Annotated in this window: 98 protein-coding genes and 6 tRNA genes (1 of these 104 only partly in view); 51 read left to right on the forward strand and 53 right to left on the reverse strand. The window is 68.8% G+C overall.

What is annotated here, in order from left to right:
* From BLT78_RS20290 to BLT78_RS20305, 4 genes are all read right to left on the reverse strand, one after another.
* Positions 1-185, reverse strand: the beginning of a protein-coding gene (locus BLT78_RS20290; protein ID WP_090351778.1) for a sigma-54-dependent transcriptional regulator. Its footprint begins 1,168 nt before the window's first position; 185 of the gene's 1,353 nt are visible here — the first part of the coding sequence; the start codon lies at positions 183-185; the stop codon falls past the left edge of the window.
* A gap of 2 nt (positions 186-187) precedes the next feature.
* Complete coding sequence (locus BLT78_RS20295; RefSeq protein ID WP_408003117.1) at positions 188-1,783, reverse strand: sensor histidine kinase; 1,596 nt, start codon at positions 1,781-1,783, stop codon at positions 188-190.
* Positions 1,776-2,000: a PP0621 family protein gene (locus BLT78_RS20300; protein ID WP_090351779.1), complete on the reverse strand. Its 225-nt coding sequence runs from the start codon at positions 1,998-2,000 to the stop codon at positions 1,776-1,778. Before BLT78_RS20300 ends, BLT78_RS20295 begins: the two co-directional genes overlap by 8 nt.
* A 276-nt stretch (positions 2,001-2,276) precedes the next feature.
* Positions 2,277-3,293 carry an outer membrane protein assembly factor BamD gene (locus BLT78_RS20305; protein ID WP_090351780.1) on the reverse strand — a complete coding sequence of 339 codons (1,017 nt, stop codon included), beginning with the start codon at positions 3,291-3,293 and terminating at the stop codon, positions 2,277-2,279.
* Positions 3,294-3,437: 144 nt separating this feature from the next.
* Between BLT78_RS20305 and rluD the strand changes: the two genes are divergently transcribed.
* The 3 genes from rluD to clpB all read left to right on the forward strand — a co-directional run bounded on the left by rluD (position 3,438) and on the right by clpB (position 7,947).
* Positions 3,438-4,400: a 23S rRNA pseudouridine(1911/1915/1917) synthase RluD gene (gene rluD / locus BLT78_RS20310; RefSeq protein WP_090351782.1), complete on the forward strand. Its 963-nt coding sequence runs from the start codon at positions 3,438-3,440 to the stop codon at positions 4,398-4,400.
* Complete coding sequence (gene pgeF, locus BLT78_RS20315) at positions 4,397-5,146, forward strand: peptidoglycan editing factor PgeF (RefSeq protein ID WP_090351784.1); 750 nt, start codon at positions 4,397-4,399, stop codon at positions 5,144-5,146. The genes rluD and pgeF overlap by 4 nt, the downstream gene beginning before the upstream one ends.
* Before the next feature lie 236 nt (positions 5,147-5,382).
* Complete coding sequence (gene clpB, locus BLT78_RS20320; protein ID WP_090351785.1) at positions 5,383-7,947, forward strand: ATP-dependent chaperone ClpB; 2,565 nt, start codon at positions 5,383-5,385, stop codon at positions 7,945-7,947.
* Positions 7,948-8,042: 95 nt separating this feature from the next.
* On the opposite strand, the gene BLT78_RS20325 is transcribed toward clpB, so the two are convergent.
* A complete protein-coding gene (locus BLT78_RS20325) occupies positions 8,043-10,334 on the reverse strand; it encodes a DUF1631 domain-containing protein (RefSeq protein WP_157719558.1) in 2,292 nt (763 codons plus the stop codon).
* A gap of 191 nt (positions 10,335-10,525) precedes the next feature.
* Here BLT78_RS20325 and BLT78_RS20330 point away from each other — a divergent pair.
* From BLT78_RS20330 to BLT78_RS20340, 3 genes are all read left to right on the forward strand, one after another.
* Positions 10,526-10,601 (forward strand) — tRNA-Asn (locus tag BLT78_RS20330).
* Positions 10,602-10,610: 9 nt separating this feature from the next.
* A tRNA-Pro gene (locus BLT78_RS20335) sits at positions 10,611-10,687 on the forward strand.
* A gap of 5 nt (positions 10,688-10,692) precedes the next feature.
* A tRNA-Lys gene (locus BLT78_RS20340) sits at positions 10,693-10,767 on the forward strand.
* Between the two features lie 136 nt (positions 10,768-10,903).
* Here BLT78_RS20340 and BLT78_RS20345 read toward each other — a convergent pair.
* Positions 10,904-12,202: an NAD(P)/FAD-dependent oxidoreductase gene (locus BLT78_RS20345; protein WP_090351788.1), complete on the reverse strand. Its 1,299-nt coding sequence runs from the start codon at positions 12,200-12,202 to the stop codon at positions 10,904-10,906.
* Positions 12,203-12,262: 60 nt separating this feature from the next.
* Complete coding sequence (locus tag BLT78_RS20350; RefSeq protein ID WP_090351790.1) at positions 12,263-12,436, reverse strand: DUF3094 family protein; 174 nt, start codon at positions 12,434-12,436, stop codon at positions 12,263-12,265.
* A 225-nt stretch (positions 12,437-12,661) separates the two neighbouring features.
* On the opposite strand from BLT78_RS20350, the gene BLT78_RS20355 reads away from it, so the two are divergent.
* From BLT78_RS20355 to BLT78_RS20365, 3 genes are read left to right on the forward strand one after another with little or no spacing between them, the layout of a single operon-like run.
* Positions 12,662-13,087, forward strand: coding sequence for a GNAT family N-acetyltransferase (locus BLT78_RS20355; protein ID WP_090352438.1), 426 nt, complete (start codon positions 12,662-12,664; stop codon positions 13,085-13,087).
* Positions 13,084-13,551 (forward strand): FAD/FMN-containing dehydrogenase, encoded by a 468-nt coding sequence (locus BLT78_RS20360; RefSeq protein WP_090351792.1) that lies wholly within the window; start codon positions 13,084-13,086, stop codon positions 13,549-13,551. Before BLT78_RS20355 ends, BLT78_RS20360 begins: the two co-directional genes overlap by 4 nt.
* On the forward strand, positions 13,548-14,246 hold the full coding sequence (locus BLT78_RS20365; RefSeq protein ID WP_090351794.1) for an energy-coupling factor ABC transporter permease: 699 nt from the start codon (positions 13,548-13,550) through the stop codon (positions 14,244-14,246). The genes BLT78_RS20360 and BLT78_RS20365 overlap by 4 nt, the downstream gene beginning before the upstream one ends.
* A 6-nt stretch (positions 14,247-14,252) precedes the next feature.
* Here the strand turns inward: BLT78_RS20365 and arfA are convergent, their stop codons facing one another.
* The 5 genes from arfA to BLT78_RS20390 form a co-directional block, all read right to left on the reverse strand.
* The gene (gene arfA, locus BLT78_RS20370) at positions 14,253-14,429 is read right to left on the reverse strand and encodes an alternative ribosome rescue factor ArfA (protein ID WP_090351795.1); all 177 of its coding nucleotides are present in this window, start codon (positions 14,427-14,429) and stop codon (positions 14,253-14,255) included.
* An 87-nt stretch (positions 14,430-14,516) separates the two neighbouring features.
* Positions 14,517-15,554 carry a DNA polymerase III subunit delta gene (gene holA, locus BLT78_RS20375; RefSeq protein WP_090351797.1) on the reverse strand — a complete coding sequence of 346 codons (1,038 nt, stop codon included), beginning with the start codon at positions 15,552-15,554 and terminating at the stop codon, positions 14,517-14,519.
* Between the two features lie 36 nt (positions 15,555-15,590).
* Positions 15,591-16,175, reverse strand: a complete 585-nt coding sequence (locus BLT78_RS20380) for an LPS-assembly lipoprotein LptE (RefSeq protein ID WP_090351798.1) — start codon at positions 16,173-16,175, stop codon at positions 15,591-15,593.
* Positions 16,176-16,231: 56 nt separating this feature from the next.
* A complete protein-coding gene (gene leuS / locus BLT78_RS20385) occupies positions 16,232-18,850 on the reverse strand; it encodes a leucine--tRNA ligase (RefSeq protein ID WP_090351800.1) in 2,619 nt (872 codons plus the stop codon).
* A 97-nt stretch (positions 18,851-18,947) separates the two neighbouring features.
* A complete protein-coding gene (locus BLT78_RS20390; protein WP_090351801.1) occupies positions 18,948-19,391 on the reverse strand; it encodes a thioesterase family protein in 444 nt (147 codons plus the stop codon).
* Between the two features lie 115 nt (positions 19,392-19,506).
* Here BLT78_RS20390 and BLT78_RS20395 point away from each other — a divergent pair, with 115 nt between their 5' ends.
* Positions 19,507-20,268, forward strand: a complete 762-nt coding sequence (locus BLT78_RS20395) for a YdcF family protein (RefSeq protein WP_090351803.1) — start codon at positions 19,507-19,509, stop codon at positions 20,266-20,268.
* Here BLT78_RS20395 and queG read toward each other — a convergent pair whose 3' ends face one another.
* A complete protein-coding gene (queG, locus tag BLT78_RS20400; RefSeq protein ID WP_090351804.1) occupies positions 20,269-21,333 on the reverse strand; it encodes a tRNA epoxyqueuosine(34) reductase QueG in 1,065 nt (354 codons plus the stop codon). It lies immediately after the preceding gene.
* 62 nt (positions 21,334-21,395) lie between these two features.
* On the opposite strand from queG, the gene BLT78_RS20405 reads away from it, so the two are divergent.
* The 12 genes from BLT78_RS20405 (at position 21,396) to BLT78_RS20460 (ending at position 34,453) form a co-directional block, all read left to right on the forward strand.
* Positions 21,396-22,898 carry an NAD(P)H-hydrate dehydratase gene (locus tag BLT78_RS20405; RefSeq protein ID WP_090351806.1) on the forward strand — a complete coding sequence of 501 codons (1,503 nt, stop codon included), beginning with the start codon at positions 21,396-21,398 and terminating at the stop codon, positions 22,896-22,898.
* Positions 22,886-23,353, forward strand: a complete 468-nt coding sequence (tsaE, locus tag BLT78_RS20410; protein ID WP_090351807.1) for a tRNA (adenosine(37)-N6)-threonylcarbamoyltransferase complex ATPase subunit type 1 TsaE — start codon at positions 22,886-22,888, stop codon at positions 23,351-23,353. Before BLT78_RS20405 ends, tsaE begins: the two co-directional genes overlap by 13 nt.
* A gap of 15 nt (positions 23,354-23,368) precedes the next feature.
* Complete coding sequence (locus BLT78_RS20415) at positions 23,369-24,880, forward strand: N-acetylmuramoyl-L-alanine amidase (protein WP_090351809.1); 1,512 nt, start codon at positions 23,369-23,371, stop codon at positions 24,878-24,880.
* On the forward strand, positions 24,877-26,781 hold the full coding sequence (mutL, locus tag BLT78_RS20420; protein WP_090351811.1) for a DNA mismatch repair endonuclease MutL: 1,905 nt from the start codon (positions 24,877-24,879) through the stop codon (positions 26,779-26,781). The genes BLT78_RS20415 and mutL overlap by 4 nt, the downstream gene beginning before the upstream one ends.
* A 35-nt stretch (positions 26,782-26,816) precedes the next feature.
* Positions 26,817-27,788, forward strand: a complete 972-nt coding sequence (gene miaA, locus BLT78_RS20425) for a tRNA (adenosine(37)-N6)-dimethylallyltransferase MiaA (RefSeq protein WP_090351813.1) — start codon at positions 26,817-26,819, stop codon at positions 27,786-27,788.
* 109 nt (positions 27,789-27,897) lie between these two features.
* Positions 27,898-28,146 carry an RNA chaperone Hfq gene (gene hfq, locus BLT78_RS20430; RefSeq protein ID WP_090351814.1) on the forward strand — a complete coding sequence of 83 codons (249 nt, stop codon included), beginning with the start codon at positions 27,898-27,900 and terminating at the stop codon, positions 28,144-28,146.
* 15 nt (positions 28,147-28,161) lie between these two features.
* Complete coding sequence (gene hflX / locus BLT78_RS20435; RefSeq protein ID WP_090351816.1) at positions 28,162-29,463, forward strand: ribosome rescue GTPase HflX; 1,302 nt, start codon at positions 28,162-28,164, stop codon at positions 29,461-29,463.
* Positions 29,464-29,561: 98 nt separating this feature from the next.
* Positions 29,562-30,722, forward strand: coding sequence for an FtsH protease activity modulator HflK (gene hflK / locus BLT78_RS20440; RefSeq protein ID WP_090351817.1), 1,161 nt, complete (start codon positions 29,562-29,564; stop codon positions 30,720-30,722).
* Positions 30,722-31,591: a protease modulator HflC gene (gene hflC, locus BLT78_RS20445; RefSeq protein ID WP_090351819.1), complete on the forward strand. Its 870-nt coding sequence runs from the start codon at positions 30,722-30,724 to the stop codon at positions 31,589-31,591. The genes hflK and hflC overlap by 1 nt, the downstream gene beginning before the upstream one ends.
* Before the next feature lie 106 nt (positions 31,592-31,697).
* On the forward strand, positions 31,698-31,883 hold the full coding sequence (locus tag BLT78_RS20450) for a DUF2065 domain-containing protein (RefSeq protein WP_090351821.1): 186 nt from the start codon (positions 31,698-31,700) through the stop codon (positions 31,881-31,883).
* Between the two features lie 32 nt (positions 31,884-31,915).
* On the forward strand, positions 31,916-33,103 hold the full coding sequence (locus BLT78_RS20455) for an ATP phosphoribosyltransferase regulatory subunit (RefSeq protein WP_090351822.1): 1,188 nt from the start codon (positions 31,916-31,918) through the stop codon (positions 33,101-33,103).
* 54 nt (positions 33,104-33,157) lie between these two features.
* Complete coding sequence (locus BLT78_RS20460) at positions 33,158-34,453, forward strand: adenylosuccinate synthase (RefSeq protein ID WP_090351824.1); 1,296 nt, start codon at positions 33,158-33,160, stop codon at positions 34,451-34,453.
* 156 nt (positions 34,454-34,609) lie between these two features.
* On the opposite strand, the gene BLT78_RS20465 is transcribed toward BLT78_RS20460, so the two are convergent.
* From BLT78_RS20465 to BLT78_RS20475, 3 genes are all read right to left on the reverse strand, one after another.
* Positions 34,610-34,696: transfer RNA gene (locus tag BLT78_RS20465), tRNA-Leu, on the reverse strand.
* A 74-nt stretch (positions 34,697-34,770) separates the two neighbouring features.
* Positions 34,771-34,857, reverse strand: a tRNA-Leu gene (locus BLT78_RS20470).
* Between the two features lie 74 nt (positions 34,858-34,931).
* Positions 34,932-35,018 (reverse strand) — tRNA-Leu (locus tag BLT78_RS20475).
* A 210-nt stretch (positions 35,019-35,228) separates the two neighbouring features.
* On the opposite strand from BLT78_RS20475, the gene rnr reads away from it, so the two are divergent.
* The 9 genes from rnr (at position 35,229) to BLT78_RS20520 (ending at position 46,079) form a co-directional block, all read left to right on the forward strand.
* Positions 35,229-37,922 carry a ribonuclease R gene (rnr, locus tag BLT78_RS20480; protein WP_090351825.1) on the forward strand — a complete coding sequence of 898 codons (2,694 nt, stop codon included), beginning with the start codon at positions 35,229-35,231 and terminating at the stop codon, positions 37,920-37,922.
* Complete coding sequence (rlmB, locus tag BLT78_RS20485) at positions 37,919-38,671, forward strand: 23S rRNA (guanosine(2251)-2'-O)-methyltransferase RlmB (RefSeq protein ID WP_090351827.1); 753 nt, start codon at positions 37,919-37,921, stop codon at positions 38,669-38,671. The genes rnr and rlmB overlap by 4 nt, the downstream gene beginning before the upstream one ends.
* Positions 38,672-38,837: 166 nt before the next feature.
* Entirely contained in the window at positions 38,838-39,248 is a 411-nt protein-coding gene (rpsF, locus tag BLT78_RS20490) for a 30S ribosomal protein S6 (RefSeq protein ID WP_090351829.1), read from the forward strand.
* Positions 39,249-39,278: 30 nt separating this feature from the next.
* Positions 39,279-39,509 carry a 30S ribosomal protein S18 gene (gene rpsR, locus BLT78_RS20495; RefSeq protein ID WP_090351830.1) on the forward strand — a complete coding sequence of 77 codons (231 nt, stop codon included), beginning with the start codon at positions 39,279-39,281 and terminating at the stop codon, positions 39,507-39,509.
* A 44-nt stretch (positions 39,510-39,553) separates the two neighbouring features.
* Positions 39,554-40,447: a hypothetical protein gene (locus BLT78_RS20500; protein WP_090351832.1), complete on the forward strand. Its 894-nt coding sequence runs from the start codon at positions 39,554-39,556 to the stop codon at positions 40,445-40,447.
* Positions 40,448-40,468: 21 nt separating this feature from the next.
* Complete coding sequence (rplI, locus tag BLT78_RS20505; protein WP_090351833.1) at positions 40,469-40,915, forward strand: 50S ribosomal protein L9; 447 nt, start codon at positions 40,469-40,471, stop codon at positions 40,913-40,915.
* Between the two features lie 114 nt (positions 40,916-41,029).
* Complete coding sequence (gene dnaB, locus BLT78_RS20510; RefSeq protein WP_090351835.1) at positions 41,030-42,424, forward strand: replicative DNA helicase; 1,395 nt, start codon at positions 41,030-41,032, stop codon at positions 42,422-42,424.
* A gap of 84 nt (positions 42,425-42,508) precedes the next feature.
* Positions 42,509-43,582 carry an alanine racemase gene (gene alr, locus BLT78_RS20515; protein ID WP_090351836.1) on the forward strand — a complete coding sequence of 358 codons (1,074 nt, stop codon included), beginning with the start codon at positions 42,509-42,511 and terminating at the stop codon, positions 43,580-43,582.
* A 229-nt stretch (positions 43,583-43,811) separates the two neighbouring features.
* On the forward strand, positions 43,812-46,079 hold the full coding sequence (locus BLT78_RS20520; RefSeq protein WP_090351838.1) for a YgiQ family radical SAM protein: 2,268 nt from the start codon (positions 43,812-43,814) through the stop codon (positions 46,077-46,079).
* A 72-nt stretch (positions 46,080-46,151) separates the two neighbouring features.
* On the opposite strand, the gene betA is transcribed toward BLT78_RS20520, so the two are convergent.
* From betA to choX, 8 genes are all read right to left on the reverse strand, one after another.
* Positions 46,152-47,837 carry a choline dehydrogenase gene (betA, locus tag BLT78_RS20525; RefSeq protein ID WP_090351839.1) on the reverse strand — a complete coding sequence of 562 codons (1,686 nt, stop codon included), beginning with the start codon at positions 47,835-47,837 and terminating at the stop codon, positions 46,152-46,154.
* Between the two features lie 57 nt (positions 47,838-47,894).
* Positions 47,895-49,367: a betaine-aldehyde dehydrogenase gene (betB, locus tag BLT78_RS20530; RefSeq protein WP_090351841.1), complete on the reverse strand. Its 1,473-nt coding sequence runs from the start codon at positions 49,365-49,367 to the stop codon at positions 47,895-47,897.
* Positions 49,368-49,545: 178 nt separating this feature from the next.
* Complete coding sequence (betI, locus tag BLT78_RS20535; RefSeq protein WP_090351842.1) at positions 49,546-50,136, reverse strand: transcriptional regulator BetI; 591 nt, start codon at positions 50,134-50,136, stop codon at positions 49,546-49,548.
* 149 nt (positions 50,137-50,285) lie between these two features.
* Positions 50,286-51,131: a glycine betaine ABC transporter substrate-binding protein gene (locus tag BLT78_RS20540; protein WP_231975836.1), complete on the reverse strand. Its 846-nt coding sequence runs from the start codon at positions 51,129-51,131 to the stop codon at positions 50,286-50,288.
* Positions 51,132-51,320: 189 nt separating this feature from the next.
* Positions 51,321-52,268 carry a choline ABC transporter substrate-binding protein gene (locus BLT78_RS20545; RefSeq protein WP_090351845.1) on the reverse strand — a complete coding sequence of 316 codons (948 nt, stop codon included), beginning with the start codon at positions 52,266-52,268 and terminating at the stop codon, positions 51,321-51,323.
* Between the two features lie 32 nt (positions 52,269-52,300).
* A complete protein-coding gene (locus BLT78_RS20550; protein WP_090352440.1) occupies positions 52,301-53,191 on the reverse strand; it encodes an ABC transporter permease in 891 nt (296 codons plus the stop codon).
* Complete coding sequence (locus BLT78_RS20555) at positions 53,191-54,387, reverse strand: quaternary amine ABC transporter ATP-binding protein (RefSeq protein ID WP_090351846.1); 1,197 nt, start codon at positions 54,385-54,387, stop codon at positions 53,191-53,193. The genes BLT78_RS20550 and BLT78_RS20555 overlap by 1 nt, the downstream gene beginning before the upstream one ends.
* A gap of 655 nt (positions 54,388-55,042) precedes the next feature.
* A complete protein-coding gene (gene choX, locus BLT78_RS20560; protein ID WP_090351848.1) occupies positions 55,043-55,957 on the reverse strand; it encodes a choline ABC transporter substrate-binding protein in 915 nt (304 codons plus the stop codon).
* Between the two features lie 267 nt (positions 55,958-56,224).
* On the opposite strand from choX, the gene BLT78_RS20565 reads away from it, so the two are divergent.
* The 3 genes from BLT78_RS20565 (at position 56,225) to BLT78_RS20575 (ending at position 59,660) form a co-directional block, all read left to right on the forward strand.
* Positions 56,225-57,601: an L-serine ammonia-lyase gene (locus BLT78_RS20565; protein WP_090349495.1), complete on the forward strand. Its 1,377-nt coding sequence runs from the start codon at positions 56,225-56,227 to the stop codon at positions 57,599-57,601.
* 367 nt (positions 57,602-57,968) lie between these two features.
* Positions 57,969-59,069 (forward strand): choline metabolism transcriptional regulator GbdR, encoded by a 1,101-nt coding sequence (gene gbdR / locus BLT78_RS20570; protein WP_090351849.1) that lies wholly within the window; start codon positions 57,969-57,971, stop codon positions 59,067-59,069.
* Between the two features lie 78 nt (positions 59,070-59,147).
* Positions 59,148-59,660, forward strand: a complete 513-nt coding sequence (locus tag BLT78_RS20575) for a SixA phosphatase family protein (protein WP_090351851.1) — start codon at positions 59,148-59,150, stop codon at positions 59,658-59,660.
* On the opposite strand, the gene BLT78_RS20580 is transcribed toward BLT78_RS20575, so the two are convergent.
* Positions 59,654-60,274, reverse strand: a complete 621-nt coding sequence (locus BLT78_RS20580; protein WP_090351852.1) for an eCIS core domain-containing protein — start codon at positions 60,272-60,274, stop codon at positions 59,654-59,656. The genes BLT78_RS20575 and BLT78_RS20580 overlap by 7 nt on opposite strands.
* A 242-nt stretch (positions 60,275-60,516) precedes the next feature.
* Between BLT78_RS20580 and BLT78_RS20585 the strand changes: the two genes are divergently transcribed.
* Positions 60,517-62,196, forward strand: coding sequence for a diguanylate cyclase (locus BLT78_RS20585; protein ID WP_090351854.1), 1,680 nt, complete (start codon positions 60,517-60,519; stop codon positions 62,194-62,196).
* Between the two features lie 24 nt (positions 62,197-62,220).
* Here the strand turns inward: BLT78_RS20585 and BLT78_RS20590 are convergent, their stop codons facing one another.
* Positions 62,221-62,529 carry an AzlD domain-containing protein gene (locus BLT78_RS20590; protein ID WP_090351856.1) on the reverse strand — a complete coding sequence of 103 codons (309 nt, stop codon included), beginning with the start codon at positions 62,527-62,529 and terminating at the stop codon, positions 62,221-62,223.
* Positions 62,519-63,235, reverse strand: coding sequence for an AzlC family ABC transporter permease (locus BLT78_RS20595; RefSeq protein ID WP_090351857.1), 717 nt, complete (start codon positions 63,233-63,235; stop codon positions 62,519-62,521). Before BLT78_RS20595 ends, BLT78_RS20590 begins: the two co-directional genes overlap by 11 nt.
* Before the next feature lie 151 nt (positions 63,236-63,386).
* Here BLT78_RS20595 and BLT78_RS20600 point away from each other — a divergent pair, with 151 nt between their 5' ends.
* The gene (locus BLT78_RS20600; RefSeq protein ID WP_090351859.1) at positions 63,387-64,250 is read left to right on the forward strand and encodes a LysR family transcriptional regulator; all 864 of its coding nucleotides are present in this window, start codon (positions 63,387-63,389) and stop codon (positions 64,248-64,250) included.
* 86 nt (positions 64,251-64,336) lie between these two features.
* On the opposite strand, the gene BLT78_RS20605 is transcribed toward BLT78_RS20600, so the two are convergent.
* The 19 genes from BLT78_RS20605 to glyA all read right to left on the reverse strand — a co-directional run bounded on the left by BLT78_RS20605 (position 64,337) and on the right by glyA (position 87,419).
* Positions 64,337-64,591 (reverse strand): hypothetical protein, encoded by a 255-nt coding sequence (locus BLT78_RS20605; RefSeq protein WP_090351861.1) that lies wholly within the window; start codon positions 64,589-64,591, stop codon positions 64,337-64,339.
* 38 nt (positions 64,592-64,629) lie between these two features.
* Positions 64,630-65,346, reverse strand: a complete 717-nt coding sequence (locus BLT78_RS20610; protein ID WP_090351863.1) for an ABC transporter ATP-binding protein — start codon at positions 65,344-65,346, stop codon at positions 64,630-64,632.
* Positions 65,343-66,215, reverse strand: coding sequence for an ABC transporter ATP-binding protein (locus BLT78_RS20615; protein ID WP_090351864.1), 873 nt, complete (start codon positions 66,213-66,215; stop codon positions 65,343-65,345). The genes BLT78_RS20610 and BLT78_RS20615 overlap by 4 nt, the downstream gene beginning before the upstream one ends.
* On the reverse strand, positions 66,212-67,504 hold the full coding sequence (gene livM / locus BLT78_RS20620) for a high-affinity branched-chain amino acid ABC transporter permease LivM (protein WP_090351865.1): 1,293 nt from the start codon (positions 67,502-67,504) through the stop codon (positions 66,212-66,214). Before livM ends, BLT78_RS20615 begins: the two co-directional genes overlap by 4 nt.
* 2 nt (positions 67,505-67,506) lie before the next feature.
* Positions 67,507-68,421 carry an ABC transporter permease subunit gene (locus BLT78_RS20625; protein ID WP_090351866.1) on the reverse strand — a complete coding sequence of 305 codons (915 nt, stop codon included), beginning with the start codon at positions 68,419-68,421 and terminating at the stop codon, positions 67,507-67,509.
* Between the two features lie 160 nt (positions 68,422-68,581).
* A complete protein-coding gene (locus BLT78_RS20630) occupies positions 68,582-69,703 on the reverse strand; it encodes a branched-chain amino acid ABC transporter substrate-binding protein (RefSeq protein ID WP_090351867.1) in 1,122 nt (373 codons plus the stop codon).
* A gap of 306 nt (positions 69,704-70,009) precedes the next feature.
* Positions 70,010-70,789 carry an electron transfer flavoprotein subunit beta gene (gene etfB / locus BLT78_RS20635; protein ID WP_090351869.1) on the reverse strand — a complete coding sequence of 260 codons (780 nt, stop codon included), beginning with the start codon at positions 70,787-70,789 and terminating at the stop codon, positions 70,010-70,012.
* Positions 70,779-72,005: an electron transfer flavoprotein subunit alpha gene (gene etfA, locus BLT78_RS20640; protein WP_090351871.1), complete on the reverse strand. Its 1,227-nt coding sequence runs from the start codon at positions 72,003-72,005 to the stop codon at positions 70,779-70,781. The genes etfB and etfA overlap by 11 nt, the downstream gene beginning before the upstream one ends.
* Positions 72,006-72,117: 112 nt before the next feature.
* On the reverse strand, positions 72,118-74,088 hold the full coding sequence (dgcB, locus tag BLT78_RS20645) for a dimethylglycine demethylation protein DgcB (protein WP_090351872.1): 1,971 nt from the start codon (positions 74,086-74,088) through the stop codon (positions 72,118-72,120).
* Between the two features lie 157 nt (positions 74,089-74,245).
* Positions 74,246-76,306 (reverse strand): dimethylglycine demethylation protein DgcA, encoded by a 2,061-nt coding sequence (gene dgcA / locus BLT78_RS20650; RefSeq protein ID WP_090351874.1) that lies wholly within the window; start codon positions 76,304-76,306, stop codon positions 74,246-74,248.
* Between the two features lie 15 nt (positions 76,307-76,321).
* Complete coding sequence (locus BLT78_RS20655) at positions 76,322-76,852, reverse strand: 4-vinyl reductase (protein ID WP_090351876.1); 531 nt, start codon at positions 76,850-76,852, stop codon at positions 76,322-76,324.
* A 150-nt stretch (positions 76,853-77,002) separates the two neighbouring features.
* Entirely contained in the window at positions 77,003-77,980 is a 978-nt protein-coding gene (locus BLT78_RS20660) for a dipeptidase (RefSeq protein ID WP_090351877.1), read from the reverse strand.
* Between the two features lie 249 nt (positions 77,981-78,229).
* Positions 78,230-79,429, reverse strand: a complete 1,200-nt coding sequence (fdhA, locus tag BLT78_RS20665; protein WP_090352442.1) for a formaldehyde dehydrogenase, glutathione-independent — start codon at positions 79,427-79,429, stop codon at positions 78,230-78,232.
* A gap of 332 nt (positions 79,430-79,761) precedes the next feature.
* Positions 79,762-80,619 carry a formyltetrahydrofolate deformylase gene (gene purU / locus BLT78_RS20670; RefSeq protein ID WP_090351879.1) on the reverse strand — a complete coding sequence of 286 codons (858 nt, stop codon included), beginning with the start codon at positions 80,617-80,619 and terminating at the stop codon, positions 79,762-79,764.
* Between the two features lie 126 nt (positions 80,620-80,745).
* On the reverse strand, positions 80,746-81,375 hold the full coding sequence (locus BLT78_RS20675) for a sarcosine oxidase subunit gamma (RefSeq protein ID WP_090351880.1): 630 nt from the start codon (positions 81,373-81,375) through the stop codon (positions 80,746-80,748).
* Positions 81,376-81,455: 80 nt separating this feature from the next.
* Complete coding sequence (locus tag BLT78_RS20680) at positions 81,456-84,494, reverse strand: sarcosine oxidase subunit alpha (protein WP_090351882.1); 3,039 nt, start codon at positions 84,492-84,494, stop codon at positions 81,456-81,458.
* Complete coding sequence (locus BLT78_RS20685) at positions 84,491-84,811, reverse strand: sarcosine oxidase subunit delta (RefSeq protein ID WP_090351883.1); 321 nt, start codon at positions 84,809-84,811, stop codon at positions 84,491-84,493. Before BLT78_RS20685 ends, BLT78_RS20680 begins: the two co-directional genes overlap by 4 nt.
* Before the next feature lie 11 nt (positions 84,812-84,822).
* Positions 84,823-86,073 (reverse strand): sarcosine oxidase subunit beta family protein, encoded by a 1,251-nt coding sequence (locus BLT78_RS20690; RefSeq protein ID WP_090351885.1) that lies wholly within the window; start codon positions 86,071-86,073, stop codon positions 84,823-84,825.
* A gap of 92 nt (positions 86,074-86,165) precedes the next feature.
* Entirely contained in the window at positions 86,166-87,419 is a 1,254-nt protein-coding gene (gene glyA / locus BLT78_RS20695) for a serine hydroxymethyltransferase (protein ID WP_090351886.1), read from the reverse strand.
* Between the two features lie 480 nt (positions 87,420-87,899).
* Here glyA and BLT78_RS20700 point away from each other — a divergent pair, with 480 nt between their 5' ends.
* The 13 genes from BLT78_RS20700 (at position 87,900) to BLT78_RS20760 (ending at position 104,596) form a co-directional block, all read left to right on the forward strand.
* Positions 87,900-88,916, forward strand: coding sequence for a GlxA family transcriptional regulator (locus BLT78_RS20700; protein ID WP_090351888.1), 1,017 nt, complete (start codon positions 87,900-87,902; stop codon positions 88,914-88,916).
* Positions 88,917-89,111: 195 nt separating this feature from the next.
* The gene (locus tag BLT78_RS20705; RefSeq protein WP_090351890.1) at positions 89,112-90,896 is read left to right on the forward strand and encodes a PQQ-dependent methanol/ethanol family dehydrogenase; all 1,785 of its coding nucleotides are present in this window, start codon (positions 89,112-89,114) and stop codon (positions 90,894-90,896) included.
* A 567-nt stretch (positions 90,897-91,463) separates the two neighbouring features.
* Positions 91,464-92,726, forward strand: coding sequence for a methyl-accepting chemotaxis protein (locus BLT78_RS20710; protein ID WP_408003118.1), 1,263 nt, complete (start codon positions 91,464-91,466; stop codon positions 92,724-92,726).
* A gap of 196 nt (positions 92,727-92,922) precedes the next feature.
* Positions 92,923-94,443 (forward strand): acetaldehyde dehydrogenase ExaC, encoded by a 1,521-nt coding sequence (exaC, locus tag BLT78_RS20715; protein WP_090352443.1) that lies wholly within the window; start codon positions 92,923-92,925, stop codon positions 94,441-94,443.
* A 356-nt stretch (positions 94,444-94,799) separates the two neighbouring features.
* Positions 94,800-94,871 (forward strand): pyrroloquinoline quinone precursor peptide PqqA, encoded by a 72-nt coding sequence (pqqA, locus tag BLT78_RS20720; protein WP_003253598.1) that lies wholly within the window; start codon positions 94,800-94,802, stop codon positions 94,869-94,871.
* Between the two features lie 48 nt (positions 94,872-94,919).
* Complete coding sequence (gene pqqB, locus BLT78_RS20725; protein WP_090351893.1) at positions 94,920-95,831, forward strand: pyrroloquinoline quinone biosynthesis protein PqqB; 912 nt, start codon at positions 94,920-94,922, stop codon at positions 95,829-95,831.
* A 184-nt stretch (positions 95,832-96,015) separates the two neighbouring features.
* The gene (pqqC, locus tag BLT78_RS20730; RefSeq protein ID WP_090351895.1) at positions 96,016-96,768 is read left to right on the forward strand and encodes a pyrroloquinoline-quinone synthase PqqC; all 753 of its coding nucleotides are present in this window, start codon (positions 96,016-96,018) and stop codon (positions 96,766-96,768) included.
* A 130-nt stretch (positions 96,769-96,898) separates the two neighbouring features.
* A complete protein-coding gene (pqqD, locus tag BLT78_RS20735; RefSeq protein WP_090351897.1) occupies positions 96,899-97,177 on the forward strand; it encodes a pyrroloquinoline quinone biosynthesis peptide chaperone PqqD in 279 nt (92 codons plus the stop codon).
* Positions 97,149-98,303, forward strand: a complete 1,155-nt coding sequence (gene pqqE, locus BLT78_RS20740) for a pyrroloquinoline quinone biosynthesis protein PqqE (protein ID WP_090351898.1) — start codon at positions 97,149-97,151, stop codon at positions 98,301-98,303. Before pqqD ends, pqqE begins: the two co-directional genes overlap by 29 nt.
* 5 nt (positions 98,304-98,308) lie before the next feature.
* Positions 98,309-100,363, forward strand: coding sequence for a S9 family peptidase (locus tag BLT78_RS20745; protein ID WP_090351901.1), 2,055 nt, complete (start codon positions 98,309-98,311; stop codon positions 100,361-100,363).
* Positions 100,364-100,493: 130 nt separating this feature from the next.
* Entirely contained in the window at positions 100,494-101,651 is a 1,158-nt protein-coding gene (gene ercA, locus BLT78_RS20750) for an alcohol dehydrogenase-like regulatory protein ErcA (RefSeq protein WP_090351902.1), read from the forward strand.
* Entirely contained in the window at positions 101,635-103,398 is a 1,764-nt protein-coding gene (locus BLT78_RS20755; RefSeq protein ID WP_090351904.1) for a PAS domain-containing hybrid sensor histidine kinase/response regulator, read from the forward strand. Before ercA ends, BLT78_RS20755 begins: the two co-directional genes overlap by 17 nt.
* Positions 103,399-103,537: 139 nt before the next feature.
* Positions 103,538-104,596 carry an extracellular solute-binding protein gene (locus BLT78_RS20760; protein WP_157719559.1) on the forward strand — a complete coding sequence of 353 codons (1,059 nt, stop codon included), beginning with the start codon at positions 103,538-103,540 and terminating at the stop codon, positions 104,594-104,596.
* A gap of 27 nt (positions 104,597-104,623) precedes the next feature.
* On the opposite strand, the gene BLT78_RS20765 is transcribed toward BLT78_RS20760, so the two are convergent.
* Positions 104,624-105,532 (reverse strand): acyltransferase, encoded by a 909-nt coding sequence (locus BLT78_RS20765; RefSeq protein ID WP_090351908.1) that lies wholly within the window; start codon positions 105,530-105,532, stop codon positions 104,624-104,626.
* Positions 105,533-105,692: 160 nt separating this feature from the next.
* Here BLT78_RS20765 and BLT78_RS20770 point away from each other — a divergent pair, with 160 nt between their 5' ends.
* Both BLT78_RS20770 and BLT78_RS20775 read left to right on the forward strand, forming a co-directional pair.
* Positions 105,693-106,178: an FKBP-type peptidyl-prolyl cis-trans isomerase gene (locus tag BLT78_RS20770; RefSeq protein WP_090351910.1), complete on the forward strand. Its 486-nt coding sequence runs from the start codon at positions 105,693-105,695 to the stop codon at positions 106,176-106,178.
* 118 nt (positions 106,179-106,296) lie between these two features.
* On the forward strand, positions 106,297-106,791 hold the full coding sequence (locus BLT78_RS20775; RefSeq protein WP_090351912.1) for a glutathione peroxidase: 495 nt from the start codon (positions 106,297-106,299) through the stop codon (positions 106,789-106,791).
* 46 nt (positions 106,792-106,837) lie between these two features.
* On the opposite strand, the gene cysZ is transcribed toward BLT78_RS20775, so the two are convergent.
* The 6 genes from cysZ to miaB all read right to left on the reverse strand — a co-directional run bounded on the left by cysZ (position 106,838) and on the right by miaB (position 113,171).
* On the reverse strand, positions 106,838-107,593 hold the full coding sequence (cysZ, locus tag BLT78_RS20780; RefSeq protein ID WP_090351913.1) for a sulfate transporter CysZ: 756 nt from the start codon (positions 107,591-107,593) through the stop codon (positions 106,838-106,840).
* A gap of 81 nt (positions 107,594-107,674) precedes the next feature.
* Complete coding sequence (lnt, locus tag BLT78_RS20785) at positions 107,675-109,210, reverse strand: apolipoprotein N-acyltransferase (RefSeq protein ID WP_090351915.1); 1,536 nt, start codon at positions 109,208-109,210, stop codon at positions 107,675-107,677.
* 170 nt (positions 109,211-109,380) lie between these two features.
* On the reverse strand, positions 109,381-110,220 hold the full coding sequence (locus BLT78_RS20790) for an HlyC/CorC family transporter (protein ID WP_090351917.1): 840 nt from the start codon (positions 110,218-110,220) through the stop codon (positions 109,381-109,383).
* A gap of 6 nt (positions 110,221-110,226) precedes the next feature.
* Positions 110,227-110,691, reverse strand: coding sequence for an rRNA maturation RNase YbeY (gene ybeY, locus BLT78_RS20795; protein ID WP_090351918.1), 465 nt, complete (start codon positions 110,689-110,691; stop codon positions 110,227-110,229).
* Complete coding sequence (locus tag BLT78_RS20800; RefSeq protein WP_090351920.1) at positions 110,681-111,700, reverse strand: PhoH family protein; 1,020 nt, start codon at positions 111,698-111,700, stop codon at positions 110,681-110,683. Before BLT78_RS20800 ends, ybeY begins: the two co-directional genes overlap by 11 nt.
* A gap of 139 nt (positions 111,701-111,839) precedes the next feature.
* Positions 111,840-113,171 (reverse strand): tRNA (N6-isopentenyl adenosine(37)-C2)-methylthiotransferase MiaB, encoded by a 1,332-nt coding sequence (miaB, locus tag BLT78_RS20805; protein ID WP_090351922.1) that lies wholly within the window; start codon positions 113,169-113,171, stop codon positions 111,840-111,842.
* Positions 113,172-113,288: the final 117 nt, after the last annotated feature.

Genomic DNA, 113,288 nt, shown 5'->3' on the forward strand with positions numbered 1-113,288 from the left:
TGGCCGGTGCCGTCGGGCAGGCGCATGTCGGTCAGGCACAGGTCGAATGGCTCGCGGGCGAGCCACTCGCGCGCCTCCTTGACGTTGCGCGCGCTGCGGGTGTCCAGCTTCATGCGGCCGAGGGTGATTTCCAGCAGCTCGCGGATGTCGGGTTCGTCGTCGACGATCAGGGCTCGTTGCGCCATGGTCAGCTCGCGGTCTTCGGATGGGCAAAGGTGATGCGGAAGCACGCCCCGGCGCCTTCGCGGGGGACGTAGTCGAGGCGGGCGCGGTTGCTCTCGCACAGCTCGCGGGAGATGTACAGGCCAAGGCCCGTGCCCTTGTTCTCGGTGGTGAAGAAGGGCTCGAACAGATTGGCCAGCTGCTCGGCGGGGATGCCGTCGCCGTCGTCGACGATCTCCAGCACCGGCAGCTGGCTCGGGCTGTCGCGGAACAGTTTCAGCCACACCTGGCCCTTGCCATGCTTGCGCGCGCTGTAGCGCAGGCCGTTCTGCACCAGGTTGGTGAGAATCTGGGTCAGTTGCTGGGGATCGATGCGGGTCTGGATGGTACCGGTTTCGCTCTGCACATGAATGATCGGGTCGTCGCGCAGGCTCTGCCGCAACTCGGCGACGAAACGGTGCAGCCAGTAGCGCAGGTCGAGCAGTTGCGGCTCAGCCTGGCGTCGCCGCGACAGCTGCAGGACGTTCTCCACCACCAGGTTCATGCGCCGCGAATGGTCGAGGATGATCTGGGTCAGCCGGCGATCTGCGGCGCACAGGTCTTCGGCCTCCTGCAGCAGCTGCGCGGCATGGCTGATGGCGCCCAGCGGATTGCGGATCTCGTGGGCGATGCCGGCGGTCAGGCGGCCGAGAGAGGCCAGCTTGAGTTGCTGCGCCTGCTGGGCGAGCTGGGAGACATCCTCGAGGAACACCAGGATGTCGCGCTCGCCCTTGCGTCGCAGAGGGACGAAGCTCGGCTGCAGCACCGGGCCTTCGGCGAAGGCCTGCAGGGGCTGCGGGCGCAGGGCGGGATTCTCGAACCATTGCTGCAGGCGCTCGAGCAGTAGCGGGCAGCGCTCGTCGAGCGGCAGGGTCACCAGGTGCTCCTGGCCGAGCAGGGCCAGGCTGCTGGGGTTGGCCATCAGCACGCGATTGCGCGGGTCGAGCACCAGGATGCCGGTGCGCATGCGCTGCAGGATCTGGGCATTGAGCGCCTGCAGGTCGGCGACGTCGGCGGCATGGCGGCGTGCCAGGGTTTCGCTCTGCTGCAGACGCCGGCTGAGGGCCTGGATGATCAGCGCGGCGGCGAAGCACAGGGCGCCCAGGGCGCCGGCCTGCACGTAGTGGCTGGCGGCGGAGGGGCGGCTGACGCTGAGATAGAAGGTCAGGTAGATCAGTGCACTGCTGGCCAGCGCGGCGATCAGCAGGCCGAAGCGCCCGGGCAGCAGGCTGTTGGTGATCGCCACGGAGATGACCAGCAGCGGCGCCACGCCGCTGGACAGGCCGCCGCTGGCGTAGAACATCACGCTGAGCAGGCTGATGTCGAACAGCGCCAGGCCGAAGATCGGCAGCGGCCGGCTGGTCTGCTGCATCAGCACGCCGAGCACCACGTTGATCGCCAGATAGGCCCAGCCGGCGTAGCGGAACAGCTCGGCGTCGACCATGTCGAGCAGTTCGCGGTGCATGTTGCTGCTGATCAGCAGTACCGTGGCCAGGCCGACGCACAGGCGATAGAGGTGGTAGAGGCGCAGGATGCGTTGCCCCTGGGCGAGCCCCGGCGTCCAGAGGTCGGCGTTATTCAGCGGAGCGATCCTGTTCGAGATGGTCACGGCAGCAGTACCAGCGGTTGTCGTGGGCGAGCGCCTCGCCCTGGGGGACGTGCACTCCGCAGCGGGCACAGCGCACCATCGGCTGGGGCTTGGGCGCGGCAGGGGAGCGTGGCGGCTTCGGGCGGGTGAAGCGGCGCCACAGCCACCAGGCGACGGCGAACAGGGCGATCAGGGTCAGTAGGCGAGCCATGGTGCTCTCGAGGGGCGCGAGGAGGCGCCAGTGTAGCCAAGCCGGCCCCGCGCGCCCAGCACCGCCCGCCGCGAGTGTGCGCTGCAGCAGGTGTGGGCTCTGAAGTGGGCGATGGGCGGAGGGCTCCGTCGGGCGTTGCCCGTTTCGAGGGCTGAGCAGGTGCTGTTTCGCCGTCACCTCGAGGGCGCCCTGGCCCGCGGGCAGGCTGCGGCTGGCATTCGACGCGCAAGAAAAAGGGAGGCCGGAGCCTCCCCTTGTATCGATGTCCGCTTCGCCTCAGTCGAACAGGCCGAAGGTCAGCCGGCTCCACCAGGAACGCTTCGGCGCCGCGGCTTCGTCGGCGTCTTCGCTAGCGGCCGTCTCGCCGGCGTTGTGCGGCTCCAGTTCCTCGGGGATGGCGTCCAGCGCTTCCTGGTACTGGCGCTGCATGTCCTGGCTGGCGCGGGTCTGGCCGGGCGGCAGCGGCGTCTCGGTCTCGATCAGGCCGAGGGTGGCGCGGCTCAGCCACGAGCGGTTGTCGGTCTCTTCCTCGCGCGGCTGGAATTCGCCGTCGACCAGGCTCGGGTGCTCGGGGTAGTTGAGCTTGAGGGTCGCCAGGCTGGTGGCGGCCAGGTCGTCCAGGCCCAGGCGCTGGTAGGCCTCGGTCATCACCGCCAGGCCGTCGCCGACCGCGGGGGTTTCCTGGAAGTTCTCCACCACGTAGCGGCCGCGGTTGGCGGCGGCGACGTAGGCGTCGCGCTTGAGGTAGTAGTGGGCGACGTGGATCTCGTAGGCAGCCAGCAGGTTGCGCAGGTAGATCATGCGCGCCTTGGCGTCCGGGGCGTAGCGGCTGTTCGGGTAGCGGTTGACCAGCTGGGCGAACTCGTTGAACGAGTCACGGGCGGCGCCCGGATCGCGCTTGGTCATGTCCAGCGGCAGGAAGCGCGCCAGCAGGCCGCGGTCCTGGTCGAATGAAGCCAGACCCTTGAGGTAGTAGGCGTAGTCGACGTTCGGGTGCTGCGGGTGCAGGCGGATGAAGCGCTCGGCTGCGGCGCGGGCGGCTTCCGGCTCCTGGTTCTTGTAGTAGGCGTAGATCAGCTCGAGCTGGGCCTGTTCGGCGTAGCGACCGAACGGGTAGCGCGATTCCAGGGCCTTGAGGGTGTCGACGGCGCTGGTGTAGCTGTCGTTGTCCAGGTGCTCCTGCGCCTGCTGGTACAGCTCGGTCTCGCTGAGGTTTTCGTCGATCACCTGCTTCGACGAGCAGGCCGCGGTGAGGGCGAGGGTGGCGATCAGCAGCAGGTGTTTCACTTGCATGGCGCTAGGGTTCCCTGGGGCCGGGTGCGTGACAGGGGCCGGCCTGATATGATTGGCGCCCCAGAATCCTCTGGGGAAAAAGACGCCGTATTTAACCACAAGCCTGTGGCCAACCAAAGCCGCACGGCCCTCCCGATGTCCGCCATGTCCGAACTCATTCAATTGCGTGCCGAGGTGCCGTCCGAACTGGGCGGACAGCGGCTTGACCAGATCGCCGCTCAGGTTTTCCCCGAGCACTCCCGTTCGCGCCTGGCCGGCTGGATCAAGGACGGCCGCCTCACCGTCGATGGCGCCGTGCTGCGCCCGCGCGACACCGTTCACGGTGGCTCCGTGCTGCAGCTCGAGGCCGAGCGCGAAGCCCAGGTCGAGTACCAGGCCCAGGATATCGCCCTGAACATCGTCTACGAGGACGACCAGCTGCTGGTGATCGACAAGCCGGCCGGACTGGTGGTGCATCCGGCGGCCGGGCATGCCGACGGCACCCTGCTCAACGCCCTGCTGCACCATGCCCCCGGTCTGGCCAGCGTGCCGCGCGCCGGTATCGTCCACCGCCTGGACAAGGACACCACAGGTCTGATGGTGGTGGCCAAGACCCTCGAGGCGCACACCCAGTTGGTCGCCCAGCTGCAGGCGCGCAGCGTCAGCCGCATCTACGAGGCCATCGTGGTCGGCGTGGTCACCTCCGGGGGCAAGGTCGACGCGCCCATCGGTCGTCACCCGCAGCAGCGCCAGAAGATGGCGGTGACCAGTACCGGCAAGCCGGCGGTCAGCCACTACCGGGTGCTCGAGCGCTTCCGCGCGCACACCCACGTGCGGGTCAAGCTGGAAACCGGGCGTACCCACCAGATCCGCGTGCACATGGCTCACGAGCACTTCCCGCTGGTCGGCGACCCGGTCTACGGCGGCCGTTTCCGCATCCCGCCGGCGGCCAACCCGGTGCTGGTGCAGGCGCTGCGCGACTACCCGCGCCAGGCTCTGCACGCACGTTTCCTCGAGCTGGATCATCCGCTGACCGGCGAGCGCTTGGGCTGGGAGTCGCCGCTGCCGGACGACTTCGTCGAGCTGCTCAACCTGCTGCGCGGTGACCGCGAGGCGTTCATCGGATGAGCCTGCAGGTCGGCGATCTGCTGATCCCCGACTGGCCGGCGCCGGCCAATGTGCGCGCCGGCGTGACCACGCGGGCCGGCGGCGTCAGCCGGCCGCCGTTCGACAGCCTCAACCTCGGCGATCACGTCGGCGACGATCCGGCTGCGGTGGCCGAGAACCGCCGCCGCCTGCAGCAGCTGCTCGGCTGCCGGCCGGCCTGGCTCAGCCAGGTGCACGGCGTGGCGGTGGTCGAGGCCGACCCCGCGCAGGTGGCCGAGGCCGACGCCAGCTGGAGCGCCACGCCGGGCGTGACCTGCACCGTGATGACCGCCGACTGCCTGCCGGTGCTGTTCTGCGACCGCGCCGGCACGCGGGTCGCCGCGGCGCATGCCGGCTGGCGCGGGCTGGCCGCCGGGGTGCTGGAGGCCACGGTCGCCGCGCTGGGCTGCCCGGCGGGCGAGGTGCTGGTCTGGCTGGGACCTGCCATCGGTCCGCAGGCCTTCGAGGTCGGCGCCGAGGTGCGCGCGGCCTTCGTCGCGCAGCATGCCGAGGCGGCCGTGGCCTTCGTGCCCAGCGTCAATCCCGGCCGCTTCATGGCCGACCTGTACCGGCTGGCGCGCATCCGCCTCGCCGCCGTCGGCGTCACCGCGGTGTACGGCGGCGGGCTGTGTACCTACGGCGACGCCGAGCGTTTCTATTCCTTCCGCCGCGAGCCGCGCACCGGGCGGCTGGCCAGCCTGGTCTGGCTGGAGTCGGCACAGCCCTGAATGGGCGCAGGGTAGGCAACTCGCGAAGCGATTGCCTGCCACCGCGCGCCCATCCCATCGGTAGAAGATCGCTGCGCGAGTCTTCTACCCTACGAGTCTGACGCTCCGCGTCCCGCTTGACCCCGGTCAAGTCCGCGGCCCTTGAATCGCCGACGATCGTCCTCATCTATCCTGCAACCCGATTCCCAGGCGGATGCCGCAAGGCCGCTCCGCCGTCGCTTGCGAAGGACGAACCCATGCGTATCGACCGTTTGACCAGCAAACTGCAACTGGCCCTGTCCGATGCCCAGTCGCTGGCCGTGGGCCGCGACCACAGCGCCATCGAACCCGTGCACCTGATGTCCGCCCTGCTCGAGCAGCAGGGCGGTTCGATCCGCCCGCTGCTGATGCAGGTCGGCTTCGACATCGCCGCCCTGCGCCAGGCGCTGGCCAAGGCGCTCGACGACCTGCCGAAGATCCAGAACCCCACCGGCGACGTGAACATGTCGCAGGATCTCGCCCGCCTGCTCAACCAGGCCGACCGCCTGGCCCAGCAGAAGGGCGACCAGTACATCTCCAGCGAGCTGGTGCTGCTCGCCGCGCTGGACGGCGGCACCCGTCTCGGCAAGCTGCTGCTGGCCCAGGGGGTGAGCAAGCAGGCGCTGGAGAACGCCATCGCCAACCTGCGCGGCGGCGAGGCGGTCAACGACCCCAACGCCGAGGAGTCGCGCCAGGCGCTGGACAAGTACACCATCGACATGACCAAGCGCGCCGAGGACGGCAAGCTCGACCCGGTGATCGGTCGCGACGACGAGATCCGTCGCACCATCCAGGTCCTGCAGCGCCGCACCAAGAACAACCCGGTGCTGATCGGCGAGCCGGGTGTGGGCAAGACCGCCATCGTCGAGGGCCTGGCCCAGCGCATCGTCAACGGCGAGGTGCCCGACGGCCTCAAGGACAAACGCCTGCTGTCGCTGGACATGGGCGCGCTGATCGCCGGTGCCAAGTTCCGCGGCGAGTTCGAGGAGCGCCTCAAGGCGGTGCTCAACGAGCTGGCCAAGCAGGAAGGCCGGGTGATCCTGTTCATCGACGAGCTGCACACCATGGTCGGCGCCGGCAAGGCCGAAGGCGCGATGGATGCCGGCAACATGCTCAAGCCGGCGCTGGCGCGCGGCGAGCTGCACTGCGTCGGCGCCACCACCCTCGACGAGTACCGCCAGTACATCGAGAAGGACGCCGCGCTGGAGCGCCGCTTCCAGAAGGTGCTGGTCGACGAGCCGAGCGAGGAGGACACCATCGCCATCCTGCGCGGTTTGAAAGAACGCTACGAGGTGCACCACGGGGTGACCATCACCGACGGTGCGATCATCGCCGCCGCCAAGCTCAGCCACCGCTACATCACCGACCGCCAGCTGCCGGACAAGGCCATCGACCTGATCGACGAGGCCGCCAGCCGCATCCGCATGGAGATCGACTCCAAGCCCGAGGAGCTGGACCGCCTGGATCGCCGGCTGATCCAGCTGAAGATCGAGCGCGAGGCGCTCAAGAAGGAAACCGACGAAGCCACCCAGAAGCGCCTGGCCAAGCTGGAGGAGGACATCGCCAAGCTCGAGCGCGAATACGCCGACCTCGAGGAGATCTGGAAGTCGGAGAAGGCGGAGGTGCAGGGCTCGGCGCAGATCCAGCAGCAGCTCGAGCAGGCCCGCGCCGACATGGAGACCGCCCGTCGCCAGGGCAACCTGCAGCGCATGGCCGAGCTGCAGTACGGGGTGATTCCCGAACTGGAGCGCAAGCTGGCCAGCGTCGACAGCAGCGCGCAGAAGGACAAGCAGCTGCTGCGCAACCGCGTCACCGACGAGGAGATCGCCGAGGTGGTGTCCAAGTGGACCGGCATCCCGGTGGCCAAGATGATGGAGGGCGAGCGCGACAAGCTGCTGCGCATGGAGGCCGAGCTGCACAAGCGGGTGATCGGTCAGCACGAGGCGGTGGTGGCGGTGTCCAACGCGGTGCGCCGCTCGCGCGCCGGCCTCGCCGACCCCAACCGGCCGAGCGGCTCGTTCCTGTTCCTCGGTCCGACCGGGGTGGGCAAGACCGAGCTGTGCAAGGCGCTGGCCGAGTTCCTCTTCGACACCGAGGAGGCGATGGTGCGCATCGACATGTCCGAGTTCATGGAGAAACACTCGGTGGCCCGCCTGATCGGCGCGCCGCCGGGCTATGTCGGCTACGAGGAGGGTGGTTATCTGACCGAGGCGGTGCGGCGCAAGCCGTACTCGGTGATCCTCATGGACGAGGTGGAGAAGGCCCACCCGGACGTGTTCAACGTGCTGCTGCAGGTGCTCGAGGACGGCCGGCTGACCGACAGCCAGGGCCGCACCGTGGACTTCAAGAACTGCGTGGTGGTGATGACCTCCAACCTCGGTTCGGCGCAGATCCAGGAGCTGGTCGGCGATCCGGAGGCGCAGCGCGCCGCGGTGATGGATGCGGTGAGCCAGCACTTCCGCCCCGAGTTCATCAACCGCATCGACGAGGTGGTGGTGTTCGATCCGCTGGGCAAGGAGCAGATCGGCGGCATCGCCGAGATCCAGCTGGCGCGCCTGCGTAGTCGGCTGGCCGAGCGCGACCTGGCGCTGGAGCTGACGCCCGAGGCGCTGGAGAAGCTGATCGCCGTCGGCTACGACCCGGTGTATGGCGCGCGGCCGCTCAAGCGCGCGATCCAGCGCTGGATCGAGAACCCGCTGGCGCAGCAGATCCTCGCCGGCGAGTTCGCCCCGGGGGCTACCATCCACGCGCGGGTCGAGGGCGAGCAGATCGTGTTCGCCTGAGGTAGGCCGGGGCGGGACGCTTTGCCGGCCCCGGCAGCAAAAAGGCACGGACTCCGCAGGAGCCGTGCCTTTTTGCTGTTTCTTCCGGAAGGAACTCAGTCGCCGGCCGGTTGGCCGTCCTCCAGGCGCTGCAGTACCCGGTAGATCGCCTGCAGGGCGCGCTGCATGAGCGGGCTGTCGCTCGGCTGGCCGAGCAGGTAGACGCTGCCGTCGTGCAGGCCCTGCGCCAGGCGGGCCGCCGACCAGGTGCGGCTGTGTTGGCCGCTGGGGTCGATGAACAGGTAGTGGCGGCTGGCCGGGCTGAACCAGGACAGGCGCAGGCGGTGTACCTGGCCATCCTCGAGGAAACCGAACAGGCTGCCGAAGGGCAGGCCCTCGAGCTGACGCAGCAGGGTTTCCAGCTCGGGCGGCAGCGCTTCCTCCTCCTCGGTCAGTGGCTCCGGGGCGGCTGGTGGCTGCAGCAGGGCACCGAGGCTGTTGTCCGGCAGCTTGACCGTCAGCTCGGCGACCAGTTCGGGCTGGCCGGCCTGGACGGCATGCTGGCAGGCGATCACGTCCTGCAGCAGACGGCGAATGTCGGCGTCGCTCAGGCTGCCGAGCTGTTGCAGGCCTTCGCGCAGGCGGTCGAGCAGACCCAGGCGCTCGCGCTGCATGTTTTCGCGGTCGTGCCGCTCGAGTGGCATGCAGCTCCAGGCCAGTTGTTCGGCAGCCTGGCAGGCCTGCCGCCATTCCTCGCTGTCCTCGCCCTGGCGCAGGTGGATGAGGGCCAGCACGTCACGCCAGCCTTTGACCATCAGCTCCTGCATCGGGCGCGGCAGCGTGCGTCCGGCCAGCACCCGGCGGATCTGCGCTGCGGCCTGCTGGTGGGCGACATGCAGGCGGTCGCGCCCGCGCGCGGTGTCGAGGGCGCGCTTCTCGCGCAGCTCGACGCGCTGCTGCAGACGGCGCAGGTGTTCCTCGAAGTCCAGCAGCAACTCGCTGAACAGGCTGCTGTCGCTGTCGAAGTCGCGCAGGATGCGCTCGACGATCTGCTGCATCTTCGCCAACAGTCCGGAGGCATCGTCGTCCTCGGCGAAGCGAGCTCCGGCCTTGGCCATGTTGTCGAGCAGCTGGCGCGCCGGATGGATGTCGCGGGTGAACAGTTCGCGATCACTCAGGGCGAGCTTCAGGTAGGGGGTGTGCAGGTGCGAGAGCACCGTCTTGCAGCGATCCGGCAGGCTGGGGTCGTCGAGGATGAAGGCGAACAGCATGCCGACCAGATCGATGATGTCCGCCGCGTCGCGGTCGAGCTGCTGGCGCGCGGGCAGCGTACAGGCGGCCTCCAGCTCGGCATGCAGGCGGGCCTTGAGTTGCTGGGCGTCCTGTCTGGATTGGGCAGGGGTGCCGAGTTCGCGCATGCTGACCTGTTGCAGACGGGTCAGTGCGGCGATCAGCTCCTCTTCGCTGTACAGGCCGCCGCTACCCGGTGACGGCGCTGGCGTTGGCGCGGCGCTGGCGGTCGGCAGAGACGGTTCATGAGCGTGGCGACGACTGAGCAGGCGGGTGACTCCGCGGAACAGTTGCTCGCTCTCGCTGCGCGGCTCGTTGCCCCAGGCGTCGCTGTCGGTGGCGGGCGCTCGGCTGGATGTGGCGCTGTTGTCCGGGCCGCGCGGCGCGGGCTCGACCTTGCCGGGCAGTTGCTGCGGCTGCCGCAGTGGCGGAGGCTGGTCGCTGAGCTGGGGCAGGACGTCGGCTTCGATCAGTTGCTGGTTCAGACCGGCATAGAGTCCGTCGAGAGAGGCCAGGGCCTGTTGCTCGAACAGCTCGTAGAGCGTGCGGCGGATGACCAGCGGCAGGGGATCGGCCGCGAGCGCCTGGCGGAAGGCTTCGGCCAGCGACTCCGGTGCGAATGGGTTGTCCTGGCGCAGGGCGGCTGCCGGTGCTGGCGTCAGCTGCGCCAGACGGCGCTCCAGTGCGCCGAGCTGGCGGGTGCAGCGGCTGCGGCAGCGTCGCGCCAGCTGGTCGAGCTGCAGGCGCTCCTCATGCTCGTCATGCTCGAGTAACGACAGTTCGGTGGCGCTCGGTCGGACCTGGGGCTCGCGCCCTTCCAGGAAGGTGGCAAAGAAGCCAGCCAGACACTGGTGGAAAACCCGCACGACCTGCGGGCGCTGGTTGCGCACGGCGCGCATGCCGTCGAAGAACAGCGCCTGCTCCTGGTTGCTGGTCGCCTGCTCGGCCTGGTTGAACAGGGCCTCTTCGGCCTGGGTGAGGGCCAGGTTGAGCGACTGGTCGAGATGGTTCATCGCCAGTTCGAGGCAGCGTTGCTCGAGCGCGCTGAAGCGTGGCCGCAGGCTGCGGCTGGCCAGCGGTGTCGGGGTGGATGGGGTAGACGGAGGGGTAGGGCTCATGCTGGTCCGGCGGGCCATCGCCCAGTGCTTTCAGAGTGGGTGCAGATATAGCAAGGGGCCGCGCTTCTGCCAAGCGCTGGAAAAAAGCTAATGAAATGCTTGACATAGCTTCGGATGTCGGTAGAATGCCGCGCCACTGACACGGGAAATCAGCAGCGCTGATCACCGTAGAGGGTTGGAAGTCTCGACGTTCCGCGATAGCTCAGTCGGTAGAGCAAGTGACTGTTAATCACTGGGTCCCTGGTTCGAGTCCAGGTCGCGGAGCCAACTTCCAGGCGGGGTATAGCGCAGTCCGGTAGCGCGCCTGCTTTGGGAGCAGGATGTCGGGAGTTCGAATCTCTCTACCCCGACCAGTTTTGGGTCGTTAGCTCAGTGGTAGAGCAGTTGGCTTTTAACCAATTGGTCGTAGGTTCGACCCCTACACGACCCACCATATTTCCTTCTGCGGAAGGACCGAAAAGCTGGAAGTGCCGCGAGGCCTTCCGGCTTTTTTGTTTGTCCGCGTTTTCTTCGCGATGTCCTGGCTCGCCGTCTCGCGGGTCGTGCCCTCGAGACGGCGAGCGCGGCCATCAGTGCAGCTTGAGGCGCGGTTCGGTGCTGCGGCCGAGACGATCGCTGATCATCAGCAGCAGGGTGCGGAACGGCCCGTACAGCGCCATCTGGTGCAGGCGATACAGCGAGATGTAGAACCAGCGCGCCAGGCGCCCCTCGAGCATCACGTCGCCGGTCAGATTGCCCATCAGGTTGCCCACGGCGCTGAAGCTCGACAGCGAGATCAGCGAGCCGTAGTCACGATAACGGTACTCCAGCAGCGGCTGGCCCTGCAGGCGGCGCGCCAGGGACTTGGCCAGCAGCGAGGCCTGCTGGTGGGCGGCCTGGGCGCGCGGCGGCACGCTCTTGCCATCCTCCATCGGGCAGGCGGCGCAGTCGCCGAGAGCGAAGATGTGCTCGTCGCGGGTGGTCTGCAGGGTCGCTTGCACCACCAGCTGGTTGATCCGGTTGCTTTCCAGGCCGTCGATGTCGGCGAGGAATTCCGGCGCGCGGATGCCGGCCGCCCATACCTTGAGGGTGGCCGGGATGAACTGGCCGTCGGCGGTGTGCAGGCCTTCGGCGGTGACCTCCTTGACCGGCGAGTTGACCAGTACGGTGATGCCCAGCTTCTCCAGGGTGCTGTGCACCGGCCGGCTGATGCGCTCGGGCAGGGCGGGAACCACCCGTGGGCCGGCCTCGATCAGGGTCAGGTTGAGGTCCTGCGGGCGGATGCCCTCCAGGCCGTAGGCGGCTAGCAGCAGGGCTGCGTGGTGCAGTTCGGCGGCCAGTTCGACGCCGGTGGCGCCGGCGCCGACGATGGCCACGTTGATCTGCGCCGCGCCCTCGCGCTGCGGGTGGGCGTGGGCGCACAGGTACTGGTTGAGCAGCAGATTGTGGAAGCGTTCGGCCTGGGCGCGCGAGTCGAGGAACAGGCAGTGTTCGGCCGCCCCGGTCGTGCCGAAGTCGTTGGTCTTGCTGCCGACCGCCAGCACCAGGGTGTCGTAGGCGATCTCGCGCGCCGGCACCAGTTCCTCGCCGCGGTCGTCGTGAATGGCCTCGAGACGGATCACCTTGCGCGCGCGGTCGAGGCCGCACATGCGGCCGGCCTGGAACTTGAAGTGGTTCCACTTGGCCTGGGCGACGTAGTTCAGCTCGTTCTCCGAGGAGTTCAGCGAGCCGGCGGCCACCTCGTGCAGCAGCGGTTTCCAGATGTGGGTGAGGTTGGCGTCAACCAGGGTGATGCGCGCCTGGCCGCGCTTGCCGAGGCGGCGTCCCAGGCGGGTCGCCAGTTCGATGCCGCCGGCGCCGCCGCCGACGATCACGATGTGATGGGTCATGGATGGGTCTCGCAAGGCTTGGAAAAAGCGGGGGAGACTGGCGGCGGCCAGGAGCTGGACTCATTGCGCGAGGGAGGCCAGCAGGCGGCTCAGCAGGCCCAGGCCGACGACCACGGCCAGCACGACGGCCAGCAGCAGCCAGGGGCGGAACGGTTGGCGTTCGACCTGGTGTTGCGGAGCGCTCAGGTAGTGCTCGACGCGGCGCTGGTCTTCGGGGCTCAGGCGACTGGGCATGGCAGTCTCGAAAAAGGCAATTCGACCATTGTAAGCAGGTGGCGGCGGGTGGCTCAATGCTACCGAAGTGCCGCCCGGGCTCCCGGGTAGCCGTGCGCGCATCAGTCCGGGGGCATCTCAGGTTGAAGGCTAGTCCAGTGGGCGCGCACTGTCAGGTTGTCGCGGGTACTCTGGGACGGGAGAGGGCGGTGTAAACTGAGCGGCATCATGGCCATGGTTCCGGAAATGCACCTGCGCGAAGTCACCTCTGCCGATCATGCCGCTCTCCATGCGCTGTGGGCGCGTACCCCGGGCATCCAGTTGCGCGCCGAGGATGCCTGCGCGCCCTTCTGCGCCTACCTGGAGCGCAACCCCGGGCTCAGTCTGCTCGCCGAAGTCGATGGCGCCATCGTTGCCAGCCTGCTGGCCGGGCATGACGGTAGGCGCGGCTACCTGCAGCACCTGGTGGTGGATCCCGGCCATCGGCGCCGCGGTATCGCCAGCGCACTGATCGAGGCGGTGCTGGCGCGCCTGGCCGCGCAGGGTATCGCCAAGAGCCATGTCTTCGTCCTCGACGCCGCGCCGGCGGCACTGGCGTTCTGGCGCGCCCGCCGCGGCTGGCTCGAGCGTCGCGATATCCGTGTTTTTTCCACTGTGGAGCAGAAAGCATGAAAGCATGGCTGTTGCTGGGGCTGGTCCTGCTGGTCGGCAGCGCGCAGGCGCTGGAGACCGGCGAGCGTTTGCCGCCCTGGACCCTGAGCGATCAGTTCGAGCAGTCCTACACCCTCGATGACCAGCTGCATATCCTGCTGGTGGCGCGCAGCATGGACGGCGCCAAGCTGGTCAAGGCGGCGCTGGAGGGCCGACCCAAGGGCTACCTCGAGGCGCGTCGGGCGCTGTTCGTCGCCGACATCAGTGGCATGCCCAGCCTGATCGGCAAGCTGTTCGCCATCCCGGCGATGCGCGACTACAGCTACCGTGTGCTGCTCGATCGCGAGGCGCAGGTGGTGCCGCAGTACGCCGCCCCCGAGGCGGGCGTGCTGTGGCTGCAGCTGGAGCAGGGCGTGCTGCGCGAGCGGCGCAGCTTCACCGATGCGGCGGCGCTGCGCACGGCGCTGGAGCAGGTCGCGCCGTGATCGCCGCCGAACTGCTCAGCGAGGCCAGCCTGTGGCTGGGCGCCCTGCTGTTCCTGCCGCTGCTGCTGGCGGCGCTCTGGCATGCGCCCTGGGTCGAGCTGTGCAGCGATTTCCGCCGCCAGCACCTGCTGTTCGGCACCGTGCTGGCGCTGTTCCTGCTGTGGCTGGTGCGGCGCGACTTCGCCTCCGGGTTGTCCTTCCACTTCATCGGCATGACCGCGGTGACCCTGTTGCTCGACTGGCCGCTGGCGGTACTGTCGGCCTTCGCCGCGCAGCTGGCGCTGGTCGGCCTGGGGCGCCAGGATGCCCTGGCGCTGGGGGTCAACGGCGTGCTGCTGATCCTCATCCCGGTGCTGGTCACCGAGGCCTGTGCGCGGGCGGTCGAGCGTCTGCAGCCGCGCAACCTGTTCGTCTACATCTTCTTCAGCGGGTTCTTTCCGGCGGCGCTGGTGGCGGTGCTGGTGCTGCTCGCCGGTCTCGGCGTGCTGCTCAATGACGGTATCTACCAGATGCCGCCCTGGCTGGACGACTTCGCCGGCTTCCTCTGGTTGATCATGTTCCCCGAGGCCTTCATCAACGGCACGGTGATCACCGCGCTGGTGGTCTACTACCCGGAGTGGCTGGAGACCTTCAACCGCACCCGCTACCTGCAGGCGCCGTGGAAGGAGGAGGGCAAGGGTGGGGACGAGAGCTGAGAAGGCTCAGGCGGCGAGATTTGCCGGAGCCACAAAGGAAGAAGCCTCCCGGTCGGTGAACCGGAAGGCTTCGCGGCGGTAGCTGCCCTTGCCCTTGGCGGGCTGTTCCTGGCGACAGCGGAACAGCGGTTGTGCGACCAGGGATTTGGCCTTGTTCGGGCCGGATTTGCGTTGCTTGGCCATGAGCTTGCCTCGTGCTGAGCCGGCGGGTCTGCCGGCGCGCGCATCATCGGCTGCTGTACGGAAAATGTCCAGCGCCGCGGTGCTGGACTATTCGCTGGGCAGGCTGAGGCGGACCCCGGCGATCTGCAGGGTCAGCTGCGCCAGGCCGTTCCACGGATCGCCGGGCGCCTGGCCCTTGATCTGTTCGTCGATACGCTGGGCGTCGCGCAGCAGCTGCTGCCAGCGGCTCGCCGGATGGCGCTGCACGGCGCGGCCGACCAGGCCCTGGCGCTTGCCGAAGATCGGCGGCTTGGCTTGGGCGATCAGTCGCTCCAGCGGCAGGCCCTGGCCGTGCTGCTGGGCCAGGCTGGCCAGCAGGCGCAGTTCGCGCGCCAGGCCCCAGAGGATCACCGCTGCCTCCACGCCTTCGCCGCGCAGCCCTTCGAGCATGCGCAGGGCGTGCGCCGCCTCACCGCCCAGGGCGGCGTCGAGCAGGCCGAACAGGTCGAAACGCGCGCTGTCGGCGACACTGGCCTGCACGGTGGCTGCGTCGACCTGGTTGCCCTCGACCAGCAGCTTGAGCTTCTCGATCTCCTGTACCGCGGCCAGCAGGTTGCCCTCGATGCGCGCCACCAGCAGATCCACCGCTTCGGCGCTGGCGGCCAGGCCGGCCTGGCTCAGACGCTGACGGAGCCACTGCGGCAACTGCGTGGCGTCCACCGGCCAGATTTGCACGAACTGGCTGTTGTCGCCCTCGATCAGCGCCTTGGCCCACTTGCTCTTCTGCACCTTGCCGTCGAGGCGCGGCAGGCTGAGCAGCAGCACGGTGTCTTCGGCCGGGCGCGCCAGATAGTCGAGCAGCACGGCGATGCCTTCGTCGCTCGGTTTGGCGGAGGGCAGGCGCAGCTCGAGCAGGCGTTTTTCAGCGAACAGCGACAGGCTGGCGCTGGCCTCGCGCAGCAGGTTCCAGTCGAAGCCGGCATCGGCGTGGAACACCTGGCGCTCGCTGAAGTCGCGGGCGCGGCAGGTGGCGCGGATGGCGTCGCAGGCTTCCTGGCAGAGCAGCGGCTCGTCGCCGCTGACCACGTAGACGGGGGCGAGCGGGCCCTGCAGGTGCTTGGCCAGCTGTGCGGGATTGAGTTTCATCGGCGCGAAAACGGGGCCCGCAGGCCCCGTGGTCGATCAGCGGGCCGGGGTTGCCGGCGCGGCCTGGCGAGCGGCAGCGGCCGCCTTGGCCTCCGCTTCGGCCTTGGCCTGGGCGGTTTCCTGCAGTTCGGCGAGCTGTGCCGGGCTAAGCTGTTGCAGGCGCAGGAGCAGTTGCTGGACCAGCTCGCGGCGCATCTCGGTGCGCACCCGCTCGGCTTCCTGGTCGGTGCCGGCCAGGTTGTTGGAGTCGTGCACGTAGACCTTCTGGGTCGCCACCTGGTCGCGCAGCAGCGTCAGCTGGTTGCCGCGGATCTCGTAGGCGAGGTTGGCGGTCATCTCGTACTCGGCACTGCGCGCCGCGCTGGTGTAGCTGGCGGTGCGCTGCTTCTGGCCTTCTCCGACCAGCACCAGCTGGTAGGGGGCGCCGCCGTGCACGCGCACGCCGCTGTTCTCCAGGGCGCGGCGCACGTCCTTGACGGTATCGCCGTAGGCGTTGCGCGCCTTGAGGTCCAGCTCGCGCAGGGCGAAGGCATCGCTGCCGGTGCCGCGCAGCTGGAAGCCGCAGGCCGCGAGCAGAGTGGTGAGCAGCACCAGCAGCAGGCCGGTCAGGCTGGATTTCATCGATCTTCCCTCGTATGCAGCCGCCCGCATGGCGGGCGGCGGGTTGGATGCTGACGTCAGTTGGCGACGATGTTGACCAGCTTGCCGGGCACCACGATCACCTTGCGGATGGTCTGGCCCTCGGTGAAGCGCAGCACGTTCTCGTTGCCGCGCGCGGCGGTCTCGATCTCCTCGCGGGAGGCCGCGGCGGCGACCTGGATCTCGCCGCGCAGCTTGCCGTTGACCTGCACCACCAGGGTCAGGGTGTCCTGCACCAGGGCGGACTCGTCGACCGTAGGCCAGGCGGCGTCGATCACCGCGTCGCCGTGGCCCAGCGCCTGCCACAGCGCGTGGCAGATGTGCGGGGTGATCGGCGCCAGCAGCAGGGTCACGGCCTCCAGGCCTTCCTGCAGCAGGGCGCGATCCTGGGCGCTCTCGGTCGGTGCCTTCTCCAGCACGTTCATCAGGGTCATCACCTGGGCGATGGCGGTGTTGAACTTGTGGTGCTGGCCGACATCCTGGCTGGCCTGCTTGATGGCCAGGTGGATGGCGCGGCGGATCTCCTTCTGCGCATCGTTCAGGATGGTGGTGTCCAGCGCGCCCGGCAGGCCGGCGGCGACGTGGGCCTGGGCCAGGCGCCAGATGCGGCGCAGGAAGCGCGCGGCGCCCTCGACGCCGGAGTCGGACCACTCCAGGCTCATCTCCGGCGGTGCGGCGAACATCATGAACAGGCGGCAGGTGTCGGCGCCGTACTGCTCGATCATGGTCTGCGGGTCGACGCCGTTGTTCTTCGACTTGGACATCTTCTCGGTGCCGCCGATCTCCACCGGCAGGCCGTCGCTCTTCAGGCGCGCGGCTATCGCCTTGCCCTTGGCGTCGGTGTCGACCTCGACGTCGGCCGGGTTGAACCACAGCTTGCTGCCGTTCTCCTGCAGGCGGTAGTAGGTCTCGGCGATCACCATGCCCTGGGTCAGCAGGTTGGTGAACGGCTCGTCGCTGTCCACCAGGCCCTCGTCGCGCATCAGCTTGTGGAAGAAGCGCGCGTAGAGCAGGTGCAGGATGGCGTGTTCGATGCCGCCGATGTACTGGTCTACCGGCAGCCAGTGGTTGGCCGCGGCCTTGTCCACCATGCCGCCTTCGAACTTCGGCGAGGCGTAGCGCGCGTAGTACCAGGACGACTCGACGAAGGTGTCCATGGTGTCGGTTTCACGCTTGGCGGCGGCGCCGCACTTCGGGCAGCTGCACGCGTAGAACTCGGGCATCCTGGCCAGCGGGCTGCCGGTGCCGTCCGGCACCACGTCCTCGGGCAGTACCACCGGCAGCTGCTCGGCGGGCACCGGCACGTCGCCGCAGCTCGGGCAGTGGATGATCGGGATCGGGCAGCCCCAGTAGCGCTGGCGGCTGATGCCCCAGTCGCGCAGGCGGAACTGGGTCTTGCGGGCGCCGTGGCCGCTCGCTTCCAGGTCGGCGACGATGGCGTCGAAGGCGGCCTGGAACTCGAGGTTGTCGTACTTGCCGCTGTTGACGGTGACCAGGCCGGCCTTGTCGGCGTACCAGGCCTGCCACTGGCTGGCGCTGAAGTCGTCGTCGCCCTCGGCCTTGCGGTAGACCTGCACCAGCGGCAGGCCGTACTTGTTGGCGAACTCGAAGTCGCGCTCGTCGTGGGCCGGTACGGCCATCACCGCGCCTTCGCCGTAGCCCCACAGCACGTAGTTGGCGACGAATACCGGCAGCTTGTCGCCGGTCAGCGGATGGATGACGAACTGGCCGGTCGGCAGGCCCTTCTTCTCCATGGTCGCCACGTCGGCCTCGGCGACCGAGCCGGACTTGCATTCGGCGATGAAGGCGGCCAGTTCGGCGTTGTGCTCGGCGGCGCGCTGGGCCAGCGGGTGCTCGGCAGCGACCGCCACGTAGGTGGCGCCCATCAGGGTGTCCGGACGGGTCGAGTAGACCTTCAGGCGGCCTTCGCCACCGCAGGTCGCGGCGTCGTAGGCGAACTCGATGTCGGCGCCGAAGCTCTTGCCGATCCAGTTGCGCTGCATGGTCTTGACCTGCTCGGGCCAGCCGTCGAGCTTGTCGAGGTCGGCCAGCAGTTCTTCCGCGTAGGCGGTGATGCGGAAGTAGTACATCGGGATCTCGCGCTTCTCGACCAGCGCGCCGGAGCGCCAGCCGCGACCGTCGATCACCTGCTCGTTGGCCAGCACGGTCTGGTCCACCGGGTCCCAGTTGACGGTGCCGTTTTTGCGGTAGATCACGCCCTTCTCGAACAGGCGGGTGAACAGCCACTGCTCCCAGCGGTAGTAGTCCGGCTTGCAGGTGGTGACCTCGCGCGACCAGTCGATGGCCAGGCCCAGGCTCTTCAGCTGGGTCTTCATGTAGTCGATGTTGGCGTAGGTCCAGGCGGCCGGGGCGACCTGGTTCTGCATCGCGGCGTTCTCCGCCGGCATGCCGAATGCGTCCCAGCCCATCGGCTGCAGCACGTTCTTGCCCTGCATGCGCTGGTAGCGCGCGATCACGTCGCCGATGGTGTAGTTGCGCACGTGGCCCATGTGCAGCTTGCCGCTCGGGTAGGGGAACATCGACAGGCAATAGAAGGTGTCCTTGCCGGGCTGTTCACTCACTTCAAAGGACTGGTGCGCGGCCCAGTGGGACTGCGCGGCGGCTTCGATCTCGCGGGGCTGATACTGTTCGTGCATGGCTCTGCCGGACTGGAAAAGAGGGGGTGACGAAAGCCCCTAAGCATACATGACCCCCGCGGATCAGGGGAAACCCTGATCCGCGGGGCGACTGCGCTCAGGACTGGGGGTTGCGCGCCGCCTGCAGGCGTTTCTCGGTGCTCTTCAGCAGACGCTCGGTGGCGACGATGGCGCGGGTGTGACGGCCTTCGCCGACCTTGCCGCCGTCGTCGAACAGCTCGACGCGGAAGGCGTACAGCTTGCCGTCCATGCCGAGGAAGGTGGCGCGGGCGCGCACCGTCTCGAACAGCGGAGTGGCGGCCAGGTGGGTAACGTCGACGCCGACGCCGACCGACAGCTCGCCGTCCTTGAGCAGCGGGCGCATCAGCCGCGCGGCGGCCAGCTCCAGCAGGCCGACCATGCGCGCGGTGGCCAGTACGTCGGGGAAGTCGTCGCCGGGCTCCGAGCACAGGGTGCGCGGCGAGTCGCTGCCGCTGACGCGATAGGCGAGTTCGTACTGGCTGTCGATGGCCAGGGTGGGGGTGTCCGCGGCGGTGGTCATCTCGGGAGCTCCTGCAGGTGGCGATGAGGCGCCCATGCTACGAGCCGGGTGGGCACGAATCCACTATATGATTCAGGAGTGCCCGCAATCGCCCGGCCGAAAAAGGAGAGGCAAGGTGCCGCTGCGCTATCTGATCAAGCAACTCGTGCTGCCGCCGGGCGGGTTGCTCCTGCTCCTGCTGCTGGCCTGGTGGTGGCGCCGGCGCCGCCCCCGCCTGGCGCGGGCCTGCGCGGTGCTGGGGCTCGGCGGCCTGTGGCTGCTGAGCCTGCCGGTGGTGGTCGAGCACGGTGCGCGCCTGCTCGAGCGTGAGCCGGCGCTGCTGGTAAACGAGTGGCCGACGCTGGCGCAGCGCGCCGAGGCCATCGTGGTGCTCGGTGGCGGGCGCGAGCGCGGCGATCCCGCCTGGGGTGGTGACCAGCCCAGCCTGCTGGCTCTGGAGCGCGCCCGCCTGGCCTCGCGCCTGCACTGGGCCAGTGGCCTGCCGATCCTGGTCAGCGGCGGCCTGCACTTCGGCGAGCCGCCCAGCGAGGCCGAGCTGTTCGCCGAGGTGCTGGCCGAGGACTTCGGGGTGACGGTGCGCTGGCTGGAGGGACGCAGCCGCACCACCTGGGAGAACGCCAGGCTCAGCGCCCCGCTGCTGCGCGATGCTGGCGTGCGGCGCATCGTGCTGGTCACCCAGGCCTGGCATATGCCGCGGGCGCGCTGGTGCTTCGAGCGCATGGGCTTCGAGGTGGTCCCGGCGCCGATGGGCTTTCTCGGTGTCGCCAACGGGCGACCGTTCGGCGGCTGGTTGCCCGAGGCGCTGTCGGTATGGCAGAGCAGCCAGTTGCTCAACGAGGCGGCCGGGTTGCTGCTCTATCCGCTGCTGTATCGCTGATCAGGCCGCGCCGTGGCGGGCTAGGGCCCACTCGACATGCTCGCGCACCAGTGCCGACGGATGCGTGCGGCGCAGGCGCAGCGCCTCGAGCACCGGGATGCTGCTGGGCGCGTTGCCGAGGCCGACCGCCAGGTTGCGCAGCCAGCGCTCGTAGCCGGCGCGCCGCAGCGGCGAGCCTTCGGTGCGGCTGAGGAACTCCTCCTCGCTCCAGCGGAACAGTGTGGCCAGCTCGGCGTTGTCCAGGCCGTGGCGCGGCTGGAAGTCGCCCTCGCCGGTGGGGCGGGCGAAGCGGTTCCACGGGCAGACCAGCTGGCAATCGTCGCAGCCGAACACGCGGTTGCCGATCGGCGCGCGCAGCTCTTCGGGGATGCTGCCCTTCAGCTCGATGGTCAGGTAGGAAATGCAGCGCCGCGCATCCAGCAGCTGCGGGCCGACGAAGGCGGCGGTCGGGCAGATGTCCAGGCAGGCCTGGCAGCGCCCGCAGTGCTCGCGCTCGTGCGGTGCGTCGACCGGCAGCGGCAGGTCGACGAACAGTTCGCCGAGGAAGAACCAGCTGCCGGCCGACTTGTTCAGCAGCAGGGTGTTCTTGCCGATCCAGCCGAGCCCGGCCTGCTGGGCGAGGGCCTTTTCCAGCACCGGCGCGCTGTCGACGAAGGCGCGGTAGCCGAACGGACCGATTGCCGCCTGGATGCGCTCGGCCAGCTGCTGCAGGCGCTTGCGCACCAGCTTGTGGTAGTCGCGGCCGAGGGCGTAGCGCGACACGTAGGCCTTCTCCGAGGCGGCGAGCGTCTCGGCCATGCGCGTGTCTCCGGGCAGGTAGTCCATGCGCAGCGACACCACCCGCAGGGTGCCCGGCACCAGCTCGGCCGGCCGCGAGCGCTTGTGGCCATGGGCGGCCATGTAGTCCATCTCGCCCTGATAGCCGACGGCCAGCCAGCGTGCGAGGTGCGCCTCGTGCGCGCTCAGTTCGACGTCGGCGATACCGACCTGTTGGAAGCCCAGCTCGCGGCCCCAGGTCTTGATCGCCTGGGCGAGGGCGGCGAGATCGGGAGTACTGGTCGACATGGCTGGCGGAGGTCCGGGGCAGGGGGGATATAATTGTGCCAGAGCCCCGAGTCGAATGGTCCATGCCCCAGACCTCCCCTGCCTTGCCCCTTGCCCTCTATCGTGCCGCCCAGGTCCGCGAGCTGGACGCGCGTCTGATCGCCGCCGGTACCCCCGGTAGCGAGCTGATGCAGCGCGCCGCCCATGCGCTGTGGCGCGCCATGCGCCGGCGTTGGCCGGATGCCGGGGCAGTCACCGTGCTGGCCGGGCGTGGCAACAATGCCGGCGACGGCTATCTGGTCGCCGCCCTGGCGCAGCGTGCCGGCTGGCGTGCGCGGGTGCTGGCGGTGACCGATCCGGCGCAGCTCGGCGGCGATGCCGCCAGTGCGCATGCCGTGGCGCTGGCGGCCGGCGTGCCGGTCGAGCCCTGGCGCGAATGCGCGCCGCTGTCTGGCGTGCTGGTCGACGCCCTGCTCGGCACCGGCCTGTCCGGCGAGGTGCGCGAGCCCTATGCGCAGGCCATCCGTCTGGCCAATGCCAGCGGCCTGCCGGTACTGGCCGTGGACCTGCCGTCCGGACTGTGCGGCGATACCGGGCGGGTGCTCGGCGTGGCGATCCGGGCCGAGCTGACCGTGACCCTGCTGGCCCTCAAGCTCGGCCTGTTCTGCCTGGACGGCCCGGATCGTTGCGGCGAGCTGGCCTTCGATGACCTCGGCGCCGATCCCGAGCGAGCCGTGCCTCTGGTGCCGGCGGCGCTGCGTCTGGCCGGCGCGAACGTGCCGCGTCTGGCGCCGCGGCTGCGCAACGCCCACAAGGGGCAGTTCGGCCATGTGCTGCTGATCGGCGGCGAGAGCGGTTATGGTGGCGCGGCGTTGCTGGCGGCGGAAAGCTGCCTGCGCGCCGGCGCCGGGCTGGTCAGCCTGGCCACCCGTGGCGAGCACGTGCCGGCGCTGCTGGCGCGCCGCCCGGAAGTGATGGCCCGTGGTGTGCGCTCGGCCAACGAAATCCAGGAACTGGCAGCCGCTGCCGACGTGCTGGTGCTCGGCCCCGGCATCGGCCAGGGCGCCTGGGCGCGCAGCCTGCTTGGCGGTCTGGGCCAGTTGGCCAAACCGCAGGTGTGGGACGCCGATGCGCTCAACCTGCTCGCCGCCGGGCAACTGACGCCACCGGCGGACGACTGGCTGATCACCCCGCACCCGGGCGAGGCGGCCCGGCTGCTCGGCTGCAGCACCGCCGAGGTGCAGGCCGACCGGCCGGCGGCGGCACTGACGCTGGCGCGTCGGCTGAATGCGGTGGTGCTGCTCAAGGGGCTCGGCAGTCTGGTCGCCACCCCGCAGGGCGAGCTGTATCTGTGCGATCGTGGCCACCCGGCGATGGCTGGGGCGGGACTCGGCGACGTGCTGGCCGGACTGCTCGGCGCCTTGCTGGCGCAGGGCCTCGACGTGACTGCCGCGGCGCGCCTGGGCGTCTGGTTGCATGCCGCTGCGGGCGAACGCCTGGGCGGCGCCGGACGCGGCCTGGCGGCCGCCGATCTGATCGAAGCCATTCGTGAACTGCTGGAGGAGCACAGTCCGTGCCTGAAGTGACCCTGAACGCTGCCGACGAAGCGGCCATGCTGGCCCTGGGGGCGCGCCTGGCCGAAGTGACCGAGGGGCGCGGCGTGATCTACCTGCATGGTGATCTGGGCATGGGCAAGACCACCCTGTCGCGCGGTATCCTGCGCGGTCTGGGCCATGCCGGGGCGGTGAAGAGTCCGACCTTCACCTTGGTCGAACCCTACGAGCTGGGTGCGCGACGGATCTATCACTTCGACCTGTATCGCCTGGCCGACCCCGAGGAGCTGGAATTTTTCGGCATCCGCGACTATTTCGAAGGTGACGCGCTGTGCCTGATCGAGTGGCCCGAGCGCGGCGCCGGTATCTTGCCTGAGGCGGATCTGGACATCGTCATTGCCGTGCAGGACGCGGGGCGGGCCCTGCGCCTGATCCCGCGGAGTGCGCGCGGCGAGTCCTGGTGTGCCGCTCTGACCGTGGGAGTCTGACAAATGGAATGGGGGATGCGCCCGCGCGCCGTGCTGGTCGCTCTGGGGGCGATGCTGGCCATGCTGGCGAGCGAGCTGCTGCTGGCGGCCAGCGAGATCCGTGGCGTGCGCCTGTGGCGTGCGCCGGACAACACGCGCCTGGTGTTCGACCTGACCGCTCCGGTGCAGCACAGCGTGTTCACCCTGAGCGCGCCGAATCGCATCGTCATCGATGTCGAGGGCGCGCAGCTGAAGAGTCGCCTCGAACAGCTGGCCATCGCCGGTACGCCGATCACCGGCCTGCGCGCCGCCGAGCAGGCGCCGGGCAAGCTGCGCATCGTGTTGGACATGGCGGCGGCGGTGACGCCGAAAAGCTTCAGCCTGGCGCCCAACCAGCAGTACGGCCATCGCCTGGTGGTCGACCTGTTCGACCCGGAAGAGGCGCCGGCCGCCGCCCCGGCGAGCGCCCAGCCCGAGCGGCCGCCGGTCGCTCCGGCCGCCAGCGTGGCCCAGGGCGGCGGCAGCCCGGCCAATCCGCCGCCGATCGCCACGCCGCCACCGGTGGCCAGCCTGCCGCCCAAGCCCAGCGTGCCGCAGGAGGCCGCGCCGGCCGCCCGCCAGCCGCTGCCCAGCGGCAAGCGCAACATCGTCATCGCCATCGACGCCGGTCACGGCGGTGAGGACCCGGGGGCCCTCGGCCCGCGCGGCCTGCGCGAAAAGGACGTGGTGCTGGCCATCGCCCGCGAGCTGCAGCAGCAGATCAACCGCGAACGTGGTTTCCGTGCCGAACTGGTGCGCACCGGCGACTACTTCATCCCCCTGCGCAAGCGCACCGAGATCGCCCGCAAGAAGGGCGCCGACCTGTTCGTCTCCGTGCACGCCGATGCGGCGCCGCGGGCGGCGGCCTTCGGCGCCTCGGTGTTCGCCCTGTCCGACCGCGGCGCCACCTCGGAAACCGCGCGCTGGCTGGCCGACAGCGAGAACCGTTCAGACCTGGTCGGCGGTGTCGGCAGCGTCAGCCTGGATGACAAGGACCGCATGCTCGCCGGCGTGCTGCTCGACCTGTCGATGACCGCCACCCTGTCGTCCAGTCTGGGCGTCGGCCAGAAGGTGCTCGGCAACATGGGGCGCATCACCCCGCTGCACAAGCGCCGGGTCGAACAGGCCGGCTTCATGGTGCTGAAGTCGCCGGACATTCCGTCGATCCTGGTGGAGACCGGCTTCATCTCCAACCCCAACGAGTCGCAGAAGCTGGCCACCAAGAGCCACCAGCAGGCGCTGGCGCACTCGATCCACAGCGGCATCCGCCAGTTCTTCCACGAGAATCCGCCGCCGGGCACCTACATCGCCTGGCTGCGCGACCAGGGCAAGATCAAGCTCGGCGAGCGCGAGCACCGCGTGGCTCCCGGCGAGAGTCTGGCCCTGATCGCCCAGCGCTATCAGGTCAGCCTGGCGGCGCTGCGCAGCGCCAACCGCCTGGCCAATGACAACCTCAAGGCTGGGCAGATGCTGACCATCCCGGCGCCGACCCTGGCGGTGCAGCCGTGAGCCTGCCGGCGCGCATCCAGCTGCTGACGCCGCGACTGGCCAACCAGATCGCCGCCGGCGAGGTGGTCGAGCGGCCGGCTTCGGTGGCCAAGGAGCTGCTGGAGAACAGCCTGGACGCCGGTGCCCGGCGCATCGACATCGAGGTCGAGCAGGGCGGCATCAAGCTGCTGCGCATCCGCGACGACGGCGCCGGCATCGACGCCGACGACCTGCCGCTGGCCCTGGCGCGCCATGCCACCAGCAAGATCCGCGAGCTGGAAGACCTCGAGCGGGTGCTGAGTCTCGGTTTCCGCGGCGAGGCGCTGGCCTCGATCAGCTCGGTGGCACGCCTGACCCTGACCTCGCGCCGCCGCGGTGCGCCGCAGGCCTGGCAGGTCGAGGCCGAGGGCCGCGACATGGCCACCTCGGTGCAGCCGGCGGCGCACCCCGACGGCACCACCGTGGAAGTGCGCGACCTGTTCTTCAACACTCCGGCGCGGCGCAAGTTCCTGCGTGCGGAGAAGACCGAGTTCGACCACCTGCAGGAGGTGGTCAAGCGCCTGGCGCTGACCCACTTCGAGGTGGGCTTCCATCTGCGTCACAACGGCAAGGGCGTGCTCGCCCTGCATCCGGCCGGCGACGAAACCAGTCGCGCGCGGCGGGTGGCCAGCGTCTGCGGTCCGGCGTTCCTCGAGCAGGCGCTGCCCATCGACATCGAGCGCAACGGCCTGCGCCTGTGGGGCTGGGTCGGCCTGCCGACCTTCTCGCGCAGCCAGGCCGACCTGCAGTACTTCTATGTCAACGGCCGCATGGTGCGCGACAAGCTGGTCGCCCACGCGGTACGCCAGGCCTATCGCGACGTGCTGTACAACGGCCGCCACCCGGCCTTCGTGCTGTTCTTCGAGATCGACCCGGCGGTGGTTGACGTCAACGTGCACCCGACCAAGCACGAGGTGCGCTTCCGCGACAGCCGCATGGTCCACGACTTCCTCTACGGCACCCTGCACCGGGCGCTGGCCGACGTTCGTCCGGAGGATCAGCTGGCCGGCGCGGCGCCCCCGGTGCGCAGCGAACCGGCGGTGAGCGGCCTGGCCGCCGGCGTGTTCGCCGGGCAGAACGAGATGGCGCTGGCCGAGCATGTGCCGGTGGTGGCCGCGCAGGAGTCCGCCTGGCAGGCGCCGAGTGGCGGGCCGAGCCGGCCGGGCAGTGGCGGCGGCTATCGTCCGCTGCAGACTCCGGCGGCCCAGCCGCAGGCCGAACTGCAGGGCGCCTATCGCGAGTTCTTCGCGCCGCTGGGCGAGGCGGGCGCGCCGGTGCTGCCCGAGGCGCAGGGCGACGTGCCGCCGCTGGGCTACGCGCTGGCGCAGCTCAAGGGTATCTATATCCTCGCCGAGAATGCCCAGGGCCTGGTGCTGGTGGACATGCACGCCGCCCATGAGCGCATCACCTACGAGCGCCTGAAGAGCGCGATGGCCAGCGAGGGTCTGCGCGGCCAGCCGCTGCTGGTGCCCGAGTCGATCGCCCTGAGCCAGCGCGAGACCGACTGCGCCGAGGAGCATGGCCAGTGGTTCGCCCGCCTCGGCTTCGAGCTGCAGCGCCTCGGTCCCGAGACCCTGGCGATCCGCCAGATCCCTGCGCTGCTCAAGCAGGCCGAAGCCAGCCAGCTGGTGCGCGACGTGCTCAGCGACCTGCTCGAGTACGGCACCAGCGACCGCATCCAGGCCCACCTCAACGAGCTGCTGGCGACCATGGCCTGCCATGGCGCGGTGCGCGCCAACCGGCGGCTGACCCTGCCGGAGATGAATGCCCTGCTGCGCGACATGGAGCAGACCGAGCGCAGCGGCCAGTGCAACCATGGGCGGCCGACCTGGACCCAGCTGTGCATGGATGACCTGGACAAGCTGTTCCTGCGCGGGCGCTGAGCGCCCGTTTCCTTTCCCGCTCACCGAGTTAGCCGATGTCCGCGCTGCCCCCCGCCATCTTCCTCATGGGTCCGACCGCCTCGGGCAAGACCGACCTGGCCATCGAGCTGGCGCGAGTGCTGCCATGCGAGATCATCAGCGTCGACTCGGCGCTGATCTACCGCGGCATGGACATCGGTACGGCCAAGCCGTCGGCCGAGCTGCTCGCCGAGTTTCCGCACCGGCTGATCGACATCCGCGACCCGGCCGAGAGCTATTCCGCTGCCGAGTTCCGCAGCGATGCGCTGGCGGCGATGGCCGAGATCACCGCGGCCGGGCGCATCCCGCTGCTGGTCGGTGGCACCATGCTGTACTTCAAGGCGCTGCTCGAGGGCCTGGCCGACATGCCTTCGGCCGACCCGCAGATCCGCGCGCAACTGGAGGCGCAGGCCGCCGCCGAAGGTCTGGCGGCGCTGCATGCCGAGCTGACGCGAGTCGATCCGGAGTCGGCGGCGCGCATCCATCCCAACGACCCGCAGCGCCTGGTGCGCGCCCTGGAAGTCTACCGGGCGAGCGGCCTGTCGATGAGCGAGCACCGCCGTCGCCAGGTGTTGCAAAATCTGCACAGCGCAGCGCCGCAGGGTCAGGCTTTGCCTTATACTGTCGCCCACCTGGCCATAGCTCCCGCTCAGCGTCAGGTGCTGCATGAGCGCATTGCCCGGCGCTTTCACCTCATGCTGGAACAGGGGCTGGTTGCCGAGGTCGAAGCGCTGCATGCGCGTGGCGACCTGCATCCGGGACTGCCCTCGATCCGCTCGGTGGGTTACCGGCAGGTATGGGAATATCTCGAGGGACGTCTGACCCGGGAGGAGATGATCGAACGCGGTATCATCGCCACCCGCCAGCTGGCCAAGCGACAGTTCACCTGGCTGCGGAGTTGGTCGCACTTGCACTGGCTGGATAGCCTGGCTTGCGACAATCTGCCGCGCACCTTGAAATATCTGCAAGCGATCGCCATTAAAGGCTGAGTTTTAGCCTGCATGCGGCTATCCTGTGAAACAAGGCGCAGGATCGAGCCTCTTTTGAGTCGACTTCGACTTAACAACAAAATTACCTATCCCTGAAGGAGTGTGGAAAATGTCAAAAGGGCATTCGCTACAAGACCCTTACCTGAACACCCTGCGTAAAGAGCGCGTTCCGGTTTCCATCTATCTGGTCAACGGCATCAAGCTGCAGGGCCAGATCGAGTCGTTCGACCAGTTCGTGATCCTGCTGAAAAACACCGTCAGCCAGATGGTCTACAAGCACGCGATCTCCACCGTGGTTCCGAGCCGTCCGGTCCGTCTGCCCAGTGGTGAGGCGGGCGAGTCGGGCAACGCTGAATAAGCGGAGTCTTCAGCCTTGTTCTTTGAGCGCCATGAGGGTGGCGAGCGAGCCATTCTGGTTCATCTGGAAGGGCAGGCGCCCGAGGCGCGTGAAGATCCCGACGAGTTTCTCGAACTGGCCCGGTCGGCTGGTGCGGAGGTTGCTGGCTTCGTCAGCATTCCGAGGCATCAGCCGACCGCGCGCTTCCTGATCGGCAGCGGCAAGGTCGACGAGATCCGCGAGCAGGTCAAGCGCGACGAAGCCGAGCTGGTCATCTTCAACCACACCCTCACTCCCAGTCAGGAACGCAACCTCGAACGCGAGTTCGAATGCCGGGTGCTCGATCGCACCGGTCTGATCCTCGACATCTTCGCCCAGCGCGCGCGTACCCACGAAGGCAAGCTGCAGGTCGAACTGGCCCAGCTCGAGCACATGAGCACGCGTCTGGTGCGCGGCTGGACCCACCTCGAGCGGCAGAAGGGCGGTATCGGTCTGCGCGGTCCGGGTGAAACCCAGCTGGAAACCGACCGTCGCCTGTTGCGCGTGCGTATCGGCCAGATCAAGCAGCGCCTGGAGAAGGTGCGCAGCCAGCGCGAGCTGGCTCGGCGCGGGCGCAAGCGCGCCGAGGTGCCGGTGGTGTCGCTGGTCGGTTACACCAACGCCGGCAAGTCCACCCTGTTCAATGCGCTGACCTCGGCCGAGGTCTACGCCGCCAACCAGCTGTTCGCCACCCTCGACCCGACCCTGCGCCGCCTCGAGTTCGAGGATGTCGGCGGGGTGATCCTCGCCGACACGGTGGGCTTCATCCGCCACCTGCCGCACAAGCTGGTGGAGGCGTTTCGCGCCACCCTGGAAGAGTCGAGCAACGCCGACCTGCTGCTGCACGTGATCGACGCCCACGAGCCCGAGCGGCAGCTGCAGATCGATCAGGTCTACGCCGTGCTCAAGGAGATCGGCGCCGACCAGCTGCCGACCCTCGAGGTGTACAACAAGCTCGACCTGCTGCCGGACGTGGCGCCGCAGATCCAGCGCGACGACAGCGGCAAGCCGGTGCGCGTCTGGCTGTCGGCCCGCGAGGGGCAGGGTCTGGATCTGTTGCGCCAGGCCGTCGCCGAGCTGCTCTGCGAGGATCTGTTCGCCGGCACCCTGCGCCTGCCGCAGCGCCTGGGACGCCTGCGCGCGCAGCTGTTCGCCCTGGGGGCGGTGCAGGAAGAGTCGCATGACGAAGAGGGGGCGGCGCTGCTCAGGGTGCGCCTGCCGCGGACGGAGCTCAATCGCCTGGCCAGCCGCGAGGGCTGGGTGCCGGACGAGTTCATCGCACAACACACTTTGCAATAAAGCCCCGGCGGCCGGCTTTGCCGCTGCTCGGGGGCTTCGGTAGCATGGGCGGAAGTGCGCCATATGCGCGTCTATGCGTTATCAGTGGGGAGAACGCTATGGCTTGGAATGAGCCGGGTGGCAACAACGACCAGGATCCCTGGGGTGGTCGTCGTGGCGGCGGTCGCCAGGGGCCGCCGGATCTGGATGAGGCCCTGCGCAAGCTGCAGGACAATCTCAATCGCCTGATGGGTGGCCGCCGGCGTGGCGGCGACGACTCCGGCCTCGGCGGCGGCAAGGGTGGTGGTCTCGGGCTGGTGGTGATCGGCTTCGCCGTGCTCGCCGCGCTGTGGCTGTACAACGCCGTCTATGTGGTCGACGAACAGGAGCAGGCGGTCATCCTGCGCTTCGGCAAGTACTACGAAACCGTAGGCCCGGGCCTGAATCTGTACTTCCCGCCGATCGATCGCAGGTTCCAGGAGAACGTCACCCGCGAGCGTGCCTACAGCAAGCAGGGCCAGATGCTCACCGAGGACGAGAACATCATCGAGGTGCCGCTGACCGTGCAATACCGGATCAGCAACCTGCAGGAGTTCGTGCTCAACGTCGACCAGCCGGAGATCAGCCTGCAGCACGCCACCGACAGCGCCCTGCGCCATGTGGCGGGCTCCACCTCGATGGATCAGGTGCTGACCGAGGGGCGCGAGCAGATGGCCACCGAGGTCAAGGAGCGCCTGCAGCGTTTCCTCGATATCTACAAGACCGGTATCACCGTGACCCAGGTGAACATCCAGAGCGCCGCCGCGCCGCGTGAAGTGCAGGAAGCCTTCGACGACGTGATCCGGGCCCGCGAGGACGAGCAGCGCGAGAAGAACCAGGCCGAGGCCTACGCCAATGGCGTTATCCCCGAGGCGCGCGGTCAGGCCCAGCGCATCATCGAGGATGCCAACGGCTACCGCGAGGAGGTGGTGGCGCGCGCCCAGGGTGAGGCCGATCGCTTCACCAAGCTGGCCGCCGAGTACCGCAAGGCGCCGGAAGTGACTCGTCAGCGCCTGTATCTGGAAACCATGCAGGAAGTGCTGAGCAGCACCAGCAAGGTGCTGGTCTCGGCCGGCGAGGGGCAGAACAATCTGCTCTACCTGCCGCTGGACAAGATGGTCGATGGCCGTGCGCCGGCGGCTGCGCCGGTGACGCCGGGCGTCCAGGCCGGTGCTGCGGAGACGCTGCCGCGGATGAATAGCGATCTGCAGCGTGATCTGCGTTCGAGGGAGAGCCGCTGATGAGCAACAAGTCGCTGATCACCCTGATCGCCGCCGCCGTGCTGGCGCTGGTGGGTTGGAACTGCTTCTACATCGTCCTGCAGACCGAGAAGGCCGTGCTGCTGCAGTTCGGCAAGATCGTCAAGGCTGATGTCGAGCCTGGTCTGCACGTCAAGGTTCCCTACGTCAACCAGGTGCGCAAGTTCGACGCCCGTCTGCTGACCCTGGACTCGCCGACCCAGCGCTTCCTCACCCTGGAGAAGAAGGCGGTGATGGTCGATGCCTACGCCAAGTGGCGGGTGGCCGACGCCGAGCGCTTCTATACCGCCACCTCGGGCATGAAGCAGATCGCCGACGAGCGCCTGTCGCGGCGTCTGGAGTCTGGTCTGCGTGACCAGTTCGGCAAGCGCACCCTGCACGAGGTGGTGTCCGGCGAGCGCGATGCGCTGATGGCCGAGATCACCCAGTTGCTCGACCGCATGGCGCGTCGCGAGCTGGGCATCGAGGTGGTCGACGTGCGCGTCAAGGCCATCGACCTGCCCAAGGAAGTCAACCGCAGCGTGTTCGAGCGGATGAGCACCGAGCGCGAGCGCGAGGCCCGCGAGCATCGCGCCAAGGGTCGCGAGCTGGCCGAGGGCATCCGTGCCGACGCCGATCGCCAGCGCCGCGTGCTGCTCGCCGAGGCCTACCGCGAGGCGGAAGAGCTGCGCGGTCAGGGCGATGCCCAGGCGGCGGCGATCTATGCCAAGGCCTATGGCCAGGACCCGGAGTTCTACGCCTTCCACCGCAGCCTGCAGGCCTATCGGCAGAGCTTCGCCGACAAGCGCGACGTGCTGGTGCTGGATCCGAAGAGCGAGTTCTTCCGCTATCTGGAGCAGACCAAGCCGTGATCGATCCGCCCGGCGGCTGCCCGTGCAGCCGCCGGCGTGATCGCGGAGAAAACGTGTTATCATGAGTCAGCCGGGATTTCCCGGCTTTTTTGCGTCTGCGGGAACCATGTGGCAAGAACTCGGAATCGCTTTTTGTTTGCTGCTGGTACTGGAAGGCATCCTGCCCTTCCTCAGTCCGCGGCGCTGGCGCGAGGCTGTCGTCAGTCTGGCCCGGCTGGAGGATCGCCAGCTGCGCCTGATCGGACTGGGCAGCATGCTGCTGGGAACGGCCCTGTTGTACGGGCTTCGTTGAATACCACGCCCGGCCGAAAGGGGAGAGGCAATATGGCAACGCTGGACCGCTGGCTGCTGCCGGACGGAATCGAAGAGGTGCTGCCGGCAGAGGCGGCACGCATCGAGGCTGCACGCCGTCAGGTGCTGGATCTGTTCCGCAACTGGGGCTACGAGCTGGTCATCACTCCGCATATCGAATACCTGGAGTCCCTGCTTACCGGGGCCGGCCAGGATCTCGAGCTGCGTACCTTCAAGGTCACCGACCCGCTGTCCGGCCGGCAGATGGGCTTCCGCGCCGACATCACCCCGCAGGTGGCGCGTCTCGATGCCCATACCCATCGCCAGGAAGGACCGAGCCGCCTGTGCTACGCCGGCAGCGTGCTGCATGCCCGCCCGCGCGCGCTGTCGACTTCGCGCAGCCCGATCCAGATCGGCGCCGAACTCTACGGTGACGCCAGCGCGGCGAGCGACAGCGAGATCATCAGCCTGATGCTCGAAGTCCTCGAGCTGGCCGGTGTCCCCGACGTGCACATGGATATCGGGCATGTCGGCATCTACCGTGGCCTGGCGCGCGCCGCCGGGCTGTCCGGCGAGGTCGAGCAGCGGCTGTTCGATGCCCTGCAGCGCAAGGCCATCGACGAAGTGGCGGCGTTGACCGCCGAGCTGCCGGTCGATCAGGCCGGCATGTTGCGCGCGCTGGCCGAGCTGTGCGGTGGCCGCGAGGTGCTGGTGCAGGCGCGTGCTCTGCTGGCCGCCGCCCCGGCACCGGTGCTGGCGGCGCTGGCCGAGCTCGAGGAGCTCGCCGACCTGCTGGCCGCGCGCTATCCGGCTCTGCCGCTGTACTTCGACCTCGGTGAGCTGCGCGGTTACCACTATCACACCGGGGCGGTGTTCGCCGCCTTCGTGCCCGGCGTCGGCCAGGCCATCGCCCAGGGCGGGCGCTACGACGACATCGGCGCCGATTTCGGTCGCGGCCGTCCGGCCACCGGCTTCTCCACCGATCTGAAGACCCTGGTCGTGCTGGGGCAGGCGATCCAGGCCGAAGCGCCGGGTGGGGTATGGGCGCCGCAGGGTGACGAGGCCGGCCTGTGGCAGGCCGTGCTCGACCTGCGCCGCAGCGGTCGGCGCGTGGTGCAGGCGCTGCCCGGGCAGAGCGCAGCCAATGCCCGCGAGGCCGGCTGCGACAGCGAATTGCGTTTACAGGAGGGTGGCTGGCAGGTCTCGCCGCTGGCTTCCTGAGTACTTTTGCCGGCCTGCGGGCCGGTACCGACCTTCCACGAGGGGACAAGTGTTATGGGTAAGAATGTCGTGGTCCTGGGTACCCAGTGGGGTGACGAGGGCAAGGGCAAGATCGTCGACCTGCTGACCGACCAGGCGGCTGCCGTGGTGCGCTACCAGGGCGGCCACAATGCCGGTCACACCCTGGTGATCGATGGCGAGAAGACCGTGCTGCACCTGATTCCGTCCGGCATCCTGCGCGACAACGTGCAGTGCCTGATCGGCAACGGGGTGGTGGTGGCGCCGGACGCACTGCTCAAGGAAATCACCAAGCTGGAAGAGAAGGGTGTACCGGTGCGCGAGCGCCTGCGCATCAGTCCGGCCTGCACCCTGATCCTGCCGTACCACGTGGCTCTCGATCAGGCCCGTGAGGCGGCTCGTTCCGAAGGCAAGATCGGCACCACCGGTCGCGGCATCGGTCCGGCCTACGAGGACAAGGTGGCCCGTCGCGGTCTGCGCATCGGCGACCTGTTCAACCCCGAGCGCTTCGAGAAGAAGCTGCGCGAGCTGATGGCCTACCACAACTTCGTGCTGGAGAACTTCTACAAGGCCGCGCCGGTCGACGTCGAGCAGACCCTCAAGGATGCCCTGGCCTACGCCGACATTCTCAAGCCGATGGTCACCGACGTGGCCGCCCGCCTGCACGAGCTGCGCAAGGCCGGCGCCTACATCATGTTCGAGGGTGCGCAGGGCTCGCTGCTGGACATCGACCACGGCACCTATCCGTACGTGACCAGCTCCAGTACCACCGCTGGCGGTACCGCCACCGGTTCCGGTTTCGGTCCGCTGTACCTGGACTACATCCTCGGCATCACCAAGGCCTACACCACCCGCGTCGGTTCCGGTCCGTTCCCGACCGAACTGTTCGACGACGTCGGTGCCCGTCTGGCCAAGGTCGGCCACGAGTTCGGTTCGACCACCGGTCGCGCCCGTCGCTGCGGCTGGTTCGATGCGGTGATCCTGCGTCGCGCCATCGAGATCAACTCGATCTCCGGTCTGTGCCTGACCAAGCTGGACGTGCTCGACGGCCTCGAGACGGTCAAGCTGTGCGTGGCCTACAAGAACGCCGCCGGCGAGATCATGAGCGAAGCGCCGACCGATGCCGACAGCTACGTCGGCCTGGAGCCGGTGTATGAGGAGATGCCGGGCTGGAGCGAGTCCACCGTCGGCGCCAAGTCGATCGACGACCTGCCGGCCAATGCCCGCGCCTATATCAAGCGCGTGGAAGAGCTGGTCGGTGCGCCGATCGACATCATCTCCACTGGCCCGGATCGCAACGAGACCATCGTGCTGCGGCATCCGTACGCCTGATCGGCAGGTGATCACGCACAAGGGCCGCGCAAGCGGCCCTTGTCGTTTTGGTGGTGTGCGGCGACAGGCCGGTCGGAGATGGGAGAAGGGGCTTGGCGTGCGGCGCTTTTCTGCGGGCGAAAAAAAACCGGATCTTGCGATCCGGTTTTTTGGAATTGGTGCCCAGGAGAAGACTCGAACTTCCACGGTATTTCTACCACTGATACCTGAAACCAGCGCGTCTACCAATTCCGCCACCTGGGCGTGCCATGTTTGCCGTTGCCGGCGAAGCCTGACTGCTTCTTTCGTCAGCATCCGCTTGCGCGTCTGCTTGGAATTGGTGCCCAGGAGAAGACTCGAACTTCCACGGTATTGCTACCACTGATACCTGAAACCAGCGCGTCTACCAATTCCGCCACCTGGGCGTGCCATGTTTGCCGTTTCCGGCGAAGCCTGACTGCTTCTTTCGTCAGCGTCCGCTTGCGCGTCTGCTTGGAATTGGTGCCCAGGAGAAGACTCGAACTTCCACGGTATTTCTACCACTGATACCTGAAACCAGCGCGTCTACCAATTCCGCCACCTGGGCTAATAGTGCGATGATTACTCATCTGCTCTATCGTTACAGCTTGCAGGGTTACTGCTGCTGTGGGCGCGCATCTTACGGGTGCCCCCGTCAGCTTGTAAACCCCTGATGCGAAAAAATTTTATTGTGGCGACGAGGCTGCCCCGCGGGGCGCTTTCGCGCTTCAATATAGGCAAGAGCACGGGCAAGACAACCAAAGGTGAATCCCGACACATGGCCGATTGGCAAAGCCTCGATCCCGAGGCCGCCCGCGAGGCGGAAAAATACGACAACCCCATTCCCAGTCGCGAGCTGATTCTCGCCCATCTCGCCGAGCGCGGTGCGCCGGCGACCCGGGCGCAGCTGTTCGAAGAGCTGGGCCTGGCCGGCGAGGAGGCCGAGGAGGCCCTGCGCCGTCGGCTGCGCGCCATGGAGCGCGATGGCCAGCTCATCTATACCCGCCGTGGTGCCTACGCCCCGGTTGACAAGCTGGACCTGATCCGCGGGCGCATCAGCGGCCACCGCGACGGCTTCGGCTTCCTGATTCCCGACGACGGCAGCGAGGACCTGTTCCTCAGTCCGGCGCAGATGCGCTTGGTGTTCGACGGCGACGTCGCCCTGGCCCGTGTCTCCGGTGTCGACCGCCGCGGTCGCCGCGAGGGCGCGCTGGTCGAGGTGCTCAGCCGCGCCCACGAGACCCTGGTCGGCCGCTTCTTCGAGGAGAGCGGTGTCTCGGTGGTGGTCGCCGACAACCCGAAGATCCAGCAGCAGGTGCTGGTGCTGCCCGGCAAGCAGGGCGCGGCCCGTCACGGCCAGTTCGTCGAGGTGCGCATCGACCTGTGGCCGACGGTGTTCCGCCAGGCCCAGGGCGAGGTGGTCGAGGTGCTTGGCGACTACATGGCGCCGGGCATGGAGATCGAAGTGGCGTTGCGCAGCTACGACCTGCCGCACGTCTGGCCCGAGGGCGTGCTTCAGGAGGCGAAGAAGCTCAAGCCCGAGGTGGAGGAAAAGGACAAGGAGAAGCGCGTCGATCTGCGTCAGCTGCCCTTCGTCACCATCGACGGCGAGGACGCGCGCGACTTCGACGATGCGGTGTACGCCGAGGCGATCAAGGGCGGCGGCTGGCGCCTGTTCGTCGCCATCGCCGACGTCTCCCACTACGTCAAGGTCGGCTCGGCGCTGGACGCCGAGGCGGTCGAGCGCGGCAACTCGGTGTACTTCCCCGAACGGGTGATCCCGATGCTGCCCGAGGAACTGTCCAACGGCCTGTGCTCGCTCAATCCGCTGGTCGACCGCCTGGCTATGGTCTGCGAGATGACCGTGTCGAAGAGCGGCGCGCTGACCGGCTACCAGTTCTACGAGGCGGTGATCCACTCGCATGCGCGCCTGACCTACACCAAGGTCAGCCAGCTGCTGGAGAAGCCCAACTCCACCGAGGCCAAGTTCCTCCGCCAGCAGATGCCGCACCTGGTGCCGCACCTGCGCCAGCTGTACGCACTGTACAAGTCGCTGCTGGCCGCCCGCCAGGTGCGCGGCGCCATCGATTTCGAGACCCAGGAGACGCGTATCGTCTTCGGCGCCGATCGCAAGATCACCGAGATCCGCCCGACCCAGCGCAACGATGCGCACCGGCTGATCGAGGAGTGCATGCTGTGCGCCAACGTCGCCACCGCGCGCTTCCTCGAGGAGCACGACATTCCGGCGCTGTACCGCGTGCACGACGTGCCGCCGGCGGAGAAGCTGGAGAAGTTGCGCGCCTTCCTCGCCGAGCTGGGCCTGACCCTGTTCCGCGGCAAGGGCGAGCCGACGCCGAAGGACTACCTCAACCTGCTCGAGTCGGTGCGCGAGCGTCCCGACTACCACCTGATCCAGACGGTGATGCTGCGCTCGCTCAGCCAGGCGGTGTACAGTCCGGAGAACGCCGGGCACTTCGGCCTCAACTACGAGGCCTACACCCACTTCACCTCGCCGATCCGCCGCTATCCGGACCTGCTGGTGCACCGCGCGATCCGCAGCGTGATCCGTTCCAAGCGGCAGACCGACAAGGTGCAGCGCGTCGGCGCGGCGAGCATGCCCAAGGCACGCATCTACCCCTACGACGAGGAACGCCTCGCCCAGCTCGGCGAGCAGTGCTCGATGACCGAGCGGCGTGCCGACGAGGCCACCCGCGACGTGGTCAACTGGCTGAAGTGCGAGTACATGCGCGACCGGGTCGGCGAGACCTTCCCCGGCGTGGTCACCGCGGTGACCGGCTTCGGTCTGTTCGTCGAACTGACCGACATCTACGTGGAAGGCCTGGTGCACGTCACCGCGCTGCCGGCCGACTACTACCACTTCGACCCGGTGCACCATCGTCTGGCCGGCGAGCGCTCCGGGCGCAGCTTCCGCCTGGGCGACAGCGTGGAGATCATCGTGGCGCGCGTCGACCTCGACGAGCGCAAGATCGACTTCGAGCTCAGCGACAACCCGCTCACCGCGATGCCGGCGCGCAAGCGCCAGGTGAAGGGCGGTCGGGAGCCCGCCGGCAAGACGCCGGCACGCAAGCGCGAGCCGGCGGCGATCGAGGCGCAGGGCGTTGCTCCGCGCCGCGAGGCGCGCAAGACCGGGCGCGTGCAGGCGCTGCCCGAGGTGGCGCCGCAGCTGCTCGAACAGGCCGATGTACTGCTCGGCAACGTCGACGTGGAGAAGAGCCGGGCGGTGAAGAAGAAGCTGCTCGAGGACGCCAAGGCGCCTGCGAAGTCGTCCGCCAAGGCCGACAAGGGCAAGGCCAGGACTGCCGGTGCCGGCAAGGCCGCGGACAAGAAGAAGGCCATCCCCCGTCCGGTCCGGGTTTCCGGGGCGGCCAAGGGCAAGAGCAAGGCCAGCAAGAAGCCCGCGGCCGAAGCGCCGGCCGGGCGCGCCATACGTAAACGCAAGGTCGAACAATGAGTCAGTGGGAACGGGTTTACGGCGTGCATGCCGTGGAGGCATTGCTGCGTCATCACCCCAAGCGGGTCAAGCAGCTGTGGCTGGCCGAAGGGCGCCAGGATCCGCGCGTGCAGACGCTGGTGCAGCTGGCCGGCGAGGCGCGCGTGCCGGTCGGCCAGCGCGAGCGGCGCGAGCTGGACGAGTGGGCCGAGGGCGTGCACCAGGGCGTGGTCGCCGAGGTCAGCCCCAGCCAGGTGTGGGGCGAGAACTACCTCGAGGAGCTGCTGACGCGCGGCGGCGCGGTGCCCCTGCTGCTGGTGCTCGACGGGGTGACCGATCCGCACAACCTCGGCGCCTGCCTGCGCACTGCCGACGCTGCCGGCGTGCAGGCGGTGATCGTGCCCAAGGACAAGTCGGCGACCCTCAACGCCACCGTGCGCAAGGTCGCCTGCGGCGCCGCCGAAGTGGTGCCGCTGGTCGCGGTGACCAATCTGGCGCGCACCCTGGAGAAGCTGCAGCAGCAGGGGTTGTGGGTGGTCGGCACCGCCGGCGAGGCGACCCAGGAGATCTACGATCTCGACCTGCGCGGGCCGACCGTGCTGGTCATGGGCGCCGAAGGCAAGGGCATGCGCCGGCTGACCCGCGAGCACTGCGACTACCTGGCCAAGCTGCCGATGGGGGGCAGCGTCAGCAGTCTCAACGTCTCGGTGGCCACCGGCGTCTGCCTGTTCGAGGCGGTCCGCCAGCGCCGGCCGGCTCCGGGTGTCTGAATTCCCGCCCCGCCCGGTTGCGGGGCGCTTCGCCCCTCCGTACAATGCTGCCCCTTGTCGTCCCGGCAGGCGCATGCGCGTCCGGCCAGCGGCAAGAACACACGAAACATTCACTCCTTGCCTGACCGCATTTCGCGGCAGGCTGCATAACCCGTAAGGAGCATTTATGCGTCATTACGAAATCGTCTTCCTGGTTCACCCGGATCAGAGTGAGCAGGTTGGCGGCATGGTCGAGCGTTACACCAAGACCATCGAAGAAGACGGCGGCAAGGTTCACCGCCTGGAAGACTGGGGCCGTCGTCAGCTGGCTTACGCCATCGACAACGTCCACAAGGCTCACTACGTGCTGATGAACGTCGAGTGCAGCGCCGCTGCCCTGGCCGAGCTGGAAGACAACTTCCGCTACAACGACGCCGTGATCCGCAACCTGGTGATCCGCCGTGACGCCGCCGTGACCGAGCAGTCCGAAATGCTGAAGGCCGAAGAAAGCCGCAGCGAGCGCCGCGAGCGTCGTGACCGCAGCGAAGCCGGCGAAGGCGCCGCTGAAGGCACCGACGGCGACAGCGCCGACGAGTAATCTTCGTAACCAGTATTGAGGAGCCACCACATGGCACGTTTCTTCCGTCGTCGCAAGTTCTGCCGTTTCACCGCTGAAGGCGTCCTGGAGATCGATTACAAGGATCTCAACACCCTGAAGGCCTACATCTCCGAAACCGGCAAGATCGTTCCGAGCCGTATCACCGGTACCAAAGCCAAGTATCAGCGTCAGCTGGCCACCGCCATCAAGCGTGCCCGCTACCTGGCCCTGCTGCCCTACACCGACAGCCACGGCCGTTGAGGCCAGGCCCGTCGACAGGTCAACGGATCCAACGGATTTAGTAGATGCGGGCACTAGCTGACTTCGTCATGCGTGGACGCCTGCAGGCCACCCTCGCGGTGGTCGTGACTGCGGCGCTGCCCCTGCTGTTCTGGGTGAGTGCCGCCGCCGGCTCGCTGGTCCTGCTGCGCCGCGGCCTCAACGATGCCCTGGGCATCGTGCTGTGGGCGCTGCTGCCGACCCTGCTGTGGTGGCACTTCGGTGAGCCGCGGCCGCTGCTGGTGTTGCTGGGCAGCCTGGTGCTGGCCCTGGTGCTGCGCAACAGCGTCTCCTGGACGCGGGTGCTGCTGACCAGTGTGCTGGTGGGCGTCCTGTATGGCGTGACCATCGACGCCGTGTTCGGCGAGACGGTCAAGCGCAACGCCGCCGAGCTGCTCGAGCTGATGCCGCAGATGCTGGGCGATGCCTACCAGCAGATGGGCACCGACGAAAAGGCCCGCCTCGGCGAGCTGCTCGTACCGGTGCTCACTGGCCTGATGGCCGCCCTGCTGCAGCTGCTCAGCCTGCTGTGCCTGCTGCTGGGGCGTTACTGGCAGGCGTTGCTGTACAACCCGGGCGGGTTCGCCCGCGAGTTCCACGCGGTACGCCTGCCGGCGCCGCTCGCTGTGGGTCTGGTGGTGGGCGTGTTCCTGCTGCCGGGCGTGGACATCGAGCTGGCCATGCTGACGCCGCTGTGCAGTGTGCCGCTGGCGTTCGCCGGGGTGGCCCTGCTGCACGGACTGGTCGCCCAGCAGCGCCTGGCGCGCTTCTGGCTGGTGGGGCTGTACGTGGCGCTGCTGTTGTTCATGCAGCTGGTGTATCCGTTGTTGGTCGTGTTGGCCGTGGTCGACAGTCTGATTGATTTTCGTGGGCGCGCCGGACGCAGTGGCGTCGATGGGCCCACGAACGGTGAAGGTTAAAAGTTAAGAGGTTAAAGCCAAATGGAAGTTATCCTGCTGGAAAAAGTCGCCAACCTGGGCAACCTGGGCGACAAGGTGAACGTCAAGGCCGGTTACGGTCGCAACTACCTGCTGCCGCAGGGCAAGGCCACCGCCGCTACCGCCGAGAACGTCGCTGCGTTCGAAGCCCGTCGCGCCGAGCTGGAGAAGCTGGCTGCCGAGAAGAAGGCCTACGCCGAATCCCGCGCCGCCCAACTGGCCGAGCTGGAAGTCACCATCACCGCCACCGCTGGCGATGAAGGCAAGCTGTTCGGCTCCATCGGCACCCACGACATCGCCGACGCCCTGACCGCCTCCGGCGTGGAAGTGGCCAAGAGCGAAATCCGCCTGCCCAACGGTGCCATCCGTCTGGTCGGCGAGTACGACGTGGCCGTGCACCTGCACAGCGACGTCGACGCCACCGTTCGCGTGGTGGTGGTGGCCGCCTAAGGCCGCCATCGGCGCCCGTGCATCCTTGATGCCGGGCCGCTAACATCGGGCACGCCTGCGTACGCAGGCGTGCCCTTTGTCTTTCTGCAGTACGGAAAACATGGTAGCGAAGCGATGAACGAGATCAGCGTCCCCGCGCAATACGACCTGGAGACCGCCGCCCTCAAGGTGCCGCCGCACTCCATCGAGGCCGAGCAGGCGGTGATCGGCGGCCTGATGCTGGACAACAATGCCTGGGAACGGGTGCTGGACCTGGTTTCCGACGGCGACTTCTACCGCCACGACCACCGCCTGATCTTCCGCGCCATCTACAAGCTGGCCGAGCGCAACCAGCCGTTCGACGTGGTCACCCTGTCCGAGCAGCTGGACAAGGAGGGCCAGCTGGCCCAGGTCGGCGGCCTGGCCTATCTCGGCGAGCTGGCCAAGAACACCCCGTCGGTGGCCAACATCAAGGCCTACGCGCAGATCATCCGCGAGCGCGCCACCCTGCGCCAGCTGATCGGCATCAGCAACGAGATCGGCGACAGCGCCTACAACCCGCAGGGTCGCGGCGCCGACGAGATCCTAGACGAGGCCGAGCGCAAGATCTTCGAGATCGCCGAGGCGCGGCCGAAGACCGGCGGTCCGGTCGGCCTCAACGAGCTGCTGACCAAGGCCATCGACCGCATCGACACCCTGTTCAACACCCACGAGGCGATCACCGGCATCTCCACCGGTTTCACCGATCTGGACGAGAAGACCAGCGGCCTGCAGCCGGCCGACCTGATCATCGTCGCCGGCCGTCCGTCGATGGGCAAGACCACCTTCGCCATGAACCTGGTGGAGAACGCCGTGCTGCGCAGCGACAAGGCGGTGCTGGTGTACTCGCTGGAGATGCCCGGCGAATCGCTGGTGATGCGTATGCTGTCCTCGCTGGGACGCATCGACCAGACCAAGGTGCGCTCCGGCCGCCTCGACGACGACGATTGGCCGCGGCTGACCTCGGCGGTCAACCTGCTCAACGAGCGCAAGCTGTTCATCGACGACACCGCCGGCATCAGCCCCTCGGAAATGCGCGCGCGCACCCGCCGCCTGGTGCGCGAGCACGGCGACCTGGCGCTGATCATGGTCGACTACCTGCAGCTGATGCAGCTCGGCGGCGGCGGTGGCGAGAACCGCACCAACGAGATCTCCGAGATCTCCCGCTCGCTCAAGGCGCTGGCCAAGGAATTCAACTGCCCGGTGATCGCCCTGTCGCAGCTCAACCGCTCGCTGGAGCAGCGCCCCAACAAGCGCCCGGTCAACTCCGACCTGCGCGAATCGGGCGCCATCGAGCAGGACGCCGACGTGATCATGTTCGTCTACCGCGACGAGGTGTATCACCCGGAGACCGAGCACAAGGGCGTCGCCGAGATCATCATCGGCAAGCAGCGTAACGGTCCGATCGGCACCGTGCGCCTGGCCTTCCTCGGCAAGTACACGCGCTTCGAGAACCTCGCTCCGGGGATGTACAACTTCGAGGACGAGTGATCCTCTGGGCGGGACCAGATCAAGGAAAACGGGCGCCCAGCGAGTAAGATGGGCGCCCGTTTTCCGTTCCGAGGCCGAACCGCCATGCGTCCCCTGGTTGCCACCATCGATCTGTCCGCCATCCGCCACAACTATGCGCTGGCCAAGGCCTGCGCGCCGGCGCGCCAGGCGTTCGCGGTGGTCAAGGCCAACGCCTACGGCCACGGCGTGCGCGAGACGGTCAGCGCCCTGCCGGACGCCGACGGCTTCGCCGTCGCCTGCCTGGAGGAGGCCGGCGAGGTGCGCGGCCTGCACGCCAGGGCGCGGGTACTGCTGCTGCAGGGCTGCTTCGAGGCGACCGAGTACCGCATGGCCGCGCAGCTCGGCCTCGACGTGGTGGTGCAGAGCCGCGAGCAGGTCGAGATGCTGCTCGGCATCCAGCCGGCCAGGCCGCTCAACGTGTGGCTCAAGCTGGACTCCGGCATGCACCGCCTGGGCTTCGCCGCCACCGAGCTGCGTGCCTGGCACGCGCGTCTCTGCGGCGCCGCACAGGTCGGCGAACTCAACCTGCTCAGCCACTTCGCCTGCGCCGACCTGCCCGAGCATCCGCTCAACCAAACGCAGCTGGACAGCTACCGCAGCCTCGACGATCTGGCCTTCGCCAACCGCTCGCTGGCCAACTCGGCCGCCATCCTCACCCGCCCGGAGGCGCACCTGGACTGGCTGCGCCCGGGCATCATGCTCTACGGCGCCAGCCCGTTCGCCGAGCGCCCGGCCGCCGAACTGGGGCTCAAGCCGGCGATGACCCTGAGCGGCAACCTGATCGCCGTGCGCGAGGTGGCCGCCGGCGAGAGCGTCGGCTACGGCGCCAGCTGGATCGCCGAGCGGCCGACGCGCATCGGCACCATCAGCTGCGGCTACGCCGACGGCTACCCGCGCACTGCGCCGGCCGGCACCCCGGTGCTGGTCGACGGCCAGCGCGTGGCGCTGGTCGGCCGGGTGTCGATGGACATGCTCACTGTCGACCTCACCCATGTGCCGCAGGCGCAGGTCGGCACCCCGGTCGAGCTGTGGGGCGTGCAGCTGCCGGTCGACGAGGTGGCGAGCGCCTGTGGCACCATCGGCTACGAGCTGCTCAGCAAGGTCACCGCGCGGGTGCCGCGCCGGCACCGCTACTGATCCCGTCGCGTAGTCCGTAGGGTGGACAACTCGCGTAGCGATTGTCCACCAAGCAACGCGGAGTGGTGGACAAGGCTGCGCCGTTGTCCACCCTACGGCCTCCCACGCATGTGCGCCGTAACCGCGGCAGAAGCTTCGCCCAATCCCGACTTCAAGCGTCGGATTTGCTCACTTTTTGTGCTATCCTCCGCGCCCGCGCAATTCCCGCCGAGAGTTCCTGGTCACCGCCATGCAAGCCGCCAAGCCGCTGTTCGACTATCCCAAGTACTGGGCCGAGTGTTTCGGTCCCGCGCCCTTCCTGCCGATGAGCCGGGAAGAGATGGACCTGCTCGGCTGGGATTCCTGCGACGTGATCATCGTCACCGGCGACGCCTACGTCGACCACCCTTCGTTCGGCATGGCCATCATCGGCCGCCTGCTCGAGGCGCAGGGCTTCCGCGTCGGCATCATCAGCCAGCCGGACTGGCAGTCCAAGGACGACTTCATGAAGCTCGGCCAGCCGAACCTGTTCTTCGGCGTGGCGGCGGGCAACATGGACTCGATGATCAACCGCTACACCGCCGACCGGAAGATCCGCTCCGACGACGCATACACCCCCGGCGGCGTGGCCGGCAAGCGTCCGGACCGCGCCAGCATGGTCTACAGCCAGCGCTGCCGCGAGGCGTACAAGGGCGTGCCGATCGTGCTCGGCGGCATCGAGGCCTCGCTGCGCCGCATCGCCCACTACGACTACTGGCAGGACAAGGTGCGCCACTCGATCCTGATGGACGCCAAGGCCGACATCCTGCTCTACGGCAACGCCGAGCGCGCCATCGTCGAGATCGCCCAGCGCCTGTCCGCCGGCGAGCCGATCGGGGCGATCAGCGACGTGCGCGGCACCGCCTTCGTGCGCCGCGACACCCCGGAGGGCTGGTTCGAGATCGATTCCACGCGCATCGACCGCCCGGGCAAGGTCGACAAGATCATCAACCCCTACGTCAACACCCAGGATCTCGAGGCCTGCGCCATCGAGCAGGGCAAAGGCGCGGTGGAGGATCCCTTCGAGGCCAAACCGGTCGAGCTGCTGCCGCATCCGCGCCTGGAGCGCGAGCGCACGGTGATCCGCCTGCCGGCCTTCGAGAAGGTCAAGGGCGATCCGGTGCTCTACGCCCACGCCAACCGCGTGCTGCACCTGGAGACCAATCCCGGCAACGCCCGCGCGCTGGTGCAGCGCCACGGCGAGCAGGACGTCTGGCTCAATCCGCCGCCGATCCCGCTGACCACCGAGGAGATGGACTACGTCTTCGGCCTGCCCTACGCCCGCGTGCCGCACCCGGCCTACGAGGGGGCGAAGATCCCGGCCTACGAGATGATCCGCTTCTCGGTGAACATCATGCGCGGCTGCTTCGGCGGCTGCACCTTCTGCTCGATCACCGAGCACGAGGGCCGGATCATCCAGAACCGCTCGGAGGAGTCGATCCTGCGCGAGATCGAGGAGATCCGCGACAAGGTGCCGGGCTTCACCGGGGTGATCTCCGATCTGGGCGGGCCGACCGCCAACATGTACCGCATCGCCTGCAAGAGCCGCGAGATCGAGGCGGCGTGCCGCAAGCCGTCCTGCGTGTATCCGGGCATCTGCCAGAACCTGAATACCGACCACTCGGCGCTGATCCAGCTGTATCGCGACGCCCGCGCGCTGCCCGGGGTGAAGAAGATCCTCATCGCCTCCGGCCTGCGCTACGACCTCGCCGTGGAGTCGCCGGAGTACGTGCGCGAGCTGGTCACCCACCACGTCGGCGGCTACCTGAAGATCGCCCCGGAGCACACCGAGCGCGGCCCGCTGGACAAGATGATGAAGCCGGGCATCGGCACCTACGACCGCTTCAAGAAGATGTTCGAGAAGTTCTCCAAGGAGGCGGGCAAGGAGCAGTACCTGATCCCGTACTTCATCGCCGCCCACCCCGGGACGACTGACGAGGACATGATGAACCTCGCCCTGTGGCTCAAGCGCAACGGCTTCCGCGCCGACCAGGTGCAGGCCTTCTATCCGTCGCCGATGGCCAGCGCCACGGCGATGTACCACAGCAAGAAGAACCCGCTTAGCAAGGTCACCTACAAGAGCGAGGACGTCTACATCGTCAAGGGCGAGCGCCAGCGCCGCCTGCACAAGGCGTTCCTGCGCTACCACGACCCGAACAACTGGCCGCTGCTGCGCGAGACGCTCAAGGCCATGGGCCGCAGCGACCTGATCGGCCCGGGCAAGCACCAGCTGATCCCGGCCACCCAGCCGGCGGGCGACGGCAGCTACCAGAGCGCGCGGCGCAAGAACTCCACCCCGGTCGGCAGCAAGAAGGTCGGCGGGGCCGCCGCCGGCAAGCCGCTGCTGACCCAGCACAACGGCCTGCCGCCGCGCGCCAGCGACGGCAGCAAGCCGTGGAGCCGGGGCGAGGAGGGCAAGGCGCAGGCCTTCGCCCGCGGCAAGAAGAAGCCCAATGGCAAGCGCCCCGGCGCGCGCTGAGGCGCCTGCCTCGTTCGCTGGACGGCACAAGGCCGGAGCCCATGGCTCCGGCCTTGTGCGTTACAGGGCGGATCAGCCGCGCACTGGCTGGCCGCGTACCGGCGCGTCGCCGGCCACGTAGTAGCGCGCCTGGCTGCGCGGCAGCGGCTTGCGGCCGCGGATGCGGTCGGCGATCTTCTCGCCGATCATGATGGTGGTGGCGTTGAGGTTGCCGGTGATGATCTCCGGCATGATCGAGGCGTCCACCACCCGCAGTCCTTCCAGGCCGTGCACGCGGCCCTGGCCATCCACCACCGCCAGGTCGTCCTCGCCCATCTTGCACGAGCAGGACGGGTGGAAGGCGGTTTCCGCGTGCTCGCGGACGAAGGCGTCCAGCTCGGCGTCGCTCTGCAGCTTCAGTCCCGGGCTCAGCTCGCGGCCGCGGTACGGGTCGAGCGCCGGCTGGTTCATGATCTCGCGGGTGATGCGGATGGCGTCGCGGAACTCCTGCCAGTCCTGCTCGTGGCTCATGTAGTTGAACAGGATGCTCGGGTGCTGGCGCGGGTCCTTGGATTTCAGCTGGATGCGCCCGCGGCTCGGCGAGCGCATCGAACCGACGTGGGCCTGGAAGCCGTGCTCCTTCACCGCGTTGCTGCCGTTGTAGTTGATCGCCACCGGCAGGAAGTGGAACTGGATATTCGGCCACTTGAACTCCGGCCGGGTGCGGATGAAGCCGCCGGCCTCGAACTGGTTGCTGGCGCCGATGCCGCTGCCGGCGAACAGCCACTGCGCGCCGATCGCCGGCTGGTTCCACAGCTGCAGCGCCGGGTACAGCGACACCGGCTGCTTGCAGGCGTACTGCAGGTACATCTCCAGGTGGTCCTGCAGGTTGGCGCCGACGCCGGGCAGGTCGTGGACCACCGTGACGTCGAGGTCGCGCAGCAGCGCCGCCGGGCCGACCCCCGAGCGCTGCAGGATCTGCGGCGAGGCGATGGCGCCGGCGCACAGAAGCACCTCGCGGCGCGCACGCACGCGGGTCGGCTGGTTGCTGTCGCCGTGCAGGTAGGCGACGCCGATGGCGCGCTTGCCGCTGAACAGGATGCGCTCGGTGAGCGCGTGGGTGACGATGGTCAGGTTGGGCCGGCCGCGCGCCTGGTCGAGGTAGCCGCGCGCGGTGCTTGAGCGGCGGCCCTCGGGGGTGACGGTGCGGTCCATCGGGCCGAAGCCTTCCTGCTGGTAGCCGTTGAGATCGCTGGTGCGCGGGAAGCCGGCCTGCACGCCGGCCTCGACCATGGCGTGGAACAGCGGGTTGTTGCCGGCCTTGGGTGTGGTCACTGAGACCGGGCCGTCGCCGCCGTGGTAGTCGTCGGCGCCGCTGTCGCGGGTCTCGGCCTTGCGGAAGTAGGGCAGGCAGTCGAGGTAGCTCCAGTCCTCCAGGCCCTTGGCCTTGGCCCAGTGGTCGAAGTCCAGGGCGTTGCCGCGGATGTAGCACATGCCGTTGATCAGCGAGGAGCCGCCGAGGCCCTTGCCGCGCCCGCACTCCATGCGCCGGTTGTTCATGTACGGCTCGGGATCGGTCTCGTAGGCCCAGTTGTAGCGGCGGCCCTGCAGCGGATAGGCCAGCGCGGCGGGCATCTGGGTGCGGAAGTCCTGGCGGTAGTCGGGGCCGCCGGCCTCCAGCAGCAGCACGCTGACGTCGGCGTCCTCGGTCAGGCGGGTGGCGAGCACGTTGCCGGCGGAGCCGGCGCCGATGACGATGTAGTCGAATTCCTGGGTCATGGGGCATCCCTCGGTAAGCGGGGGCGCCCTCGGCGGCGAGGGCGCGGGAATCGTGGGTCAGAACACCGAGTGGAATTCGCCCAGCTCGACCTGCACCGACTTCAGGCGGGTGTAGTGCTCCAGGGTGGTCAGGCCGTTCTCGCGGCCGACCCCCGACTGTTTGTAGCCGCCCACCGGCATCTCCGCCGGCGACTCGCCCCAGGTGTTGATCCAGCAGATGCCGGCTTCCAGGCGGTGGATGATGCGGTGCGCGGCGGCCAGGTCGCTGGTCACCACGCCGGCGGCGAGGCCGTACTCGGTGGCGTTGGCGCGGCGGATCGCCTCCTCCTCGCTGGCGTAGGCGAGGATGCTCATCACCGGGCCGAAGATCTCCTCGCGGACGATGCTCATCGCGTCCGTGCAGTCGCTGAACACCGTCGGCGCCACATAGGCGCCGCTGGCGTAGGCGCCGGCGGTGACCCGCGCGCCGCCGCACAGCAGGCGCGCGCCCTCGGCGTGGCCCTGGTCGATGTAGCCGAGCACGCTGTCCATGTGCGCGAAGCTGACCAGCGGGCCGAAGTTGGTGTTCTCGTCCATGGGATCGCCGAGGCGGATGCGCTGCACGCGGGCCAGCACCAGCGCCTCGAACTCGGCCTGCAGCTCGCGCGGCACGAACACCCGGGTGCCGTTGGTGCACACCTGGCCGGAGCTGAAGAAGTTGGCCATCACCGCGATGTCGGCGGCGCGTTCGAGGTCGGCGTCGGCGCAGACGATCAAGGGCGACTTGCCGCCCAGCTCCATGGTCACCTCCTTGAGGGTCGAGCTGGAGGCGCTGGCCATCACCTTCTTGCCGGTGCTGGTGCCGCCGGTGAAGGAGATCTTGGCGATCTGCGGGTGCTCGGTGAGCCACTGGCCGACCTCGCGGCCGCTGCCGGTGAGCACGTTGAACACGCCGTCCGGCAGGCCGGCCTCGGTGTAGATCTCGGCCAGCTTCAGGGCGCTCAGCGGAGTGACCTCGCTGGGCTTGAAGATCATCGCGTTGCCGGCGGCCAGCGCCGGCGCCGACTTCCACAGGGCGATCTGGATCGGGTAGTTCCACGCGCCGATGCCGGCGACCACGCCCAGCGGCTCGCGACGGGTGTAGACGAAGCTCGACTCGCGCAGCGGGATCTGCGCGCCCTCGATGGCCGGGATCAGCCCTGCGTAGTACTCCAGCACGTCGGCGCCGGTGACGATGTCGACGCTGCGCGTCTCGGCCAGCGGCTTGCCGGTGTCGAGGGTCTCCAGCTCGGCCAGCTCGTCGTTGCGCTCGCGCAGGATCGCCACCGCGCGGCGCAGGATGCGCGAGCGCTGCATGGCGGTCATCGCCGCCCAGACCTGCTGCCCCTCCACGGCGCTGGCCACCGCGCGCTCGACGTCGGCCTGGCTGGCGCGCTGCACGCGGGCGAGCACCTCGCCGTTGGCCGGGTTGACGGTCTCGAAGCTGGCGCCGCTGGTGGCCGGCACGTAGCGGCCGCCGATGTAGAGCTGCTGTTCGTCGAAGCGGGGCATGGCGAATCCTCGTAGGCGGTGGTCCGTCCGCGGCTGACGCGGGGCGGGGATGTTGCAGACGAGGCTACGATTTTTTTATTGAACGATCATTCAATAAAACGACAGGGGCAGGCCTGAGGGCGACACGCCTGGCCGCTGGGGCCAGACGGACGACGAGCGGTGCGCGGGGGGAGGGAGATCAGCCGGCCTTGGCCAGCTGCAGGTCGACGTACTCGTAGGCGATCTGCCGCGCCTGCGCGGTATCGAAGGTCTGTCCCGACAGCGCGCCGCGCAGCCACAGGCCGTCGACCAGCGCGGCCAGGCCGCGCGCGGCGGCGCGCGCCTGTTCCGCTGGCAGGGCGCGGCGGAACTCGCCGCACAGGTTGGAGTACAGGCGGTGGTCGTTGATCCGCTGCAGGCGCTGCAGCGCCGGCTGGTGCATGCTGCTGGCCCAGAACGCCAGCCAGGTCTTCATCGCCGGGCCGCTGACCTGGCTGGCGTCGAAGTTGCCGTCGATGATCGCGCGCAGGTGGGCGCGCGGGCCGGGGTCGGTGAGCGCCGCGCGGCGCTGGCGCACGCCCTGGCTGAGGGCTTGCATCAGGTGGCGCATGGTCGCCTCGAGCAGGCCGTTCTTGTCGCGGAAGTAGTGGCTGATGATGCCGTTGGACACCCCGGCGAGGCGGGCGATGTAGGCGATGCTGGCCTCGCCCATACCGACCTGGTCGACCGCCTCGAGGGTCGCGGAGATCAGCTGCGAACGGCGGATCGGCTGCATTCCGACCTTGGGCATGGGAACCTCCGGCTGGCGATGGGGTGGTGGCCAGTCTGAGGCGTTTTTCTTGAACAGGCAATCAACAAAGCGTCGGCGCCGCGTTCCGGCATGTCGCTGGCGCAAACGAAGAAGCGGGCCGCAGCCCGCTTCTTCAGTGCAGCGTCAGGTTACTTCAGCCAGCCGGCGACCCGCTCGGGGTTCTTGGCGATCCAGTCCTTGGCCGCCTGCTCGGGCTTGGCGCCTTCGCGGATGGCCAGCATCACCTCGCCGACTTCCGCGCCGCTCCAGGAGAACTGCTTGAGGAAGGCGGTGGCGTCGGCGGCCTTGGTCGCCAGCTGCGGGTTGACCACGGTGTCGATGTGCTCGGCCGCGCCGTAGACCTGCTTGGGATCGTCGAGGAAGCGCAGGTTCCACTTGGCGAACATCCAGTGCGGAATCCAACCGGTGACCACGATCGGCTCCTGGGCCTTCTCGGCGCGGGCCAGCGCGGTGGCCATCGCCGGGCCGGAGCTGGCCATCAGCTTGAGGTCGAGGTCGTACTGCTTGATCGCGTCCTCGGTGCGGCGCATCACCCCGGCGCCGGCGTCGATGCCGGTGATCTTGCCGCCGAAGTCCTTGCTGTAGGTGTTGAGGTCGTCGATGCTCTTGGCCTTCACGTAGTCCGGCACGATCAGGCCGATGCGGGCGTTCTCGTAGTTGGAGCCGAGCACGGTGACCTTGTCCTTGAGCTTGGCGTAGTACTCGCCGTGGGTGGCCGGCAGCCAGGCCGACAGGGTGGCGTCGAGGTCGCCGCGGGCCACGCCCTGCCACATGATCGCCGGCTCCACCGGCTGCAGTTCCACCGGGTAGCCGAGCTTGGCTTCGAGAATTTCTCCGGCGACGAAGGTGGCGGCGACGCTGTCGTCCCAGCCGTTGACGTAGCCGATCTTCAGGGTCGGCTTGTCCGCGGCCATGGCGGTGGACAGGCCGAGGGCCAGGGTCAGGGCGCTGAGGCCCTGCATGCAGCGGTTCATCAGGTTGCGCATCGGTCATTGCTCCATCGGGTTGAGTGGCAGTGCAGCGGTACTGGCTCGTACGGGTGGAACAGGCCGGCGGCGTACCCCGATCGCGGGCAGCAGGCTGCCCGGCCGGCGCTCGGCCGCGCGGCCCTGGTTAAACGATTGCGATATCGGCAGGGGCGCGCTGGCGCCGCGCCGGGTGGATCACAGGCCGAGGTGCTTCCTCACCGCCGCGGCGCCGTCCTGGCCGTCGTAGGTGGTCACGCCGGCCAGCCACTGGTCGAGATACTGCGGATTGGCCTTCAGCCAGGTCCTGGCGACCGCGACCGGGTCCTCCTTGGCCAGCACCTTCTCCATCAGCTGGCTTTCCATCTCGACGTTGAACTGCAGGTTGTTGAGCAACCGGCCGACGTTGGCGCAGCGCGCCTCGTAGTCCGGCGGCACCACGGTGAACACCTTGGCCGCGCCGTAGTCGGGGCCGAACACCTCGTCGCCGCCGGCCAGGTAGGTGATGTCGAACTGGGTGTTCATCGGGTGCGGCGCCCAGGCGAGGAACACCACCGGCTCCTTCTTCTTGATCGCGCGCTGCACCTGCACCAGCATGCCGGCCTCGCTCGATTCGACCATGCGGAAGCCGCCCAGCTCGTACTGGTTGCCCTTGATCATCTTGTCGATCAGCAGGTTGCCGTCGTTGCCCGGCTCGATGGCGTAGACCTTGCCGTCCAGCTGCTCCTTGAACCGGGCGATGTCCTGGAAGGTCTTCAGGCCGGCCTCGGCGGCGTAGCTGGGCACCGCCAGGGTGTACTTGGCGCCTTCCAGGTTGGCCTTGGGCAGCACCTTGACGCCGCCGTCCCTGGTGAACGGCTCGATCACGCTGTCCATCGACGGCGCCCAGTAGCCGAGGAACACGTCGATCTGCTTGTTCTTCACCCCGGTGAAGGCGATCGGCACCGAGGCCATCACCTTCTTCGGCGCATAGCCCAGGCCCTCGGTCAGGGTCATGGCCACCCCGGTGGTGGCGGAGATGTCCGCCCAGCCGATCTCGGCGAAACGCACCTGCTGGCAGCTTTGCGGCTCCTGGGCCCAGGCGCCCTGGACAGCGGCGGCCAGGGACAGCAGGCCGGCGCCGACGAGAGACTTGATCTTGTTCATCTGCGGTTCCCTGTATGGGGTGAGAAGGGGGATCACGACGCCGACTGCGCGCGCAGCTTGCAGCTCAGCCAGCCGAACAGGCCCTTGCTGGCGGCCTGGCGCTGGGTGCCGAAGCTCTCGGTGATGCGGTCGAGGATGATCGCCAGCAGCACCACGGCCATGCCGCTCTCGAAGCCCAGGCCGATGTCCAGGCGCTGGATGCTGGCCAGCACGTCGTTGCCCAGGCCGCCGGCGCCGACCATCGAGGCGATGATCACCATCGACAGGGCCATCATGATGGTCTGGTTGACCCCGGCCATGATCGACGGCAGCGCGCTGGGCAGCTGCACCTTGAACAGCAGCTGGCGGCTGGTGCAGCCGAACGACTGGCCGGCCTCGACCAGCTCCTTGTTGACCTGGCGGATGCCCAGGCTGGTCAGGCGCACCGCCGGCGGCATGGCGAAGATCACCGTGGCGATGATCCCCGGCACGCGGCCGAGGCCGAACAGCATGGCCGCCGGGATCAGGTAGACGAACGCCGGCATGGTCTGCATGAAGTCGAGTACCGGCCGGGTGATCAGCGCCACCCGCTCGCTGCGCGCCGCCCAGATGCCCAGCGGCACGCCGAGCAGCAGGCTGATCAGCGTCGCCGAGAAGGTCAGGCCGAGGGTCACCACGGTCTGCTCCCAGAAGCCGGTGAGCACGATCAGCACGAAGGACGCCGCGGTGAACAGGGCGAACTTGACGCCGATGCGCCACAGGCCGAGGGCGACGAACAGCGAGATCAGCAGCCAGGCCGGCGGCAGCATGAGCAGCTGCTCGATGCCTTCGGAGAAGCCGCTGACCACCTGGCCGACGCTGTCGAAGGCGCCGCTGTAGTTGTCCAGCAGGTGCTGGACCAGATCGTTGACCCAGCTGCCCAGATCCAGTTTCTCGCTCATGATCAAACCCCCTGCAGACGGCTGAGCAGCCGGCCCTTGCTGATGGCTCCGGCGTAGCGGCCGCGGCCGTCGATCACCGGGATGGGACCCTCGTTGATCACCAGACGCTCGATGACCTGATCCAGCGGCAGGTCCTCGGGCACCGGGTCGATGTGCTTGAGCAGCTCCGGCTCCAGGCGCGCGTGGCGGCCTTCCTCCATGATCAGGGCGACGCGCTCCAGGCTGATCGAGCCGCGGAAGTTCTTCTGCTCGTCGATGATGAAGGCGTAGTGCTTGTCCATCGCCTGCAGCTCGCGGCACACCTTCTGCACGTCGGGCGCCTTGCCGTTGTGCACGTAGAGCGGAACGCTGTCGGCCTTGAGGTGGCCGGCGGTGAGGTAGCGGCTGGTGTCGACGGTGTCGAAGAAGTTGCGCACGTAGTTGTCGGCGGGGTTCTCGATCAGCTCGCGCGGGGTGCCGACCTGCACCAGGCGGCCACCCTCCATGATGCCGATGCGGGTGCCGATGCGGATGGCTTCCTCGATGTCGTGGGAAACGAAGATGATGGTGCGGCGGTGCTTCTTCTGCAGGTCGAGCAGCACGTCCTGCATCTCGCGGCGCTTGAGCGGGTCGAGGGCGGAGAACGCCTCGTCCATGATGATCATCGACGGGTTGACCGCCAGGGCGCGGGCCAGGCCGACGCGCTGCTGCATGCCGCCGGACAGCTCGTGGGGGTACTTGTGGGCGAAGCTGGCCAGGCCGACCTGTTCGAGCACCTCCATGGCGCGGCGGTGGCGCTCGCCGCGGCCCATGCCGGCGATCTCCAGGCCGAAGGAGGCGTTGTCCAGCACGCTGCGCGAGGGCATCAGGGCGAAGGACTGGAACACCATGCTCATGTCGCGGCGCCTGAGGTCGATCAGCTGCGACTGCGGCAGGCGGGCGACGTTCTGGCCGTCGATGTAGACGTCGCCGGCGGTGGGTTCGATCAGCCGGTTGATCAGGCGGATCAGGGTGGACTTGCCGGAGCCGGAGAGGCCCATGAGGACGAAGATTTCGCCTTCGTTGACGCTGAATGACACATCGCTGACACCGATCACCGAGCCGGTCTCGGCGAGGATCTGCTCCTTGCTCTTGCCCTGCTTGAGCAGGTCGATCGCTTGCTGTGGGTGCTCGCCGAAGACCTTGAACAGGTTCTGCACCACGATTTTTCCAGACTGCATGGGACGTTTCCCCTTCAGAAGGCTATTGGACCGGTGCCCTGCCAGGCATTGCGCCCCGGGGCAATGCGGGGGCGGACAGCCGTTATTGCCTGTTTGGGTGTTGGCACGGTTTCGAGGAGCGGTCGGCGGCTGGCCTTCTGGCGGGGCCGGCCATTCGGGCAGCCGGCACCGTGGCCGGCGACGCCTCGGGGGCGCCAGCGGACACGGCAAGCTGCTGGTGAATGATCCAGGTCCTGCCGCAAGGCAAATCGCGTTCCAGTTCCTCTGGCAGTGTTTCGAAGTCCAGTTCCGTCGGGTGTTCCCCGCGGAGTGCACGTACATCCGAAATTTCTTGTTGGGCTGGCGCCCGCAAGGAGGGAAGCCAGCCGTATTTATTCCTCGGTCCGGAGGGGTGGGCTCCGGTCTGCCGGCCCTGTTCGGTGGCGGCAGCGACGTAATCGGCTGACTCAACGATATAGCCTTCAGGTTGTCGCAATTATCGAATTGCGACCCTGGCGTATTGCACGACGACATTCGTCCTTTCAGGGAAAACCCTAACAGTAAACCCCGACTTTCGGCCAGCCGGGCCAGCCCGCGCCGGCCGCGGCCTGCAGGCCGTCCGGCGGCGGGCAGGGGGCGGCGCCGGCACGGCCGCTCGCCGCCTGCGCTCCGGCGCTTACAGGTGCGGGCTGCCGTCGCGTCGGGTGACGCCTTCCAGCCACTGCGCGCGCGCCTGCGGGTTGGCCTGCAGCCAGGTCTTGGCCTCGCGGCGCGGGTTGGTGTTGCCGGCCAGCACCGCCGCCATCAGCTGGTTCACCATGCCCATGCTGAACCTGAGATTCTTCAGCAGGCGTGCCGCGTTGGGGCACTGCGCGCTGTAGCCGGCGCGGGTGTTGGTGTACACGGTGGCGCCGCCGTAGTCGGGGCCGAAGTACTGGTCGCCGCCGGCCAGGTACTCCATGGCGATCTCGTCGTTCATCGGGTGCGGCGCCCAGCCGAGGAAGACCCGCCACTGCTTGAGCGCCTGGGCGTGGCGCACGCTGGCCATCATGCGCGACTCGCCAGCCTCCAGCAGGCGGAACTCGGCGAGGCCGAAGGCGTTCTCGGCGATCATCTTCTTGACCAGCTCGTTGCCGTTGTTGCCCGGCTCCAGGCCGACGATCTCGCCCTTGAAGCGCTCCTTGTGCCGCGCCAGATCGGCGAAGCTCTTCACCCCGCCCTCCCAGGCCTCGCGGGTCACCGCCAGGGTGTACTTGGCGCCTTCCAGGTTGGCCGCCAGCATCTCGATGCTGCCCTTGTCCAGGTAGGGCTGGATGTCGGCGGTCGAGCTCGGCATCCAGTTGCCGAGGAAGGCGTCGACCTGCCCGTCGTTCAGCGCCCGGTAGGTTTCCGGCGCCGACAGGCGGCGGATCTCGGTGCGGTAGCCCAGCTCGTCGAACAGCAGGCGGGCGACGGTGTTGGTGACGATCAGATCGGTCCAGCCGACTTCGGAGAAGCGCACGACGTCGCAGGCGGCCGGGTCGGCGGCCTGGGCCAGCGGGGCGCTGGCGAGAGTGGCGAGCAGCAGGCAACGCGGGAACAGCTTGTTCATGGGCGCATCCTTTTCCTGTGGGTGGGGCCTGGCCGTGCGGCGACGAGCGGCAGGCGGCGATGCAAATGGCAGGCGCGGAGCGTCGCGTCCAGAGGGGTGTCGCGGATAGGACAGTGGAGGCCGCATCCGGCAGCGGCCATTCGCCGTGGCGTGGTTGACTGTCGTCACTGGCGTCTTTGGATAAGCGCGGGTCGGTATCGGGCGATCGCTGCGGGTGGAAATCCCGAAGATGAGCGCATCGCCAGCAGCCAGTTCGGGAGTAATGTCGTGGCCATCAGCGTGTTCGACCTGTTCAAGATCGGTATCGGCCCGTCCAGCTCGCATACCGTCGGCCCCATGCGCGCCGCCGCCCTGTTCGTCGGCGCCCTGCGCGAGCGTCGCCTGCTCGAGCGCGTCACCCGCCTCGAGGTGCGCCTGTACGGCTCGCTGTCCGCCACCGGCGTCGGCCACGGCAGCGACCGCGCGGTGATCATGGGCCTGATGGGCGAGTGGCCCGACAGCATCGACCCGGCCTGCATCGCCCCGCGCATCGATGAGCTGCTCGCCAGCGGCCGCCTGCTGCTCGACGGCCGCCTCGCGGTGCCCTTCGACTGGGCGCGCGACATGCGCCTGCTCGACGAGAACCTGCCCTACCACCCCAACGCCATGACCCTGATCGCCTGGGGCGAAGCCGGCGAGCTGCGTCAGGACACCTACTACTCGGTCGGCGGCGGCTTCGTGGTCGACGCCGAGCAGGCCGCCGCCGGCCAGCTCGACCAGGACCACACCCGCCTGCCCTACGAATTCGACAGCGCCGCCGAGCTGCTGAGCCTGTGCCGGCAGCACGGCCTGCGCGTCTCCCAGCTGATGATGGAGAACGAGAAGGCCTGGCGCAGCGAGGCGGAGATCCGCGCCGGGCTGATGCGCCTGTGGCAGGCCATGCGCGAGTGCGTGGACAACGGCCTCAAGCACGAAGGCACGCTACCCGGCGGGCTCAACGTGCAGCGCCGCGCGGCCAAGCTGCATCGCAGCCTGCAGCAGCTGAGCAAGCCCAACGTGATCGGCTCGACCCTGAGCGGCATGGAATGGGTCAACCTGTTCGCCCTGGCGGTCAACGAGGAGAACGCCGCCGGCGGGCGCATGGTCACCGCGCCGACCAACGGCGCGGCGGGGATCATCCCGGCGGTGCTGCACTACTACGTGCGCTTCAGCCCGGCGGTGAGCGAGGCCGACGTGGTCGACTACCTGCTCGCCGCGGCGGCGGTGGGCATCCTGTGCAAGAAGAACGCCTCGATCTCCGGCGCCGAGGTCGGCTGCCAGGGCGAGGTCGGCTCGGCCTGCGCGATGGCCGCAGCGGGGCTGGCCGAGGTGCTCGGCGCCACCCCGGCGCAGCTGGAGAACGCCGCCGAGATCGGCCTGGAGCACAACCTCGGGCTGACCTGCGACCCGGTCGGCGGGCTGGTGCAGGTGCCGTGCATCGAGCGCAACGCGATCGCCGCGGTGAAGGCGATCAACGCGGCGCAGATGGCGCTGCGCGGCGACGGCGAGCACTTCATCTCGCTGGACCGGGTGATCCGCACCATGCGCGACACCGGCGCCGACATGCACGACAAGTACAAGGAGACCTCGCGCGGCGGCCTCGCGGTCAGCGCCATCGAGTGCTGACCCGGCCTGGGGCGCAGAGGGTTACCCGGCGCCCTGTTCCGGTGCGCGGACCGACGGTCGGGATCGGCGATTGCCGCCCGCCCGGCCGGGGCGTAACGTGATTTCAGGCCTGTTACTGTTGGCGTCAGCGAGGGTGACGGCGACTGCTACGGAAATGCCCAGGCCGGGCTGCGGCGTGGGTTGCGGCACGGCGGTGAGGCCAGCGCCAGGCCATTGGATATGGCGCGGGTCGTTTTTAATTGAACGATCAATCAATATAGGCACGGACCTTGCTTCATGTCTGCGGCCATCCGGGACGTAACCCGGAGACGAATAACAAAGGCCCGTTCGAGGGCTCCAACGTGGCTTAGCGTGTGAGGGTTCCATCATGTCGTCGCAATTCGCCCCCGGGGCCAGGCCCCAGAATTCCGCCCCGCAATCCATCGGCTTCCTGCTGCTGGACAATTTCACCCTGATCTCCCTGGCCTCGGCCGTGGAGCCCCTGCGCATGGCCAACCACCTGTCCGGCAAGGAGCTGTACCGCTGGCACACCCTGACCCGCGACGGCCGTCCGGTCAGCGCCAGCGACGGCCTGCAGATCACCCCGGATGCGGCGCTGGACAGCGCGCCGCAGCTGCACGCGGTGATCGTCTGCGGCGGGGTCGACATCCAGCGCAGCGTCAGCCGCGAGCACGTGGTCTGGTTGCAGGCGCAGGCGCGCATGGGCCGCCACATGGGCGCGGTATGCACCGGCAGCTGGGCGCTGGCCAAGGCCGGCCTGCTCGATGGCTACGACTGCAGCGTGCACTGGGAGTGTCTGGCCTCGATGCAGGAAGCCTTCCCGCGTGCCGGCGTCAGCACCCGCCTGTTCTCCATCGACCGCAACCGCAACACCAGCTCCGGCGGCACCGCGCCACTGGACATGATGCTGCACCTGATCGCCCGCGAGCACGGCCGCGAACTGGCCGCGGCGATCTCCGAGATGTTCATCTACGAGCGCATCCGCAACGAGCAGGACCACCAGCGCGTGCCGCTCAAGCACATGCTCGGCACCAACCAGCCCAAGCTGCAGGAGATCGTCGCCCTGATGGAGGCCAACCTCGAGGAGCCGATCGACCTCGACGAGCTGTCCACCTACGTCGACGTGTCGCGCCGCCAGCTCGAGCGGCTGTTCCAGAAGTACCTGCACTGCTCGCCGTCGCGCTACTACCTGAAGCTGCGCCTGATCCGCGCCCGCCAGCTGCTCAAGCAGACCAGCATGCCGATCATCGAGGTCGCCTCGGTGTGCGGCTTCGTCTCCACCCCGCACTTCTCCAAGTGCTACCGCGAATACTTCGGCATCCCGCCGAGCAACGAGCGCGCCGGCCAGCAGGGTGCCAGCGTGGTCGCCCTGCTGCCGATCCCCGGCGAGGTGCCGGCCAGCTCCATGTCGGTCACCGCACTGAACCGTGCCCAGGGCGAGTCGACCTTCGCCAGCGTACGGGTGTGAACGCCCCGCCGCGTGGCGCGGCAGCAGCCGCTGGGCCATGCTGAAGGCCTGACAGCGGCCACGCAGCGGGAGAGGGCCGTGAGGACACTGATTCTGGTGCGTCACGCCAAGTCGAGCTGGGACGAGACCAGCCTGCCCGACCGCGACCGGCCACTGGCCGCGCGCGGCGAACGCGACCTGGCGAAGATGGGCAAGCGCCTGGCCGAGCGCGCACCGCGCCTCGAGCTGATCCTCTGCACCCCGGCGCTGCGCGCGCGCCGCACCGCCGAGGGCCTGGCCCGCGCGCTCGGCTACCCGTGCCAGGACATCCGCATCGACGAGCGACTGTACGCCTGCCGTCCGGAGGATCTGCTCGCCGTGCTGGCCGAACACGGCGCGGGCCGCAAGCGGGTGATGCTGGTCGGCCACAATCCGGAACTGCTCGAACTGGCGCAGCGCTTTGCCGGGCAGATCGAGCGCCTGCCGACCTGCGCGGTCGCCGAGCTGCGCTTCGACTGCCAGTCCTGGGCGGACATCGGTTCGCGGAGGGCGGAGAAGGTCCGCCTCGATTACCCGAAGAAAGGAGCGAAGGGCGCCGCCGCGCCTCAGTGAGCGTGAGCGGGCTGGCTCGCCGGCAGCTTGAGCGCGCGCGCCACCTCGCGCTGGATGGCGTAGGCCGGCGCCTCGACCGCCTCGTAGTCGCGGCTGTAGCGCGCGGCGAAGCCGTCGACGCCCCACTGCAGGTACTGTTCGACGTGCTTGAGTTCGTGCGCCCACAGCGCGACGTCGTTCTCCGCCTGGGCGGCGGTGCGGAACACGATCAGGTCGATCAGGGTCACCGCATGCACGTCCGGGTTCTGCAGCACCGTGTTGGCGGCGTTCAGCTCGCGGCCATCGTCGATCTTGTAGCGCACCGACTCCAGCACCCGCATGTCGTACCAGGGCTCCAGCTGCACGCGGATGTGCAGCGGGATCGGCCGCAGCGCGCTGTCCGGCACCGAGGCGCGCGTCTGGCTGATCCAGCTCGCCAGGCCGCCGGAGGCCATCCGCCCCACGTCCTCGTACAGGGTGCCCAGCTCGCCGCCGAGGGCCGGGGCGCAGAAGCAGGAGCCCAGGCAGACCTCCTGCTCGCCGGCGGGGCAGGTGGCGGCAGCGGCCGGGGCGGCGGCGACCAGCAGCAGGGCAAGGCGCAACAGCTGGCGGGCGGGCAGGGCAGGCAAGGGCATCTCCGGGGTGTCTGGCGGCGCAGCCGTGGGCGGTCCGTCGCCGCTGGGCCAACATGGAGTTCGACCGCCGGCGCGTGGATTGGTTGCCGGTGGCGAGCGGCTTGGGCATGCGCCGGAAGGCGGTCGCCGCAAGCGCTGAAAAACTGGCGTCGGCGCATCGTCATGCTGGCATTCGAGCAGCATCGCCGCTATAGACTACAGGCTACGGATATTACCTTCCGCTCTTTCCGAGTCCCGTGGATATGCAGACATCCGCAGAACCCGACCAGCGTCACTTGCTCGCGGCCCGCCTCGCCCAGCGCCACTTCGCGGTGGCCCTGGCGTGCGTCTGCGCCGTCCGCGACGGGCGGCGCCACATCCTGGCCAGCGCCGGCGCCCTGCCGGAACTGGCCGATACCCATGTCCTGCCCGCGGACGAGCACGCCTGGCTGGCCGCCCGACCGGCGATCCGCTTCCATGCCGCCTGCCCGCTGCTGGCGGCCGACGGCAGCCACCTCGGCGAGCTGTGCCTGTTCGACACCCGGCCGCGCGAGCTGGACGAGGAGCAGCGCCAGGCGCTGCGCGATCTGGCCGGCCTGGCCGCCGGCGCGCTGGACGAGGCGCGCCGCGAAAACGCGCTGCGCGCCGAGGTCGAGGCCCTGCGCGCCAGCGAGCAGCAGATGGCGCTGGCCATCGCCGGCAGCGGCACCGGCATCTGGGATCGCAACATCGCCAGCGGCGAGATCTTCTACTCCAGCGGCTGGAAGGCGCTGCTCGGCTACACCGAGGACGAGGTCGGCAGCCGCATCGAGGAAAGCTACAAGCGCATCCATCCCGACGACCTCGCCTACGTGCGCGCGGCCATGCAGGCGCACTTCGAGGGGCGCACCGCCAGCTACGAGGTCGAGCACCGCATCCGCTGCAAGGACGGCAGCTACAAGTGGATCTGCAGCCGCGGCAAGGTGGTCGGTCGCGATGCCGGTGGCCGGCCGCTGCGCATGATCGGCACCACCACCGACATCACGGCCATGCACGCGCTGTCCGAGCACCTGCAGCAGAGCGTCGACCTGATCACCAACCTGACCAACGAGGTGCCCGGGCTGGTGTTCCAGTACCGCCGCCTGGCGGATGGGGCGGCCTTCTTCCCCTACGTCAGCGCCGGCATCCGCGACATCTACGAACTGGAGCCGCAGCAGGTGGCCGAGAGCGACGCCGCCATCCACGCGCTCATCCACCCCGACGACCGCGAGGCCTACCGCGCCTCGCTGCAGGCCTCCGCCGCCGCGCTGAGCCCCTGGGAGCTGGAGTACCGCGTGCTGCTGCCGCGCCAGGGCCTGCGCTGGCGCCAGGGTGCCGCGCGGCCGCGCGCTCTGGCGGACGGTACCCTCTGGCACGGCTTCATCACCGACGTCACCGAGCGCAAGCGCATCGAGGCCGAACTGCACGAGTTCGCCACCACCGACTTCCTCACCCAGTTGCCCAACCGCCGTCACTTCATGAGCCAGATCGAGGCCGAGCTGGCGCGCCAGCGGCGCAGCCACGGCCAGTCCGCCGCCGTGCTGATGTGCGACCTCGACCACTTCAAGGCGATCAACGACCAGTGGGGCCACGCCGTCGGCGACCTGGTGCTCCGGCACTTCGCCGCCATCCTCCGCGCGCAGCTGCGCAAGAGCGACGTCGCCGGCCGCGTCGGCGGCGAGGAGTTCGCCGTGCTGCTGCCCGAGACCAGCCTCGAGCAGGCCGGCGCCTTCGCCCGTCGCCTGCAGCACTGCCTGGCCGAACTGCCGCTGCTGCAGGACGCGCGCGCCATCGTCCTGACCATCAGCGTCGGCATCGCCGCCCTGGGCAGCGACGACCCCGGCGTCGATGCCGCGCTGTCGCGCAGCGACATGGCGCTGTACCGGGCCAAGAGCGCGGGGCGCAACCGCATCGAGCTGGGGTGAGGGCGGCAGCGCCGTGTGCCGGGGTCACAGCTGGCGGAAAAGCGCGGCGGCGAGGATGCCCGCCGCGATCGCGGGCAGCGGTTTCCTCACCAGCAGCATGGTGGCGGCGGTCGCCAGCAAGGCCAGCCGGGCGCCGTTGTCTCCCTCCAGCGCCAGCGGCGCCAGCAGCGCCACCAGCACGGAGCTGGCCATGGCGCCGATGAACTGTTTCACCCGGTAGCCGATGGGCACGAACGTCATCAGGTAGACACCGCCCCAGCGGGTCGCCAGAGTCACCACGGCCATCACCAGCACCAGGAGCAGGGCGCCGGACCCCGTAGTGTCAATGCTCACCTTTCTTCTCCGTCCACAATGTTCCGCTCACCCCGCCGGCCAGGGCGCCGACGACGACATGGCTGTTGTCCGGCAGGAACCAGTAGGCCAGCAGGGAGGCGCAGGCCGCGACGGCCCAGATCGTCAGGGTGCGCAGACTCTTTTCCCCACCCACCACCATGGCCAGCAGGAAGCAGCCCATCACCATGTCCAGGCCCAGGCTGCGGGGATCGCGAATGGCCCCGCCGAAGTGGATGCCCAGCCAGGTCCCCACCACCCAGAACGACCAGAGGGCGAGGCCACCGCCCAGCAGCACGCCGAGCCCCGGCTGCCCACGGCCGAACGCCTGCATGGACATGGCCCAGTTGGCATCGGAGGCGAGGAGCATCACGCCGTAGCGCCTGGTCGCCGGCAGCTGGCGCAGCCACGGGTAGAGTGTCGCGCCCATCAGCAGGTGGCGGGCATTGATGGCGAACACGGTGAGCGCCAGGGTGAACAGCGGAACCTGAGGCCCCCACAACTCCAGCGCGGCGAACTGCGAGGCGCCGGCGAAGACCAGCGTGCTCATCGCCATGATCACGGCGTCCTCCAGCCCCGTCTGCACGGCGGCCAGGCCGAAGGCCGCGCCGAACACCGTGACGAACAGCGAGATGGGGACGAGCTGCCTGAAGCCCGCCCAGACCAGCTGGCGATCGAATTCATGCAGGTTGGTATCGGCGCCAGTCATGCCGCAGTCCCTCGGATTCGCAAGATCGGTTTCGCTGCCGTAACGGGCGTCGCAGCAGGCTCGGAGCGAGACTATGCGCCGAGATGGCGGGAAAGAAAAACGCATAATCCTGCCTTATCCTATTTGCTATTCGAATGGCTGGACGTGCCCTATGACCTTGCAGGATCTCCAGATCGACTGGCTGAAATGCTTCGTCGCGGTGGTGGACGCCGGTTCGCTGTCCGGCGCGGCGCCCGAGGTGCATCGATCCCAGTCGGCGGTGAGCATGCAGCTGAAGAAGCTCGAGGCCGCCCTGGACTGCCAGCTGCTGGTCAGGGGACCCCGGCAGCATCAGCTCACGGCGCAAGGCCAGCTGCTGTTGGGCTATGCGCGGCGGATGCTCGACCTGCACGCGGAAACCCAGGCGGCGTTCCATGGGCAGGAACTGAGCGGGCGCATCCGCCTGGGCGTCCCGGACGACTATGCCGCGCGTTACCTCACCCCGGCGCTCAAGCGCTTCGCGCCCCTGCATGGCGCGGTGGAGATCGAGCTGAACTGCGAGCAGTCGACCGCGCTGATCCCCCGGGTCGAGCGGGGCGATCTCGACCTGGCGCTGGTGTCGCGGGATCACCCGCGGCATGGAACCCTGCTGTTTCACGAGCCGATGGTGTGGGTCGGTTCCGCCCAGTTCGAAGTATGGCGACGCGATCCGCTGCCCATCGCGGTCTATGAAAGCACCAGCCTGGCCAGGCGCAGCGCGATCAACTCGCTGGCCCTGCAGGGCCGCCGCTACAAGGTGGTGTACAACAGCTCCAGCCTGGCGGGGCAGATCGCCGCCGTCGAGAGCGGCCTGGCCGTGGCGGTGCTGACCCAGTGCAGCGCGCCCGCGCAGCTGCAGATACTGGGCAGTGAACAGGGACTGGGACCGCTGGAGCCGATGGAGGTGGCGGTCTATCGCAGCCGCGCCTCATCGGGATCCAGGGCGGTGGACAGCCTGCACAACCTGCTGATCAAGACCCTCCGGCATTCGGCGTGACCCGGCAGCGCTCGCGAAGCCCGTGAGCCGTCCACCAACGCCAACGGGGCGCTTGGGCGCCCCGTTGGCGTTGTGGAAGCCGAACCTCAATGCACCTGCTGCGCCACCAGCGCCGGCAGCAGCTGCTTGTTGATCGCCTCGCGCACCGCCGGCAGCAGGGTGGCGCTGCCGGCGAGGAGCTCCTCGATCAGCCGGCGCAGGGCCTTGGCGCGTACGCTGTCCAGGCCGCTGACGGCCAGCTCGCAGGCCTGCTGGGCGCTGCTGCCGGGCGGGATGCTCAGGCCCAGCGCCACCAGGCGCTCGCGGAAATCTTCCTGGTCGATCAGGTCGGCGTGCATCATGGTTCGTCCCCTCTGTCTCTCTCTGTTGTGTCGGACGGTCAGTGGCCGCCCAGGTAGGCCTCCCGCACCTGCGGGTCGGCGAGCAGTTCGGCGCCGCTGCCGGTCATGCGGATCTGCCCGGTGACCATCACGTAGGCGCGGTCGCTGAGCTTGAGTGCGTGGTGGGCGTTCTGTTCGACGAGGAACAGGGTCATGCCCTCCTGCGCCAGTTCGCGCAGGGTGTGGAAGATCTGCCGCACCACGATCGGCGCCAGGCCCAGCGACGGCTCGTCGAGCAACAGCAGCTTCGGCCGGCTCATCAGCGCGCGGGCGATGGCGAGCATCTGCTGCTCGCCGCCGGACATGGTCATGGCGCGCTGGTTGCGCCGCTCCCTGAGCCGCGGGAACAGCTCGAACATGCGCTGCATGTCCGCCTCGGCGTGCTGGCTGCCGACGGTGATGGTGCCCATCAGCAGGTTCTCCTCCACGCTCATGTCGGGGAACACCCGGCGCCCCTCAGGCGACTGGGCGATGCCGTTGGCGGCGACGTAGTGGCTCGACCGGTGGGTGATGTCCTGGCCCTGGTAGAGGATCTGCCCGGACGCCGCGCGCGGCTGGCCGAAGATCGACATCAGCAGGGTCGACTTGCCCGCGCCGTTGGCGCCGATCAGGCTGACCGTCTCGCCCTCGCCGATGTGCAGCGAAACCTTGTTGAGCGCCTGGATCGGCCCGTAGAACACGTCGACGTCGCGGAACTCCAGCAGTGGCGTGCTCATGCGGATTCCTCCCCGTCGCTGCCCAGGTAGGCGGCGATCACCTTCGGGTCGTGCTGGATGTCGGCCGGCCCGCCCTGGGCGATCACGTTGCCGTAGTCGAGAACCACGATGTGGTCGGATATGTTCATCACCATGCCCATGTCGTGTTCGATCAGCAATACGGTGACCCCGTGGGTGTCGCGCAGAGTACGCACGATGTCGCCCAGAGCCTGGGTCTCGGCCGGATTGAGGCCGGCGGCGGGCTCGTCGAGGCAGATGATCTCCGGCCGGGTGCACATCGCGCGGGCGATCTCCAGGCGGCGCTGCTGGCCGTAGGACAGCTCGCCGGCCAGACGGTTGGCGTAGTCGGCGAGGTGGACCACCTCCAGCCAGTAGAACGCCTGGTCGATCAGCCGCGCCTCGGCGCGCCGGTAGGCCGGGGTGTTGAACACGCCGGCCAGCAGGTGGCGGTTGGCCTGCATGTGCTGGGCGACCAGCAGGTTCTCCAGCACGGTCATGTCGCGGAACAGGCGGATGTTCTGGAAGGTGCGCGCCAGCCCGGCGCGGTTGACCAGGTGGGTGCCGCCGAACATCTTGTACCAGAGCCGCGAGCTGAGCTGCGGCGGGTTGACGAAGTCGCCGGCGCGGAACGGCTCGCCGAGGATCTTGATCACGTCGGTGCTGCGCCCCTGGGCGTGGAGCAGGATGCGCCCGCCGGTGGCGCGGTAGAAGCCGGTCAGGCAGTTGAACACGGTGGTCTTGCCGGCGCCGTTGGGGCCGATCAGCGCCGAGATCGTGCCGCGGCGGATGCTGAAGTTGACGTCGTTGAGCGCCTTGATGCCGCCGAAGTGCATCATCAGGTTGCTGACCGCGAGGATGGTGTCGCTCATTGGCCGGCCTCCCCGTGCAGACGCCCCGGACGCGGGGCGATGCCGATGCGGTTGATGCGGATCAGCCCGCGCGGGCGCCAGATCATCATCAGCACCATGAGGATGCCGAACAGCAGCACCCGGTAGTCGGCGAAGCTCCGCAGCAGCTCCGGCGCCACGGTGAGCACGAAGGCGGCGAGCACCACGCCGAGGGTCGAGCCCATGCCGCCGAGCACCACGATGGCGAGGATCAGCGCCGACTCGAAGAAGGTGAACGACGACGGGTTGACGAAGCCCTGGTAGGTGGCGAAGAACACCCCGGCCAGGCCCGCGGTGGAGGCGCCGAGCATGAAGGCGGAGAGCTTGACCAGCACGTGGTTGAGGCCCATCGCCCGGCAGGCGATCTCGTCCTCGCGCAGCGCCTCCCAGGCGCGGCCGACCGGCATGCGGGTCAGGCGGTGCTTGACGTACAGCACCAGGGCGACCACGGCGAGCAGCACCAGGTAGATGAACACGAACTTCATGTTGGCGTCGTAGGGCACGCCGAAGAACTCGTGGTAGGGCGTGCCGCCGTCCTTGGCGCGGCGGGCGAACTCCAGGCCGAACAAGGTCGGCGCCGGCGCCGACATGCCGTTCGGCCCGCCGGTGAACGCCAGCCAGTTGTTCAGCACCAGGCGGATGATCTCGCCGAAGCCGAGGGTGACGATGGCCAGGTAGTCGCCGTGCATGCGCAGCACCGGGAAGCCGAGCAGCGCGCCGGCCACCGCCGCGGCCAGCGCGGCCAGTGGCAGCACCGTCCAGAAGCCGAGGTCGAGGTAGGCGTAGCCCAGCGCCAGGCCGTAGGCGCCGATGGCGTAGAAGGCCACGTAGCCGAGGTCGAGCAGGCCGGCCAGACCGACCACGATGTTCAGGCCGAGGCCGAGCAGCACGTAGATCAGGCCGAGGATCACCACGGTCAGCACGTACTTGTTGGCCATGAACGGCAGGGCGAGGGCGGCCAGCAGCACCAGCGGGATGACCCAGCGCAGGTGCGACCTGTAGCCCGGCGGCAGCACGCTGACGCCGTTGTCGGCGCCTTCGCTGCGCCGCCGCTGGCGCGCGCCGGCGGGCGTCTGCAGGTACAGGCTGAGGGCGCAGCGGCCGACCATCACCGCCAGCACCATCCAGGCCACGCGGTCGAAGCGCAGGGTGAAGTCGTAGCCCTGCAGGACCACGCCGACCACCGGGCCGAACACCACCAGGGCGAGCAGGCCGGCGAGCAGGGTGTCGAGCAGAACCTTCCTGAAGTCGAGGGATGCCTTGCTGTCCATGGTCACACCTTCGCCACATGGGGGCGGCCCATGAGTCCTTGCGGGCGGAAGATCAGGATGGTCACCAGCAGGCCGAAGGCGAACACGTCCTTGTAGTCGGTGTTGACCATCCCGGAGAACTGCGCCTCGGCGATGCCGAGGATGATGCCGCCGAGCATCGCGCCGGGCAGCGAGCCGATGCCGCCGAGCACCGCGGCGGTGAACGCCTTGATGCCGATGACGAAGCCGGCGTAGAAGTCGAAGGTGCCGTAGTTGAGGGTGATCAGCACCCCGGCCAGCGCGGCCATGGAGGCGCCGATGACGAACACGTAGGCGATCACCCGGTCGGTGTTGATGCCGAGGATCTGCGCCATCTTGCGGTCCTGCTGGGTGGCGCGGCACATGCGGCCGAGGCGGGTGCGCTGGATGATGAAGGTCAGCGCCAGCATGCCGAGCAGCGAGACGACGATGATGAACAGCTTGGTGTAGGTGAGCTGCACGTAGTCGTTGCCGATGTGCAGGCGCAGCGCGCCCTCGAGCAGGGTGGGGATGCCCTGCTGGCGCGCGCCCTGGCTGAGCTGCACGTAGTTCTGCAGGATCAGCGACATGCCGATGGCGCTGATCAGCGGCGCCAGGCGCGTGGAGTTGCGCAGCGGCTTGTAGGCGATGCGCTCGATGGTCCAGCCGTACACGCCGGTGACCACGATGGTGAACGCCAGGGTGCCGAGGATGATCAGCGGGAAGGACTGCAGGCCGAAGAAGGTCAGCACGGCGATGCCGATGGCCGACAGGTAGGCGGAGACCATGTACACGTCGCCGTGGGCGAAGTTGATCATGCCGATGATGCCGTAGACCATGGTGTAGCCGATGGCGATCAGGCCATAGACCGAGCCCAGGGTCAGGCCGTTGATGAGCTGCTGGAAGAAGATGCCGTCCATTGTCGTGCTCCGGAGCGGAGTGGTTGGGCGGCGCGCCCGGCTGGCGCCGGGGCGTAGCGGGCGTCGCCGTCAATCAAGCCGCCCCGTCGCCTCGTGGGCCGCGGAGCGGCGGCGGGCCCGTGCGGCCGGCGCGCAGGCCAGCCGCACGAGCCGCCTGGCATCACAGCTGGTTGTACTTGCCGCTGGCGTCCCACTGGTAGAGCACGTAGTCGGAGACCTTGAGGTCGCCCTTGGCGTCGAACTCCTTGGTGCCCATCACCGTCGGTACCGGGTTGGCCTTCAGCCACTCGGCGGCCTTGGCGCCGTCGGTGCTGCCGGCGCCGGTGAAGGCGGCGGCGATGGTCTGCAGGGTGGCGTAGGCGTACAGGGTGTAGCCTTCCGGCTCGAAGCCGGCGGCGCGGAACTTCTCGATCACCTCCTTGCCGTCGGGGATCAGCCGCGGGTCGGCGCCGAAGGTCATCAGCACGCCCTCGGTGTACTTGGCGCCGCCGGCGGTGTTGACCAGCTCGTCGGTGACCACGCAGTCGCCGGAGACGAACTTGGCGGTGACGCCCTGCTCGCGCATCTGCCGCACCAGCGGGCCGGCCTCCGGATGGCAGCCGCCGAAGTAGACCACCTCGGCGCCGGCGGCGCGGATCTTGGTGACCAGCGCGTTGAAGTCCTTCTCGCCGCGGGTCAGGCCCTCGTAGAGCACCTCGGTGACGCCGCGCTTGTTGAGGTGCGCCTTGGTGGCGTCGGCCAGGCCCTGGCCGTAGGTGTCCTTGTCGTGGATCACCGCGACTTTCTTGGCCTTCAGCTGGTCGACGATGTAGTCGGCGGCGACCACGCCCTGCTGGTCGTCGCGGCCGCACATGCGGAAGATGGTGCCCAGACCGCGCTCGGTGACCTGCGGGTTGGTCGAGCCGGGGGTGATGGCGAGGATGCCGGCCTCGTCGTAAACCTCGGAGGCGGGGATGGTCGAGGAGGAGCAGAAGTGGCCGATCACGCCGACCGCCTTGTCCAGGTCGACCAGGCGGTTGGCGGCGGCGACCGCCTGTTTCGGTTCGCAGGCGTCGTCGGCCTTGACCAGCTTGATCGGCTCGCCGTTGATGCCGCCGGCGGCGTTGATCGCCTCGGCGGCCATGCTCGCACCGCGCCAGTACTGGTCGCCGTAGGCGGCGTTGCCGCCGGTCATGGGGCCCGCCACGCCGATCACCACGTCGGCCATTGCCACACCAGACAGACTCGCGGCGCCGGTGATCGCCACGGCCAGAATTCCCTTCTTGAATGCCTTTTGAAACATGGAGTTGTGCTCCCGTTTTGGTGGAATTTGCTGCCTTGTACCCGACAGGAAAGCAGCAAGGGTCATGCCAGCGATGCTGGAATTTCCAATGCCTGCCAAATATGAAATCGGCATATCAATAAAAGCAGCTCCGCACGGGTTTCACACGGCGACCGCCATCGAAAGTCGCTTTTGGCAACGACAACGGCGCGGGCGAATGGCGCGTTTCCGACAATGTCGGCCGCTACCGTTCTACCCGCGCCGCGTGTCCGCTACCCGCTGGTGCGTCACCTGCCGTGGTGCACCGCCGGCAGGCAGTGAGCGTGGCTAACGCAGTACGCCTTCCTCGATGAGCAACTTGAAGATCGCCTCGGCGCCGGCCTGCGGCGGCAGGTCCTTGAGCACCTGACCGGTGCCGCCGGAGGCCTTGGCGGTGGCCGCCTTCATCCGTTCGGCGCCGGTCTTGGCCTTGATCACCTTGAGGCGCTTGGGTCGCGGCCGCGCCGGCTGCAGCTGGGCGTCGGCGAGCAGGGCGTCGTCGACCACCTCGACCTCCTCGGCGCGCAGCTGGCCGCGGCGTGCCGGGCCGAAGGCGCTCTGCCGGGCGACCGGCGCGGCGTTGTCGACGCTGGCGAGGAACGGCAGGCGCACCTTGAGCCGGCGGCGCTGGCCGCGCGGCAGGGCCTGCAGCACCTGGGCGAAGCCGCCCTCGACGCGCTCGACCTCGGCCAGGCCGACCACCAGCGGCCAGCCGAGGCGCTCGGCCAGCAGGTACGGCAGCATGCCCGAGCCCTCGCCGGTCTCCGCCTGGCTGCCGGTGAGCACCAGCTGCGCGCCGGCGCCGCTCAGGTAGGCGCCGAGCGCCGGCAGGGCGTCGGCGCCGGGGCCCTGTTCGAGCACCGCCAGTTCGTCGAGGCCCATGCCCAGGTAGGCGCGCAGCGCCTCCTCGTGCGGGTCGCCGGCGTGCACCACCTGCAGCTGGCTGCCGGCCAGGCGCAGGCCCAGCTCGACCGCGCGGGCGTCCTGCTCGGCGCGGCGGGCGCGGCCGGAAGTGGGGTGGGCGCCGACCGAGACCAGCGCCACCACGTTCAGCTCGTTATGCGGCATCGCGGGCACCTCCGTTGCGATAGGCCTCGGCCAGTTCGATCAGCGCCTGGAGAATCGCGCTGGAATCGCCGATCACCGAGAGATCGGCGCGCTTGATCATGTCGCAGCCCGGGTCGAGGTTGATCGCCACCACCTTGTCGCAGGCGCCGATGCCCTGCAGGTGCTGGATCGCTCCGGAGATGCCCACCGCCAGGTAGACCCGCGCGGTGACCCAGGTGCCGGTGGCGCCGACCTGGCGGGCGCGCGGCATGTGGCCGTCGTCGACCGCCACGCGCGAGGCGCCTTCGGTGGCGCCCAGCGCGGCGGCGGCCTGGTGGAACAGCGCCCAGTCCTGCACGCCGTTGCCGCCGGAGAGGATGAACTCGGCCTCGGCCATGGGGATCGCCGCCGGGTCGACGGCCACCGGGCCGAGGTCCTCGATGCGCGCCAGGCAGCGTGCCACGCCGGCGTCGAGAGCCACCGGCAGGGCCTGGTGACGGCTCTCGCTGACCGGCTCGGCGCACTCGGCGCTGGCCAGGATCAGGCGTGGCAGCGGCCGGTTGAGGTCCTCGCGGCCGGCGCCGGCGCGGCCGGTGCAACGCTCGCCGGCGACCTGCCAGACGCGGGTGGCCGGACGCTCGCCGAGGCTGGCGGCCAGGCGCCGGCCCAGCTCGCCGCCGCCGCTGCGGCTGTCGGGCAGCAGCCAGTGGCGCGGGGCGAACTGGCGCTCCACCGCGGCCAGCGCCTGCAGGCGCTGCTCGGGGGCGTAGCCGGCATACTCGCTGCCTTCGAGCTGCAGCAGGCGGTCGACGCCGGCCGTGTCGAAGGCGGATTCCTTGTGCTCGCCGAACACCACGGCGAGCACCGCGCCGGTGCTGCCGGCCAGCTGGCGGGCGAGGCCGAGGAGGTCCTTGTCGTGGCTGGAGAGGCGGCCGCCGACCATGTCCGGCACCACGCAGATGATGTGGCTGGGCTGCTCGACCACATGCAGCGGCAGCTGCACGGCCTCGGCGGCGGCGCGGCGCTGGCCGCTGGCCTGCTGGGCGCCGGAGCGGTCGATGCGCTTGATGCCGTTGGGGCCGATGAAGCCGACCGCGTGCGGGTTCTTGCGCAGCACGCCGTTGGGGCCCATCCAGCTGCTCGGGGTGCCCTGCTGCTGCATGGCCGCGTGCAGCGGGTGCAGGCGGTTGCGGGCGATCCACTCGGCGCGCGGATCGCGGCGGATGATGTCGCTCATGGGTGCACCTCCGAGCGGCTGGTGGTGGAGCGCGGCTGGCTGGCGAGCAGCGCCGGCGCCCTGGTTGCGTGCATCGCCAGCAAGCTGGCTCCTGCGAAGAGGCGGTGGTTCATCAGTTCACCTCCGCGGCTTCACGCCGCGCTACCGGCTTTTTTGCCTCGCTCGGCACCTCGATCAGCGCTTCGGCGACCAGTTCGGCGATGTCCTTGATCTCCGGGCGCGGGGCGACCACGCCTTCGAGCATCGCGGTGCACTGCGGGCAGCCCACCGCCACCAGCTCGGCGCCGGTCTCGCGGATGTCGGCCATGCGCATGTCGGGGATGCGCTGCTTGCCGGGGATGTCGGTGATCGGCGCGCCGCCGCCACCGCCGCAGCAGCGCGAGCGGAAGCCGGAGCGTTCCATTTCCTTCACTTCCAGGCCGAGCGCCTTGAGCACCGCACGCGGCGCCTGGTACTCGCCGTTGTAGCGGCCGAGGTAGCAGGGGTCGTGGTAGGTGATCGCCGCGCCCTGCTGGGCGAGGGCGTGCTGGCCGAGTTCGATGGCCTGGCTGGCCAGCAGGGTGGCGATGAAGGTGCTGTGGTGCAGCACCTCGTAGTGGCCGCCCAGCTCGCCGTACTCGTTCTTCAGCACGTGGAAGCTGTGCGGGTCGCAGCTGACGATGCGCTTGAACTTGTACTGGTTGAGGGTGGCGATGTTGCGCCTGGCCAGCTGCTGGAAGGTCGCCTCGTCGCCCAGACGACGGGCCACGTCGCCGCTGTCGCGCTCCTCGAGGCCGAGCACGGCGAAGTCCACCTTGGCGGCCTTGAGGATCTTGACGAAGGCGCGCAGGGTGCGCTGGTTGCGCATGTCGAAGGCGCCGTCGCCGACCCAGAACAGCACGTCGGCCTCCTGCTTGTCGCGCATCAGCGGCAGGTCGAGGTCGGCGGCCCAGTTCAGGCGGCCGCCGGGGGCGAAGCCGCCGGGGTTGTCGGTGGCGATCAGGTTGTCGAGCACCTCGGCGCCCTTGTTCGGCGTGGCCCCGCGCTCCAGGGTCAGGTGGCGACGCATGTCGACGATGGCGTCGACGTGCTCGATCATCATCGGGCACTCCTCCACGCAGGCGCGGCATGTGGTGCACGACCACAGGGTCTCGGCGTCGACCAGGCCCTGGCCCTCGCGGGCGACGATGGGCAGGTGCGGGCCGCCGCTGTGCTCGCCGAGCGGCTTGCCCGGATAGGGGCTGCCGGCGAACTTGGCGTCGTTGCCACCGGCCAGGCCGATGACCATGTCCTGGATCAGCTTCTTCGGGTTGAGCGGCTGGCCGGCGGCGAACGCCGGGCACATCGCCTCGCACTTGCCGCACTGCACGCAGGCGTCGAAGCCGAGCAACTGGTTCCAGGTGAAGTCGGTGGGTTTCTCGACGCCCAGCGGCGCGGCCTGGTCGTCCAGATCGAGGGCCTTGAGGCCGGTCGAGCGGCCGCCGCCGAAGCGCTCGGCGCGGCGGTGCCAGGCCAGGTGCAGGGCGCCGGCGAAGGCGTGCTTCATCGGCCCGCCCCAGGTCATGCCGAGGAACAGCTCGGACACGCCCCAGGCCACGCCGAGGGCCAGCAGGCCGCCGAGGATCCAGCTGCCCATGCCTTCGGGGAGGATGCCGGCGACCGGCAGGGTGGCGATGAAGAAGCTGCCGGCGAAGGCCAGCAGGCTCTTCGGCAGGCGCATCCACGGGCCCTTGGACAGGCGGCTCGGCGGGTTGCGCCGGCGCTTGGCGACGAACAGCGCGCCGACGAACATCAGCACGGTGGCGGCGAGCAGGGCGAAGCCGAGGATGCGGTTGTGCAGGCCGAAGCCGTGCACGGCGATGGCCAGCACGGCGGACAGCACGAAGCCGCCGGCGGTGGCCACGTGGGTCTTGGACATGTACTTGTCGCGCTCGACCACGTGGTGCAGGTCGACCAGGTAGCGGCGCGGCATCTTCATGAGGCCGCCGAGCCAGTCGACCTTGGCCGGGCGGCCACGGCGCCACATCAGGAAGCGCTTCGCGGCGCCCAGCACGGCCAGTGCCAGGGCGGCGAAGAGCAGGATGGGGAGGAGGGTGTTCAGCATGGTTGGGTCTCCTTATGGGGACCGTGAGCGTCCGCGTAGGGTGGGTCAGCCGCAGGCTTGACCCACCATCGATGCCGCCAGGCAGCGCCCTGGTCGGCTCGGTGATCCGGTCGGTGGGCCAGGCCGCGGCGCGGCTGGCCCACCCTACGGGGGGTCGTCAGAAGTCCTTGCACAGACGCAGCGCGTCGTAGATCGCCGCGTGGGTGTTGCGCTGGGCCACGCAGTCGCCGATGCGGAACAGCAGGTAGCCGTCGCCCTGCTCGGCCAGGCACGGTTGCGGCTTGATGGCGAACAGCGCTTCCACGTCGATCTGCCCCTTGTTGCGCGAACCCTGCTTGAGCTCGTAGTAGAGGGTCTCGTCCGGGCGCACGCCGTTCTCCACCACCACCTGATCGACCACCCGCTCCTCCTTGGCGCCGGTGTATTCGTTCTCGAGCACCGCCACCAGCTTGTCGCCCTCGCGGTAGACCTTTTCCAGCATCAGGTCGCCGGTCATGATCACTTCCTTGGGGTACAGGCTGCGGTAGTAGGTCGGGAAGGTGGTGCCGCCCATCGCCACGCCCGGCTTGATGTCGTCGGTGACGATCTCCACCTTGCAGCCCTTGTCGGCGAGGAAGTCGGCCACCGACATGCCGGTGAACTCGCAGATGGTGTCGTAGACCAGCACGTTCTTGCCCGGCGCGACCACGCCGTTGAGCACGTCCCAGCTGCTCACCACCAGGCCCTCGGCCGCGCCCCAGTGCTCGTTCTGCTCGACGAACGGCTTGCCGCCGTTGGCGAGGATGACGACGTCCGGCTTGAGGTCGAGGATGGTCGCGCTGTCGGCGGCGGTGCCCAGGCGCAGGTCGACGTTCAGGCGCGCCAGCTCCAGCTGGTACCAGCGGGTGATGCCGGCGATCTGGTCGCGCTGCGGCGCCTTGGCGGCGATGCTGATCTGCCCGCCGAGGGCGTCGTTCTTCTCGAACAGGGTCACCTCGTGGCCGCGCTCGGCGGACACCCGCGCCGCCTCCATGCCGGCCGGGCCGCCGCCGACCACCACCACCTTGCGCTTGGGCCCGGTGGACTTCTCGATGATGTGCGGCACGCCCATGTACTCGCGGCTGGTCGCCGCGTTCTGGATGCACAGCACGTCGAGGCCCTGGTACTGGCGGTCGATGCAGTAGTTGGCGCCGACGCACTGCTTGATCTGGTCGACCTGGCCCATCTTGATCTTGGCGATCAGGTGCGGGTCGGCGATGTGCGCGCGGGTCATGCCGACCATGTCCACGTAGCCGCCCTCGAGGATGCGCGTGGCCTGGTTGGGGTCCTTGATGTTCTGCGCGTGCAGCACCGGCACCTTGACCACTTCCTTGATGCCCGCCGCCAGGTGCAGGAACGGCTCCGGCGGGTAGCTCATGTTGGGGATCACGTTGGCCAGGGTGTTGTGGGTGTCGCAGCCCGAGCCGACCACGCCGATGAAGTCGATCATGCCGGTGGCGTCGTAGTAGGCGGCGATCTGCTTCATGTCCTCGTGGGACAGGCCGTCCGGGTGGAATTCGTCGCCGCAGATGCGCATGCCGACGCAGAAGTCGTCGCCGACTTCCTTGCGCACGGCCTTGAGCACTTCCAGGCCGAACTTCATGCGGCCCTCGAAGCTGCCGCCCCACTCGTCGGTACGCTTGTTGACCCGCGGGCTCCAGAACTGGTCGATCATGTGCTGGTGCACGGCGGACAGCTCGACGCCGTCCAGGCCGCCTTCCTTGGCCCGGCGCGCGGCCTGCGCGTAGTTGCCGATCACCCGCCAGATCTCTTCCGGCTCGATGGTCTTGCAGGTGGCGCGGTGCACCGGCTCGCGGATGCCCGACGGCGACATCAGGGTCGGCCAGTTGAAGCCGTCCCAGCGCGAGCGGCGGCCCATGTGGGTAATCTGGATCATGATCTTGGCGCCGTGCTTGTGCATGGCGTCGGCGAGGTTCTGGAAGTGCGGGATGATGCGGTCGGTGGACAGGTTCACCGAGCTCCACCATTCCTGCGGGCTGTCGATGGCGACCACCGACGAGCCGCCGCAGATGGCCAGGCCGATGCCGCCCTTGGCCTTCTCCTCGTAGTACTTCACGTAGCGCTCGGTGGTCATGCCGCCGTCGGTGGCGTAGACCTCGGCGTGGGCAGTGGAGAGCACGCGGTTGCGGATGGTCAGCTTGCCGATCTGGATCGGCTGGAACATTGCTTCGAAGGCCATGGCGGTCTCTCCTGGTTACAGCGGTTTGACGACGAACAGGCCGTGGTCGTGGCCTTCCTCGGAGGCGCCGTAGACCTGCTCGGCGACGGTGCGCAGGGTGCTGCCCTTGGCGGCGAGGATCTGGTCCATGGCGCCGGCGAACCAGCCGGTGAACATGTAGTCGACCTTGCGGCCGCACTTGCCGTAGACGTAGACGAAGGCGGAGTGGTCGAGGCGCACGCGGGCGGTGCCGGCGTCGACGTCGATCGCCTCGATCTTGAACAGGCCCCAGCCGCGCTGCGACAGGCGCTTCATGTAGTGCTCGTAGACCTCGACCCCGACCAGCCCGTGGCACTCGGCTTCCTTCTCGCACCAGTGCCAGGCGGACTTGTAGCCAGCCTTGTAGAGGATCTCGGCGTAGCGCTCGGCGCCGAGTTCGGCCTCGATGCCCATGTGGTTGTTGACGAAGAAGTGGCGCGGCACGTAGAGCATCGGCAGCGCGTCGGTGGTCCAGACGCCGGTTTCGTCGTCGACCAGGATGGGCATTTCGGGGGCGTGGGTGCTCATGGTTGTCTCTCGGAGTTCGGTTGGTTGGTGGGGTGGGTCGCGCAGCGGCGTGACCCACCATCGATGCCGTCAGGCATCGCCAGGGCTGGCCCGGTGGGCCGGCTGGTGGGTCATGCCTGCGGCTGACCCACCCTACGGTTCAGGTCGGGCTCACTCGCCCCACACCTCGCCCAGCACGCGCACCCAGTTCTCGCCCATGACCTTGCGCACGGTGCGCTCGGGCATGCCGCGCTTGAGCAGGGTCTCGGTGAGGTTGGGGAATTCGCCGACGGTGCGGATGCCCAGCGGGTTGACGATCTTGCCGAAGCTGGTCAGGCGGCGGGCGTAGCCCTTGTCGTGGGTCAGGTACTCGAAGAATTCCTGGCCGTGCCCCTGGGTGAAGTCGGTGCCGATGCCGATGGCGTCCTCGCCGACGATGTTCATCACGTACTCGATGGCCTCGGCGTAGTCGTCGATGGTCGAGTCGATGCCCTTGGCCAGGAACGGAGCGAACATGGTGACGCCGACGAAGCCGCCGTGGTCGGCGATGAACTTCAGCTCGGCGTCGGACTTGTTGCGCGGATGCTCCTTGAGGCCGGAGGGCAGGATGTGCGAGTAGCAGACCGGCTTCTTCGACTCGAGGATGACTTCCTCGGAGGTCTTGGAACCGACGTGGGACAGGTCGCACATGATGCCGACGCGGTTCATCTCGGCGACGATCTCGCGGCCGAAGCCGGACAGGCCGCCGTCGCGCTCGTAGCAGCCGGTGCCGACCAGGTTCTGGGTGTTGTAGCACAGCTGCACGATGCCCACGCCGAGCTGCTTGAACACCTCGACGTAGCCGATCTGGTCCTCGAAGGCGTGGGCGTTCTGGAAGCCGAACAGGATGCCGGTCTTGCCCTGCTCCTTGGCGCGGCGGATGTCGGCGGTGGTGCGCACCTGCAGCACCAGGTCGCTGCACTCGCGGATCAGCTGCTGGCTGGCGACGATGTTGTTCACCGTGGCCTGGAAGCCTTCCCACACCGATACGGTGCAGTTGGCCGCGGTGAGGCCGCCCTTGCGCATGTCCTCGAACAGTTCGCGGTTCCACTTGGCGATGATCAGACCGTCGATGACGATGCTGTCGGCGTGCAATTCGGCTGGGCTCATCAGGCTGTCCCCTTGTCTGGCGGTACCTTGCGGCGGCGTCGGTGCCGGCGCTTTGAAAGGAGCATATGCCGGGCGTCCGGGGCGCCCCGGTGCAAAAGCGACCGGGGGATTGCCGAAAGCGTCAGGGGCGGTCGCGGCGGGACAAGCCGGCGCAGGGGGCGCAAATAAAAAAAGGGAGCCGCCGTGGCCCCCTTGTAAAAGGCGTCGCGCATGCGAGCGACGCCTGCCGTGACTGTTGCGTTGCCGTCCTCAGGCGGCGCTGAACACGCGGTGCGGGTCGATGACGAATTTCTTCGGCACGCCGGCGTCGAACTCGCCGTAGCCCTTGGGCGCCTCGTCCAGGCCGATCACCTGCACGCCGACGATCTCGGCGATGTTCAGGCGGTCCCACATGATTGCCTGCATGAGCGCGCGGTTGTACTTCATCACCGGGGTCTGCCCGGTGTGGAAGCTGTGCGACTTGGCCCAGCCGAGGCCGAAGCGGATGCTCAGGCTGCCGATCTTCGCCGCGGCGTCCACCGCGCCCGGATCTTCGGTGACGTACAGGCCGGGGATGCCGATCTTGCCGGCCACGCGGGTGACCTGCATCAGCGAGTTGAGCACGGTGGCCGGGGCCTCGTGCTGCACGCCCTGGTGACCGTGGCCGCGGGCCTCGAAGCCCACGCAGTCGATCGCGCAGTCGACTTCCGGCTCGCCCAGCAGGTTGGCGATCTGCTCGTGCAGCGGGGTGTCCTGGGACAGGTCGGCGATCTCGAAGCCCTGCGCCTTGGCGTGGGCCAGGCGCACCGGGTTGACGTCGCCGACGATCACCACCGCGGCGCCCAGCAGGCGGGCGGACGCGGCGGCGGCCAGGCCGACCGGGCCGGCGCCGGCGACGTAGACGGTGCTGCCCGGGCCGACGCCGGCGGTGACCGCGCCGTGGTAGCCGGTGGGCAGGATGTCCGACAGGCAGGTGAGGTCGCGGATCTTCTCCATCGCGCGGTCGCGCTCGGGCAGCTTGAGCAGGTTGAAGTCGGCGTAGGGCACCATCACGTACTCGGCCTGGCCGCCGGTCCAGTCGCCCATGTCGACGTAGCCGTAGGCGCCGCCGGCACGTGCCGGGTTGACGGTCAGGCACACGCCGGTGTGCATTTCCTTGCAGCTGCGGCAGCGGCCGCAGGCGACGTTGAACGGCACCGAGACCAGATCGCCGATGGCGAGATGCTCTACGTCGCGCCCCTTCTCGATCACCTCGCCGGTGATCTCGTGGCCGAGCACCAGGCCGACCTGGGCGGTGGTGCGGCCGCGCACCATGTGTTGGTCGGAGCCGCAGATGTTGGTGGACACCACCTTGAGGATCACCCCGTGCTCGATCTTGCGGCCGCGCGGGTCCTGCATCTTCGGATAGGGGATCTTCTGCACCTCGACCTTGCCGGCGCCGAGATAAACCACACCACGATTGTCGGACATCATCAGTTCTCCGTTTGTTGTTGTGGAAACAAGGCGGGGCCGAATGCCGCGCGGCTTGTAGCTGGAGCTGGTGTCGGTGGCCGCAGGCAGCGGCACTGTGTCGGCAGCTTAGCGGCGGGTGGCGGTGGGGCTGTGGTACGTAAGCGACCCGGGGATTGCTCAAAACGTCAGGGCAGGTCGCGGGTCGGTATCTGCTGAAAACGACGGGCCGGCGAGCCCCGCCAGTCACGTAGGGGGACAACGGCGCAGCCTTGTCCACCACTACGCCCCGGTCGCGGTGGACAATCGCTTCGCGAGTTGTCCACCCTGCGTTTCTGCGGGCGGCGCGACCGTTACAACACCACGGTGCGGTTGGCGTGGAGGAACACGCGGCGCTCGAGGAAGTAGCCGACCGCGCGGGCCAGGGTCAGGCACTCGATGTCGCGGCCCTTGGCGATCAGGTCCTCGGGGTAGTGGGCGTGGTCCACCGCCTCGACGCCCTGGGCGATGATCGGCCCCTCGTCGAGGTCGTTGTTGATGAAGTGGGCGGTGGCGCCGACCAGCTTGACGCCTTTCTGGTAGGCCTGGTGGTAGGGCTTGGCGCCCTTGAAGCCGGGCAGCAGCGAGTGGTGGATGTTGATCGCCCGGCCGTCCAGGCGTCGGCACAGCTCGGCGGACAGCACCTGCATGTAGCGGGCGAGGATCACCAGCTCGGCGCCGCTGTCCTCGACCACCTGCAGCACGCGCGCCTCCTGGGCGGGCTTGTCGAGCGGATCGAGCGGGAAGTGGTGGTAGGGGATGCCGTGCCAGCGCGCCAGCGGCTCGAGGTCGGGATGGTTGGAGACCACCGCGACCACGTCCATCGACAGCTGGCCGATGCGCTGGCGGTAGAGCAGGTCGTGCAGGCAGTGGTCGGCCTTGGAGACCATGATCACCACCTTGGGCCGGTAGCCCGGCGGGGTCAGCGCGGTCTGCATGGCGAAGGGTTCGACGCGCTGCGCCAGGCCGGCGCGGAATTCCGCCTCGTCGAAGCCGGCCGGGGCGCGGAACTCGACGCGGATGAAGAAGCGGCAGGCCAGGCGGTCGTCGAAGCTGTGGTGCTCGGTGACGTAGCAGTCCTGCTCGAACAGGAAGCGCGTGACCACGTCCACGGTGCCGAGCAGGCTCGGGCAGTGGGCGGTGAGGATCCAGGTGTCGGGGGTGCGGCTCATGGCGGGCTCCGCTGGCGCAAGAGAGAAGGCTCCGCGCGGGGCGCGGGGCCCGTGGGGGTGCAGGTACGTGGTGCGCACGGCGCCCCCTGCTCGGCGTAGGGGGCGCCGTGCGCACCGGCGCGGGCGTCAGCCCTCGATGGCCAGGCCGTACTCGGCGCAGGCGTCCTGCAGCCACAGCCAGATATAGTCGGCGAAGCTGCGGCGCACCAGCAGTTCCCAGGTGTTCTCGGCGGTGTGGCGGATCACCAGTTGCGACTTGGCGAACACGGTGCCGACCGCCTTGCCGACCGGGAAGTTGTTGGGATGCACGTCGTAGCTGGTCGACTTCATCAGCATGTCGCGGACCTTGTCGCCCTTGAGCTCGAGGATGGTCTGCCCGCCGCTGACGTTGACCACCTGGATGTGCTGGCCGGCCAGCGCCTCGCGCAGGCGCAGCTCGGTGGCGTACTCCTCGCCGCGCGGCACGATCAGCAGCCACTCGTCGGGGCCCATCCACTGCAGCGAGGTTTCGCCCTTGGCGACCAGGCCGAGGGCCACCGGCAGCTCCAGGCCGAGGGCCTGGTGCACGGCGCCGCAGAAGGCCGGGTCCTTGCCGTCGCCGCGCAGGGTCAGGTGGCCGAGCAGCTTGCGCTCGCGCAGGCGCACGCCGGCGTTGGGCCGGCCCTTGCCGATCAGCTGGTCGAAGCCGGCGTGGTGCAGCGGCGACTGGCCGGGGAGGTCGGCGGGGCGTTGGTTGAAGACGTTGATCGCAGTCATGGTTCACCTGCCTGGCGCCCGCGGGCGCCGTAAGAATCCTGTTCGCAAGACCGGCCCCCGCGCGGGGGCCGGTGTACCCATCAGATGTTCTGGCGATCGCCCTTGGGATCGTAGAACACTGAGCTGACGATCTCCGCCTCGATCAGCCGGCCGTCGCGGCAGGGCGCGTAGACCTTCTGGCCGAGCTTCGACAGGCCGCCCTTGACCAGCGCCAGGGCGATGCTGTGACCGAGGCTGGCGCTCTGGTAGCTGGAGGTCACGTGGCCGGCCATCTGCATCGGCTTGGGCTGCTTGGGATCGAATACCAGCTGGGTGCCTTCCGGCAGCACCTGGTTCGGGTCCACGGTGCGCAGGCCGACCAGCTGCTTGCGGCCCTCGCGACGGGCGTCCTCGCGGTTCATGCCGCGCCAGCCGATCCACGAGAACGGCTTGGTGCGGCCGACGCACCAGCCCATGTTGAGGTCGTCCGGGGTCACCGTGGAGTCGGTTTCCTGGCCGACGATGATGAAGCCCTTCTCGGCGCGCAGCACGTGCATGGTCTCGGTGCCGTACGGGGTCAGGTTGTACTTCTTGCCTGCCTCGATCAGCTTCTCCCACACGCCCAGGGCGTAGTCGGCCTGCACGTTGACCTCGTAGGACAGCTCGCCGGTGAAGGAGATGCGGAACACCCGCGCCGGCACGCCGCCGACCTTGCCTTCCTTCCAAGTCATGAACGGGAAGGCGTCCTTGTCCAGGTCGATGTCGGTGACCTCGGCGAGCAGCTTGCGGCTGTTCGGGCCGGACAGGGTCATGGTCGCCCAGTGGTCGGTGACCGAGGTGAAGTACACCTTCATCTCCGGCCATTCGGTCTGGTGGTACAGCTCCAGCCACTGCAGCACGCGGGCGGCGCCGCCGGTGGTGGTGGTCATGATGAAGTGGTTGTCGCCGACGCAGGCGGTCACGCCGTCGTCGAAGACCATGCCGTCTTCCTTGCACATCAGGCCGTAGCGGGCCTTGCCCACGTCGAGCTTGGTCCAGGCGTTGGTGTACACGCGGTTGAGGAACTCGCGGGCGTCCGGACCCTGGATGTCGATCTTGCCCAGGGTCGAGGCGTCGAGGATGCCGACGCTGCTGCGTACCGCCAGGCACTCGCGGGCTACCGCGGTGTGCAGGTCCTCGCCCGGCTTGGGGAAGTACCACGGGCGCTTCCACTGGCCGACGTCCTCGAACAGCGCGCCGTTCTTCACGTGCCAGGCGTGCATGGCGGTGAAGCGCTTGGCGTCGAACAGCGGGCCGCAGTTGCGCCCGGCGATCGCGCCGAAGCTGACCGGGGTGTAGTTCGGGCGGAACATGGTGGTGCCCATCTGCGGGATGCTGATCCCCAGCGAGCGGGCGGCGATGGCCAGGCCGTTGATGTTGCCGAGCTTGCCCTGGTCGGTGCCGAAGCCCAGCGCGGTGTAGCGCTTGACGTGCTCGACCGACTCGAAGCCCTCGCGGGTGGCCAGCTCGATGCCGGCGGCGGTGACGTCGTTCTGCAGGTCGACGAACTGCTTGGGCGCGCGGGCGGTGGGCTTGTCGTGCGGCACCTGGAACAGCGCCAGGGTGGCTTCCTCGCGGCGCTCCTCGGCGCGCGGCAGCTTGCCGGTGACGGCCTTGAAGCCGGCGTCGGTGGCGGCCTTGCTGCCGGCGTTGTAGCCGTCGGTGATGGCGCCGCCCAGGGCGAACACGCCGTTGACCGCGCCGGCGCAGACGCGCGCCTGCAGGCCGAGGCCGTCGCCCGGGACGAAGGCGAGGATGTCCTCGCGCCAGGTCGGCCGGCCGCCGAGGTGCGAGGCCAGGTGCACCACCGGGCTGTAGCCGCCGGAGCTGGCCACCAGGTCGCACTCCAGCCACTCGCCGGGGCTGGTCACGCGGTGGTTGCGGGTGTCGATGGCGGCGATGCGCGCGGCCTTGACCCGCTTGCTGCCGCGGGTCTCGACCACCGAGCTGCCGGTGAGGATGCGCACGCCGCGCGAACGCGCCTCTTCCACCCAGGCGCCGCGCGGGTTGCTGCGCGCATCGGCGACGGCGACCACCTGCAGGCCGGCGTCCAGCCAGTCGAGCACGGTGCGGTAGGCGTAGTCGTTGTTGGTGGCCAGCACCAGCTGCTTGCCGGGGGCCACGCCGTAGCGGCGCACGTAGGTGGACACCGCGCCGGCCAGCATGTTGCCGGGGACGTCGTTGTTGGCGTAGACCAGCGGGCGCTCGTGGGCGCCGACGGCCAGCACCACGCGCTTGGCGCGCACACGGTGCAGGCGCTGGCGCACCGGCTTGTGGGCGAAGGCGCCGAGCGGCGCGCTCTCGCCGAGGTGGTCGGTGCAGCGCTCGTGGATGGTCAGGAAGTTGTGGTCGTGGTAGCCGTTGACGGTGGCGCGCGGCAGCAGGACGACTTCCGGGTAGGTCTGCAGCTCGGCGACCACCTGGGCGACCCACTCGGCGGCCGGTTTGCCGTCGAGGGTCTCGCGGCTGTCGAGCAGGCTGCCGCCGAACTCTTCCTGCTCGTCGGCGAGGATCACCCGCGCACCGCTGCGTGCGGCGGCCAGGGCGGCGGCCAGGCCCGCCGGGCCGGCGCCGACCACCAGCACGTCGCAGTGGCGGTTGACCAGGTCGTAGCTGTCCGGGTCGTTCTCGCTCGGCGCGCGGCCGAGGCCGGCGGCCTTGCGGATGTACTTCTCGTAGGTCGGCCACATCGACTGCGGGAACATGAAGGTCTTGTAGTAGAAGCCGGGCGGCATCATCTTGCCGCCGACCTTGCCCACCAGGCCCATCAGGTCGGTGTCGACGTTCGGCCAGCCGTTGGTGCTGCTGGCCACCAGGCCGTCGTACAGCGCCTGCTGGGTGGCGCGCACGTTGGGCACCTGGGTCGACTCGCGCGAGCCGAGCTGGATGATGGCGTTGGGCTCCTCGGCGCCGGCGGCGACGATGCCGCGCGGGCGCGAGTACTTGAAGCTGCGGCCGACCACGTCGACGCCGTTGGCCAGCAGGGCGGCGGCCAGGGTGTCACCGGCGAAGCCCTGCAGGCGCTGGCCGTTGAAGGTGAAGGTGAGCGGCTGGCTGCGGTCGATGCGGCCGCCGCGGGACAAGCGATTGACCTGGCTCATGCCGTTACTCCTTGGGCGGCGGACTTCTTGCCGGCTGCCTCGGTGAAGGCAGGCTGTTCGCCGATCTTGTAGGTCTCGAGGATTTCGTAGCTCACCGTGTGACGGGTGGCGTTGAAGTACTTGCGGCAGCCGGAGGCGTGCAGCCACAGCTCGTGGCGCAGGCCGCGCGGGCTATCGCGGAAGAACAGGTACTCGCCCCACTCCTCGTCGGAGCAGGCCTCGGGGTTCAGCGGCCGGGCGATGTGCGCCTGGCCGGCGGGGCTGAATTCCTCCTCGGAGCGCAGTTCGCCACAGTGGGGACAGAAGATGTTCAGCATGACGGGTCTCCTTAGTGGGCGACGGCGGCGGCGCCGTGTTCGTCGATCAGCGCGCCGGTGTGGAAGCGCTCGAGGTTGAACGGCCGGGCCAGCGGGTGCGGCTCGCCGCGCGCCAGGGTGGCGGCGAACACGTGGCCGGATCCGGGGGTGGCCTTGAAGCCGCCGGTACCCCAGCCGCAGTTGATGAACAGGTTGGGCACCGGGGTCTTGCCGATGATCGGGCAGGCATCCGGGGTGGTGTCGACGATACCGCCCCACTGGCGGTTCATGCGCACCCGCGACAGCACCGGGAACATCTCGACGATGGCCTGGATGGTGTGCTCGATCACCGGGTAGGAGCCGCGCTGGCCGTAGCCGACCCAGCCGTCGATGCCGGCGCCGATCACCAGGTCGCCCTTGTCGGACTGGCTGATGTAGCCGTGCACGGCGTTGGACATGATCACGCTGTGGATGATCGGCTTGATCGGCTCGGATACCAGCGCCTGCAGCGGGTGCGATTCCAGCGGCAGGCGGAAGCCGGCCTTGGCCGCCAGCGGGCTGGTGTTGCCGGCGACCACCATGCCGACGCGCTTGGCGCCGATGAAGCCGCGGCTGGTCTCGACGCCGATCACCGCGCCGTTCTGCTTGCGGAAGCCGATCACCTCGGTCTGCTGGATCAGGTCGACGCCCAGGGCGTCGGCGGCGCGGGCGTAGCCCCAGGCCACGGCGTCGTGACGGGCGTTGCCGGCGCGGCGCTGCACCGAGGCGCCGAGGATCGGGTAGCGGGTGTTCTTGCTGCAGTCGAGGAAGGGGATCTCGTCGGCCACCTGGTTGCGGTCGAGCAGCTCGTTGGGGATGCCGTTGAGCAGGTTGGCGCTGACCAGACGCTCGGCGTCACGCAGGTCCTGCAGGGTGTGGCACAGGTGGTAGCAGCCGCGCTGGGAGAACATGACGTTGTAGTTGAGGTCCTGGGACAGGCCCTCCCACAGCTTCAGGGCGTGTTCGTAGAGCTGCGAGGACTCGTCCCACAGGTAGTTGGAGCGCACGATGGTGGTGTTGCGCGCGGTGTTGCCGCCGCCCAGCCAGCCCTTCTCGATCACCGCGACGTTGGTGATGCCGTGTTCCTTGGCGAGGTAGTAGGCGGTGGCCAGACCGTGGCCGCCACCGCCGACGATGATCACGTCGTAGGCCGGCTTGGGCGTCGGGTTGCGCCACATGCGCTGCCAGTTCTCGTGATGGCTCAGGGAGTGCTTGAACAGGCCGAAGCCGGAATAACGTTGCATCTGGAGGCTCCTGATACGTTGCTCCCTCTCCGCCGGGAGAGGATCGGGTCGGGAGGGGTGTCACCCTCCCGGCCGCGCATGGGGCTTATGACTCAGCGGTACACAGGGTAGTCGGCGCACAGGCCGGCCACCTGACGCGCCACCTGGGCCTCGACGTCGGCATCGCCGAGATGGTCGAGGACGTCGCAGATCCACATGGCCAGTTCGGCGCTCTGCGCCTCCTTGAGGCCGCGGGTGGTGATCGCCGGGGTACCGATGCGGATGCCCGAGGTCACGAACGGCGACTGCGGGTCGTTGGGCACCGCGTTCTTGTTGACGGTGATGCCGGTGCGGCCGAGGGCGGCGTCGGCGTCCTTGCCGGTCAGGCCCTGCTTGATCAGGCTGACCAGGAACAGGTGGTTGTCGGTGCCGCCGGAGACCACGTCGTAGCCGCGGTCGATGAACACCTGGGCCATGGTCTGGGCGTTCTTGATCACCTGCTGCTGGTAGTCCTTGAAGCCCGGCTCCAGCGCCTCCTTGAAGCACACCGCCTTGGCGGCGATCACGTGCATCAGCGGGCCGCCCTGGGCGCCGGGGAACACCGCGGCGTTGAGCTTCTTCTCGATCTCCTCGTTGCTCTTGGCGAGGATCAGGCCGCCGCGCGGGCCGCGCAGGGTCTTGTGGGTGGTGGTGGTGACCACGTCGGCGAAGGGAATCGGGTTGGGGTACAGGCCGGCGGCGACCAGGCCGGCGACGTGGGCCATGTCGACGAACAGGTAGGCGCCGACCTTGTCGGCGATCTCGCGGAAGCGGGCGAAGTCGAGGGTCTTGGAGTAGGCGGAGAAGCCGGCGACGATCATCTTCGGCTTGTGCTCCAGGGCCAGGCGCTCGATCTCGTCGTAGTCGATCAGCCCGGTCTCCGGGTTCAGGCCGTACTGCACGGCGTTGTACAGCTTGCCGGAAGACGACACCTTGGCGCCGTGGGTCAGGTGGCCGCCGTGGGCCAGGCTCATGCCGAGGATGGTGTCGCCGGCCTGCAGCAGGGCCAGGTAGACCGCGGCGTTGGCCTGCGAGCCGGAGTGCGGCTGGACGTTGGCGTAGTCGGCGCCGAACAGCTCCTTGGCGCGGGCGATGGCCAGCGCCTCGACCTTGTCGACGTGCTCGCAGCCGCCGTAGTAGCGCTTGCCCGGGTAGCCTTCGGCGTACTTGTTGGTCAGGCCGCTGCCCTGGGCCTGCATGACGCGCTTGCTGGTGTAGTTCTCCGAGGCGATCAGCTCGATGTGGTGCTCCTGGCGAGCCTCCTCGGCGTCGATCGCCGCCAGCAGTTCGTCGTCGTAGCCCTGGATCTGGTCTTGTTTGCTGAACATCTCTGATCTCCCTGCGACACCTAGAGGTCGTCTGTTGGAATAGGGCTGCCCAGGCCCGGTCTGATCGGGGCGTGCCTCCCGCACCCCGGCGTCCTGTCCGGTGCGTGTCGCCGCGAAACCGCGAGAGCGACGGGGTGCCGGCGACCGCCGGCTGGAAAGCGTGTTGGATCGATTGTGCGAAATAGGCCGGCGGCCCATTTGCCTATTTGCGACGTGAAAATGCTCAAACTGACCTGCGCCGCAGGCGGCGGAGGCAGGGCGCCACGGGCGCGTGGCAGATGCGCTGCCGCGGGCGGCGATGTCGCGCGGAGAAACCCGCGCCGCGCTTACCAGTGGCGCTGGAGGGTGTCGCGAATGGGTGTAAGATCGGGCGCAGGAGGTCGCGCAGAGCCTCCCCCCGAAACGACAAGAACAAGAATTGGCCGTACCGCACCCGGCAGCCCCTGCCCGTCGCGGTGCGGCATGCGAGGAGTAGCAGTAATGGCGCGTGTGTCGACGGCAGCGAAGCAGGCAGCGACGGTCAGCCCCGAGGGCGGCCGGACCCGGACCTTCGGTTTCCTGCTGATTCCCAACTTCACCACCATCGGTTTCGCCTCGGCGATCGAGACCCTGCGCATGGCCAACCTGGCGGCGCGCAAGCCGCTGTACCGCACCCTGCTGCTCGCCCAGGGCAGCGAGCCGGTGCAGGCCAGCAACGGCATGCGCGTGGTGCCCGACCACAGCATCGCCGACGCCCCGCCGCTGGACGCGATCTTCGTGGTCGGCTCCAACCCGATGCCCGACAAGTATCCGCGCGAGCTGCTCAACTGGTTGCGCCGCCAGGCCGACCACCGCGTGCCGCTGGCCGGCATCTGCACCGGCAGCCACCTGCTGGCCTGCGCCGGCCTGCTCAACGGCTACCGCTGCACCCTGCACTGGGAAGACATCGAGCAGGTCAAGGAGCGCTTCCCCGACATCGTCATCTCCAGCCAGCTGTTCGAGCTGGACCGCGACCGCTACACCTGCTCGGGCGGCACCGCGTCGATGGACATGACCCTGCAGCTGATCGCCCGCGAGCAGGGCGGCGTGGAGATCGCCACCCGCGCCGCCGAGCTGCTGCTGTGCGACCGCATGCGCGGCGCCCGCGAGCAGCAGCGCGTGCCGCTGCGCCAGCAGCTCGGCCACGCCCAGCCCAAGCTCAGCCAGATCGTCGCGATCATGGAGGCCAACCTCGAGGAGCCGCTGGAGCTGGAGGAACTGGCCCAGCTCAACGAGGTGTCGGTGCGCCAGCTGGAGCGGCTGTTCCACAAGTACCTGGACCGCACGCCCAGCCAGTACTACCTGGAGCTGCGCCTCAAGCGCGCCCGCGACCTGCTGCTGCGCAGCGAGCAGCAGGTGCGCGACATCGCCCTGGCCTGCGGCTTCGCCTCGCCGGCGCACTTCTCCAAGTGCTACAGCCGCTTCTTCGGCCACTCGCCGCGCGGCGAGCGCAAGCAGAGCCCGCTGCTGAACAGCTGAGCCGCGCCTGCCGGCCGGGACCTGCGCATGGGCGTCCCGGCCCGCCCGGCGCACCCTGGCGGGTCGGTATTGCTACCAAGGAAGCATGTCTTTGCTCCCCGCGTTCAATTGTTGCCTTACACCCTGCGGCGAAGAATTCGCTACAGACCGGGAAAAATTCCCGGCGATAACAATGAACCCGCAGAGGTAGCCGCAATGAAGCACTCCGGTCTCACTAATTCCTTTGCCCGGACCGCCCTGAGCCTTGCGCTGGCGCTGTCCGGCATGTCTGCCTGGGCCGTCACCGACGACGACATCCTCAAGGACGCCCAGACCCCCGGCGACGTCGTGACCAACGGCATGGGTACCCAGGGTCAGCGCTACAGCGCGCTGGACAAGCTCAACGCCGAAAACGTCACCCAGCTGCGCCCGGTGTGGGCGTTCTCCTTCGGCGGCGAGAAGCAGCGTGGCCAGCAGGCCCAGCCGATGGTCAAGGATGGCGTGATGTACATGACCGCCTCCTACTCGCGTGTGTTCGCCGTCGACGCCAAGACCGGCAAGGAGCTGTGGCAGTACGACGCCCGTCTGCCCGACGGCATCATGCCGTGCTGCGACGTGATCAACCGCGGTGTCGCCCTGTATGACGACCTGGTGATCTTCGGCACCCTCGACGCCAAGCTGGTCGCCCTGCACAAGGACACCGGCAAGGTGGTGTGGAAGAAGACCGTCGCCGACTACAAGGCCGGCTACTCGATCACCGCCGCGCCGCTGGTGGTCAACGGCAAGCTGATCACCGGCGTGTCCGGTGGCGAGTTCGGCGTGGTCGGCAAGATCGAGGCCTACAACCCGAAGAACGGCGAACTGCTGTGGACCCGCCCGACCGTGGAAGGCCACATGGGCTACGTCTACAAGGACGGCAAGAAGGTCGAGCACGGCATCACCGGCGAAGGCCAGGGCAAGAGCTGGCCGGGCGACCTGTGGAAGACCGGCGGCGCGGCGCCGTGGCTGGGCGGCTACTACGATCCGGAGACCAACCAGCTGCTGTTCGGTACCGGCAACCCGGCGCCGTGGAACTCGCACCTGCGCCCCGGCGACAACCTGTACTCCTCCTCGCGTCTGGCGCTGAACCCGGACGACGGCACCATCAAGTGGCACTTCCAGACCACCCCGCACGACGGCTGGGACTTCGACGGCGTCAACGAGCTGGTGTCGTTCAACTACCAGGACGGCGGCAAGACCGTGAAGGCCGCGGCCACCGCCGACCGTAACGGCTTCTTCTACGTGCTCGACCGCACCAACGGCAAGTTCATCCGCGGCTTCCCGTTCGTCGACAAGATCACCTGGGCCAAGGGTCTGGACAAGAACGGCCGGCCGATCTACGACGACGCCAACCGTCCGGGCTCGCCCAACGACGCCGGCGCGCAGGGCAAGACCGTGTTCGTCGCCCCGTCGTTCCTCGGCGGCAAGAACTGGATGCCGATGGCCTACAGCCAGGACACCGGGCTGTTCTACGTGCCGTCCAACGAGTGGGGCATGGACATCTGGAACGAAGGCACCGCCTACAAGAAGGGCGCCGCCTACCTGGGTGCCGGCTTCACCATCCACCCGCTCAACGAGGACTACATCGGCGTGCTGCGCGCCATCGATCCGAAGACCGGCAAGGAAGTCTGGCGCTACAAGAACTACGCGCCGCTGTGGGGCGGCGTGCTGGCCACCAAGGGCAACCTGGTGTTCACCGGCAACCCGGAAGGCTTCCTGATGGCCTTCGACGCCAAGACCGGCAAGAAACTCTACGAGTTCAACACCGGTTCGGGCGTGATCGGCTCGCCGATCACCTGGGAGATGGACGGCGAGCAGTACGTCTCCGTGCTGTCCGGCTGGGGCGGCGCCGTACCGCTGTGGGGCGGCGAGGTGGCCAAGCGCATCAAGGACTTCAACCAGGGCGGCATGGTGTGGACCTTCAAGCTGCCGAAGGAAGCCGCGGCAGTGGCGCAGCGTTGATCCTGCTCGGGTAAACGACAAGGCCGGCGTCAGCCGGCCTTGTCGTTTCCGGGCCTAAAGCTCGCGCCGGGACGGCCGATATACCAGCACCGGTCCGTGCGCGGAAGCGTCCCAGTCGCCCGCTCATGGCTTAACAAGAACAATGCCGGCGCACCTGGTGGCCGTCAGCGCGGAGCCTTTCCTCCTGCGTTGCGCCAGAGGCGGCCTGCCTCGAACGAGGGCTCTCTCATGTCGTCCATCCTTTCCCGCTCCGTCGTCGAGCGCCTGGTCCTGGGTGTCGGTGCGGCACTGCTGCTGTTGCTCCAGGCCCGCGGCTGGCTGCCGCTGTGGCTGTGCCTGCCGCTGCTGGTCGCGCTGCCCTGGCTGCGCCCGCTGGTGCGCCGCCGCGGCGCCACCCGCCAGTCGAACGGCACGGTGGACGTCGGCAAGCTGGCGCGCGGGCTGTCCTACTCGGTCAGCCACAACGCGCTGTCGGCGGCCGGGGTCGCCTACTCGGCGCAGCGGCTGGCCGAGCGGGTCGAGTCGCAGGTCACCGCCGCCGCGCAGATCGTCGGCAGCGCCGAGGTGATGATCGCCACCGAGGCGCAGACCTCGGCGCTCAGCAAGCAGGCGGTGGAGGCCGCCATCGAGGCGCGGCAGAGCAGCGATGCCGGCCGCCGCGTGCTGGTCGACACCATCGGCCGCATGCAGCAGCTGCGCCAGCAGGCCGGCGCCAGCCGCGAGCTGATCGAGGAGCTGAACCGGCGCAGCGCGGAGATCCAGCGCGTCACCGGGGTGATCGAGGAGATCGCCAGCCAGACCAACCTGCTGGCGCTCAACGCGGCGATCGAGGCGGCGCGCGCCGGCGAGCACGGCCGCGGCTTCGCCGTGGTGGCCGGCGAGGTGCGCAGCCTGGCCGGGCGCACCGCGGCGGCGACCGCCGAGGTGGGGCAGATGACCACCGAGATCCAGCGCCGCACCCGCGAGGTGGTCGAGCAGATCCGCAGCCTGTCCGCCGAGCTGGTCACCGGGGTGACCGAGGTCGAGCGCGCCGGCCAGCACCTGGACAGCATCGCCACCCTGTCGATGGACGTCGAACGGCAGATCAGCGAGATCGCCGTCGGCTCCGACGACAACCGCCGCCAGCTCGGCAGCCTGTTCGCCGCGGTCGACCAGATGCGCAGCGACCTGGCGGTCAGCGACGAGCAGACCCGTCGCCTGGAGGGCGAGGCGATGAAGCTCGAGGAGCTCACCGAGCACATCAGCGAGCAGCTCGCCGAGGTGGCCCTCGACGACTACCACCAGCGCGTCTACGACCTCGCCCGCGAGGGCGCGCAGGCGATCACCCGGCAGTTCGAGGCGGCGGTCGCCAGCGGGCGGATCAGCCTCGACGACCTGTTCGACCGGCGCTACCAGCCGATCCCCGGCACACATCCGCAGAAGTTCGCCAGCCGTTTCGACCGCTTCACCGACGAGGTGCTGCCGGCCATCCAGGAGCCGCTGCTCGAGCGCCACGAAGGGGTGGTGTTCGCCATCGCCTGCACCCCGGACGGCTACGTGCCGACCCACAACCGGGCGTTCAGCCAGCCGCTCAGCGGCAACCTGCAGGCGGACATGGCGCACAGCCGCAGCAAGCGCATCTTCACCGACCGCACCGGTATCCGCTGCGGCAGTCACCAGCAGGCGCTGCTGATGCAGACCTACACCCGCGACACCGGCGAGCTGATGCACGACCTGTCGGTGCCGATCTACGTCCGCGGCCGCCACTGGGGCGGTCTGCGCCTGGGCTACCGGCCGGAGGCGGCGCCGGCGGCCGAGGCAGCGCCCGTGCGCGAGCACGCGGCGGCCTGAACCGCGTCACGGCGCGCCCCGGGCGCGCCTTGCGCTTTGCGCCAGTGCGTGCAACCTTTCCAGCGGCCGTTACTACCAAATAACGAGCTTCTGCCTTCCATCGGCGCATACCGGCGCCGGGCGCGGACTGCGAACATCAGCTCACAGTCCGCGCAGAACCAGTTCGGACCGCAACAATAATAGAGAGGCCATGAGCATGATCTACGCACAACCGGGTACCGAAGGCGCCGTCGTCAACTTCAAGCCGCGCTACGGCAACTACATCAACGGCGAGTTCGTCGCGCCGGTGAAGGGCCAGTACTTCACCAACACCACGCCGGTCACCGGCGAGGCCATCGCCGAATTCCCGCGCTCCACCGCCGAGGACATCGAGCTGGCGCTGGACGCCGCCCATGCCGCCGCCGACGCCTGGGGCCGCACCTCGGTGCAGGATCGCGCCAACATCCTGCTGAAGATCGCCGACCGCATCGAGCAGAACCTCGAAGTGCTGGCCGTGGCCGAGACCTGGGACAACGGCAAGGCCGTGCGCGAGACCCTCAACGCCGACGTGCCGCTGTCCGCCGACCACTTCCGCTACTTCGCCGGCTGCATCCGCGCCCAGGAAGGCTCGAGCGCCGAGATCAACGACACCACCGCCGCCTACCACTTCCACGAGCCGCTGGGCGTGGTCGGCCAGATCATCCCGTGGAACTTCCCGCTGCTGATGGCCGCCTGGAAGCTGGCCCCGGCGCTGGCCGCCGGCAACTGCATCGTGCTCAAGCCGGCCGAGCAGACCCCGCTGTCGATCACCGTGCTGATCGAGCTGATCGGCGACCTGCTGCCCAAGGGCGTGCTGAACATCGTCCAGGGCTTCGGCCGCGAGGCCGGCGAGGCGCTGGCCACCAGCAAGCGCATCGCCAAGATCGCCTTCACCGGTTCGACCCCGGTCGGCTCGCACATCCTCAAGTGCGCCGCCGAGAACATCATCCCCAGCACCGTCGAGCTGGGCGGCAAGAGCCCGAACATCTTCTTCGAAGACATCATGCGCGCCGAGCCGCAGTTCATCGAGAAGGCCGCCGAGGGCCTGGTGCTGGCGTTCTTCAACCAGGGCGAGGTGTGCACCTGCCCGTCGCGCGCGCTGATCCAGGAGTCGATCTACGACGAGTTCATGGCCGTGGTGATGAACAAGGTCAAGCAGATCAAGCGCGGCAACCCGCTGGACACCGAGACCATGGTCGGCGCCCAGGCGTCCAACCAGCAGTTCGAGAAGATCCTCTCCTACATGGACATCGCCCGCGAGGAAGGCGCCGAGATCCTCACCGGTGGCGCCGCCGAGAAGCTCGAGGGCAGCCTGGCCAGTGGCTACTATGTGCAGCCGACCCTGATCAAGGGCACCAACGACATGCGCGTGTTCCAGGAAGAGATCTTCGGCCCGGTGGTCGGCGTGACCACCTTCAAGGACGAGGCCGAGGCCCTGGCGATCGCCAACGACACCGAGTTCGGCCTGGGCGCCGGGGTGTGGACCCGCGACATCAACCGCGCCTACCGCATGGGCCGCGGCATCAAGGCCGGTCGCGTGTGGACCAACTGCTACCACCTGTACCCGGCGCACGCCGCCTTCGGTGGCTACAAGAAGTCCGGCGTGGGCCGCGAGACCCACAAGATGATGCTCGACCACTACCAGCAGACCAAGAACCTGCTGGTCAGCTACGACATCAACCCGCTGGGCTTCTTCTGAGTCCAGCTTCGGGAGTGGCCGGCGCTGAGCGTGGTCCGGCCGCCCCCGTGCTTTCTCCCCCAGGTCACCCTCCTTGTCGGCGCACTGGCAGCAGTGCGCCGGCCTTTTGAGCCTTGTCGACGCCCATCCGGGCAGGGGGGCTCCGGAAGATACCCGTGGCGCACGGCGCCCCCTCTGTCGAAACGCGGCCGCTGTGCCGCGTTTTTTTTGCGCGTGCGGCCACGCCGGGCGCGCGCCGGGCGGGCCTACCAACGACAGCCGGAACTCCTTCCAAAGTACCATTTGGCCGTTGCCGATTAGGGCGCATAACTGTCCTTGCCGGAATTCACCGGTTTCGACAACAAGAGGACTGTGCCATGTGGACCAAGCCCGCCTTCACCGATCTGCGCATTGGCTTTGAAGTGACCATGTATTTCGCCAATCGTTGATCCACACAGCCCCGGCCCGTCCGGGGCTTCCCGTTCGGGGATACCCCCATGCATATCCGCATTCTCGGTTCCGCCGCCGGCGGCGGCTTTCCCCAGTGGAACTGCAACTGCCGCAACTGCCGCGGCCTGCGCGAAGGCACCCTGAGCGCCACGCCGCGCACCCAGTCTTCCATCGCCCTGTCCGACGACGGGGTGAACTGGATCATCTGCAACGCCTCGCCGGACATCCGCGCGCAGATCGAGTCCTTCCCGGCCCTGCAGCCGGCGCGCGCGGTGCGCGACACGGCGATCCGCGCGCTGATCCTGCTCGACAGCCAGATCGACCACACCACCGGCCTGCTCACCCTGCGCGAGGGCTGCCCGCACGAGGTGTGGTGCAGCGAGATGGTGCACCAGGACCTGACCACCGGTTTCCCGCTGTTCAACATGCTCAGCCACTGGCACGGTGGCCTGAACTGGCAGCGCATCGAGCTGGACCGCGGCTTCACCGTCGCCGCCTGCCCGGCGCTGCGCTTCACGCCGATTCCGCTGCGCAGCGCCGCGCCGCCGTACTCGCCGCACCGCAACGACCCGCACCCCGGCGACAACCTCGGACTGCTGGTCGAGGACAGCCGCACCGGCGGCAAGCTGTTCTACGCCCCCGGCCTCGGCCAGGTGGACGGTGCGCTGCTGGAGTGGATGGACCGCGCCGACTGCCTGCTGGTCGACGGCACCCTGTGGCGCGACGACGAGATGATCCACGCCGGCTGCGGCAGCAAGCTGGGCAGCGAGATGGGTCACCTGCCGCAGAGCGGCGCCGGCGGCATGCTCGAGGTGCTCGAGCGCCTGCCGCGCCAGCGCAAGGTGCTCATCCACATCAACAACACCAACCCGATCCTCGACGAGGACTCGCCCGAACGCGCCGAGCTCAACGCGCGCGGCATCGAGGTCGCCTGGGACGGCATGAGCATCGAGCTGTAAGCCCGATCGTAGGGTGGGTTAGCCGCGTAGCGGCGTAACCCACCGACGATGCCGCCAGGCATCGGGATTGCCGACCTTGCGGTCGGTTGGTGGGTTACGGCCTGCGGCCTGACCCACCCTACGCAAGGTGCCAGGCCCCAGAACAACAACGCGCCGCATCGACTGCGGCCACCGAGGAGCCACGATGAGCCAGACTGCCATGAGCCCCGCCGAATTCGAGCAGGCGCTGCGCGCCAAGGGTGCCTACTACCACATCCACCACCCGTTCCACGTCGCCATGTACGAGGGGCGCGCGAGCCGCGAGCAGATCCAGGGCTGGGTGGCCAACCGCTTCTACTACCAGGTGTGCATCCCGGTGAAGGACGCGGCGATCATGGCCAACTGCCCGGACCGCGACACCCGCCGCGAGTGGATCCAGCGCATCATCGACCACGACGGCGCGCCGGGCGAGGAGGGCGGCATCGAGGCCTGGCTGCGTCTGGGCGAGGCGGTCGGGCTGCAGCGCGAGCAGCTGCTGTCCCAGGAGCTGGTGCTGCCCGGAGTGCGTTTCGCGGTGGACGCCTACGTCAACTTCGCCCGCCGCGCCTCCTGGCAGGAGGCGGCCAGCAGCTCGCTGACCGAGCTGTTCGCGCCGACCATCCACCAGTCGCGGCTGGACAGCTGGCCGGCGCACTACCCGTGGATCGATGCCGGCGGCTACGATTATTTCCGCAAGCGCCTCAAGGAAGCGCGCCGCGACGTCGAGCACGGCCTGCGCATCACCCTGGCGCACTACACCACCGTCGAGTCCCAGCAGCGCATGCTGGAGATCCTGCAGTTCAAGCTCGACGTGCTGTGGAGCATGCTCGACGCCATGAGCATGGCCTACGAGCTGGACCGCCCGCCGTACCACACCGTCACCCGCGAGCGGGTCTGGCACAAGGGTATTGCCCTGTAATCCGGATGGTGGGCAGACGCTGCGGGTGTTGCACACCCTGCGCCTGCCGAGGCTTCCCCGTCGTAGGGTGCGCCGCGCGCACCTTCACCGCGTCATGGTGCGCACGGCGCACCCTACGGAGATGTACCCCATGAGCGATGACATCCAGCTCAAGATTCCGGCGCTGCGCCGCGGCTTCCGCTTCCAGTGGGAACCGGCGCAGGGCTGCCACGTGCTGCTCTATCCCGAGGGCATGATCAAGCTCAACGACAGCGCCGGGGCGATCCTCGCCGAGGTCGACGGCCAGCGTAGCGTCGCGGCGATCATCGCCGACCTCGGCGCGCGCTTCCCCGACGTGCCGGGCATCGACGAGGACATCCTGGCTTTCCTGGAGGTGGCCCGTGAACGGTTCTGGATCGAGCTTCGCTAAGCCGGGGCATGTGCCCGGCCCGCCGCTCTGGCTGCTCGCCGAGCTGACCTACCGCTGCCCGCTGCAGTGCCCGTACTGCTCCAACCCGCTGGACTTCGCCCAGCACCAGGAGGAGCTGTCCACCGCGCAGTGGATCGAGGTGTTCCGCCAGGCCCGCGCGCTGGGCGCGGCGCAGCTCGGCTTCTCCGGCGGCGAGCCGCTGGTGCGTCAGGATCTGGCCGAGCTGATCGCCGCCGCGCGCGGGCTGGGCTACTACACCAACCTGATCACCTCGGGCATCGGCCTCACCGAGCAGCGCATCGCCGAATTCGCCGAGGCCGGCCTCGACCATATCCAGATCAGCTTCCAGGCCGCCGACGAGGAGGTGAACAACCTGCTGGCCGGCTCGAGGAAGGCCTTCGCCCACAAGCTGGAAATGGCCCGCGCGGTGAAGAAGCACGGCTACCCGATGGTGCTCAACTTCGTCACCCACCGGCACAACATCGACAACATCGAGCAGATCATCCGCCTGTGCCTGGAACTGGAGGCGGATTTCGTCGAGCTGGCCACCTGCCAGTTCTACGGCTGGGCCGAGCTGAACCGCGCCGGGCTGTTGCCGACCAAGGCGCAACTGGAGCGCGCCGAGCGCATCACCAACGAGTGGCGCGACCGGCTGGCCGCCGAAGGCCACCCGTGCAAGCTGATCTTCGTCACCCCGGACTACTACGAGGAGCGTCCCAAGGCCTGCATGAACGGCTGGGGCAGCCTGTTCCTCGACATCACCCCGGACGGCACCGCGCTGCCCTGCCACAGCGCGCGGATGCTGCCGGTGCAGTTCCCCAAGGTCACCGAGCACAGCCTCGAGCACATCTGGTACGACTCCTTCGGCTTCAACCGCTACCGCGGCGACGACTGGATGCCCGAGCCGTGTCGCTCCTGCGACGAGAAGGACCGCGACTTCGGCGGCTGCCGCTGCCAGGCGTTCCTGCTCACCGGCGACGCCGACAACGCCGACCCGGTGTGCGGCAAGTCGCAGCACCACGGCCTCATCCTCGACGCCCGCCGCCAGGCCGAGGAGGCGCCGAAGGGGCTGGACGAGCTGACCCACCGCAACGTGCAGGCCTCGCAACTGATCTGCAAGGGCTGAGGGCGATGGCGGAACTTCCCTGCGGCGCCTGGCCGAGCAGTTGGTCGGCCAGCGATGCCGCGGCGGCCAGCCGCGACTTCGCCGAGCTGCGCGCCGGTCTCGGCGGCCTGCTGTGGCTGACCTTCGACCCGGCCGAGGCGGCCTGCAGCCTGTGGCTGTGGCGCGCCGGCGCGGCGCGGCGGCTGACCCCGGCGGGCTTCTCGGTGCGCAGCCGGGTCTACGAATACGGCGGCGGCGCCTTCTGCGTGCTAGCGGACGGCGTGGCGCTGGTCGGCGAGGCCGACCAGCAGGTCTGGCATCTGCCCGTGGCCGCCGACGGCACGCCGGGCGAACTGCGTGCGCTGAGCGCCCATGCCGAGCGCCGCTACGGCGACCTGCACTGCGCCCCGGCCTGGCAGGCCGTGCTGGCGGTGGAGGAAAGCCGCGAGTCTGGCGCGGTGCGGCACCGCCTGGTCAGCCTGGATCCGGCCGACGGCGCGCGCCGGGTGCTGGTCGAGGGCGCCGACTTCTACAGTGCGCCGCGGGTGTCCCCGGATGGCCGCTGGCTGGCGTGGATCGAATGGGATCGTCCCGAGCTGCCGTGGACCGCCACCCGCCTGTGCCGCGCGGCGCTCGGAGCCGACGGCCGCCTCGGCCCGCACGAGCGGGTGGCCGGCGGTGCGGGCGATGAGTCCCTGCAGCAGCCCGGTTTCGCCGCCGATGGCCGGCTGACCTGCCTGAGCGACCGTGACGGCTGGTGGCAGCCGTGGCACGAGTGCGGCGGGCGCTGGCAAGCGGTCGGGACCGGTGCTGCGCATGGCGCAGCCTACGAGCGTGGCGTCATGCCGGTAGGGGGCGCCATGCGCACCGCCACGGCCCATGGTGCGCAGGGCGCACCCTACGCTAAGGCGGCACCGTCCGTAGGGTGCGCCCTGCGCACCAGCAGCTCCGGCGCCAGCCAGGACTGGAGCGCACCGCGGCCCATGGCCCAGGCCGACCACGCCCCGGCGCCCTGGCAGTTGGGCACCGTCAGCCACCTGCCGCTGGCCGGCGGCGGCTGGCTGCTGGCGCGCCTGGAGGAAGGCTGGGGCCAACTGGTCGAGCGTGACGCTGCCGGCCGCGAGCGGTGTCTGGCCGGCGAGTTCTCGCGCTTCCGCCAGCTGGCCGCCGACGACCGGCACTTCTACTGCATCGCCGCCGCGCCGGAGCGCCTGCCGGCGGTGCTGGCCGTCGCCCGCGCCTCGGGAGCCGTGCAGGTGCTGGCCGGCGGCGAGCAGCCGCTGGCCGAGGCCGAGCTGTCGCGCCCCGCGTCGATCCGCTTCGCCACGGGCGCGGGGGAGAGCGCCCAGGCGTTCTTCTATCCGCCACGCAACGCCGCCTGCGCGGTAGCGGCCGGCGAGCGGCCGCCGCTGGTGCTGTTCCTGCACGGCGGGCCGACCTCGGCCTGCTATCCGGTATTCGATCCGCGCATCCAGTTCTGGACCCAGCGCGGCTTCGCCGTGGCCGATCTCAACTACCGCGGCTCCAGCGGCTTCGGCCGCGCCTGCCGGCTGCGCCTCGCGGGCGCGTGGGGCGAAATCGAGGTGGAGGATGCCGTGGCGCTGGTGCGGCATCTCGGCGCGGCTGGGCTGGTCGATCCGGCGCGCGCCTTCATCCGCGGTGCCAGCGCCGGCGGCTACACCGCGCTGTGCGCGCTGGCCTTCCACGACTGCTTCCGTGGCGGCGCCAGCCTGTACGGGGTCAGCGATCCGCTGGCCCTGCGCCGCGCCACCCACAAGTTCGAGGGCGACTACCTGGACTGGCTGATCGGCGATCCCGTGCGCGACGCCGAACGCTACGCGGCGCGCACGCCGCTGCGGCATGCCGGGCGCATCCGCGCGCCGCTGATCTTCTTCCAGGGCGGTCTGGATGCAGTGGTGGTGCCGGAGCAGACCGCGGCGATGGTCGCCGCCCTGCAGGGCAACGGCGTGCCGGTCGACTGCCACCTCTATCCCGACGAGCGTCACGGCTTCCGTCAGGCCGCGCACCTGGCCGATGCTCTGCAACGGGAATGGGAGTTCTATCGCCGCCAGCTCGCGTGAAGCCGTCGTGCCGCCCCGAACGCTACCGCAGAGCGGCTGGGCCACCTTCGGTGGATTGCAAAGACCGAGCAATGCAGTAGGCTGTCGCCTTGTAACAACCCATAACAACAACGATGCCGTCAGGTAGAGCATGTCCATTACGCCGCTTCGCAAGTTCGTCAGCCCGGAGATCATCTTCGGCGCCGGCTCCCGCCACTCGGTCGGCAACTACGCCGCGACCTTCGGTGCGCGCAAGGTGCTGGTGGTCTCCGATCCCGGCGTGCAGGCGGCCGGCTGGGTGGCCGACGTGCAGGCCAGCCTCGACCAGCAGGGCATCGCCCACGTGCTGTTCACCGACGTGTCGCCCAACCCGCGCTCCGAGGAGGTGATGCTCGGTGCCGAGCTGTACCGCGCCAGCGGCTGCGACGTGATAGTCGCGGTGGGCGGCGGCAGCCCGATGGACTGCGCCAAGGGCATCGGCATCGTCGCCGCCCACGGGCGCAGCATCCTCGAGTTCGAGGGGGTGGACACCATCCGCGTGCCCAGTCCGCCGCTGATCCTCATCCCCACCACCGCCGGCACCTCGGCCGACGTGTCGCAGTTCGTGATCATCTCCAACCAGGCCGAGCGGATGAAGTTCTCCATCGTCAGCAAGGCGGTGGTGCCGGACGTGTCGCTGATCGACCCGGAGACCACGGTGAGCATGGACCCGTTCCTCTCCGCCTGTACCGGCATCGACGCGCTGGTGCACGCCATCGAGGCGTTCGTCTCCACCGGCAGCGGCCCGCTCACCGACCCGCACGCGCTGGAGGCCATGCGGCTGATCGGCGGCAACCTGGTGCCGATGATCGCCAATCCGCAGGACATCGCCCTGCGCGAGAAGATCATGCTCGGCAGCATGCAGGCCGGCCTGGCGTTCTCCAATGCCATCCTCGGCGCGGTGCACGCCATGAGCCACAGCCTCGGCGGCTTCCTCGACCTGCCGCACGGCCTGTGCAACGCCGCGCTGGTCGAGCACGTGGTGGCGTTCAACTTCGACGCCGCCCCGGAGCGCTTCCGCGTGGTCGCCGAGACCCTCGGCGTCGATTGCCGCGGGCTGACCTCGCAGCAGGTGCGCGGGCGGCTGGTCGAGCACCTGATCGCCTTCAAGCACGCGGTCGGCTTCGAGGAAACCCTGCGCCGTCACGGCGTCGGCAGCTCGGACATTCCCTTCCTGTCGCAGCACGCGATGCAGGACCCGTGCATCCTGACCAACCCGCGGCAGTCGACCCAGCGCGACGTCGAGGTGGTGTATGGCGAAGCCCTCTGAGCGGCAGCCCGGCAGCGGGCTGCCGGCTCCCTCGGCGGCGCCGCGCCCGGAGGTCGCCGACCTGCTCGGTCTCGGCAGCCACTCGGCGCGCAAGAGCTACTATCCCGAGCTGGCCGCGCGCCTCGACGAGCTGGAGCGCGAGCGCAACCGCTACAAGTGGCTGTTCGAGCACGCGGTACACGGCATCTTCCAGGCCAGCCTGCACGACGGCATCCGCGCCGCCAACCCGGCGCTGGCGCACATGCTCGGCTACGACGACCCGCAGGAGGTGCTGTGGTCGCAGCGCGACCTGGCCGAGCAGCTGTTCGTCGGCGGCCCCGCCGAGCTGGAGCGCATCGGCTATGCGCTGCGCCAGGGCAAGGGCCTGTTCGGCTACGAGACGCGCCTGCGCCGGCGCGACGGCAGCTGCATCGACGTGGTGATGAACCTGCTGCTCAAGCCCGACGCGGAGGGCCTGGTCGAGGGCTTCGTCGCCGACATCACCGAGCGCAAGCAGGCCCAGCTGCGCCAGCTGCAGCTCAACATCGAGCTGGAGCAGCGCGTCGCCGCGCGCACCGCCGAGCTGCTCGAGGCCAACCGCCACCTGCAGCAGGAAATCCGCGAGCGCGAGCGCATCCAGTGCGAGCTGCGCGAGGCGCGCGACGCCGCCGAGGCGGCCAACCAGAGCAAGGACAAGTACCTGGCGGCGGCCAGCCACGACCTGCTGCAGCCGCTCAACGCCGCGCGCCTGCTGATCGCCACCCTGCGCGAGCGCGCGCTGCCGGCCAGCGAGGCCAACCTGGTGGAGCGCACCCACCAGGCGCTGGAGGGCGCCGAGGACCTGCTCGCCGACCTGCTCGACATCGCCCGCCTGGACAGCCGGGCGATCCGTCCCGATCTCGCCGTGTACCGCCTCGACGAGCTGCTGGCGCCGCTGGCCTCGGAGTTCCAGTCGGTGGCCGAGGCCGCCGACCTCGAGCTGCGCGTGCGCATCCCGCGCCTGGCGGTGCGCACCGACTTCCGCCTGCTCACCCGCATCCTGCGCAACTTCCTCAGCAACGCCTGCCGCTACACCGGCGAGGGCCGCGTGCTGCTCGGCTGCCGGCGGCGCGGCGGGCACCTGCTGATCGAGGTCGCCGACACCGGGCGCGGCATCCCGGCCGACAAGCTGGAGGAGATCTTCCTCGAGTTCAACCAGCTCGACGCCGGCCGCGCCGCCGAGCGCAAGGGCGTCGGCCTCGGCCTGGCCATCGTCGAGCGCATCGCGCGCATGCTCGACTACCGCATCCGCGTGCGCTCGCAGCCGGGGCGTGGCTCGTTGTTCAGCATCGAGGTGCCGCTGGCCGAGTACGTCGCGCCGGCACCGGCCGCGCGGCCGCAGGAGACGCCGGGCAACCCGCTGCCGGGGCGCCGGGTGCTGGTGGTCGACAACGAGCCGGACATCCAGCAGAGCATGCAGGCGCTGCTGGTCCAGTGGGGCTGCGAGGTGCGCGTCGCCGGCGGCCTCGACGAGGCGCGCGCGCGGCTCGCCGACGGCTGGCAGGCCGAGCTGCTGCTGGTCGACTACCACCTCGACCAGGGCGCCAACGGCTGCGACCTGGTGCGCAGCCTGCGCGAGGAGACCCGCCTGCCGCTGCCGGCGGTGATGATCACAGCCGAGCGCAGCGAGCAATGCCGGCGCAGCCTGCACGAGCACGGCATCCCGCTGCTCAACAAGCCGGTCAAGCCCGGCAAGCTGCGTGCCGCGCTGAGCCAGTTCCTCGCCTGAAAGTGTGAGCTCCGTCACCTATTGAGTTGCTCGCCTGCGACAAAAGTCGTACGCCCCGATTAAATCCTGCGCGCGAGGCCGCGGTCATGGACCGATCATGGATCCGCCTCGCGCCAACAAGAACAAGAGGAGCAGGATGATGTTGAAGCGTATGGCGTTGGCGCTGGGACTCGGGCTGGGTGCGACCCTGGCGCAGGCCGCTGATGTGTTGCGGGTATACGGCTGGGAGGGCCGCCTGGCGCCCAGCGTGATCGAGGCGTTCGAGAACCAGAGCGGCATCAAGGTGGAGTACACCACCTACTCCAAGGCCGAGGATGTGCTGCGCGACGTCGGTTTCGGCATCCGCTACGACGTGGTGTTTCCCGCCCATTTCCATCTGCCGGCACTGATCGATTCGCAGCGCCTGCAGCCGCTGGATCAGGCCCGGCTGAGCAATCTCAAGCAGGTCGACCCCGATCTGCTGGCCATGCTCAGCAGCTTCGAGGGCGAGACCCGCCACGCCGTGCCCTACCTGTGGGGCACCGTCGGCCTGGCGCTGAACGTGTCCAAGGTGGTCGACACCCTGGGCGTGCAGCCGGAGGACAGCTGGGGTCTGCTGTTCGACGCGCAGAACAGCGCGCGCCTGGCCCAGTGCGGCATCGGCCTGCTCGATGCGCGCGAGGAAGCGGTGTCGCTGCTGCTCAACTACAAGGGCCGGGCGCTGGGGCGCAGCGGTCCGCGGCAGATCCAGCAGGCCGGCGCCGACCTGGCCGCGCTGCGCGGCAAGGCCACCAGCTTCGGCAACAGCGCCTACATCGAGCAGCTGGCCAGCGGCAAGCTGTGCATGGCCATGGCCTGGAGCGGCCACGTGCTGAAGGCCGCCGACAGTGGCGCGCCGCTGCGTTACGTCACCCCGCGCGAGGGCGCGCTGATGTTCATCGACACCATGGCCATCCCGCGCAACGCCGAGCACGTCGATGCCGCCTATCGCTTCATCGACTTCCTCGCCAGCGGCGAGGCCAACACCCGCAACGCCCGCGAGACCCTGTTCTACCCGGTCACCCGCATCGACTCGCCGGCCATGGCCAGGCTGGCCAGCGAGCGACTGGATCTGGTGGTCACCGGCGAGCAGCGGCGCAGCTACTACTACCTGGAGGCGCTGAGCGCCAAGCAGAAGAATGCGGTGGATGCCTCCTGGGTCCAGGTGGCCGGCAAGTAACTCCCGCTCCGCACCGCCGCGCGCCGCTCAGCCGGTGCGCGGCGGCCAGTCCTCGCGCAGCCGTTCGAGCTGCGCGTCCTTGTCCTCCCACAGCCGGTTGACCCACTGCTGGAACTGCAGGCGGAACGCCTCGTCCTGGTCGTAGCTGCGGCCGAGGAATTCACCGGGGATCGGCCGCGCGGCGAAGCTCACCGCCACCCGGTGCAGGTTGCCGCACAGCAGGTCGCGAAAGCGCGGGCGGCCGTCCGGGTAGTGGATGGTTACGTCGACCAGCGTCTCCAGCTGCTCGCCCATCGCGCCGATCGCCAGGGCGATGCCGCCGGCGCGCGGCCGCAGCAGGTGGCGGTAGGGCGACTGCTGATCGGCGTGCTTGGCCTCGGTGAAGCGGGTGCCTTCGAGGAAGTTGAACAGCGCCACCGGAACGCCGCGCAGGCGCGCGCAGGCCTGGCGCGCGGTGGCCAGGTCGCTGCCGCGCTTCTCCGGGTGGCGCGCGAGGTAAGCCTTGGAGTGGCGCTGCATGAACGGGAAGTCGAGCGCCCAGCAGCACAGGCCGAACACCGGAATCCAGATCAGCTCCTGCTTGAGGAAGAAGCGCAGCAGCGGCAGGCGGCGGTTGAGATGGTACTGCAGGACGAAGATGTCCACCCAGCTCTGGTGGTTGCTGATCACCAGGCAGGAGCCGCGGCCGGGTAGGGTGTCCAGGCCCTCGAGGCGCCAGCGGATGGCGCCGAGGCGGTCGATCCAGGCGCGGTTGCCGTCCGCCCAGCACTCGGCGATGTGGCCCATCAGGCGCCGGCTGAGACGGCGGCTGGCGGCGAACGGCAGCAGCTTGAGCAGCGCCAGGGCGAACAGCGGCCAGCACCACAGCAGGGTGTTGAACACCAGCAGCAGGCCGGCGACGAGGCCGCGCAGCGGCGCGGGCAGGGATCGCAACATCTTCGGTTTCCACAAGGTCGAAACGGGGAGCGCGGCGGATGATAGCCCAGCCTTCGTCAGGCTTCAGGCCCCGTCGGCCATCTGTCCCGCGGCGGGTCGCATTCGGCCGGGGAGAGACGTAGAATCAGCATTCATACTTCATTCGCAAAGGTTTCATACCATGCAGATCGCGGCCAACAAGGCGGTATCCATTGACTACACCCTGACCAACGAAGACGGTGAGGTCATCGACAGCTCCGTCGGCCAGGCCCCGCTGGTCTACCTGCATGGTGCCCGCAACATCATCGCCGGTCTGGAGCGCGCCCTGGAAGGCAAGCAGGCCGGTGACGAGCTGGAAGTGACCATCGAGCCGGAAGATGCCTACGGCGACTACAGCGTCGAGCTGGTGGCCGTGCTCAACCGCTCCATGTTCGAAGGTGTCGACCAGCTGGAAGTCGGCATGCAGTTCCACGCCTCCGCTCCGGACGGCGGCATGCAGGTGGTAACCATCCGTGACATCGAAGGCGACGACGTCACCGTCGACGGCAACCATCCGCTGGCCGGCCAGCGCCTGAACTTCAAGGTCAAGGTGGTCAACGTGCGTGACGCCAATCCGGAAGAAATTGCACACGGTCACATTCATGGCGAAGGTGGTCACCACCACTGAGTCGCCAGGCTCGCAGCGGAACATCTGCTGCTAAGCTGGAGATGAAGCACGCCGGGGCGCTGTTGCGGATCGCGATAGCGCCCTTTTGCTGAGTACGCTATCGGCCTGGAGTCATGCGATGAGCATATTTCATGATCTGACCCTCAAAGCCCTGGATGGCGGGGATCTGCCGCTGGCGCCGTTCAAGGGCAAGGTGGTGCTGGTGGTCAACGTCGCCTCGAAGTGCGGCCTGACCCCGCAGTACGCCGGTCTTGAGCACCTCCACCAGCAGTACCGCGAGCGCGGCTTCAGCGTGCTCGGCCTGCCGTGTAACCAGTTCGCCGCCCAGGAGCCGGGCGACGAGGCGCAGATCCGCGAGTTCTGCAGTCTCAACTACGGGGTGAGCTTCCCGATGAGCGCCAAGGTCGAGGTCAACGGCCATGATCGCCACCCGCTCTACCTGCTGCTCGCCGGCGAGGGCGCGGAATACCCCGGCGACATCACCTGGAACTTCGAGAAGTTCCTGGTCGGCCCCGACGGCCGCGTGCTCGAGCGCTTCTCGCCGCGCATTCCCCCGGAAGACCCGCACCTGATCCAGGCCATCGAGAAGGCGTTGGACGGCCTGCCGGCCTAGCTTTCGTCCGCGGGCGGAGGAAGCCCGCCCGCGCGCTTCCTCCTGCTCAGTGGCTGGCCGCCACCAGGCGCTCGCTGCCCTGTTCGCGCACCCAGAACACCGTCGCCCCGGCCACCGCCGCCGGCATCAGGACGATGTTCAGCCCCGGCACCAGCAGCGCGGCATAGGTGGCGGCGCCGAAGCCCAGGCTCTGCCAGCGCTTCTCGCGCAGCCAGGCGAGCATCTCGTTCCAGCCCATCTTGTGGTTGTCCGCCGGGTAGTCGATGTACTGCACGGCCATCATCCACACGCCCAGCAGCAGCCACAGCGGCGCGGCGAGCAGGTTCAGCCCGGGAATCAGCGACAGCACCAGGAGGCCCAGGGCGCGCGGCAGGAAGTAGGCGAGCTTGCGCAGTTCGCGGCCGAGGGTGCGCGGGATCATCGCCAGCAGCTCGCCCCAGCGGAACGGCGGCGCGACGTCGCGGCCGCGCACCACCGTCTCCACCTTCTCGGCGAGGAAGCCGTTGAACGGGGCGGCGATCAGGTTGGCCAGCAGGGTGAAGCTGAAGAACAGGATCAGCAGCACCAGTATCACGAACAGTGGCCACAGCAGGTATTCGAGGAAGGTCAGCCATTGCGGCAGGGTCGGCATCAGCGCGTCGACCCAGTAGCCGAACTGCTGGACGGCCAGGGTCAGCAGGGCGGCGAACAGCAGCAGGTTGACGGTCAGCGGCAGGATCACGAACAGGCGCAGACCGGGGCTGAGGATCAGGCGCAGGCCGGCGGCCAGGTAGCCGGGGCCGGAGAGGGCTTGCAGGGGCATGGAAGGCTCCATCGATGACACGCGGCAACCTTAGCATGGTCGGCCGGACGCCGCGGGGGCGCCCGGCCGCTCGCGCCTGCGTCAGCCCAGCGCGGTGAACAGCCGGCGCTGGCGCCGCGCGGTGAGCAGCGTCCAGCCCAGCAGCAAGGTGCACAGGCCGGCCAGCGGCCAGGCGCGCCACTGCAGGTAGGGCGTCAGGCCCTGCATCGGCACCACCTCGCCGCGCAGCACGGCGCGCTGGAACTGCGGCGCCTGCGCCTGCACCCGGCCGAACGGGTCGATCAGCGCGGTGACGCCGTTGTTGGTGGCGCGGATCATCCAGCGGCCGCTCTCCAGGGCGCGCATCTGCGCCATCTGCAGGTGCTGCAGCGGGCCGATCGAGGTGCCGAACCAGGCGTCGTTGCTCACTGTCAGCAGCAGCTCGCTGCGCGCGGCGAGGCTGGCGGCGAACTCCGGATAGACCACCTCGTAGCAGATGTACGGGGCGATGCGGTAGCCGCGCGCGCTGAGCAGCGCCTGGTCGGCCGGGCCGCGGGCGAAGTCGGACATCGGCAGGTCGAAGAAGGCGATCAGCCCGCGCAGCAGGTCCTGCAGCGGCACGTACTCGCCGAACGGCACCAGCTTCTGCTTGAGGTAGGTACCGCCGCCCTGGCCGATCGCCTGTAGGGCGTTGTAGTAGCGCGGTCGGCCCTCGGCGTCCTTCTCGCGCAGCGGCACGCCTGTGATCAGCGCGGCGCCCCGCTCGCTGGCGAAGCGGCCCATCACCGCCAGATAGCCCTCGGCGTATTCGCGCAGCACCGGCACCGCGGTTTCCGGCCACACGTAGAGGTCGGCCGGCGCCTCGGCGAAGGTCAGGTCGCGGTACAGGGCGAGCTGGGCGTTGAGCTGCTCGGGATCCCACTTGAGGTTCTGCGCGACGTTGCCCTGCATGGCGGCGACCTTGAGCGGCGCGCCGGCCGGCCGGGTCCAGGCGTGGTCCTGGAGCCACAGCCCGCCACCCCACAGCCCGGCCAGCAGCAGGCCGGCGCCGAGCAGGCAGCGGCCGCGCAGCAACAGCGCCGGCAGGTTGGCCAGCAGGGCGGCGGTCAGCGCCATGGCGAACGACAGCAGCCACACCCCACCGAGCGGCGCCAGGCCGGCCAGCGGGCCGTCGAGCTGGCCGTAGCCGATGTACAGCCAGGGGAAACCGGTGAACAGCCAGCCGCGCAGCGCCTCCTGGGCCACCCACAGGGCGGCGAAGGCCAGCGCGTCGGCCAGCGGCGCGCGCTCGCGGCGCAGCCACTTGGCCCAGGCCCAGGCCGGCAGGGCGAAGAACAGCGCGAGGCCGGCGCAGAACGCCAGGGTCAGCAGGCCGGCCAGTGCCGGCGAGGCGGCGCCGTAGTCGTGGATGCTGACGTAGACCCAGCTGGTGCCGGCGGCGAAGACGCCGAAGCCGTACAGCCAGCCGCGTACGGCGGCGGCGCCGGGCTGCAGGCCGCGCAGGCCGAGGTAGAACAGCGCCAGCGACAGCAGGCCGAGCGGCCACAGGTCCCAGGGGGCGAGGGCCAGCGGGGTGAGGGCGCCGGCGGCCAGGGCCAGCAGGTGACCCGGCCAGCCCGGGCGGGAGATCCAGCGCATGGAGATTCCTTGGCGAAAGACAGGCGCGGGCAGCTTAAAGGAGCGGCGCGCATCCGGGTAGGGTGGGAAACGGCCGCAGGCCTTTCCCGCCATGGGGCCGCCAGCGCTGGAGGATCGCTGCGCGAGCCTTCCGCGGGGTGGCCGTCCACCCCGCATTCGGCGCAGCGGTCTCAGCGTGCCAGCGGGGTCAGGCGCAGCAGGTGGATGCGCCGGCTGTCGGCGTTGAGCACGCGGAAGCGGAAGTCGCCCAGCTCGATGGTCTCGTTGCGCTTGGGCAGGTGGCCGAAGGCGCTCATCAGCACGCCGCCGAGGGTGTCGAATTCCTCGTCGGAGAAGGCCGCGTCGAAGAACTCGTTGAACTCGCCCACCGGGGTCAGCGCCTTGACGATGAAGTCGCCGCTGGGCAGCGCCTTGATGAAGCTGTCCTCCTCGACGTCGTGCTCGTCCTCGATCTCGCCGACGATCTGCTCGAGCACGTCCTCGATGGTCACCAGGCCGGCGACGCCGCCGTACTCGTCGATGACGATGGCCATGTGGTTGTGGGTGCTGCGGAATTCGCGCAGCAGCACGTTGAGGCGCTTGGACTCGGGCACGTAGGTCGCCGGGCGCAGCAGTTTCTGCATGTCGAAGGAGTCGCGGCGGTCCTCCAGCAGCAGCGGCAGCAGATCCTTGGCCAGCAGGATGCCGAGCACCTCGTCGAGGTTCTCGCCGATCACCGGGTAGCGCGAGTGGGCCGCGGCGATGATCGCCGGGAGGAATTCCTGCGGGTTCTGGCAGGCCTTGATGCTGATGATCTGCGAGCGCGGGATCATGATGTCGCGCACCTGCAGGTCGGCGACCTGGATGGCGCCCTCGACGATGGACAGCGCCTCGGTGTCGAGCAGCTTGTTGTCATGGGCGTCGCGCAGGACCTCGAGGAGCTCCTGGCGGTTCTTCGGCTCATGGGCAAAAGTCTGGATGATTCTTTCCAGCCAGGACTTCTGCCCCTGGCTCGATCGGTCGTCGCTCATGTGTCCTTACTCTTCGTCACAGGCGTAGGGGTCGGGATAGCCCAGTTCGGCAAGCAACTGGCGTTCCAGCGCCTCCATTTCCTCGGCTTCGGCGTCTTCGATATGGTCGTAGCCGAGCAGGTGCAGGCAGCCGTGGAGGGTCAGGTGCGCCCAGTGGGCGTCCAGGGCCTTGCCCTGCTCGGCGGCCTCGCGGGCCACCACCTGGGCGCAGATCACCAGGTCGCCGAGCAGCGGGATGTCCAGCAAGCCCTCCGGGATCTCGGCGGGGAAGGACAGCACGTTGGTGGCGTAGTCCTTGCCGCGCCAGGTGCGGTTCAGCTCGCGGCCCTCGGCCTCGTCGACGATGCGGATGGTCAGCTCGGAGGGCGCCGTGCGCTGGCGCAGGGCCAGCTCGCACCACTGGCGCAGTTGCGCCTCGCTGGGCAGATCGCCGGCCGTGGTGGCCAGCTGCAGATCCAGTTCAACCTGCATCGGATTCGTCCTTGGCGGTTTCCGCGATCCTGTCGGGCTTGCCCTGCAGGCGCTGCTCGTGGCGGTCGTAGGCCTCGACGATGCGTTGCACCAGCGGGTGGCGCACCACGTCCTTGGCCTTGAAGTGGGTGAAGCTGATGCCCGGCACGTCGCGCAGCACGTCGATGACGTGGGCCAGCCCCGACTTGGTGCCGCGCGGCAGGTCGACCTGGGTGACGTCGCCGGTGATCACCGCGGTGGAGCCGAAGCCGATCCGGGTGAGGAACATCTTCATCTGCTCGAGGGTGGTGTTCTGGCTCTCGTCGAGGATGATGAAGCTGTTGTTCAGGGTGCGCCCGCGCATGTAGGCCAGCGGGGCGATCTCGATCACCTGCTTCTCGATCAGCTTGGCCACCTGCTCGAAGCCGAGCATTTCGTAGAGGGCGTCGTACAGCGGGCGCAGGTAGGGGTCGATCTTCTGGGCGAGATCGCCGGGCAGGAAGCCGAGCTTCTCGCCGGCCTCCACCGCCGGGCGCACCAGCAGGATGCGGCGCACCTGCTCGCGCTCCAGGGCGTCCACCGCACAGGCCACGGCGAGGTAGGTCTTGCCGGTGCCGGCCGGGCCGATGCCGAAGTTGATGTCGTTGTCGAGGATCGCCTTGACGTAGCGCTGCTGGTTGGCGCCGCGCGGGGTGATGTGCGCCTTGCGGGTCTTCAGGGTGACCGTCGGTACCTGGCCGGGCACGGCGAGATCCTCGAGGCCGGACTCCTGGAGGAACAGGTGGACCAGCTCCGGGGTCAGCTCGGTGGCGTGGGTCTCGCGGTACAGGCGGCGCAGCAGGCGCTCGGCGGTGTGGCTGCGCTGGGCGTCGCCGACCAGTTCGAACTGGTTGCCACGGTTGCGGATCTCGATCGTCAGGCGCTGCTCGATCAGGCGCAGGTGCTCGTCGAATTGTCCGCAGAGGTTGGCGAAGCGGCGTGCTTCGAAGGGTTCGAGGATGAAGCGGTGGTGTTCCAGGGGAGCGTTCAAGGTCTTCTGTTGGCCGCCATTCGGCTGAGTGATGATTGAAGAATAACCGCAGGGGGGCGAGCGGGAAAGCATCCCGGCATTGGTCTATGGTGGCATGTGGCTGGCACCGGGACGCCAGGGGCGTCCCGGTGTCTGCGGTTCAGCCGTTCACCAGGCTGCCGCGCAGCGAGTGGGGGTAGGCTTCCTCGATGAGCACGTCGACGAACTGGCCGATCAGCCGCGGGTTGCCGGCGCGGAAGTTGACCACCCGGTTGTTCTCGGTGCGGCCCTGCAGCATGCCCGGATCCCTCTTCGAGTAGTCGCTGACCAGGATGCGCTGCACGCTGCCGACCATGCGCCGGCTGATCTCGAAGCCCTGCTGGGCGATGCGCGCCTGGAGGATCTGCAGGCGCTGCTTCTTGACCTCATCGGGGGTGTCGTCGGCGAGGTCGGCGGCCGGGGTGCCGGGGCGCGCGCTGTAGACGAAGGAGAAGGAGAAGTCGAAGCCGACGTCCTCGATCAGCTTCATGGTCTGCGCGAAATCCTGTTCGGTCTCGCCGGGGAAGCCGACGATGAAGTCCGAGCTGATGCACATGTCGGGCACCGCCGCCTTGAGCTTGCGGATCCGCGACTTGTACTCCAGGGCGGTGTGGTTGCGCTTCATCGCCGCGAGGATGCGGTCGGAGCCCGCCTGCACCGGCAGGTGGACGAACTTGACCAGCTTGGGAATCTCGGCGTGGGCCTGGATGATGGCGTCGGAGAACTCCAGCGGGTGGCTGGTGGTGTAGCGGATGCGCTCGATGCCGTCGATCGCCGCCACCGCGTGCAGCAGCTCGGCGAAGTCGGCGATGCGGCCGTCGCCGGCATCGCCGCGGTAGCCGTTGACGTTCTGGCCGAGCAGGGTCACTTCGCGCACACCGTTGTCGGCGAGGTGGAGGATCTCGGCGAGCACGTCGGCCAGCGGCCGGCTGACCTCCTCGCCGCGGGTGTAGGGCACCACGCAGAAGGTGCAGTACTTGCTGCAGCCTTCCATCACCGAGACGAAGGCGCTGGGGCCGTCGACGCGCGGTTCGGGCAGGCGATCGAACTTCTCGATCTCCGGGAAGGAGATGTCCACCTGCGGCTTTCGCGTGGTGCGCGCGGCGTCGATCATCTCCGGCAGGCGGTGCAGGGTCTGCGGGCCGAACACCACGTCGACGTAGGGCGCGCGCTCGCGGATCGCCGCGCCTTCCTGGCTGGCCACGCAGCCGCCGACGCCGATCACCAGCTCGGGGTTCTTCTCCTTCAGCGGGCGCCAGCGGCCCAGCTCGGAGAACACCTTTTCCTGGGCCTTCTCGCGGATCGAGCAGGTGTTGATGAGGATCACGTCGGCTTCGGCCGGGTCCTCGGTGATTTCGAGGGCCTGGTGTTCGCCCAGCAGGTCGGCCATGCGCGAGCTGTCGTACTCGTTCATCTGGCAGCCGTGGGTTTCGATGAAAAGCTTCTTGGCCATGGGAGATCGTCGGCGAATCGAGGGAATCGCGCATTATAGGCGGCGCCGGCCGGCCTTCCTAGGCTCCATGGTCGGGTGGGGGGATATGCTAGGATGCGCGCCCTTCCTGCCATAGCG

The organism is Pseudomonas oryzae (assembly GCF_900104805.1).
Classification (GTDB): Bacteria; Pseudomonadota; Gammaproteobacteria; order Pseudomonadales; family Pseudomonadaceae; genus Geopseudomonas; species Geopseudomonas oryzae.

Bases quoted from the DNA above. Each gene is read 5' to 3' on its own strand.
- BLT78_RS20660 (WP_090351877.1), bottom strand. From the start codon at position 77,980: ATGAGCCCAGCCGAATTGCACGCCGACAGCATCGTCATCGACGGTCTG.
- BLT78_RS20765 (WP_090351908.1), bottom strand. From the start codon at position 105,532: ATGTTGCGATCCCTGCCCGCGCCGCTGCGCGGCCTCGTCGCCGGCCTG.
- BLT78_RS20680 (WP_090351882.1), bottom strand. From the start codon at position 84,494: ATGAGCCAGGTCAATCGCTTGTCCCGCGGCGGCCGCATCGACCGCAGC.
- livM (WP_090351865.1), bottom strand. From the start codon at position 67,504: ATGGACAGCAAGGCATCCCTCGACTTCAGGAAGGTTCTGCTCGACACC.
- miaA (WP_090351813.1), top strand. From the start codon at position 26,817: ATGTCCGCGCTGCCCCCCGCCATCTTCCTCATGGGTCCGACCGCCTCG.
- BLT78_RS20405 (WP_090351806.1), top strand. From the start codon at position 21,396: ATGCCCCAGACCTCCCCTGCCTTGCCCCTTGCCCTCTATCGTGCCGCC.
- rplI (WP_090351833.1), top strand. From the start codon at position 40,469: ATGGAAGTTATCCTGCTGGAAAAAGTCGCCAACCTGGGCAACCTGGGC.
- BLT78_RS20415 (WP_090351809.1), top strand. From the start codon at position 23,369: ATGCGCCCGCGCGCCGTGCTGGTCGCTCTGGGGGCGATGCTGGCCATG.
- pgeF (WP_090351784.1), top strand. From the start codon at position 4,397: ATGAGCCTGCAGGTCGGCGATCTGCTGATCCCCGACTGGCCGGCGCCG.
- BLT78_RS20600 (WP_090351859.1), top strand. From the start codon at position 63,387: ATGACCTTGCAGGATCTCCAGATCGACTGGCTGAAATGCTTCGTCGCG.
- ercA (WP_090351902.1), top strand. From the start codon at position 100,494: ATGTCCATTACGCCGCTTCGCAAGTTCGTCAGCCCGGAGATCATCTTC.
- BLT78_RS20685 (WP_090351883.1), bottom strand. From the start codon at position 84,811: ATGCTGAACATCTTCTGTCCCCACTGTGGCGAACTGCGCTCCGAGGAG.
- BLT78_RS20755 (WP_090351904.1), top strand. From the start codon at position 101,635: ATGGCGAAGCCCTCTGAGCGGCAGCCCGGCAGCGGGCTGCCGGCTCCC.
- BLT78_RS20520 (WP_090351838.1), top strand. From the start codon at position 43,812: ATGCAAGCCGCCAAGCCGCTGTTCGACTATCCCAAGTACTGGGCCGAG.
- BLT78_RS20555 (WP_090351846.1), bottom strand. From the start codon at position 54,387: ATGCAGTCTGGAAAAATCGTGGTGCAGAACCTGTTCAAGGTCTTCGGC.
- etfA (WP_090351871.1), bottom strand. From the start codon at position 72,005: ATGAGCGACATCATCCGCCGCGATCCGCGCGCCGAGTGGATCGCCCGC.
- BLT78_RS20700 (WP_090351888.1), top strand. From the start codon at position 87,900: ATGGCGCGTGTGTCGACGGCAGCGAAGCAGGCAGCGACGGTCAGCCCC.
- BLT78_RS20345 (WP_090351788.1), bottom strand. From the start codon at position 12,202: ATGACCCATCACATCGTGATCGTCGGCGGCGGCGCCGGCGGCATCGAA.
- BLT78_RS20610 (WP_090351863.1), bottom strand. From the start codon at position 65,346: ATGAGCACGCCACTGCTGGAGTTCCGCGACGTCGACGTGTTCTACGGG.
- betI (WP_090351842.1), bottom strand. From the start codon at position 50,136: ATGCCCAAGGTCGGAATGCAGCCGATCCGCCGTTCGCAGCTGATCTCC.
- choX (WP_090351848.1), bottom strand. From the start codon at position 55,957: ATGAACAAGCTGTTCCCGCGTTGCCTGCTGCTCGCCACTCTCGCCAGC.
- betB (WP_090351841.1), bottom strand. From the start codon at position 49,367: ATGCCCCGCTTCGACGAACAGCAGCTCTACATCGGCGGCCGCTACGTG.
- BLT78_RS20455 (WP_090351822.1), top strand. From the start codon at position 31,916: ATGGCAACGCTGGACCGCTGGCTGCTGCCGGACGGAATCGAAGAGGTG.
- BLT78_RS20690 (WP_090351885.1), bottom strand. From the start codon at position 86,073: ATGCAACGTTATTCCGGCTTCGGCCTGTTCAAGCACTCCCTGAGCCAT.
- BLT78_RS20775 (WP_090351912.1), top strand. From the start codon at position 106,297: ATGAGCATATTTCATGATCTGACCCTCAAAGCCCTGGATGGCGGGGAT.
- rluD (WP_090351782.1), top strand. From the start codon at position 3,438: ATGTCCGAACTCATTCAATTGCGTGCCGAGGTGCCGTCCGAACTGGGC.
- glyA (WP_090351886.1), bottom strand. From the start codon at position 87,419: ATGTTCAGCAAACAAGACCAGATCCAGGGCTACGACGACGAACTGCTG.
- queG (WP_090351804.1), bottom strand. From the start codon at position 21,333: ATGTCGACCAGTACTCCCGATCTCGCCGCCCTCGCCCAGGCGATCAAG.
- BLT78_RS20300 (WP_090351779.1), bottom strand. From the start codon at position 2,000: ATGGCTCGCCTACTGACCCTGATCGCCCTGTTCGCCGTCGCCTGGTGG.
- BLT78_RS20350 (WP_090351790.1), bottom strand. From the start codon at position 12,436: ATGCCCAGTCGCCTGAGCCCCGAAGACCAGCGCCGCGTCGAGCACTAC.
- dnaB (WP_090351835.1), top strand. From the start codon at position 41,030: ATGAACGAGATCAGCGTCCCCGCGCAATACGACCTGGAGACCGCCGCC.
- BLT78_RS20675 (WP_090351880.1), bottom strand. From the start codon at position 81,375: ATGACTGCGATCAACGTCTTCAACCAACGCCCCGCCGACCTCCCCGGC.
- BLT78_RS20380 (WP_090351798.1), bottom strand. From the start codon at position 16,175: ATGAAATCCAGCCTGACCGGCCTGCTGCTGGTGCTGCTCACCACTCTG.
- rpsR (WP_090351830.1), top strand. From the start codon at position 39,279: ATGGCACGTTTCTTCCGTCGTCGCAAGTTCTGCCGTTTCACCGCTGAA.
- BLT78_RS20760 (WP_157719559.1), top strand. From the start codon at position 103,538: ATGTTGAAGCGTATGGCGTTGGCGCTGGGACTCGGGCTGGGTGCGACC.
- rpsF (WP_090351829.1), top strand. From the start codon at position 38,838: ATGCGTCATTACGAAATCGTCTTCCTGGTTCACCCGGATCAGAGTGAG.
- holA (WP_090351797.1), bottom strand. From the start codon at position 15,554: ATGAAACTCAATCCCGCACAGCTGGCCAAGCACCTGCAGGGCCCGCTC.
- BLT78_RS20625 (WP_090351866.1), bottom strand. From the start codon at position 68,421: ATGGACGGCATCTTCTTCCAGCAGCTCATCAACGGCCTGACCCTGGGC.
- rlmB (WP_090351827.1), top strand. From the start codon at position 37,919: ATGAGTCAGTGGGAACGGGTTTACGGCGTGCATGCCGTGGAGGCATTG.
- pqqB (WP_090351893.1), top strand. From the start codon at position 94,920: ATGCATATCCGCATTCTCGGTTCCGCCGCCGGCGGCGGCTTTCCCCAG.
- hflK (WP_090351817.1), top strand. From the start codon at position 29,562: ATGGCTTGGAATGAGCCGGGTGGCAACAACGACCAGGATCCCTGGGGT.
- BLT78_RS20745 (WP_090351901.1), top strand. From the start codon at position 98,309: ATGGCGGAACTTCCCTGCGGCGCCTGGCCGAGCAGTTGGTCGGCCAGC.
- hflC (WP_090351819.1), top strand. From the start codon at position 30,722: ATGAGCAACAAGTCGCTGATCACCCTGATCGCCGCCGCCGTGCTGGCG.
- BLT78_RS20540 (WP_231975836.1), bottom strand. From the start codon at position 51,131: ATGAACCGCTGCATGCAGGGCCTCAGCGCCCTGACCCTGGCCCTCGGC.
- BLT78_RS20580 (WP_090351852.1), bottom strand. From the start codon at position 60,274: ATGCCCTTGCCTGCCCTGCCCGCCCGCCAGCTGTTGCGCCTTGCCCTG.
- BLT78_RS20705 (WP_090351890.1), top strand. From the start codon at position 89,112: ATGAAGCACTCCGGTCTCACTAATTCCTTTGCCCGGACCGCCCTGAGC.
- BLT78_RS20770 (WP_090351910.1), top strand. From the start codon at position 105,693: ATGCAGATCGCGGCCAACAAGGCGGTATCCATTGACTACACCCTGACC.
- fdhA (WP_090352442.1), bottom strand. From the start codon at position 79,429: ATGTCCGACAATCGTGGTGTGGTTTATCTCGGCGCCGGCAAGGTCGAG.
- BLT78_RS20460 (WP_090351824.1), top strand. From the start codon at position 33,158: ATGGGTAAGAATGTCGTGGTCCTGGGTACCCAGTGGGGTGACGAGGGC.
- BLT78_RS20790 (WP_090351917.1), bottom strand. From the start codon at position 110,220: ATGAGCGACGACCGATCGAGCCAGGGGCAGAAGTCCTGGCTGGAAAGA.
- BLT78_RS20595 (WP_090351857.1), bottom strand. From the start codon at position 63,235: ATGACTGGCGCCGATACCAACCTGCATGAATTCGATCGCCAGCTGGTC.
- leuS (WP_090351800.1), bottom strand. From the start codon at position 18,850: ATGCACGAACAGTATCAGCCCCGCGAGATCGAAGCCGCCGCGCAGTCC.
- gbdR (WP_090351849.1), top strand. From the start codon at position 57,969: ATGTCGTCGCAATTCGCCCCCGGGGCCAGGCCCCAGAATTCCGCCCCG.
- BLT78_RS20630 (WP_090351867.1), bottom strand. From the start codon at position 69,703: ATGTTTCAAAAGGCATTCAAGAAGGGAATTCTGGCCGTGGCGATCACC.
- BLT78_RS20325 (WP_157719558.1), bottom strand. From the start codon at position 10,334: ATGAGCCCTACCCCTCCGTCTACCCCATCCACCCCGACACCGCTGGCC.
- BLT78_RS20500 (WP_090351832.1), top strand. From the start codon at position 39,554: ATGCGGGCACTAGCTGACTTCGTCATGCGTGGACGCCTGCAGGCCACC.
- BLT78_RS20355 (WP_090352438.1), top strand. From the start codon at position 12,662: ATGCACCTGCGCGAAGTCACCTCTGCCGATCATGCCGCTCTCCATGCG.
- BLT78_RS20360 (WP_090351792.1), top strand. From the start codon at position 13,084: ATGAAAGCATGGCTGTTGCTGGGGCTGGTCCTGCTGGTCGGCAGCGCG.
- purU (WP_090351879.1), bottom strand. From the start codon at position 80,619: ATGAGCCGCACCCCCGACACCTGGATCCTCACCGCCCACTGCCCGAGC.
- dgcB (WP_090351872.1), bottom strand. From the start codon at position 74,088: ATGCTGAACACCCTCCTCCCCATCCTGCTCTTCGCCGCCCTGGCACTG.
- cysZ (WP_090351913.1), bottom strand. From the start codon at position 107,593: ATGCCCCTGCAAGCCCTCTCCGGCCCCGGCTACCTGGCCGCCGGCCTG.
- hfq (WP_090351814.1), top strand. From the start codon at position 27,898: ATGTCAAAAGGGCATTCGCTACAAGACCCTTACCTGAACACCCTGCGT.
- BLT78_RS20545 (WP_090351845.1), bottom strand. From the start codon at position 52,268: ATGAACAAGATCAAGTCTCTCGTCGGCGCCGGCCTGCTGTCCCTGGCC.
- BLT78_RS20450 (WP_090351821.1), top strand. From the start codon at position 31,698: ATGTGGCAAGAACTCGGAATCGCTTTTTGTTTGCTGCTGGTACTGGAA.
- miaB (WP_090351922.1), bottom strand. From the start codon at position 113,171: ATGGCCAAGAAGCTTTTCATCGAAACCCACGGCTGCCAGATGAACGAG.
- clpB (WP_090351785.1), top strand. From the start codon at position 5,383: ATGCGTATCGACCGTTTGACCAGCAAACTGCAACTGGCCCTGTCCGAT.
- BLT78_RS20655 (WP_090351876.1), bottom strand. From the start codon at position 76,852: ATGAGCACCCACGCCCCCGAAATGCCCATCCTGGTCGACGACGAAACC.
- ybeY (WP_090351918.1), bottom strand. From the start codon at position 110,691: ATGCAGGTTGAACTGGATCTGCAGCTGGCCACCACGGCCGGCGATCTG.
- etfB (WP_090351869.1), bottom strand. From the start codon at position 70,789: ATGCCGCATAACGAGCTGAACGTGGTGGCGCTGGTCTCGGTCGGCGCC.
- BLT78_RS20585 (WP_090351854.1), top strand. From the start codon at position 60,517: ATGCAGACATCCGCAGAACCCGACCAGCGTCACTTGCTCGCGGCCCGC.
- dgcA (WP_090351874.1), bottom strand. From the start codon at position 76,306: ATGGCCTTCGAAGCAATGTTCCAGCCGATCCAGATCGGCAAGCTGACC.
- alr (WP_090351836.1), top strand. From the start codon at position 42,509: ATGCGTCCCCTGGTTGCCACCATCGATCTGTCCGCCATCCGCCACAAC.
- arfA (WP_090351795.1), bottom strand. From the start codon at position 14,429: ATGGCCAAGCAACGCAAATCCGGCCCGAACAAGGCCAAATCCCTGGTC.
- BLT78_RS20615 (WP_090351864.1), bottom strand. From the start codon at position 66,215: ATGAGCGACACCATCCTCGCGGTCAGCAACCTGATGATGCACTTCGGC.
- pqqD (WP_090351897.1), top strand. From the start codon at position 96,899: ATGAGCGATGACATCCAGCTCAAGATTCCGGCGCTGCGCCGCGGCTTC.
- rnr (WP_090351825.1), top strand. From the start codon at position 35,229: ATGGCCGATTGGCAAAGCCTCGATCCCGAGGCCGCCCGCGAGGCGGAA.
- BLT78_RS20305 (WP_090351780.1), bottom strand. From the start codon at position 3,293: ATGCAAGTGAAACACCTGCTGCTGATCGCCACCCTCGCCCTCACCGCG.
- BLT78_RS20390 (WP_090351801.1), bottom strand. From the start codon at position 19,391: ATGACCACCGCCGCGGACACCCCCACCCTGGCCATCGACAGCCAGTAC.
- BLT78_RS20605 (WP_090351861.1), bottom strand. From the start codon at position 64,591: ATGATGCACGCCGACCTGATCGACCAGGAAGATTTCCGCGAGCGCCTG.
- exaC (WP_090352443.1), top strand. From the start codon at position 92,923: ATGATCTACGCACAACCGGGTACCGAAGGCGCCGTCGTCAACTTCAAG.
- pqqC (WP_090351895.1), top strand. From the start codon at position 96,016: ATGAGCCAGACTGCCATGAGCCCCGCCGAATTCGAGCAGGCGCTGCGC.
- lnt (WP_090351915.1), bottom strand. From the start codon at position 109,210: ATGCGCTGGATCTCCCGCCCGGGCTGGCCGGGTCACCTGCTGGCCCTG.
- betA (WP_090351839.1), bottom strand. From the start codon at position 47,837: ATGACCCAGGAATTCGACTACATCGTCATCGGCGCCGGCTCCGCCGGC.
- BLT78_RS20710 (WP_408003118.1), top strand. From the start codon at position 91,464: ATGATCGCCACCGAGGCGCAGACCTCGGCGCTCAGCAAGCAGGCGGTG.